This is a genomic window from Cupriavidus sp. GW821-FHT07C08 (assembly GCF_059419025.1).
Window position 1 is genome coordinate 1 of sequence record NZ_JBWKQZ010000002.1, and the last position, 113,816, is coordinate 113,816.

Sequence of the window (113,816 nt, forward strand, 5' to 3'; positions counted from 1 at the left end):
TACCTGTTGCCATGTTCTGAATGTTCCAAGGAAGACTAGTTGTAGATGACGCCACCGGCCTGCGCCAGACGTGCGGCTATCTTGTATCACAGGTGAGCCGTCGCAGACAATCCAGGTTTTTTCGAACGGGCTCCGACGAGCTGTACCATGACGTTGTGCGCGAAGGTTTGCGTCAACTCGCCGGTCAGCGTGGTTTCGACTTCCCCGGCCACCTGAACGCGACCGGTTGCCGCAGCGTGCGATCGCGCTGCAGCAGAATGCGATGTTCGTACAGCCACCGTTTGAGATCCCGCAGCAAGCCATTGCGATCCTGTTTGCCCGAGATCGCCCTTGAACCAGCGCACCACATAGCGGCGCTGATGCTCCGTCATCGCGCCGAAGCCGAGTGCCCGATACGCGCAGGTCTGTGCTCGACCAGCGTGTCGATGTGACATCATAAGGCGCGTACAGCGTGCCGAGATCGGGCGGCTCAATGCCCAGTTGCTCGCCCGGGTGTTGCCTGAGATTGCGCGGTACGTACCGGCAGGCCTCGGTGCGCCCCGACTGCAGTGAAGCGAATGTTATCGCCGAGGGCATCGAGCGCCGTCCCAGCGCGGATGGTGACTGGGCAGACTACGCGAACACCGGTCTAAGCACCGACGCCCGCGGAGTTACCGATCGCTGTGGGAGCAGATCCACGGCCCCGGCTCATGGATCGCCAACCCGTGAGTGAGCCTGGTGGAGTTCAGGTTTCAGACATGAGCATCAACCCACGCCCTCGCCCAGACGAGGCCTTCCGCGACTGCCCGCTGGAAGCTCGGGTAGAAGCCAATCGGATCGGAGGTCTCCAGCACTTGGGTGCCCTTCTCTACGGCCCCCGAAGCTTCGAACGAGCCGTCCCCCATGGGCTTCGCAAAGCCTCGAATGGTGTATCCCCCGTAGGTCTCTGTTGCCATAGTCCCCCCCGTCCGTTTCGGAGGATCGTAGCATGACGAAACAAACGCCCCATCCCGGCCATAAGCGGTCCCTCCACATTGTCAGCGCGAAGCGGTCACTCGCCGTATATCATCAAGGCTCCGCACGAGCGGACCCGCCAAGGAGATCACGTTGAAGGAAAATAGTCTTCGCCTATATGCCGATGCTCAGTTTGCTAGCCCCTACGCCATGTCGGCTTTTGTGGCTCTTCACGAAAAGCGATTGCCATTTGAACTTTCGACTGTGGATCTCGGCAGTCGTGCAAACTATGACGAGAGCTATACAGCCAAGTCGTTGACCCAGCGCGTACCCACGCTGATGCATGGGGACTTCGCTTTGTCGGAATCGTCAGCAATCACGGAGTTCCTTGACGATGCTTTTCCGGAAACGCCCGTATATCCCCAAGACAGATATCTTCGCGCGAGGGCACGCCAGGTGCAAGCCTGGCTCCGCAGCGATCTGATGCCCATCCGACAGGAACGCTCAACTGAGGTGGTGTTCTACGGGGTGTCCGGACCGGCGCTTACCCCTGCGGCCCATGCAGCGGTGCAGAAGTTGTTTCGTGCGGCCGAGGCTTTGCTCTCTGGAGATGCGCCAAATCTCTTTGGGGCTTGGTGCATCGCCGACACAGATTTGGCGTTAATGCTGAATCGCCTCATCCTGAATGGCGATCCGGTACCAACAAGGTTAATGGACTACGCTGCGCGTCAGTGGGAGAGGCCCTCCGTGCAGCGATGGGTTGGACTGAAACGTCCTCCGCTTTGAATGTGCGAAGCCAGACAAGAGTTGACTTTGCGGCTCCAGTCCAATGCTGCTGGCAACCTGACTCTTGTTTCGGCTCGATGTCCGCTCGTCAGAAAAGCGAACGGCGGAGATGGGTTGCGCCGACCGCCGCCTTCCATTCAGCTGACGCCAGTCGACCCGAAGAGTCAGTCAGTTCCTAGCCGAAGCGGCCGTTCCCCGATTACGATCGAAGGGGGAGACTGGTCCCGTGGGCTTCAGAGTGAAACTTCGACAAACTGCTCGCCGGCCATCGGATAGAGGGGCTTGAAGCTCGGCCACCCTTCCGGTTTGAGGCGCCATCTCGAGGTGTGCGGCACGTCGTAGTTGAAGAAGATCTCTGGGTGCTTGCCTTTGGCAATCAGCCGCGCGATCAGCTCGTTGTCGGGATGCCGGTACTTCTTTCCGCTCGTGCTAATCAAGAATCGCGAGCACCGGAGGGACGTCAGGAGATCCAGGTCAGTATTGGCCTTGCTGCCATGGTGAGACACCTTGAGCAGATCGATCGGCTCTTGCTTCGAGTGATGGACCGCGAGCCCAGCCTTCACCACTTCGGCGAACGCGTCTGCGGCCAACAACATGCGCTTGTCGCCGAACTGCAGTAGTAGAGCAATACTGCTGCCGTTGGGAGTGGAGCTATCGGACCGGGACTTTGACTTGGACAACTGTGAGAAGTCTCCTGGGGGCCAAGGGTCCTTGCGTCCCAGTCGGTCACCGGGGCCTGCGGGCGGCTCCGTCGGCGGCAACTCGGGATTCGCCCATTCCTCCGACAGCTTCTTCAGCGCCAAGGCATCTGGTGACAGCACCCGCACCTGTAGCTTGCCTTCAAGGATGACCTCCTTACACGATTGTTGGATCGTGCCCCTATCCGGAAACGCGTGATTCCAGGGAAGATTCCGGCGCCGGATCAACTTCGACAGAGCGTCGCCTTCACTCGGACCAAGCCTGTCTGCCTGTCGCAGGTGTTGATAGCCGTTGAACCATACGTCCGCGATGTCGAGCCACTCGGGCGGGTCGCTCAGCAGTTCGATCATCCCCTCGATGTGATCGAGGTCATAATGCGTCACCACCAGAGCCTCCAGTCGAAGCCGGCCGTTGACGCATAGCGGCTTCAGTACGGCCAGCAGCGCTTCCCGGGTGCCAGCGGGTCCGCCGTCGACTAGCACATGGCGAGGCCGGTCCGGGTTGCCGTAGCTGACGAGCAGCGCGTCGCCGTGTTCGGCTTGGATGGCTCTGATTCGAAACATGCGCTTCTCCACTCCGCTCATTTGTTGCCGAGCACCGTGTCGGCATCGCCGAATGCCACCAGGGCCAGGCCAAGCGCGATCTCGTCCGCCAGGAATTTGCGCCGCAGCGTGCCCATGATCTCCCCGACCAGAACAGGTGTCGGTGACTTCGCCGCACTGAGAAACCCAATCGCTAGATCCCGTGCCGCCCGATTGGCATGGCGACCTAGCACGTCCGTCATCGCCGCTACGACCATGCGCGCGCCATGCCTCAACAACACCGTCGGCAAGGTGCCCCCCGGCAGGTCTCCGTAGCCGGTGCTGCATCCAATGGTGATTGCCACGGGCGCCCCCATCCCGACATGCATCCGGGATATCCCCGCCAGGTTGAGGCCGACCTCTTCTTCCAAAAAGAGTTGGGTATTCTCCATGTGGACCACGAGCAGCAGCAGCGACGGGGACTGTTCGGCGACGCGGGCCTTCCAATGGGCCCAGGTTGGAAGCCTTTGAACCCCCAAGGACTTTTCGATGTCGGCGAGTCGAACCACCGCGTGTGGAGCGACGTCTTCGTCTTTGAAGTCATCGGCGCGGTCGCTTGCCGCGAAGGCGACGGTAGACAAGTCCTTGATCTCCAGTCGCGTCCGTGCTCCTGGTGCGGCCGGTCTCCACAGAGGCGCGGGAAGTCCAGGCTTCCATGTGTGTCGTTCGACGATCGCGGACACGCCGACAAAGCCCATGGGGCACAGCTGCACGGCGGCCTCCCGAATGGGACATCCCGGAATGGCATGTCCGCTCTTCAGGCATCCGTGGCGTTGTGAGCACAGTTCCGCATCGCTCGACTCCGGCACTGTGCCTTCATAAAGATACTCGATCGGGAAAAAGGCATTGCTCTGCGTCACCAGCTGGACGCGTGTCAGTTGGCCCGGCCAGGTGGGCACGAGCTCGCGGAGGCTGGACAACAGCAGGGAACCCTGATTGGCCAGGTCAAGCAGCATCGGCGCAAGCGGCGTTTCGGGGTCCACCACGGCCTGTTGAAGGATAGCCAACAGCTTTTTGCGGGCCTTCTCGGTGTCCGTATCGGTCAGCGGGGAGAAGATCGCTTCGCCCTCGGCGGTAATCAATGCGACGCTGGGCTGGTTCCCGAGGCTGTCGTTGACCAGCAGGGCCAAGTCGAAGTTCTGCTTCTTGCGATGAACGGGCGTCACGACATTCTCGATGAAGAAGTGGATCGCCTCTCCAGGGGCTGATTGAAGGCGAGCGGTCTGGAGAATGCGCGCGCCGTCGCTCACCACGAGGCGCAGATCGACGGGACCGTTCCTGATCTCGCGAGAAAACGTGACAGCCTCGGAATCCCCCGTCCTTCTCACGGTCAGCGGCCGAGTGACCGGAGCACTTCCGATCTCAAGCAGGTGGACCATCAAAACTTTACTGTCGCCGTCCCACTCGACCTGCTGTTCCGGGAAAGCCGGGCGAAGGCTGTGCAACGGCGTCCTGAGTCGGATATCGACGACGATGTCCACCACGCCATGAAGAGGCCAAGTCTCGAGCTCCCGATGGCCCTGCCGGACACGGGAATCCAGCACCCTCTCCATGGGTGGAACGTGACGCTTGGCGTCGGTGCCCGGCCGTTCGCCATCGATCGTCGGCAAAAATGGCGTGAGCTCGGGGGCATCCAGCAAGACCTCTGGCGACGGGGCTGCTCGCTGCGCATGGGTCAATCCGAGGTAATCGCCGCGCCTCTCCTTGATCAAACTCTGGCGCAGGAATCGGGCGCTACCCACGATAAACGTTTGAGTTGATGCCAAGATTCGGCCGCTGGCATTCGATTGAGCATTGGCTTCCTCAATGGCGTCTCCGAGGGGCAGTCCAAACTCACCCCATGACGTCAGCTGAAGTCGGAGCCATTCGGTGATCTGTCCGTCATCGACGTCGACATGAATCACGCACTGCGCGCTGAACCGGTCCCGCAGACTCTCGATCTGGGCCAGCAGATTTCCCCCCTGCCTGCCATACAAGATCACGACCCGAGCCGCGACCATATCGCCCAGTGCCGCCAACGATTCGGCAACGACGATGTCGGCGACCTTGGCATCAGGACGCCAGACGACGTGGCGAGGCAATACCTCGTCGCTGCGAAGGCGATCGAGCGCGAACCGAGTGCCTGCGATGACGCGCAGCGGCGATTGCTCGGTCGCAGTCAATGGGAAACGGGGTCGAGTGTTCCGTGGCCAGTCCGCGAAGACGCGCTCAGGCCCCACGACCGTCGAGAGCTCAAGGGCGACCGAATTGACGGTTTCGGCATGTCCTGGCCAACTCCATACCGACCTGACCACCTTGATGCACAGCGGCCCGCGACGATTCAGCGACGCGAACGCCCGGGCAATAGAGATGGCGACCAGCGGATCCACCCACTTGTCGGCCTCCATCACGCTCGCGTCGCCGCCCCACTTGGCGAGACCACTCTTTGGCACCGCACGTTCCAGCGCGTCACGCGCGTCGCCAGGGTCGTTCCACCAGGTCCAATCATTGCTTTCGAACAGAATACCGAGCCCCGCCCGCGCGGCGGGGCCAAGGTAGGCGTCCTCTTCGCCCAGCCATTGGATGTCCTTGTCTTTCTTGTCCATTCGGAAGTGCCAGAGATCCCTCCGCCTAAATCATGCGGGGAAGGTGAAGGCCAATTGAGCCAGAGAGCCCCGGCTGTAAGGCAGTCGACCTCGCGCCGTCTGGAAAATTTTCCAGGCCGCCATGAAGGCCATGCAACGTACGCCGTTAAGCCATAGGCTGGGCACCGCGTGAGCTTCTAGTTCGCTTGGGGCAGGACGGATGCGCCTAACGTAGCCCGTTCAAAAGCTCTTGAACGGGCTACGGGGCATCATTGCGATGCTCGCTTGTCGGCGGTGAAGTAGAGATAGAGTAGCCCAACGGGAGCTACGAAAACCGCAAAAACCCAGCAGAACGCCATAGTGATGTACTTGGCAAGGAGCATCAAGAACGCGTTCATGAAGAAGGCGTTGTTACCAAGGATATAGCTGACAACACCTTCGTAGACAAAGCGTGAGTAGGGGTAGAGAAGCGAGCTCACACTTAGGAAGAGCACCATCGCGAGTGACATCCACTCACTCTTGCTATGGCTCCAGGCAAATATGAAGATCGCTGGGAAGATGAGGCCGAACAGGAAGTGGCGAATATAGCTTTGGAGCGAAAGGCCGCCAAACGACTTAACAAGTGCGGGATGCATGTGCTTACAATGATAGTTTGCTTGTACGGCGACAATTGCGCCTAAGCATGTAGTACGGCAAATCTTGCAAGGCTTTCATACCTCTTCGGTAGGGGGTAGTGAGTTCCTGCTCAAGTAATGAGCACCTCGGCACTGCTCACACCGATATTTTGATAATTGAGCGTCGGTGGACCGTACTGCACCGGACGCTCTTTGCACTTCGGCCCGATCCTGCCGCCAGCTTATCCCCAAGCGATGCTGGAGGACATCAAGCTTTTTCGCCAATGAGCAAGCGTGCCCAGGCTTCGCCGGCTCGCGCAGCGCCTAACATCGACAGTCATCGTTTTCGCACAACCGAATTCTGTACGTTCTCGTCGCGCGCTGTCGCCAAGATCCAGGCTGGCGACTGAACGATGCGTTCGGGCAAGCTACAAAATGGCTTCAAACATCGGCCGGAAGAACAATTTCCTGCAGCGATTCTTGAAGCAACTTTGTTACCGTCATCGCTCAATCGGCGTGCCGGCGGAGCAGCAGCAGGAAAAAAATCGTGCAAACTGACATGAATCGTTGGTTTGCATAATTTTGTTCCTGGATTTTGCAGCATTTTGTTCCCGACCCCAATGGGCAGTTTGCCTGGCACGCTGGAGAACGCACGCGGGCGGTAAGCGCGGCAGGCTCCGCTAGCTCGCGCAGCGCCAGCGGTCAGCGATGGGCACCGTTTTCGCACAATGAACCGCCCCGGGTTTTGAGGAGGCTCCAACTCTTGAGAGCAAGCAGAACAAGTATTCCCCCGAAGTCCGCGAGCGAGCCGTTCGCCTGGTGCTGGCACAACGTGGAGAGCATCCGTCGCTGTGGGCGGCGGTCAACGCCATCGCCCCGAAGATTGGCTGCTCGGGCCATACCTTGCTGAAATGGGTTGAGCGTGAGGAGATTGACCGTGGGCAGCGGGATGGCGTCACGACTGTCGAGCGTGAGCGCCTCAGGGAGCTAGAGCGGGAGAACAAAGAGCTGCGCCGTGCCAATGAGATCCTGAAGCTGGCCAGCGCGTTTTTCGCCCAGGCGGAGCTCGACCGCCGGCTCAAGTCCTGAAGACCTTCGTCGATGAACATCGCGATGTCTTCGGGGTCGAGCCGATCTGCAAAGTCTTGCAGATTGCCCCGTCGTGCTACCGGCGCCATGCCGCTCGGCTTCGCGATCCGTCGCGACGCAGCGCCCGGGCGATTCGTGATGAGCGGCTGAGGCCCGAGATCAAGCGGGTCTGGGAGGACAACATGCAGGTCTATGGTGCGGACAAAGTCTGGAAACAGATGAACCGGGAAGGCATGGCAGTGGCGCGCTGCACGGTCGAACGACTGATGAAGCAGCTTGGCCTGGAGGGGGTGTGCCGGGGCAAGAAGAAGCGCACCACGGTGGCCGACGACTCGGTGCCGTGCCCGCTGGATCGCGTCAAGCGCCAGTTCCACGCCACACGGCCCAACCAACTGTGGGTGAGTGATTTCACCTATGTTTCAACCTGGCAGGGCTGGCTATACGTGGCCTTCGTGATCGACGTGTTCGCCCGGTGTATTGTTGGCTGGCGCGTCAGCACTTCGATGACCACGGACTTCGTACTGGATGCCTTGGAACAGGCACTTTACGCGCGTCAGCCCGACAATGATGGGACACTTATCCACCACTCGGACAGGGGGTCGCAATACGTCAGCATTCGCTATACCGAGCGGCTCTCGGAGGCCGGTATTGAACCATCGGTCGGCAGCCGTGGCGACTCCTACGATAATGCGCTGGCTGAAACCATCAATGGCCTGTACAAGGCCGAACTGATCCACAAGCGTGGCCCCTGGAAAACCCGTGAGGCCGTGGAGCTTGCAACCCTGGAATGGGTGGCCTGGTTCAACAACCACCGCCTGATGGAACACCTCGGCTATATCCCGCCGGCCGAAGCTGAGGCAAACTACTACCGGCAACTTAGCGACACCGCTGCCGCGCCGGCATCAACTTAAACCAAACAGCCTCCTCGATACCCGGGGCGGTTCACAATCCAATTCTGTTCGTGGTCGTCTCTCAAGCGGTGGTGGCTTTGACTTTGGTGCAATTTGCGACGGTTCCCGAACTCAATTGCGTTGCGGGTAGGGCCAGATACCATTTCACACCGTAATGAAAGGCATCAGTTGCAGCGGACTAAGCAGAATTCCGGAAGCAAAGCCAAACACAAAATTTAAGAAAAACAGCTACTCACCCTCCAGAGTCCAGTCGTAAATTGCATTGGGATGAAGACTACCCCGCCAGCAGCGTCCGGGAAGCAGTCCTGCAGCACGCCGGTCATCCCTCGACGCGGCCCGCGGTCGGGCTGTAGTTGGCGCACAGGATGTCGATGGTCAGCGCGTAGACGGCTCGCCCGAACCGGGTACAGCTACTTCCTGTCGGGGCCTCACGCTGGTGCACCCAGAAGATGCGGGCCATGTCCGAATCGCATCGCCTCGGTGGATCACAAAGGCAATAGCATGGAACCTACCCCCGACATTACTATCTAGGTGCAGTCGGGCATGAGCGCGGCGCTGCTCCTGTACCATACCAAGACTATATCACTTGAAACTCTGAGAAAGTGCATAAAGAGGAACTCAAAGACTGGCTGGCCCGCGGCCGTGTCGGGGCGATTGCCATCGACACGAACGTGTTCGATGAGGAAGGGCAAAACATCCATGATGGCAACCTCCCGTTGCTTCGGCAAGTCGAGCAGGCCGGCAAGCGGCTGTTGGTTCCGGACGTTATTGCTCGGGAAATGGAAAGTCATCTGCGGGAAAAGTTTGGCCAGGAGAAAGCCTTCGACTCGAAGGTCCTGAAGCATCTAAAGAAATTTGCCGCCGACGAGGTGGTCAGCGCTGTCGCGCGCGCCATCCACGAGCATGATCGGGATGCGAAGAAGGCGCTCGACGCCTTCTTCGCGAATGTGACGGCGACAGTGATTCAAGCTTCCGACTACACGTCGCTTGAGTCGGTGATGGATCGATACTTCGCTTCGGAGCCGCCATTTGAGCCAGGCGGAAAAAAGAAAGCTGAGTTTCCGGACGCAATCGCTCTGCTCAGCCTCGAAGGATGGGCGAATAAGAACGATACGAAAGTGCTTTGCGTTACGAAGGACGGCGACTGGGAGCGCTACAGCAATCAGTCTGATCGCCTACTCATCACACCTGAACTCGAAGATGTTCTCGCAGCTTTGGTCCTTGTACGGGGCGAAAAGTTGCCCGATCGTGTCCGCGCTGCCGCCGCCATCTGGCTTGAGTCGGAAGCCGCCAAAGAGAAAATTGAAGCCAGCATCCAGTTCCACCTTGATGACCACTCTCCCTTCGTCGATGCCGACTCATATTGCGGTTTTAACGACGAGGTCGTCGAACTCTATCCAAAGCGCGGCTCGCTTGCGATTGATGCGGCAAATGTGGCAGTGCTCTCCGCCGACCATAGCGACGCAGTCATTTCGGTATCTGTCGACTTCGTCGCAAAGGGGAGATTTTCCTTCGACTTCTTTGTTCCCGACTCAATCGACAAGGATGACGTACCGGTTGGCCACGCCTATGCGACGAGTGAAACCGAGGTGAGAGCCGATCTTTCGATCGGGCTCTATCTCGAGGATTTCGCGGCAGACGAAACCCAGGTGCTGTCGGCGGACGACGTTACGGAGATCACTGTCAAGATGTCGGGCCTTCACTTCGACGTTGGGACGATCGGTCCGGACTATTCGAACGATGCACCGGACTAGAGTGCCTTGGGTCGGACGCTCAGTAAGACGCATCCGAACCGCAGAGAACGGTCGGCCCGGGGCGCTCGCAGTTCCGCAGCTCCATCCTGCCAAGATTGGTCAGAAAGAGGTGCTCGGCGCCTTCCCCTCCGATATGTCGGTTCGCGGCAGAGGGGCGGTCATTACTGAACCAGCCCGTGGACGGCTGCATCGAGTCGCGAACCGCCACCCAAGCTCCGTAGATCGCCAGGATCGAGGCAGACAGCGGACCAATTTATGTTTTAGTATCTCTGGCGAGGTCGAGTATGAAACGAAGGCGCAAGGACGCACTCCATCGGGTACTGGCGCACGATCGCTTAAGGCTGAAAGTGGCGCGGCGCGATCGGAAAATTTGACAAGGAACAATGCGGAGATTTCCGCTATTCGCCCGCCAGCTGTCAACAGGTGAACGTGTACGACTTGGAGCAGATCCGCGGGCTGCACCCCCGCAGTGCGCAGAGACGTTGATTAGTATTCTAGAAAGGTTCTACGCCTCGATTCTGTTACCGTAGACCCTTCAGACTTTATTGGAGAATAAGATTGAGCAACCCGTCCTTTGCAAAGCGCATCGCCGAGATGAACGCGATGTACAAGCTGCCGGCGCAGCCGACGCCGGCTCTGCCGGCGGACCCAGCCGATCGGCTGCGCAAGTTCAAGACAACCCTCCTGGATGAGGTAAACGAGATCGACGAGATCATCGCGGCCTGTGAAAGTAAGGCTGAGCCCATCGATGTGCTGGTCGCGGTCGCTGACCTGCTGGGTGACGTGATTGTCTACTGCCGATCAGAAGCGCTGAAGTACGGAATCCCACTCGAGGATGTCTTGAGCGTGATCATGGATAGCAATGAGAGCAAGCTGGGGGCTGACGGCAAGCCCATCTACGACAGCAATGGGAAGTTCCTGAAGGGGCCGAACTATTGGAAGCCGGAGTCGAAAATCAAGGAACTGCTTCAAGCGGCGATTGGCAGCGCCAAGACCTGACGCGTCAACCGGCCGTAGCGGTTGGGGCCGCGTCGTCGCCGCGGTCCACCGTCACTGTGAAGCGGTGCCAGAGATCCACTCCCGTCGACCGCTTTTGCTTGCGGCGCGGATGATCGAAGAGCAAACCAACTTGCTCAGGATAGACACTCGCAAAAATCGCTGACGCAATGCCGCAGGGCTTAGGGCCGATCGGCGCGACAAACATCCGTCTGTCGGTGCCGAGAGCGTCGCGTGTTCGCTCAAGGCACTCGAACGCCGCTTCCGGGTCGTTGGCCGAGCAGTAGTCGAGTTGCAGCTTGTGCTGCTCCAACGCCGGCAGGTGCGGGATGATAGCGTCGAGCTCCCACCCGGGATGGTAGGCGGGTATACCGAAAACCAGCTTGACGTCCTTCGAGGTGATCATCTGGTACTCTTCGAGTGCTCGGTCAAGTCTTTCAGGCTCGAAGCCCAGGAAGAAGACACCAGCTTCGACTTCCTCGCTGGACAGATCGACAATCGCGTTGGGGATGGCAACATAGCCGCGCGTCGGTTCGGACAGGGCGAACTGGTCGGCGCCTTTGCTAACCCGCGTGTATTCCCCCGGTTCGACGTAGATGATATTCACTGTCGTCGCGCCACTGGCCAGCAACGCGTTGGCGGCGCAGAACAGCTCCGCGAAGCCGAGCGTAGTGGCTTCCAGAAACACTTTGCGCCAGTCGTATCCACTGAGCAACTCAACTGCCAGGTCACTCGGTTTCGTTTCGCCGCCGACTGTAAGGGACATGTCTTCGACACCAAAACTGAGCATCACGCGGGCGTCCTTCGGCGCGCACCCGCATGCCGACTCACCGCGCTCATCAAGCTCCTCGCCGTGCAACAGGACGATGTCGTCTGGAAGACTGAGGTCGGCGGCGCTGCTTCCAGAGACTGAAAAGAACCGGACCCTCATGACAACAGCAGGCCGAGCTGAAGCGCATCGGTATCCGACAGCTGGCGCGCAAGCCCGCGCGCGAGATCGCGGTACTCATTCTCGTTGCCCATGATAAGCATGTGAAACTGCTCCACTGATATTTCTAGCTTGCGCTTTCGTCTGTAGCTGATCTGAAAGTATGGCGCGTAGATTGGATTCAGCTGATAGTCCACGATATCCTGGCCAACCCCCGATTTGGATTTGGTTTCCAATTGCTCGACCAAAACCCCGTGCCGTAGCGCCTCCGCGATGAATGCTAGCTCGTCACCCTGCAAAGGACGGCCGCCAGAGTTGATTGTGAACTGATTTTGCTCAGGCTCGCTCATCGCAGGGCTGGCTTGCAGTGCTCTGAAAATGCTTCCTAACCTGAGCACAAACACTCGTAACTGCTCGCCGAAACGCCCGAAGGTACGGATTTCCTTGATCAGCTGTTCGGAGGCGTCATAGGCCGCCCGGCATTGAATATCAACTGCATAGGGTGGTTCAATCTGATCGCGCAGCTCTGCGACCTCGAGAGTTTTGTAGCAAAGGATTAGAAAATTCCGAAGGTTGTTGTTCGACATCGTGCAAAGCGTGTCGAAGCCACTGTACAGCGGACATTCGCGGGCGAATGGCCGATACAGCTCCAAAATCGCCCCGAAGAGATTGTTGTGTATCCATGTGGACTCGAAGGAGCCTTTGCGGTTCTTGGAGAATTTCTTGAGCTCCGCCAGAACATTGTCTGGAAGCAGCGTTTCCCGGTTTAACAACGCGGGGAGCGTCACCAACGCTTCCGCAGGCGCACCTTCAAACAGGAAGTCCTCAACAGCCAAATTGCTCCTGCGATCCTTGAGTGCCTTGCTTATCCGGCGATAAAGGCTTTCCTTCAGCGTCTGAACTTGAAGCGCGTTCGCTGCAATTTGCTTGTCAGTGACGTCGGGAAATCGCGTGCGCATGTCCGCGACGACCTCCCTTTGGTACTGGGGCTTCTGGCGCTCGGCTAGACGTGCATGGGAACAAACAACGTCGAGCAACTCACTATCAAATCGCCCAGCCGCAATGTCCAGGTTGCCGAGGAAAACCTCGGCAAAGAATGGCATGGCAGCTCCGCTAAGCTCCAGATAGTAGTCGAGGTCAACCAACCGGTAGTCGTGGGTGGCGTTAATCGACTCGGGGCCGGACGTATCGTTGTTGGAGGGATGTTCCTTTGACGTGAAGTTGATGATCAGCGGTCGCTGGCTGTGTTTTAGGAACGAGTTCAGGACATGCCGCTGATATGGCACGAGGTTTTCGATTTCATCTACGTAAACAAAGACAGAAAGCGTTGCCAACGAAGCTTTTGCGCGGAGGTCACCCACCAACGACAAAATGAAGTCTCGCCCGGGTGGCAGGACGGGACAGTCCATCGCTTTCACATTGGAAACCCACGTCGTGAACTTGCGTCTTATCGACTCTAGGTATTGGACCAACTGCCGAACGCCTGTTGGCGCATCGTCCAAGTAGTCGGCGGCGCTAGGAAGCGTGAGAGCCGCGAGGTCGTCCGAATTAAAATTCGGAAAAGAACTGTTGGCAATGGCTTCGACCGCACGGAGCAACTCGGTGGCGATGACGAGCCCGAAGTAGCTTTCAAAGACGACGCTCCACTCGGTGTCCTCTATGCCTCGATGCTTGAGCGAGCTGCAGAACTGGGTGTCGACACGCCAGTAGATCCCGATATGGTCGATAGCGTCTGCAGGAATGTCCTTCCTGCGTTTCGAGAACGCCGTGTGGTAATCGAAATATTTCAGCAGCATGGTCTTGCCACAACCACGCTTGCCAGTGATGTAGGCCGACTTGGTGGCCGTCGTCAGTGCCAATCGGTCGAAATAGGGTGGAATAAAGAATTCACCCCATACATCGGCGTCATGTTCCTCGGCGCGCGTGCGCGCTAGCATGGAGGCGTTAATTTGCATGGTCAAGCTCACCGTTCAACCAGCGGCTTCCAACTCGGGGAGACGTCCCAAAGTAGCTGAATCGAATCATCCGGCACTCCGTGCTCAAACGCGACCAGTGCCCCGATATTGCCATAGCCGTTGCCGCCATTTCCGTTCGCAAAAGGTTGATTGCGCTTGTGCACGTCATCATAGACTTCCAGCGGGGATTTCTCATAGCTCCATTGCCCGGTCTCAATCCACTTTTGAGACAGAGATTGAAAGCACATGTCTGCGGTCAGGAGCTCGCCATAAATTAGCGGCACGTTCGGGAACTCCTTCTTTAGATGCTCGCAAGCCGTCTTGTGAGCCATCGCAACAGCGATCGCGACGCGCCCATGAGAAAAATCGATATCCCATCCCCGCAGGAAGTTCGCAAGCTGGACGCCTGTATATGTTCCGTCGTCTACGACGATGAATCGTTCATCTGGCGGCAAGACTTTGACGTCAGAGGGATACTGCTTGTCTATACCATACCGCTGGTTAATCAACCTGGCGATCAGGTCACCGCTCTTTCCGGGCTGGGTTGGCAAGCCGAAAGTCGGAAGCGACGGCGGACCGCAGTAGAAGGTCAGACCAGCGTGGCGTTTAAGCGCATCATTCCACGCAACGTTCTCCCGCAGGCCTAGCTGATCGACAAAGTGGATGGTCGCCTGTTTCAGGGCCTGCCGCATGGAAGACTGCAACTGCTCGTTAGTACGAAAAATCAGGTTTCGTAGGATCAGCCAGGCTAGTGTCTTTTCTTCCGGCGCTTGAAATTGTTTGACCCACTGCTTGATGCGCTCAACGCTAAGGGGGGACCGCACGCCTGTGCGACTAAGCCAGTGAACCGCCCGCTCGACGGAAAGCTGGTCGAAGCTACCGATTTGAGGAATCTGCGACATCGTGAGTCAGGTTAGAACTGAATCTCGAACAAGTTGGTCTTCGACATAAACCTTGCAGCCACACCATGCGCGGAAGAAGCCAGGGCATGCCTACCCAGATCGCTGTCGAAGAACCGATACAGGCGCTCGCGATGTTCATCCATCGCACGCAACGCAAAGATGCAATCGCTAATAACGCATGGTCCGTGAACTACCAAGGCTAGTCGGTCTTCAAGGGATCGGCCCACGCGAGCAAGCAAAATGTCGCCCGGCAGCGCCAGCCGGGCCTCTTCCAACATTTGCTGAGCTTTGCGTTCGCTAAGCGCAAAGCGCTTAGGCACGACCCTCACGGCGTGCTCGCCTAGCGGTTCTGAAAAGTCGCCGAGGTGGAACACCGGAGCCGGGAACGCTGAAATTGACGATGAACAGACTGTCCCTCGCACGACGTCCGTCAATGCTTGGCGTACGGACATCCGCATCGGCCCTTCGCCACTTCGCTGAGGTGACACGACTCGCGCATGAAAGGTGAAATCGAGCCGTTTGACAGCCGCTTCCTGCAGGATCTCGATCGGCACGCTGAGTTGCCCGTCGGAATCCATCTGCCTAAGCGTCACTTGATTCGTCTCGCCGGCGCTCTTAGACAGCACGGCGAGGTAGGTTTGAGCCTCAGTGCCCTTGAACACTCCACGCGGTAGCTGAACCACCTGCTCAATCAAATGTTGTCGAAGCAGGGTCTTTCGCACTCCGGAGAATCGTTCGGCGGTGATAAGGCCGTCAGGAAGGATCAGCCCAAGCTTTCCGTTTTTGCGCAATAGGCGCAAGTTCTGAGCAAGGAAGAGAAGGTCTGCGCCGGCGTCGTGCAGCGAGGCAAGCGTGCCTGACAATCCGGCATCCTCTAGAATTTTGCCAAAATCAGATCGCCACTTGGGCCGAATGTACGGCGGGTTGCAGACTGCCACGTCCACCGTGCCGGGAGCCAAGCCAATCTTGTCGGATAGCGCAGCGTCGAGCACGTCGTGGACATAATGACTGTGTCGGCGGCCGGTCCCGACCATGTCGGCATCCAGGGCCTTCGGAGCGCGGCTGTCGACGTCGACTGTCACCAACTGGGCTTTGTGCCAGCGAGTCGCGGCAGCGGTGCACAAGGAGCCAGAGCCAGAGCCCAACTCAAGAACTAGCTTCGGCTTGGCTACCTCGATCCTATCAACCAATGATTGGCTGACAATGGGCGTGGTGTAGTACCGCCCCCAAGGGTCGGATGTATGACCTGCTCGAGCCAGAACTTGACCCATACCACTTGTTGACGTAGCCATCTCCCTCGTCTGTCACAGCACTGTTATTCTGTGGAGTCGCTACAATTCCAGTGCGGCATGTCCGTAGCAAGACGTGCTAGTGTATCCTAGTTAATGCTCACGATCGGCGACCTCGCGCGCGTTGAACGTTGGAACTGCATTCACGCGTCCAGATTGTGACAACTTCTGCAGAACATTAATCGTGCATTGAAGCGAGCTTCGCTAAACCGCCCGGGCCATGGCACCCCATTGAGGGGCGCCCGGGATTCGAAAGGAGTCCGCCAATCCTCGGCAACCTGAAATCTTCAGCACCCCGGTACCCCGCTCTGTGCGAACGCCTTATCCGACCCGGAAAAACTCCACGCTCTGCCCCGCATTGACCGCCCGCTTGAGCCACGACGGCATCTCGCCCTGCCCGTCCCAGGGCAGCCCTTCCGCGTTGCGATAGCAGACCACCGGCGGTGAGGGTGGCAGCGGGGGCGGATCAAAGCACCCCGCCGCCTCCAGTTCCTCCAGTGTCAACCCATAGTCGGCCATCTGCGCCTGGATTCAGCGGATCGAGTCCGCCCGCTCAGCTTTTGCTGCCATCGTTGCCGTCATCCGAGTGGCCGGGCAGCGTCCCTGCGAAGGTATCGAATCGACATCGGCCGCGCGCCAGCGTCAGGTGATGTCCGCCGACGGAATTCCCTGCGGCCAGGCGCGCAGGGCTGATGCCCGTGTAATCAGCTCCAGGGCGCCGGGCGGGGAGGCCGAAGTCACCGCCATGAACTACGGCTTCATCGCTGGCAGACTTCCGACAATCTGGGCACCAGCAACGCCGCACTCATTCAACCGCCGGCCAACCGTTGCTGGATCGGTGAAGAGCGGCCCATCGAAGGTAAGGCTTAGCACAACCTGCCGCAGACGATCGATGATGCTCATCAGCACCGCTTCGCTCAGCAGGCGAGGACCGAAGCCAATGTCCTCTGCCCGGTCGGCTGCCGTGACATTGGTCGCAAACACCGGTACTGGCTTGGGTGTACCTGGGGCCAGCGAATCATCACACCACTGCATGCTGAGGACGAGTTGCGCTGCCTCTGTCTTGAAGATGGGCGCAGTCTTCTCGCTTTTCGCTTCAATGCAGAGCCCGCAGTCATCGAACAGCCAGAGAACATCCGGTCCCCGACCGGTCTCCTTCTCCGGGCGATTGGAGGTCGCGCCGAGCAGTTCGCCTAGTTCATGCAGACCACGCTCGACGACCTCTGCCGAATTGCCGTACGAAAGCTTCGCACGGACCTCGTCCAATCGCGCCACAGCTGCATTGGCAGAGGCAAAGCTGCTGAACGCCTGGCACACGGCAATTGCCTGATTGGTCAGCCGCGCGAACTTGCGATCTGCGACCTGCTCCGGTCGCGGAAACTTGGTGTTCGCTGCGAAGACGGCCTTGTACGTCTCCGCCGCTTGGGCGGGACTGAACTGATTGAGATACGTCGCAACCCAATAGAGGATCTCGGCCTTCTGGATAGGATGCAATTGGGACGCGTTCGCCGCCTCCCGCAAGCGGGTGACCGCCCCCTGGAAGTTCTTGGCTTTGGCCAGCATCCACGCTTCCCGCATCGCCACCGCAGCCGCTTCGAATGGAGTCAGTGCAGCTGGTCTGGGCTGCCTTGCCTGAACTTTGACGCGCACACGGTGCGCTTCCTTCCAGCCCTCATTGCGGCCCAGCAGGGCCTGCCCCATCTCCGCGATCACGGCGGAAATAGGCCTGCCCTTTCCCGCGTTCTGTGCAAGTTCTCGACCGAGATCCAGTTGCAGACGCGTCCGCGCTTCAAGAAGCGCGACGACGTTCTTGCGGCCGATGAATGCCGCGATGTCGGGGCCAACCAACAGGACCGCCGCATAGTCCGCGCTCGACCGGACTGCGCGCCCCAGTGCCTGCTCGAACTTGTTGACAGTTCTGACTTCGTACTCGGGACTGTCCTTCTGACGGAAAGCATCGGCTTGGTCGGTGATGCGCTCACCGCTCGGGATACCGTCGATCACCAGAATGCGGCAAGCGTCGTCGGGCAAGTCGACGCCATCAAAGCGCTGCGCAAAAACGACATAGTTGCCGATCGTGGTGCGAAGCCGCTCCAGTGCGCCGGCGAACTCGGTGTCCTGAGACAACGTGGCACCAGCATCGGTCCAGGTCTTCGCTTGTGCCGCCGAGGTTGTCAGCACGACGACGTTGGTCTGCTTGGAAAGTTGGGCGCAGACGGCGGCGATCTCCTCCTTCTTGCATTCTGCACTGATGAGGGATGTCGGCAGGATCATGCGCTCACCGGCCCCCTCATCTTCAGCCGGCTCGACAATGCGCCCGTACGCCGCTGGGTCGCAACCCAGCACGGCAATCAGCCCCGAGATATCCTTGATACTGGCCGACATGAACAGCCGGTGCTTGGCTCCGGCATAGGCGGACACCTCCTCAACCGGCGGGACCTGCAGCACAATTTCGGCGGACACGCCCGAAATGCAGCAGCGCGCCAGTTCGAGATAGCGCGCGATGTTTGGCCAGGTGAACCGCAGCGACTTTTCCGTCTTGTGAGGATCCAGTATCTGTGCCACCTGACCGCACACCTGTGCCCAGATCCAGTACGGCACTTCATACAGGGAAGCGACATCATTCTTCATGATGCCGGCCCACGTCGCAGCATCGGTTGGTTCGCACAAGGGCCTAAGCAAAGTCCGGAGCTGATCGAGACACTCTGCCGGCACTTGGACGGTATAGTACTTTCGCACACGTTCGGTGCCAGCATGCACGTCATCGAGCACGATGGCCGAGGGCCGGATCGCCTGGCTCTCGAAGACTGAGCCGCTTGTGAACAGCTTGTCGTACGTGCAAGCAAGAATGGCATCACCGCTCATGGCCGCGTAGGGAAGGCCGGTGCCAAAGGTGGAGACACTCACGCCAATTGCCTGCCCAGTGGCGACAACTTGTTCGACAAGCTGCCTTGTCGGGCACAGATAGACGACGGGCTCCCCCTTGTACTTGCGGCGCATCATCTCCGCATAGATCAGGCCGAGGATGGTCTTACCCGAGCCCGTGCTGAGCTTCATGATCACGTCGCGCTGTACGAGCTGCAGATCCAACGCAGCGAGCGCTGCAAGCTGCGCCGGGCGCAAGCCCGTATGGGTAGCCCTTCTATCCAGTTGCTTGAACAATTCGGCAAGCGTCGCCGGCACTTCAGCCGCCGTCGTCTTCGCCAACGATCCGAAATCAAACATCCACTGACTCCTTTATCCGATTCCTATTCCAGCCAAGCCGCCATTCGTGTGGGCCGTTCTGCATAGCATGAGCCGAGCAATGGACCCGTCCCGGCATCACCATAGCTGTCGTAGCCATGCCGCACCCCGCAACCGCTGCACATGGGAGAGCCGACTCATCGGTCCACCGTAAATCCCCCCTCGAAGGGCTCCGCGTAGCTGCTGTCCCTCCGGAGCGCGTTGAACTCGGGCATTTCAGAGAAGCGCACGACCTGCACATCGACCTGGCGGCGCCATTGCCCCAGTGAGCCGGATTGCACAGCCAGCGCAAGATGGCCCTTATGCTTACGCGACGGATAGCGAAAACCGATCGGTGCGCCGCCGTCGGCAAAGCTCGCCAGGACGTCGAACATCCGCAGGCCGAACCACTGACACCAGTCGTATTCGCCCTCGTGGATGCGATCATAAATGCCCAGCTTGCTGAGAACGGTGCCGTCAAGATCGAGGATGGGGATATCCGCTTGCACGGTGAAGGTCGCGATCAGGCCCGTCTCCGCAATGGCTCGGGGGATATAGAACGTGCCCGGCTGCGTGATGTCGTTCGTGCAGAAGCCGGATTCCCACAGTGCAGTCGTGAGATCCTGGGCGGCATACATCCAGTAGATCGGGTAACGCCCTCCCTCACCGGCCAATGCGGCGGGCGGTCCGAATCGGTAGGTGCGCTCCACGTGTGGCGGGATGACCGCGGCCGGATGCCGGACGGCGCGGACAATCCGGGTGCCGGCCGGCACGAAGACCACCGCGCCGTCCAGCGCCCGACGCAAATGGTCAAGGGTAGGAAGAGTAGCGGCAATCGAAGCCGGTACGACAAATTCTCTTGGTATCAACATCAACTGATCAGATCCGAACTGCGCGAGGACAGCGCGGCCAGCTGCGTGATCACCCTGCCCTGCCGCTCGCTTGCGGCTTGAGCAAGGTGGCCACGCTGCGCAGCAGTTAGCGCCGCTCGCGATTCGAACGCCCTGCCCGCCAGCAACTCGGCCGGCGTCAGGTCGTCGAAGGCGTCAACCGGCGTCACCCAGAACGCATGGATTTCGCTGCTCGGCAGGTTTTTCATCTGGCGCAGGACCGGAGTCAGCAACTCGGGCACCGGCGGCGCGAATTGCCAGGCCGGGAATGCGCGGCCAATCGCCTTGCCGCGGGGGGTGACACAATAAAAGCGTGCATCCTCCACCGCGCGATACAGCGTCGCCTGCGACATGGCCACCAGACCTTGCGCAATGACCTCCGAGGGCTTCAGATATGACACGGCGAGGCGGTCTTCGACTGCCGCCGCCGAGGCGGGGCTGGAGAGCGTTGCCGTCAGGCACTGGCGCACAATGGCCATTACGCGGGCACGCTCGCCAGCGTCGATGGTCTGCTCCAGTTGCTCGTCAATGTCGTGGACCAATTTCTCGACCAGTTGGGGGCCGGGTGCGACGGCAGCCGGCGCGTGAAAACGCGGTGTCATATCAAACTCCTTCAAATGACCGCAACCGGCGGGGCAAAGGCCGGGTGAATCGTCGCCTCCCGGTCGGCGTGGTGGCACGACACTACATGACCAGCGAGGAAGGACCGGACCTGAGCGGCCAAAGCAGAAAGGCGGTGCGTCCGCCGGGATTCCGCAATCGAGGCGCGAAGAGCGCTGCGCACAAGACGGCGAACGACTGCCGTCAATCTGGCCGGAACGTGTCCTCCCAGCAGGTCTAGATACAGGAGTGCGCGCGTCTCCCTGGTGTCATACCCGAATTCGACGACATCCCTCAGAAGTCGCCAGTAACGGTGGGCCACTGCGAGGCGGATGTTCGCGACCGGCGCGTCGGACGGCAGGCACCGTACTTCGGGACCCTCGCCCAGCTGGCCCACCAGGATGACGCGATTGACCTTAGGCTTCGCCGGCGTCTCCAGACCCGGATCCGCTTCCCCGCGCACCTCGGCGGCGATCTCGATCGTCCGCGGGCCGAGCAGCTTCCGATAAAGCGCACTGAGCGCGGCGACATCGGCCTCGTAGACGGGCTCGCGGTCGTCTGCTTTGTTCACCCCCGCTTCCCGAAGCCTCTCGAGAAGCGTGTCCGGCTCGATACGCATGCGGGCGGCCAGATCGGCCACACTAGAATAGGAACTCATGTCAGAGGCAGACGAACTGTGGATGATTCCCAGAGGCTACTCAATTTTCTCAACATTCGCAAGATTCTCACTGAGAAAATTTAGCAAACGTCATTTAGCGAAAGAGCTGCGCCGAACAATGAGTTCTATCATTCACAATCCGTCGCCGGCTCAAGGTTGACGCCGCTGACCATGGCCCGCAGCCGACTTTCCAGCATCAAGCGCAGACACGTTCGTGCCCCCTTGTCTTCCTCGACGCCCATCTCGAGCAACGTTCCCGCTCTGCGGCTAAGCAGTGGAGGTCGGGCCCGGCAAGTTCTACCCCGCGGGGTCTCCTGCGCCGTTGATCGAGGGGGCGATCCAAGGCGATGAGTTGCCGACCTATGGCAGAACCTGGCGCACCCGGCTACATGCCATGAGGTTTCCGGAATACAAGGGCGGCCTGAATTCACTACCGCCGAATCGGTGGCCAAGCCCACCCGAGAGTCGCCCCCGCCCTTATGCGCTGAAGAGCATAAGGGCGCATCTTGGCCGCAGGCCTTGAACGTTCGGCGTACCCTACCGGCAGGTTCCTCGCACCGATGCATTCACTGCCGTTCTCATCGTCCTCCGTGGCACTCGATCCACGGACCAGCGGTCGGAGTTTCCGTCTTCCGACGCCGACAAAGGAGGCCGACGTGCTGAGTCCGCACGAAATCGCCGCGCTACTGCTGATTGGCGATGCGCAGGGGATTGATGACCTCGAGCCAGATCAATTAGATGGCCAAAAACTGGTCACGATCGAGCGCGGACATGCCCGCGGCCATGCTTACCCTCGTCTGACGCGTCAAGGACAGTCCATGCTCGAGGCCGTGCGAAGCAGTCGGTAAGACTATCCCTGGGCCGAGGGCGGCGCAATTTCGTCGCGCCTTGCCCGGCTGGTTCCGGACTGCGGGCAACCGGTTCGGCACAACAACCGCTAGCCACCTTGGCATGGTCAGCGGACGATATCGTGCCTTATCTCTGTGCCCGGGCAACGCCAGCCTCACGTTCTTCCTGGCCCAGCACTGCAACTAACCGTCGCCAACCAGGAATGGCTGAAGCGGCAACGGCTGTAGCCGGTTCCGGTCGCTCGAGCAGCGACCCGGTCGGGCATCCGAAGGTCCGCTCGCTCAGTTGCGGAGCGTTCCGACCATCATTTTGGTGTCCTTAGTATTCGGACAGATAACCGGTACCGTACTTTCGCTCAAACTCGCTCATGTATTTTTTCCATAGACCAAGACGCTTCATTTCTTGGATACACTCCTCTCGATTTGACATCGTCGCTCGATAGCGGTCCGTTAGGGCGAAATTCAATACTGCCTCAGGAGTTTTGTAAGCATCAGATCGCACGATAGTCTCACTGAACATTGTGTGATGTGCTACCGACCGCAGGAACCCATCAAACCCAAGCGTACCTAGAAGTTTTTTGTTTGCATCCAGCGCGATCTTTCGAAGCAAATGAGAGCAGAGAATCGCTTGGGTAGGTTCGATAAAAACATCCTCGTTGATCACGTACTTTCGAAGACCGTTGGATGCCTTGTCCAAGAGGTTACTCACCAGCTTATGTACGTCTGCATCAGAAGAATGTTTGACAAGTGCGCGCGACGCACGCCCGTTTCGATGAGCGATGCAGTTTCGACAAAGTCGAAAGTACCTTACCACCTTTAAGATCGGATCGATCGACCTTCCGTCCCATCCGTTTTTGGCATAGAAAGCGCGCAGTCGTTCTTCCGAGTCGTCATCATCATCATTTTCTTCGCCGTCGTTAATATTTGTTTCCTCTATAATTGTCGGTGTCGCTTTATTCATTCCGATATGCCTGGATGACTCTGTGGCCGAATAAAATCGATGCAACTCCGCTTTCGTCCCGATGAGGAAGTCATCAAATGCTGAGAAGACAGAGATTAGGGCAAAGGCTGAGATGGAAGCGTGAGTTCTTCGCTGAATGTCTATTGACATATCTCTGACAGGCGGGGTATTCCAAGACGGATGCGCAAGCTTTATAAGATCGTGCAACTTGTCTGAATCCTGCGGCTCAGCCGAATGACGAACTAACAACAATGCGGAGGAGAGGGCTACCTTCAGGTAAATATTCAGATCTTCATGAAAATAATGGAAACCGCGATATGGGTCGAGTTGAGCATTCGATATATCAATCATTAGAGTTTTTCTGGTTGTTCGGCCGCCTGCAATATAGCCCTTGGCGGTGGCCCGATGGTAGGGGTCATCGTACTTTCCGTGCATTTCCTGACGACGACCTGCAGAAAGTGTCAATCTATCAATGACTTACAAATGCCACGTGGTGATCCAAGGCGCAGAGAGACCGTGCAAGAGGTGGCTCAGCGGTCCGCTACCGCCATTTTTTACAAAAAGTACGATGACCCAGCTAACGCGCTTTTGGACATCATCAGTGCGATTCGCTCCACGCGCGGCCCAGGACATCGCCGCTTGGTCTGCTGGCCCTCCTCAAGGTCTTCCAGAGGGACACCCGGGATTCCCAAATCCGCCATATCCTCTGTAAACCTATGATTGGAAAGGAAAATATATCCCTCGCAGCAGCCGAGCTTCGTTTATCCGGCCCGAAAAAACTCCACGCTCTGCCCTGCATTGACCGCGCGCTTCAGCCAGGACGGCATCTCGCCCTGCCCATCCCAGGTCAGTCCCTCGGCATTGCGGTAGCAGACCACGGGCGGCGGAGGCGGTGGGGGCGGGGGCGGCGGATCGAAGCACCCCGCCGCTTTTAGCTCTTCCATCGTCAGCCCATAGTCGGCCATCTGATCCTGGATCCAGCGGATCGCCGCCGCCCGCTCAGTCTTTGCTGTCATCGCTGCTGTCGCTTCTGTGACTGCTCTCGCTGCCATCTTCCGGGGTGAGGGAGGCCGTCGGCGCCCCCTGATTTTCGTCCAGTTGTTCGCCCGGCTTTTCGTTTAGCCGGCTCCCGGCCTTGCGCCGCCGCGCACCACCGTCTCGCTCAGGCGGCGCCAGCCGCAACTCTGCCAGCAGCTGCCGCACCAGCGCCGCTTCGGCCTCGGCGCGCTCGGCCCGGCGCTGCGCCGCCGCGAGCTCCGCCTGCACGGTGTCCAGGTCGCTGACGGATTTGCGCTGCGCCTGCTCGGCCACCGCGAGCCGATCGGCTAGCGCCGCGGCCTGCGCTTCCAGCTTAGCCCGGCCCTCCGCCTGCGCCACGGCCGCATCACGCGCCTCGCCGCGTGCCGCCGCCAGTTCACCGCGCAACGCTTCGGCCGTGCGTTCGCTCTGCTGGCGCGCCGTGCGCTCGGCGTCGAGTTCGCGCAAGCTGCGCCGCTCGCTGGCTTCGGCGCGTTCCTGCGCGAGCGTTACCGCCTCGCGCGCCCGCTCCAGCTCGGTCGAGAATTGGGTGCGCAGCGCGTCCAGCTGGCGCCGGCCCGCCTCCAGTTCCGTCCGCCCCGCCTCGAGCCGGGCCTGCGTGGCGGCGTGGGCCTGTCGCTCGGCGGCCAGCTCCGCCTGCACGGTGTCGTGCGCCTGCCGGGCTTCGGCCAGCTGGGCCGCGATCGCCGCAGCATCCTCGCGTGCGGCCGCCGTCTCCGCGCGCGCCGCATCCCGCTCGGCTTCCGCTTCGCTCGCGGCGTGACGCGCCTCCGCGCGCAGCGTCGCCAGCTCGGCGGACGCGGCCTCGTTGGCCGCCTGCCAGATCGTCTGCACCGCATTGGCGGCGATCGACTTGAGCGCCTCCGGCAGGTCCGGATGGTCGATGGTGACGCGCGTGCGCCCGCGCAACTCCTGCCAGAACGCCTGCAGCACCTCCGCCGGCGTGCCCATGCTGCCCTTGCGCACCAGGCTGTAGAGCTTGTTGGCGGTGGGCGTGACGCCGTAGCGGAAGAACAGCAGGCCGCAGACCTCGCGGTACAACGCGCGGGTCTCGGGGAAGCGACTGCGTAGCTCGGCAATGTCGTTGGCCATGGCGGTCTGCAGCGCGGCGTCGGTCAGATCCAGGTCGGCAGCGGGCATAGGGAGAAAAAAACAGAAATGTTGATAAATATTACTACGTAATACGTTATATATACAATTTTCTTGGCGATACTTTAGACATAACTGCGCTTATGTCTATAATTGCGAAGCTAGCTGTGACTTTTTAGACCCCCGCGTTGGTTTGCACAATTTTGTTAGCGTTTTCTGCACAATTTTGTTCCGAGCCCCCTGGGCCGAAACTCTGGCCGCAATGCGTCGCAAGCCAACGGGCTTCACGTTGCTCACGGTACGTTGCGTTCAGATCCGGGGTCGCCCCCGACGCACATTCGCTTCTGCCCTCGTCCACTTGATCAGCAAGAGGCCATCGTCGGTTTCGCACAGGCGGACGCAAAACTTGGAATCGTCCCGCTCAAGCGGATCGACACCCCGATCGATGTCATCTAGCCAAGTGGTCAACGCATCGAACGTCAGCTCGATTTCCCACGTGACCGCCATATCGAGCACTGCGGTTAGCGTCGACTCCCAGACCCACTCGCAGCAGGTCCAGACGTCCTGATCGGCATATAGGTAACCCGCCGGCGCTACCGCTGCCTCCCGTGTATAGCGGATGAGGCCCAAGTCGCGCATCGCGTGAGAAACGCTGCAGAAGCGCCGCCGTTCCTGCTCCGCCGGCCGATTGGAGAGCGCCAGGTCCGAACGGCCCCAGCCGAGTTGAAGTTCGTTGAGCGCGATATCGTATGGGCAGATCAGGCCCCAGCGGGGCCCCTCCTCTGGACGCACGCTGACCCAGCGCGAAAGCCGTCCCTCCTTAGTCAGCCTCCACCGACAGCGACAGGTGCCATGGCGAGCCTGTCGGTCTTGCATGGCATTCAGGCGCGTGACAAACGAAGACGGATTCGCCGAAGCGGCGTTGATGCGTATATAGAAGTGAAGAACGTCGGCAAAGCTGAGGTGGCTCGACCTGAGGCGGCCGAGCTGGATTTTCGCTTGCCGCGCAAACGCGTGGCTTTCCAGACTCCACCGATCACCGGCTTCGGTAAGGAGCGGTTCGATGTCCTCGGGCGGGGGCTCAAGCGCGCGCAGCTGACCGAACGCTTGGTCGAGGGAGACGGCCCCCGGCATGCCATCGTTGCCCGACGACCAGATCTCGCCGAGCGACATGCGCGCGGCAGCGACGCTCGCCCGTGCGACCCAGCCGGCGAGCGACGCAACACGCCCCGGCTCTCGGGCGGGAAAGCCGGCATCAATGCCGTGCGGCCACGTCCTGCAGCGTTGCCGCATCACGAACTCCAACGCGCCCACACGCTGCGACACGAGCCTGGCGGTGTGCTTCTGCGCCCAGGTCGTTTTCAGCTCGCTCAGGTGAAATGGGCACCGCGAAAGCCACCCAAGCTGATGCAGGTAGCTGTGGTAGCCGTGCTGCACACAGGTCTCGCAATAGCGGATGGCACGTCGCTCGCGACTATCGGGAGGCGGGCCATAACGGCCGACATCGATGAACCGTATGGAAGGCGAGAAAACGTCTTCGACAAGCGGCGCGGTCTCACCCAGCACGGACGCCAGGCGCCTGATTTCGTCGATCGGAAGCGGCGTGCTGCTATCGGGCTCCACACTCAAAAACTCCGCGCATTTTCGGACGTTGATGCCATTCAGTGCGCAGAAGCGGGCGACGAACGACAGCCTCGACTCGTACGGACGGAGGTTTCCCGGCCACCAGTTCACCGATGGGTAGGCCGCCATGTCAACTACCCGTCGAGATGATCCTCATGTGGTCCGGGAAGTTCGCTTTAGCGAGTTCTCGCAACCAGCTCTCATAGGAGGTCACGTCGGCCCAGTCTTCGCCCCGCGCCAGTTGGAAGAGTATCGCCTCGGTGGCTTTCGCGACATGCTGCATTGGAAATTCGAAATGCCCGCGCGCAGATTCGGGCGAAAGCTCCATCAGCGCTTTCCACAGCAGCGCCGCGCATTCGGCGAGCCGGCGCCCGGCCGCATAATCCGCCGGCGCGAAGTGCGCCAGGTACGGAACGCCGCTGCTTGGCGGCCACTCGGAGTCGATATCGTAGCCGTTGAGCACGTACCCGATCTCCTCGGGCGAGCGCAGGCCGTGGAAGCGCGCATGCGCTGCCATAAAGCGCGCGGCGACGTGAGCGTTGCCCGTGATGGCCATATATTCGTGGCGATAGTTCAACTGGTGTGAGCCGACTGAAAATACGCTGAGTAAATAGCCCTCGTAATCGAGCTCATTTTGCAGGCCGACCAGCCACTTCCACTCCCGCAACGTCAGATCCTGCGCTTCGTCGATAAGCAGCACCATGTAGTTCCGTTGCGCGTTGTTCGCAATGGCGATGAAGCGTTGCTTGCACAGGTATATGCCTTCGGCTTTCTTCGGCGGCTTTGCCGGGTTGGCGAATTCGAAACGCGAGGCGAGTAAGAGCTGGTGCCAGAATCCCGCTTCACTACTGTGACTGTCGGGGCGGCGATTCCACACCACCAGGGGCATGACGGCCTTGAAGCGCTCCTGCAATTCGTTTGCAACGTACCACTGCACACAGCGGGACTTGCCTAGGCGTGACGCACCATAGATATAGCCGCCGGGGCGCTGCTGGTCGATCCATTCGCCGATTTGCTCGATCATTTCGTGCATGGGCGGTGTATACACCGCGTATTGCTTCGTCACGATGCAGTGCCGCGGATCGATGCGCTCGGGCAGTGAGAAGGACATGGCTTACCTCGACTGCGCCATTCGACGCGGAGGCAGCGTAGGACCCGCAGAAGGCTTCAGCGGGTCCGCGGCGCCAGACTGCGCGCGTCTTGCCGTCGGCTCCGAAGCGGCCCCCTTGCTACCCTTTGAAGAACTGCTGCCTGCCTTGGCCCGAGCCATTGCTACATCCAGCATGGAAGGCCCGATTGATGAATCGGCTGCGGCTGCCAGTATGCGCCGTGCCTCGAGGTAGGCCGGATGGACCGGCAAGCGGTTGTGCGCCTGACTCTCCACGTAGCGCATGAAGACATCGATGGCGTCGACGCCTGCCGGAATCGCAAACTTTCCGTGAGAGCACGCCTGGCAAATTGCAGCACGTAGCGACAGGCTGTGCGGCGACATGTTCCAAGGCGGTGCTGCCCGCAACACGCCGAGTGACATACCGTCCAGCGTGGAGGCAAGCGCCACCCGGCAGTCATCCTCCTTGTGGCAGACCACCCAGATCTCGGAGCCGACAAGGTCGTGCCGGTTGTGCAGCACGTCGTTGGTATAACGGCCGTAATGGAACTCAACGAACGGGGCACGCCCGCTCTTAGCGCCCCCGCGCACGATGCAGCGCTTGCGGATGCTGAATAGCGTGTCCACGACAGCGGGGTCGGCTCGCCGGAAGCTCTGCTGGGAATGGTGGTACAAGAACTTCGCATACGCGAGCGGCGTGCGGTTACCAATCCCGCTGTGCGGTGTCGCGTTGTAGTTGGCAATGAGCACGTTCAGCAGCTCTTCCGCATATTCGTACTGGAATCGACTCGCCAGGGCGACCTCTTCCGGCTGTCTTCCCTTGCGGTCCTGGAAATTTGCGCCGGTGGTGTTGGAAAGACGCTGGAATCCCTGTCCGGCCAGATTGCGGAAAAACGTCTCGATGAACGGGCGGTCATCCTTGCTTCGACGTTTCGAGAACGAGGTCTTCGGGTCCAGTAGCGTGGAGCCGACGCTGTCGCGCAGCGCATCCCGCACGTGCTGACAAGTCTCGGCAAGCGCACCATCTACGCTGGTCTCGTCCCAGCATAGCCCGACGAAATCGCTACCCAGAGCGGAAAGAAGCCCGGCTTCAGGCAGATACGGCGTATCGCAAAAACTGACCGGGCGCAGGCACCATCTGCCCAATGCCCGCTTCAGCGCGCGCATGACGTCATCTTTCGATATTTCCCGTCTCACGCTGAAGTAGTACCCTAGCACCGCGCGCGAAACGACCTCCAGGATCACAACGACCCAGAGACGATGAACGATCTTCTCCTTGAAACCGCCCCCCATCAGGGGAAGCGACACGCAGAAACGTCCGTCTAGCTTGTGCGCGTCCATTTCGACGCGTTGCATGAACCTCTGCACCGGCCGCCCGGTTCCGTCACCGGACCTCAGCTTCACAGCCAAATTCGGCCCGCCACTCGCCGCGGCCAGCGCCCTTGGGTTGGCCGACAGCACCTTGTCGATATACCGACAGATCGAAGAGTAGCCAAGGCTCAATGTGTTGAACGGCCATTCGTTTCGCGCTTCGTACCCGAAGCCACGCAATTGGTCCAGAAACCACGCGCAATGACGCCTTCTCGACTGTTTAGTTTCGACTAGTCGCTTGGCTGAGGCGCTCGCGAGGATACGCGCCTCAAATGCCTGACGAAGCGCCGGCTGACTGTCCAGCAGCGCCTGCATCGCGCCCGCAGCACCGCGGCCGAACTGGTCGACATGGACCTTCGTGCTACGACGGTATGGCTTGACTCGGAGCCATGGCACAAGCCCGCGCCAGCCATAAGGACGCCCGTCGGGATGCGTCTCAAGGCAGCGCTCCCGGATGAGACGATAGGCCTGACTTGTGCCAAGCGACGTCAGCCGCCTGATGCTTTCGCCCGAGGCACCGGAAAGATACAGCGAAACCGCCTGCTTTCTCGCAAGGTACAGGACGCGTCGGTCACCAGTAAGCGCTCCCTCATCGGGGCTGGCCCAGTGGGAAGTGTCGACGGTTCGCCCGTCTATCCTCCGGCGGGAGCAACAGGAATTGTCGTCAATACCCTCTTCCATGCGACGCTCCAAAATCGGCCGATCGCCCCAGAGGCGATGGTTATAAACCTTAGGGCACATTTGGGAAAAATCGCACGACGAGAATGGAACAAACGTTGGCAAAGATACAAAATTGCTTCGAATGTTCGCCGGGAGAACAAAATGGTGCAGAATTTCGTGAAGTAAATTTGTTCTCGCACGCCCGGGCGGCGTCGATTTCACGGCCACGTCTCGGATACAAAATTGTGCAAACTAACGACCGTGGAATCGCCCGCCCTTCCGCCCGCCCCACCTACGTCCGCCCCCCTCGCCGCCCTACCCACTCCGCTGGAGCAGTTACGGCTGCCGTCGGCGCTGTCCGGGCACGACGGCAGCAACCGAGCGCCCGCCACGGCCACCCGCATCGCGGCGACCGACGACCTGTCCGCCGTGACCGCCTGGCTCGCGCGCTACGCCGACAGCGCGGCGACGGTGACCGTTTATCGCCGCGAGGTGGAGCGGCTGATCCTGTGGGCCGTGCTACAGCTCGGCAAGCCGCTGTCTTCCCTGACGCACGAGGACCTGCTCGTCTATGAGCGCTTTCTGGCCGATCCGCAGCCGGCCGCCCGCTGGGTCCTGGCCGGCAGCAAGAAGCTCGCGCGCAGCCATCCGGACTGGCGCCCGTTCGCCGGGCCGCTGTCGCCCGGCAGCGTGCGCCAGGCGCTGGTGATCCTGAACGCGCTGTTCGCCTGGCTCACCGAGGCGGGCTACGTGGCCGGTAACCCGCTCGCCCTCGCCCGCCGTCGGCGCGCGCCAACCAAGGCGCGCATCACCCGCTATCTGAGCCACGACATGTGGGCGATCGTCAAAGACACGGTCGAAGCGATGCCAACCGAAAACGCGCGAGAACGCCTGCATGCGGCGCGCTGCCGCTGGGTGCTGACCGTGCTCTATCTGGGCGGCTTGCGTGCGTCGGAGGTGACGGCCACCCCCATGGGGGCGTTCTTCTGCCGCCGCGATGCCCAGGGCATCGAGCGCTGGTGGCTGGAGGTGACCGGCAAAGGCAGCAAGACGCGGCTGGTGCCGGCGACCGACGAGCTGATTGCCGAACTGGCGCGCTACCGCCGCGCCCACGCATTGCCGCCGACTCCGCAGTTCGGGGAGACGCGGCCACTGGTGCTGCCGGTGATTGGAAAAGCGGACAGCGAGAAACCGCTGTCACGCGGAGCGCTGCACCTGATCCTGAAAGAGGTGTTTGGCATGGCCGCGGCGCGCCTGCGCGCGCGGGGGCCGGAATGGGAAGCACAGGCCGCGGTGCTGGCCAGTGCCTCGGCCCATTGGCTGCGCCACACCGCTGGCTCGCATATGACCGACCAGCAGGTCGACCTGCGCTTTGTGCGGGACAACTTCGGGCACAGCTCGCTGTCGACGACGAGCGGCTACCTGCACAGCGAGGAGGATGCGCGGCATGAGGCCACGCAGGAGCGGCATCGGATTGGTTGGGGAAGCAAGAAATAGCAACCGGGCGCCGTATCATCACCATCGTGAAATTTCGGCGCCATCCCATTGATGCAAGCTTCCCGTTCAAGTCTTCGGGCGCATCAAGGTGATTAATTGCATTTTATAAGAGCCGCTTACGGGACATGAGGAGGCGGGTCGAACGCGCGCATTGGCGGCGGCGTCTCGTCGAAGCGCTCTACTTCTGTTGAGGATCGCCATTCGTGCGAGCCACGCTCAACATTCATGCGAACGTAGCAATTTTTCGCTCAGCATTCGTGCGACTGTATCTTTCCCATGCGAAACAAGGTCCCGGTGGCGTGAAGTGTAGTAATCGCGCTCCCTGTGCGAAGTAATGTTGATTCGCGCGCTTAATCACGCAGAACGTATCATCTTTACTTCCGCAGTTCGGAGAAATCGTGTCCCCTGCGCGACTACTCTCACTCTGCGGCAAGGCCACCTCACATTCGGAGTTCTCGGCTGCGATTGCAGCCTTATTTTGGAATGTTTCGCGCGAACGCTCCTTTTAATCACCCCGAGCGAATCCGCGTAGTCAGAGCGAAAAGTAGTAAAGATGACACGAGGTGACGGACCCGCGATCGTTTCAGAATTACTTCGCGCCTCACGAAAGTGCCAGGATTACTACTCGAAAAATCGTAGCAATGTTGATACGGACGCCCACACAAGAAACGCTAACTTATTGATTTAATTGGCCTTGTGCTCAGCCACTGACGAACTACTTTTATTACACTTCACGCCCGGTAACGTCGCCACACCGGAGTGTTACCGGGTAACGATCATGAGGAGTGCAGATGGCGCAGACGACAGCACAGCGGCAGGCCGCCTATCGGGCAAGGCGCGCGACGGCGGGCAAGGACGGCAACGGAGAGCGGCGGCTGGATATGTGGGTCAGTACGGAAGCCGACCTTGCTCTCGCCCGGCTGGCGCACCGTTACACGGTAACAAAGCGTCAGATGCTGGAGCGGCTGATCGCACGAGCGGACGACGCGATCGTGCGCAGGCTCAATCCGGATTCGGAGCAGTGGGATCTCTATTTCAACGTCCCCCGCTAGCGCCTCGCTGTTACCGGGTAACGAGGGGCTTCTCTCCGTGTGATGGAGTCCCCGACTTGGGGGCAACTGCGTATTCCGGTGAACGTGACCGCCGATTCCGGATGAACGTGACCGATTTTCCCGGCTGTCCGGAATGGCCGATCACGATGCCGGAATGGCCGGTCACGATACCGGAATCGGCGGTCACGTTGAACCGGAATACCCAGGCAACTATCGACCCGCCGCTCAGGCAGGGTGCGGCGGCGCGGTTTGCCGCCGGGGGAAGTTGAACGGCAACAGGTCGCTGATGTCAGCCTCCAGCGCGCGCTGTGGCAGCTCTGTGAGCACGTGGAGCAGATAAGCATACGGCTCGACCTCACAGGCGCGGCACGTAAGCATCAGGCTGTAGATCATGGCGCTCGCCTTCGCCCCCGCGACAGTGTCTGCAAAGAGCCATGCCTTTCGCCCTGTGCAGAATGGGCGGATGTCACGTTCGACCGGATTGTTATCGATGGGCGCACGCCCATCGATAACATATCGGCTCAGGTATTCCCACTGGTTGCGCGCGTAGGCGATGGCCTTGCCCAGCAGGCTTTCCGGCAGTACCTGCGGCGCCTGCTGGTCCAGCCATGCCTTGAGGGCTTCCAGCAGCGGCACGCTGTGCTGTTGACGCAGCCGGTACGTGTAGTTGACGCGCGTTTCGCCTTCGGGCAGGTCTGCCTTGGCGAGCGTCTCGACCTGATACAGGGCCTGGAAGTACTCGAGCGCCTTTAGTACTCGAGCGCTGGGCTTTTTCTGCCCCTTTTGCGCATCAACGAACATTCTCCTCGCGTGCGCAACACAGCCAAAGTGGGTAACGCCTTCGAGCGTGCGCCAGGCGCTGTAGCCATCGGTCATTAGCATGCCCTCGTAGCCGGCGAGAAACGCCTGCGGATACTCCTGTCCGCGCCCCGGCTGGTAGTCGAACAGCACCACCGGATGCTCGCAGTCCTCCGCGCTGCGATACACCCACATGTACGATTTGCTCTGCGCGGCCTTGCCTTCCTCCTTGAGCACCTGCACCGTCGTCTCGTCGCCATGGATCAGTGGCTGCGACAGCAGCGTGCGGCGCAGCGCCTCGTACAGCCGGCTGTAGTGCAGTTGCGCAGGCCGGATGATCCAGTTGGCCAGTGTGCCGCGGCCAACTTCGATGCCGGCGCGACCCAGCGCGTCTTCCATCCGATAGAGCGGCGTGCCATCAACGTACTTGCCGGTGGTCACCGTTGCCAGCATCGCTGGGCTGGCGTTGCTGCCCGGCAGTGGTTGCGCCGGCATCGGCGCAGTCAACACCGGCGTGCGTTCGGCATTGCGCTCGCAGTGCCGACACGCGTATTTGAAGCGGACGTGCTGCAGAACGGAGACCTTTGCTTCGATGTGCAACTGCTCGCTGACTTCCTCGCCCATGCGGTGCATCGAACCCTGGCAACATGGGCAGATCTTCTGGTCCTCGGTCAGGTCGTACTCGATTCGCTGGCGCGGCATGTCCGCCGGCAGCGGCTTGCGGCCACGTTTGCGGCCTGCGGGCTTATCAGGCTCTGGCAGCCCCGTGTCTGGCGGCGCGAGCGCGTCATCCTCATCGTCGTCGGCCGGCTCCGCAGTGGCCATTTGTTCGGCTTCGTCGAACACTCGGTCCTTGAGCTTCTCGCTGCTTGGTGCGAAGCGTTTGGACTGTGCGAGGCGGAACTGTTCCTCAAGGAGCTTGATGCGCTCGTTCAGCTCGGCGATGTGCTGGGCGTTGGTGGCAGCCTTCGCTTCGAGCTCGCGGATATAGGCCTGGGCGGCCGGCGGCAATTGGGAGAGGTCGTGTTCGTTCATGCTGAACACGATAGTGCAGCCATGGCGCAATCGGGTATACGTCACCCCGAACGACCATCAAGCCGTGTGCTGATATTTGCGTGACGGGTGGCGCTTCACCGCGTCCACGTCGATGCCGTCCAGCAGCCAGTGCAACTGCTCGGTTGTCAGCTCGATCACCGCCTGCTGGCGCCGTGGCCACACGAAGCGGTCTTCCTCCAGGCGCTTGAGCAGCAACCAGAAGCCGTTGCGGTCCCACAGCAACAGCTTGATGCGGTTGCGCCGACGGTTATGAAAGGCATAGACGGCGCGGGCAAACGGATCAAGCTGCATCGACTGTTCGACCAGGGCAACCAACCCGTTGATCCCGAGGCGGAAATCCACCGCATTGCGGTGCAGGTAGACCTGTACGTTAGCGTCGAATCGGAACATCAACGCGCTCCCAGCGCTTCGATCATCGCCTTCACCAGCGCAACGTCCTGTCCGCCGCATTCAAGTTCGACCGTCACGCCGTTGGGCAGCCGCGCCGTCAGTAGTGCAGGTTTCAGCGACGGTCGTACCGATGGTTGGGTGGAAGCAGGCGCCTGGGCTGGCAGGCATTCCCGCGCCAGCGGCGACTCCGGAACTCGCTTTACCCCGCTAATCTCGATGACCGGTACGAACGCTGGCACTGCAAGCTCCGCGCTGTCGGCCGCCGCGGCTTCCGTTGCCGCTTGGTGCAGCCGAATCCACTTGCGCAACTGGTTCGTATTGATGCCGACCTTGAGCGCCATCCCAGCTACCGATACCCCTGGCCGCAGACACGCCTCGACCAGTTGGCGCTTATCCCTGGGGTCAAAGTCTCGCTTCCCGTTGGAGCGAACACGGGTCACTCTCAGCGGCGGAACTTCACATTCGTTGTCCATCATGCTTGCGTCCGCAAATGGTGGTTGCGGACGCAAGCCTGCCCACTCTCAGCCACAAAAGCTAGGTGCGCTTAATTTCGCGCTTACGGTGGTTATGCCCACGCGGGCTTGCATGGCCTGTGTACCGCGGTGCTGCTCGCCGGCTTCGGTATGGCCTACTGGCTCTGGCTAGGGATCACCGACGCTGTCGTTCACTACATGATCGATCGCTGGAAGGTGCGTCTCGGCCGACGCGCCAAATTGACACCGAATCTGCCGCAGTTCTGGTGGGCATTTGGCCTGGACCAGTACGCGCACGTGCTGACCTATCTTGCCATCGTCTGGCTGGTTGGGAGGCTGGACTGAAAGCGCTGAGACCCCCTGCCAGCGACGCGCAGGGGGGACCAGGGCTGGTAGCTGGAAATCGTCGGTCGCAGGCGACAAGCCAAGACCCCGGTGCCTGTGACCGACTCGGTGATTGCCGAGCTCGCCCGCGACTGACGCGCGCATAAGGTGGCGCCGACGACCGGCCAGCGAAGTGACCACGCGGCTCACTGTCGACGAGCACGCCGATCACCAACACGATTATGTCGCGAACAGATAGGGCGCGGCGGAGAGAGCGTTCTTGAAAATCAAGGGTCCCGAGCGCGTCGTGCCAGGGACCGCGTACTTCCATTTTCCGCTTACGCCTTGGCGTAGGTGCCGGCGGACATGACCTCAACGGCAACGAAGGGCTGGACGCGTGCTGGCCTGTAGACGCTGCGAGCGTGTCGAGGTAGATAAGGCCGTCGGAACCGACCTCCAGGTACGTCACCTCGAAACCCCGCCGCTCCAGTTCTCGGCGAGTGTCAAGCACGGCCGTGTGCTCGGGGCGAACGGTCACTAGATGCCGCCGCTCGATCGAACTGCGCAGCGCCCTTGATCGCCAAGTTATTCCCCCCGGTCGCGCCCGAGGTCCAGATGATCTCGCGCGGGTCGGCGCCAAGCAACTGCACCAAGTAGCGGCGTCTGGCACGTCGGAAGGCAGTTGTGCCAGACGACTTGTTACTATCGTCCGGCAAGCCAGACTGTATGCCCGCTAGAGGCCGCCCCCGTAGGCGAGAGAAGCCCATGTGTGCCCTGGACGCAAGGCCCCTCTAGCCAGTAGCCAACCCGGCAACCGCCCGATTGAACGCGCCTGGGTTGGCAATATTCATGCCGTGAGATGCTCCGGCAATTGTCTGACGCTCAGCGCGCCCGATCCATTCTTGAAGCTTCTCGACCGTGCTACGGAACATGCGCGGACTCTTTTGCCCGTCGATCAGCAACGTTCGACACTGGATTTCACGGGCGGCTTCACGTGTGTAGGCGGGCAACGGGTCAAGCAGCTGCTTCGGCAGTGTGGGCGCATTATCGAGCGCCATCCTGCGGAAGCTCTGGGAACTCTTGCTCCAAAAGCCAGGCATGGTTACCGAGTCTACAAACAGATTCAGACCGGCATCGAATTCGCCCTGCTCAATCAGTTCTGCGGCCTTCGCTCTCAACGCGTGGGTGGCCGGCGGCAATTTTCCGGCCTCTGCTTGCGGCGTTGCCTGCACTGGGCCGCCCGGATCAGCGAGGGTGAGCGTCTTCACCAAGTGAGGGTATTCGCGCGCCAGGTGAAACGCGATGCAACCGCCGCGCGAGTGCCCGACCAGATGGACCGGCTCCAGACCCAGCGCCGCGATGAACTCCGCAATTTCAGCGACGTGCGCCTCCCAACTGAAGGCGCCGCGTCCGAATGCACCGGTTTCCGGCCAATAGTGGCCCAAGCTCGGAGCGAAGCAGTGGAAGTTCTTCGATAACGAAGCGAGCTGCGGGTCCCAATAGCGGAAATCGCACAGCGACCCGTGCACGAATACCATTGGCTCGCCGCTTCCAGCTTCCACGTATGGAACGGCGATGCCAGAGGCGGTGGAAACAAAAGAGGGTTGTGGCCAGGCACCGGCAAGAGCCAGCGTAGTAAGGGGCGCTCGGGCATTCATGTCTAACTCCTTTTCGCAGACTTTGCTGCACCGCACCCAAAAAGAAAATCGCATAATATTGATGGAATCTTTCAGATTTTCTGATACCTGTACAAGAGAAAGCGCATGAGCACTGAGCGGAAAGCCCTCGACGTCGACGTTCTCACCATGATCATCGCCGTCGCAGATACGGGCACGATCAGCCGAGCGGGCGACCTCGTGCATCGCTCGCAATCGGCGGTGAGCATGCAGATCAAAACGCTGGAATCGGCCCTCGGCAAGGCGCTCTTCGTGCGCAAGCCGCGCAGCGTGATTCCGACGCAGGACGGAGAGGTCCTTCTGACGTATGCGCGCCGGATCATTGCACTACGCGATGAGGCATGGGCAGCGGTCGTGCGACCGGACGTCACTGGCCGCGTGGTGATCGGCGTACCTGACGATTACGCGACCTCACTGTTTCCGCCGATTCTCAAGAAGTTCTCGGCCAGCTATCCCAAGGTCGAAATCCAGGTGATCGGGCTACCCAGCGTCGCGCTAGCCCCGATGCTGCGAGACGGCACGGTAGATCTCGTCTGCGCGACACGTGTCAAAGGGCTGACCGGTGAGTTCTTGCGGCATGAGCCCATGGTGTGGGCAGCCGCCCCAGGCTCCACTGATATCTGGCGAGAGCGGCCGCTACCCATTGCCGTGTTTCTGCCTGGAAGCGTCGCACGCGAGAAGGCGATTCGAAGCCTTGAGCGCGTAAAGATTGCGTATCGAACCTCATATGAGAGTCCGAGTCTGCTGGGCCTGCTAACGATGGCCCGAGCCGGCCTCGCCATTACCCCACTGGCACGGTGTGCGGTGCCGCCTGACTTTACGTTGCTCGGGTCTGCGCAGGGACTGCCTGAGATTGGCACGCTCGAGATCATACTTGCGCGGAGTGTCAAGTCGAACCGGCCCCCCTGCGATTTTCTCGCGGAACGTATTGTCGCTGAGCTACACGCATAAACGCGCTGCGATGGCGTTCGCCCCAGATATACGAGTGCGTGGGAAAGTTGGGGAGAACGATGTCGAAAGAGGGCCGTGCTGCAACTGGATAAGCCACTCTCGTCACTGACTCATGAGGACATGCTCGCCTACGAGCGCTTCTTGGCCGACCCGCAACCGGCGGCATGCTGGGTGCTGGCCGGTACTAGGAAGAACGCTCGCGGGTGGTCACCCTAATCGGCGCCCGTTTGCCGGGCCGTTGACCGCCAAGGCGCGTCAGTATGGCTTTGATGAAGCTCAAGAATCGCAGGACATGTTCCTGCGGCAGTTCGACAAACTACGCGCGAATCGGATCATTCCATAGTCGCCGGCTCAATTGCGGTTCCCTATGCGCGCAACTGAGCGCAGGACGTCAGCTTCCGCCGGCAAAAACTATCGTTCCTCACCAAGCCCCCTTCGCCTTCTTCCCACGCGTTTCCGAGATTCTGGGCTGCACGCGGGTTTCCCTTCCGGCATCGCCTCACCCGTCAATGCGGGGGCACACGGACTCTTGCTCATACATCGATCTGAAGTGACTGGCTAACGGTCAAGTCTTGCAGCCAACTTGTAGCGAGCCTGGAGCAGGCAATCGAACGCGCGGTGTAAGACTGCCCGGTGTGGCCGGTGACCGAGGCATGGATGGCCTTGCAGGATGTCAGCCTGATTGCTCCAGTAACCGTAGTCGCCGAGCTTGGCGATTAGCGACGCTTCTCCGATGCGCCGCAACGGATGGCGTATTCGGGCCTGGTGCCAAGCGAGCATTCCAGCGGCAAACGAGACCGACGAGGCGGCATAACCAAGGCCGGCAATAGCCACGTGCGGCGGGTGTTCGTCGAGGCCGCCTGGACGTCATCCGGCGCGCAAGACGGCCGTTCTCCAACGGCGCGCAGACCAGTAGATTGCATAGTGCATGCCTCAGTGGCCGCTTTGTCTCGTTTCCATCACATACATAGTTTTCAGGTTGCGGCACACGCAACGCAATCTTGCGCAGCGGGCCAATTCTCTCTGACAGCATTGGCGCCTAACCTTTAAGACATCACCGTGATTTGAGCGCGACCCGAACCCGAGCTGGCGCACGCTGATCGGTTCGAGGCACGGCATGGACGCCAAGCAAGGACCAAGTCACGACAGCCTGAACCCGCAACGGTCGGCTGCTAGTCCTTGCATTGATCGCTGTGCTGTGCAAACTCACGTTTTTTAGGGAAACTACGATGGCAAAGTTGGTGGTGCTATACAAGAAGCCTGCAGACACGGCGGCGTTCGATTCATATTACTTCTCGACCCATGTTCCAATCGCCAAGAAAATCCCCGGCCTGCGACGCTACGAGGTCAGCAGCGGCCCAGTTTCAAGCCCTGCCGGCGATTCGCCGTTTCACCTGATTGCAGTGCTGAGCTTCGATTCGCTGGCTGCGCTCCAGCAGGCGATGGCTTCCCGTGAGGGCGCCGCCGCGGCAGCTGACGTCGGCAACTTTGCCCCGTCCGGCGTTGACATGCTCATATTCGACACCAAGGAAGTTTAGCCTGGGTTTTACGGCCCACTTTCTTTGAGAGGAGGTGGGTTGTACCCGCTATCAAGATAAACATCGCGATGCAGGAGGTCCCGGGGGCAAGCCGCATGTCAAATGGCACCACAGCTGGCGCGGGACCCGTCATTCGCGCCACATGGAGCGTGACCTACAGACTGGTTGTTTGCCGCGCGCTCAGGGCTCCATACAGTGGGCACATGGCTCCTCGTCAGCATCCGCAGCGTCTTCGAAGGTATGCTGATTCTGCAGCTAGCTGTGCATCACCTCGCATCGGATCAACATCGTTGCCGCCGGCTCCTCGTCACCGCCGGCATGGCCGGCTTTGGCTGACACATCGCAGATATACTTGCCGGGAGACAAGGCATCCGCATTCATCTTCAGACGTTCAGTACCTCGTTATACGGATAGAAAAGAACCGCTGGCATCGAAGCTCAGTGTTGGCTCAGTCCTCGCCTGGAGCACATCCCTGGAAACGCCCGGGGCCATCTCTCGGACGATGAGGCCGGCGCCAGTCACATCGATGACCGCCAGGTCGGTGATGATGCGGTTGACCACTCCCGCTCCGGTGAGCGGCAATGAACAGCGCTCCAGGATCTTCATCTCGCCATCGCGCGTGTTGTGTTCCATAACCACCACGACGCGGCGCACTCCACCGACGAGGTCCATCGCGCCACCCATGCCCTTGACCATCTTTCCCGGAATCATCCAGTTTGCCAGGTCCCCAGCCGCGCTGACCTGCATGCCTCCCAGGATCGTAAGATCCATATGACCGCCGCGGATCATCGCGAAAGACATCGATGAGGAACAGATGGATGCGCCTGGCGCCATCGTGATGGTTTGCTTGGCGGCATCGATCAGGTCAGGATCGATCTCGTCTTCATACGGAGGTGGTCCAATGCCGATCAAGCCATTCTCTGATTGAAGCCATACCTGCATGCCGTCCGGCACGTGCTGAACTATCTTCGTTGGCAACCCAATGCCCAGATTGACATAGTCCCCGTCGCGAAGTTCGGCGGCCGCCTTCGCGGCCATCTGGTCATGCGTCCACGCCATGTCTTGCCTCCTTGTTGTCGCGCGAGCGGAAGCTCTTGCGTTCGATACGTTTCTCCGGATTAGGAACAACAACCAGACGGTCGACAAAGATGCCGGGCAGATGGATCTCGTCGGGATCGAGCTGACCGACTTCCACAAGCTCTTCCACTTCCACCACCGTGATGCGCCCGGCCATCGCAACTTCCGGATTGAAGTTGCGGGCGGTACGGCCGAACATGAGATTGCCGGCACGGTCGGCGACTCGCGCCTTCACCAGCGCAATATCGGCCTTGAGGCCGCGCTCCATGACGTAGCGCTCGCCATCGAACTCGCGTACTTCCTTGTTGTCGGCCACGACGGTACCAACGCCCGTCCGTGTGTAGAACGCCGGAATGCCAGCGCCGCCAGCGCGCAGCCTCTCCGCCAATGTGCCCTGAGGATTGAATTCGAGCGCCAGTTCGCCGCTGAGGTACTGGCGCGCGAACTCCTTGTTCTCGCCTACATAGGACGCGATCATTTTGCTGATCTGACGAGTCTGGAGCAGCAGGCCCAGTCCAAAATCGTCAACGCCGGCGTTATTGCTGATACAGGTGAGACCGGTCACGCCGGTATCGCGCAATGCGCAGATCAGGGCCGCCGGAATGCCACAAAGCCCGAATCCTCCGACTGCTATGGTCTGTCTGTCCTCGACAATGCCATCGAGCGCGTCCATGGCGCTTCTGAATAGTTTGTTCATCTCCGTCACCATCCACTTCTGACAAGGGGTTCTGACAGATCAGTCGAGGAAGTCCGCCGACGTCGCTGTCGTGCTGCCCATTATTGTTCGTGCTTTTTTCAACAACAACGGCAACGAACGCAAGGTCGTTGTGCGCAGATGCACAAAGGATGACGGGAGGGTTGGGCGAAAGCGGTGTTGCGGCTAACTATCGCCGAAACTCGTCCGGGTGACGGGAAACGACTTCGCGAATGAAGTCCCACACACAGCGGATACGCCTGATCCGGAACAGGTCTTCGGGCGCGGCGATCCACAAAGTGCGCGTAATCAGCGGCTGGTCAGGGAAGATGCTGACGAGATCTGAGCCGGTGCCAGCGACATAAGGCGTCAGCAGGACCAGGCCCATCCCCGCTGCGGCGGCGGCCCGCTGGGCCAGGACGCTCGTCGTGGTGAAGTGCCGTCTGGGACTCGGCGTCAGCTCTTCGAGGATGCGATACCGCTCGCTGACCGAGCCGTCGTGGACGTAGTCCACGAACGCGTGCTCGGCAACATCGGCAAGCGCCCCGATCGCAGGGCGGGCCTTCAGATACGCCGGCGAGCCATAGAGGAAGTAGTCCACTTCAGCCAGGCGCGCCGTCGTATAGCGGCCGACCTGCGGCGGCTCCAGCGTCACCAGGATCTCGACCTCGCGCGTCACGAGGCTGGGAAACTGGGGCTGCGCCATCAACTCGACATGCAGATCGGGATGCCGGGCATGGAGATCCACCAGGCTGGGCGCCAGCACGTTGATGCCAAACGCCTCTGGCGTGCCAACCCGAACCGTGCCGACGACGTCGCCCGACTGGCCCTCGCTCTCTTCGATGGCGCCGAGCAACGCATTCTCCATCCGCTCCGCATGCGGAACCAGCGCCTTGCCGGCGTCGGTGAGGGAATAGCCATTGCGACGCCGGTCGAACAGCACCGTGCCCAGGCTTTCTTCCAGACGGTCAATCCGACGTGACACGGTCGAGTGCTCAACACCGAGCTTTTCCCCGGTCAGGGAAATCTTCCCGTTCCGCGCAAGTTCGAGAAAGAACCTGAAGTCGTTCCATTCCGGATGTTTCCGCATGGCATTTCCATATGTGCATGGACGCACAGTAATCTTGCATATTTGCCGTTGTCGTGCAAAAAAGCAATACACATAATCTCCAACACCTCGAGCCGACCCCGCCGGAACCAGACAGGGCGCGCCAGCGTAGCGACCGCCGCACTCGTTGCTCGAGGATCCCAAAATAAGTGTTGGAGACACCCATGTCCGTCGTTGTCGCGCTCGCCGCCCTGGCGTGCCTGATGGTGGCCGCCTATCGCGGCTACAGCGTCATCCTGTTCGCCCCGCTGGCCGCGCTGGGCGCTGTGCTGCTGACCGATCCGTCAGCGATCGCGCCGGTCTTCTCCGGCGTCTTCATGGAGAAGATGGTCGGCTTTGTGAAGTTGTACTTTCCCGTGTTCATGCTCGGCGCCGTGTTCGGCAAGGTGATCGAACTGGCAGGCTTTTCCGAATCGATCGTCGCCACCGCGATCCGGTATATCGGCTCTGCGCGCGCCAACCTGGTCATTGTGGCCGTCTGCGCACTGCTGACCTACGGTGGCGTGTCGGTGTTCGTGGTGGTGTTCGCGGTCTATCCGTTTGCCGCCGAGCTCTACCGTCAGGGCAATATCCCGAAGCGATTGATGCCGGGCGCCATCGCGCTGGGCGCATTCTCGTTCACGATGGATTCGCTGCCGGGCACGCCGCAGATCCAGAACATTATCCCGACCACCTTCTTCAAGACCACTTCGTGGGCCGCGCCGATGCTCGGCATTCTGGGGTCCCTGTTCCTTGTCCTGGTCGGCCTGTTCTATCTGGAATCCCGCCGGCGCGCCGCAGCCAAGCGCGGCGAGGGCTACGGCACTAACCTCCTCAATGAGCCGCAACGAGTGGAAAGAAGCAAGCTGCCTTCGCCGCTGCTGGCCATCCTGCCGCTGATTGTGGTCGGCGTGTCGAACTTCTGGCTCACGCGCCTGATTCCGCTCTGGTACGGCCACGCCCACAGCGTGTCGTTGCCGGGCTTGTCGAAGCCGGTCGAAACCAAGGTCGCAAGCGTGACCGCGATCTGGGCCGTGGAAGGTGCGCTGGTCCTGGGCATCGTCGTGGTGCTCGTGACGGCCTTCGGCGCGGTGCGCCGGCACTTTGCGGAAGGCACCAGGGCAGCCGTCTCGGGCGCGCTATTGGCGTCGATGAATACCGCGTCAGAGTACGGATTCGGTGGCGTGATTGCCGCGCTGCCAGGCTTCCTCGTGGTCAGCGACGCGCTGCGCGGCATTCCGGACCCGCTTGTGAACGCGGCCATTTCCGTCAGCACGCTGGCCGGCATCACCGGCTCGGCATCGGGCGGCATGAGCATCGCGCTGGCCGCAATGTCCGAAGCGTTCATTCAGGGTGCGCACGCCGCGCAGATTCCGCTGGAGGTACTGCATCGCGTGGTCTCGATGGCCAGCGGTGGCATGGACACGCTGCCCCACAACGGCGCGGTCATCACGCTGCTGGCCGTCACCGGCCTCACGCACCGCGAATCGTATCGCGACATCTTCGCCATTACCTTGATCAAGACGCTTGCCGTGTTCTTCGTGATCGGGGTGTTCTACACAACCGGACTGCTCTGACGCGCCGGGCCCGCTTCCGGCTTCTCGCTGTTTATTCAAAGGATGAAAGCTGCCATGAATCATCGCACCTTGTATCAGGACTACCAGAACATTGCATTCGACCGTCCCGCCACGGGCGTACTTCGCCTGACCCTCAACAAGCCCGAGCGCATGAATGCACTGGATTCGCGTGGACATGCCGAGCTGGCCGAAGTCTGGAAGGGGATCGACAGCGACCCGGAGGTCAGCGCGGTCGTCCTGTGCGGCGCAGGCCGGGCCTTCTCCGCCGGTGGCGACTTCGAGATGATTCGCGAGATGACGGAGGACTTCGACGTCCGGACCCGTGTCTGGCGTGAAGCCCGGGACCTGGTCTACAACATCATCAACTGCTCGAAGCCGATCGTCTCGGCCATTCACGGTCCTGCGGTCGGCGCGGGACTGGTGGCCGCCCTGCTCGCGGACATCTCGATCGCGGCCAGATCCGCACGCATCGTCGACGGCCATACCCGGCTGGGTGTCGCGGCGGGAGACCACGCAGCCATCGTGTGGCCCCTGCTCTGCGGCATGGCAAAAGCGAAATACCACCTGTTGCTCTGCGAGCCGCTCAATGGCGAAGAGGCGGAATCGATCGGGCTGGTTTCGCTGTGCGTCGACGAGGCCGCGCTTCAGGACAAGGCGGTGGAAGTGGCCACACGGCTCGCATCGGGGGCTCCGTCGGCGATTCGCTGGAGCAAGTATGCGTTGAACAACTGGCTGCGTCAGGCCGGCCCGATTTTCGACACCTCGCTGGCACTGGAATTTATCGGCTTTGGCGGTCCCGAGGCACGCGAAGGGCTGGCCTCCCTGCAGGAAAAGCGCGCGCCGGCATTCTCGCAGCGCTCTTCGGTCTGAAGGAGATGAAATGATGGAAATGAAGAGGGTGGCCTTTGTCGGCGCTGGAAGCATGGGCGCGCCCATGGCTCGCTGTGCGCGGCGCGCAGGATTCGATCTCATCGTCTGCGATCGGAATCAGGCCGTGCTCGACGCCTTTTCGGGCGAGGGAGCGCGCGTGACAACCTCGGTGGCGGAATGTGCCTCTGCAGATGCGATCATCGTCCTGCTAGCCAACGACGCTCAGATCCTGGAAGCGATGCTCGGGCCGGGCGGACTTGCAGACGCCTTTCCGGCGGGACACCAGCCAGTCGTTTGCATGATGAGCACGACCTTGCCCGATACGCTCCAGACCATCAGCGCCGGCTTGCGTGCTTCCGGGGCACGCCTCATCGATGCGCCCGTCAGCGGTGGGATCGTGGGCGCAGAACAAGCCACGCTCACGGTCATGATGGGGGGCGATCCAGAAGATGTGGCTGCTGTGATGCCGTTGATGAGATCGATGGGAAAAAACATCTTCCACTGCGGGGCCCTTGGCTCTGGCGAGGTTGTGAAAATCATCAACAACATGCTTTGTATCGCAAACATGTTCCTGACGGCTGAAGCCATCGACCTGGCGGAACGCTATGGCGTCAGCTTTGAGAGCCTCGCCCCCATTCTGAATGTCAGTACCGGACGCAATTTTCTTACCGAAGATGCCGGGATTGGCCGAAGCCAGTACGCCGCATGGGCCCGATCCGAAGCCGCATTCACTTCACTTCACAATGTCGTCAGCAAGGACCTGCACCTGGCAAAGAAGCTGGCGGATACGACCGGTATCGATTTGCGGTTACTGGATCGGGTCTCCCAGTATCTCGACAGCACCGATAGCCAGGCAATGCAACGATGGATGCGCCATGGTCACGTAGTTGCTTGAACCACGCTCATCTGAGGTGATGAAGACGCGGCTTGCGCCGTTCGAGGCATTGCCACTTCGCGGATTCGATCACGCGCTTTGCGCGTGGTCTAGGGTTGGCGCGCAGCGCCGACCGGAGCAGCGCAGAGCAGGAGATCGACGCAATGAACGGTCTGCACCAGCAACTTGAGACAGCAAATGAGCCGTACTGGCCCGCCATGTATTTTCATGATCGTGAAACTATGTCAGTTTGGGTGATGGTCACCTAAGGCAGGAGGGCCGTACCGACTGGCACGCACCTCTGCTAGCCGCATACAGGATGTAGGCTTGTACCGGGCGACATGGAGCGTTAGGTCTTCCGGCTGAACAGGCCAAGAATGAAATCGCGCGCATGAACGATGCGTGGATTGCGCATCGAGGCCTTGTTCCATACCAGATAGAGGTTGTTGGTCGGCGCGTCCTTGGCTCGGGTGACGGAAACCAGTCGTCCCGACGCCAGCGCCTCGGTGCACTGATAGTCGGGCAACACGCTCCACCCCTGTCCCTTGACGACCAGGTCCTGGATGATGCGCAAATCGGGGATGGTCAGCGCGGCCTGCAATGTCGGCGCAAATTGGAACATGGCCGCCCAGATCGGCCGGATCAATGGCAAATCCTCGTCATAGGCAATGAGCGGGAGCGCCGGAACGTCCGAAGATGGTCGAGGTGGCTCATGGCGTCGACTTATCGCCGCTGGCAACACGCTCGCGACGAAGATCAGGTAGTGTGACCGCGGCCTGTATGAAGCAGCGTCCACTTGCCTACCGTCGCACGCCAGCCGGGCTCCCGACAGTATCTCACCCATAAGAATATTTATCCAAGTCCTTAAAATTGATTCCTCCGTACTCGGAGCAGAGGTCAAGAAACGCTGCTCGGATGACAGCATCAGCTCGCCCAGCAGCAATAAGAATAATTATCCATAGACAAAAAAATAATAATTTTATCTATTTATGCAAGCGCTCTACGATTCGTATCAGTTGCGGCGTCAAGCCGCCCTCAAGGACAGTCGAGAGAGATCCATGCCATTTGTTGTTTACATCTTCACGCTCAGTGCGTTTGCACTGGGCCTCGCGGAGTTCGTTCCCATCGGCCTGACCGACGTCATGGCACACAGCCTGAACGTCGATATTGAGCAAGCCGGAAGCGCTGTGACGACGTACGCGCTGGGCGCGACCTTTGCCGCGCCAGTCCTGACGGCTTTGACGGCCGGATGGACGCGCAAGTGCACCATGCTGATGACCGTCTTAGTCTTCACCGTCGGCAGCCTGGCCGCGGCCGTCGCTACCAATCTGTCCACCTTGCTGATCGCGCGTTTCGTCGCTGGAATGGGGCACGGCCTGTTCCTAGCGGTTGCCTCCAGCACGGCAGCTCGTCTTGTGGGAGCGAAGAAGGCCAGCAGCGCTGTGGCCGTCGTATTCGGTGGCTTCACGATCGCCATGGCAATCGGCGTCCCGGTCAGCACTTACCTGGGCGGCACGATCTCCTGGCGCCCGGTGCTCGGCGCGATCGGGGCATTCGGTGCATTGGGCTTCCTGGGCTTACTGCTGGGCATGAAGGAGCCTCCGCAAACGCAGGGGCATGAAGGTTCGGACTCCGTCGGCCAGGCGTTGAAGGCGATCGTCGACCCCGTTCTGCTCTTCGCCGCCCTCGTGACGGTCCTGGGCTATGCCGGCTCGTTTACCGCCTACACCTACATCGCACCGCTGCTTACGAAGGTCACGCACGTCAGCAGCCAAACGGTCGGCATCTTTATGCTGGTCTATGGCGTGCTTGCCGCGATTGGCAACGTGATCGGGGGCAAGCTTACCGACCGACTCGGGGTAAACCGGGCAAGCGTAGCCTTGATCGCCGGCATTACCACCATCGCACTGGGCATGTGGGCGCTTGCCTCGTCATCCCCCGCAATGGGCATTCTTGTCGCGCTGCTGGGCATGTTCACCTTCGCTGCAGTGCCGGCCCTGCAAGCCCGTCTGGTCGGCGTCGCCGAGCAGCATGCTCCCCACGCCCATGGCGTGGCCGCCGGCCTGAACATCGCCGGCTTCAACTCTGGTATCGCGCTCGGTTCCCTGGTCGGCGGCATGACCCTCGGCACCCTGGGCGTTTCCTACACCGGCATCGCGGGCGCCGTGATCTCCACCCTCGGTTTGATGGTACTGCTTGTGCAACTGGCTCGCAGCGGGGGCGTTGACTACCGCGCGGTGGCCGGGACGGGTCACTAAGGCGCCGACACCAATCGAGCAGCATGGATGCTCAATAACGGCTATGACTTAGCCCTGGCCGAACAGGCCATCGCAGGCGGCAAGGCCGACCTGGACGCCTTCGGCCGGTCCGTATCAACAACCCCGATCTTGTCGAACGCCTGCACCATGGAACGCTGCTGGCCCGGGTGAACACCGACTGGTTGGATGGCGGCGCACAGGGCTACACTGACTACCCGACGCTGGAGAATCAAAGCTCCTGAGTACGGCTACCGAGTCGAGCTTAGGAGACTGGTCTGTCGTGCGAGGGTTTAAGGTGCGCCGGGCCAGGAACTCTACGCCGTCGATGTGCTCGGCCAGGCTCGCGCAGTCGCGGAAGGCCTGGTGCATCTGCGCGCCCCAAGCGCCGTGGTGGCAAGATCCTCATTGAGGCCGAGCTGAATCACCACGTCGTGGGCGGCGAGCTGCTTGGACGCCTTCCAGAGCTCCTGGTCGTATGCACCTAATGGGACCCGCGATAACCGGACACCAGCCAGGCGGTACAGAGGCCACGCACACTGTCGAGCTCACGCTGTATTATCGGCAGGCGAACCAGTGCCTGAATGCCTGTCAGGAATGTTCGCTGCTCGGCTGCTGCCAAACCCCATGCACCAGTAGCCTCGCTTGAGTAACCACGCGGGCCGCCGTGGTGGTGCCCGATATGGGCGCGTACCAGCACTTCCTGAGCAGGACACTGACCCGCATCCGGGGCGTTGAGCACATACGGTCCAGCTTTGCACTCAAGACCGTGCAGAACCGTACGTCCCCGATACTCTAGCGCGGGCCGGCGGCCAGCGGATGCTGGCACATCGCGGATCAGCCGAAGCCGCCCTATGGACACTACGGCTATTTTCAGCAGCGCCGCGCATCAGACTCTGCGCAATCTGCTCTACCACGGGCTGTCTCTGCGAACGACACACTGTAGTTTCTGCCGACACATGTGTCTTTCAGACGATTACCGGCTCTTCCTTCATCCGTAGCGGAACGCAAGCGTTGGTATCTGGCATGACGCTTGCTCAAGTAGCTCGCGCGGCCAAACTGGCTGACCCCATCTGACCTTTCAAAACCCGAACTTTTTCAAACCCACCTCTACGATGAAACCTCGCTTGATTCGAGGTCATATCTTGGTGTGGGCGTGTCTATCCTGAATGGAGAATCCTCCTTTGTCACCAGCCCTTTTCACCCCCCTTCGCGTGCGGAATCTTGATCTCCCGAATCGCATCGTCATTTCCCCGATGTGCCAGTACTCGGCTACCGATGGTTGCATGAGTGACTGGCACCTGATCCATCTCGGACAGCTATCCCTCTCCGGGGCCGCGCTCTTGACAATCGAAGCAACTGCTGTGGTGCCGGAGGGCCGCATTAGTTACGGCGACGTCGGTCTCTACAATGACGCAACAGAATCCTCCATGGCCAGGACCCTCGAAGGCGTGCGACGCTGGTCAGATATGCCCATTGCCATCCAACTGGCCCACGCTGGCCGCAAGGCTTCGACAGACATCCCGTGGCTTGGACGCAGTCAGATTCAGCCGGATCATGAAAACGGCTGGCAAACTGAGGCCCCATCTGCCATTCCGTTGGATTCCTCCTATCTGCCACCAACCGCTCTCGACAAGGACGGCCTAAAGCGGGTGCGAGATGCATTCGCCGCCGCGGCCAGACGCGCCGCCCGGCTCGGCATCGATGCCGTCCAGATTCACGCTGCGCATGGCTATCTCCTACACACGTTCCTGTCGCCACTTTCGAATCAGCGCACAGACGAATATGGGGGATCTCTGGAGAACCGCGCCCGCTTTCCGCTGGAAGTCCTCGACGCGGTTCGGGATGCCTTTCCTTCCGACCGCGCCGTTTCGGTCCGCATCTCGGCGACCGACTGGGTTGAAGGGGGCTTCACGCTCGATGAGGCTGTCGCCTTTTCGCAGATGCTCGAAGCCCGCGGGGCGGATGCCATTAACGTGTCGACTGGCGGCCTGCATCCCGCTCAGAAAATTGTGCTCGCGCCGGGCTACCAGGTGCCGCATGCACGCGCCGTCAAGGCCGCGGTGAAGATTCCGGTGGTCGCCGTCGGCCTAATCTCCGAACCCACCCATGCAGATGCGATTGTCGCCGCCGGCGACGCCGACCTGATCGGCCTGGCCCGGACGGTGATCTACGATCCGCGATGGCCGTGGCATGCCGCCGCCGCGCTTGGTGGAACGGCTACCGCTGTCCCCCAGTATCTGCGCTGTGTCCCGCAACTGCATCGCAACGCATTTCGGGCGCAGCACCAACATTCCTTTCTGAATGAGCAGGTGAGCTGAGGCATCGCAACCGGCGGAGCATCCTGTCCGTTCGGGATGCCCCGCCGGCCGCTCCTCAAGATCAGCAGGAACATCAGCAACCCCGCCAGCAGGAGCGACGAGTGACCACAGTACTTCTCACACGCTTCCTGGCATGAACCCGGACGATCTCAGCGCACCGCCCCCAGCTTGTCCTGTGTTCGGGTCTCAAAATCGCTGGCGTCATGGCGCTCATGCAACTGGCCGGCAGCCTCTCCGCTCAAGCGGTTGACCATGCGGCCCCGCTTTACCGCCGGCCGTTCCAGAATGGAATCAGCCCAGCGCCGCACGTGCCGGTAGTCTTGCACCGACAAGAACTCGGCGCCGTCGTAGAGCCAGCCATTCACCAGTCCCCCATACCACGGAAATGTCGCGATGTCGGCAATCGTGTATTGGCCGCCTGCCAGGTATTCGGTTTGCGCCAGCCGCTGGTCGAGCACATCGAGCAAGCGCTTGGCCTCCATGGCAAAGCGGTCGATTGCATACTCGATCTTGGTCGGGGCATAGGCATAGAAGTGTCCGAATCCGCCACCGACATAAGGGGCGCTTCCCATTTGCCAAAACAGCCACGACAGACATTCGGCGCGCGCGGCGGCGTCGGTCGGGAGGAACTCGCCGAACTTTTCGGCCAGATAAAGCAGGATTGCCCCGGACTCAAAGATTCGCAAGGGCTCAGCGCCGGAACGATCGACCAGTGCCGGGATCTTCGAGTTTGGATTGACCGCGACAAAACCGGTGCCGAACTGCTCGCCCTGGCCGATCCGGATCGGCCAGGCATCATACTCCGCGGCGGCGTGACCCAGCACCAGCAACTCCTCCAGCAGGATCGTTACCTTCTGGCCGTTCGGGGTAGCAAGCGAGTACAACTGCAGCGGATGACGGCCGACCGGCAACGCCTGTTCGCGGGTAGCGCCGGCAATCGGCCGATTCAAACTGACACCGCTCCTGTTCCAGGTCCAGACTTTGGGCGGCATGTAATCGGGAGGATTGTTCATTTCGTCACTCCGGGTGGCAACGGGTCTGTCGATGTCACACCGGCAGATTCACTCATGCCTGTACACAGGCAGCGGGTCGGGAGCCGGCCGTTTCAAATTGATCCAGCGTTGCACGGACGGTCGTTGCCACTGGTGCCCAGCGTAGTCGACCAGTCGTTGCGGAACAGGATCGCCACTCAGGATCAGGCGATTGAGCATGATGGCCAGCTCCAGGTCGGCCACACTCCATTCACCGAACAGTTGTGGCGCGCCGGCAGGGACCAGCCTGTCAGCGATGGCGAACAGCTTGTTCGCAGCCTCTTCTGCTTCGCTATCCAAGGGCTCTGCCCAAGTCTTGCAGAAGAGCCTGTCCGACGTACGGGCACGCCTGAGCGGCATCAGGTCCGTACGCAGCCACGACTGGACCTGCCGCGCCCGCGCCCGCTGCTGCGGATCTCGGGGATATAGCGCTGTCCCCGCGAACACCTCGTCGATGTACTCCGTAATGGCGGAAGACTCGGACAACGCGAATTCACCATGGACCAGAGTAGGCACCTTGCTTGTCAGTGACGCGGCTGCATAGGCGGGCGTATGCTGCGCTTTCCTGCCGAGGTCGATGGTGCATAGGTCAAATGGCAACCCCTTCTCGTGCAGGGCAACAAACACCGGCATTGCAAATGGGCTGACGAAGTTAGCATCTACGTAGAGCTGCAATCTGGCAGACATATGCAGATCCCTCCTCTCGGCTTGGCGAGCTTGGCTGAATTCAGGACAGCATGATGGAGACGCCGCCAGCGTTGGCGGATTCCAGCAGCGCATCCAGGACGCGCTGCGTTTTCTGCGCCACCTCTGGCCAGAACGGATCGCGTTTACCCGACAGGACGAGTTCGGCGAACGTCCGGTACAGGTTCGACTCCTGCGCGGTCGTGTGGTTGTTGCTGTACTCCGGCAGCGAGATCGTACGCTCGTGTTTCTCCAGGTTGAAGAAGCATCCGTTCCCGCCGAAGCTGTCGTTGCCTACCGTAAACGAGATCTCATTTCCGTAGTGCGGCAATACAAAGTCCTTCAGGTGCAAGTAGCCATTCAATCCGCTGATGTAGGCCCACTGCTGGCGGCTGGTGTTGAAAGCGTTGTAGAGCGTCGCCGAAACCCCATTGCCAAAGAACAGTTCACCCGAGAATTCGACAGGCGTCACACCTGAGCCGTCGGGTCGTTGCACGCCTTGCAGGATGCGGCCACGCACTTCAACAGGCAGGTCGTAGTTCAGGGCGAAGAGGATAAGCCGAATGTTGTACCAACCCACATCACCAAGGCAGCCGGCTGGTTCCGTCAGGCAGTTGCGCTGAATCCATCCGTCATCTCCAATGAAGCTGAAATGCGTGGCAATACGGCGAATCTCGCCAACACTGATGCCGTCATCAAGCACTGAGCGCATCGCCTGCAAGCGCGTCGAGTGCTGGAACATGACGCCGTCCATTACCTGCACGCCGGAGGCGTTGGCCGCATCGATGATCCGCTGCAGGTCGGCCGCCGTGATACCGCAAGGCTTCTCGATCACGATATGCTTGCCTGCCTGCGCCGCTTTGACCGCCCATTCGGTCCGGACGGCGGTCGGAAGCGGAATATAGAGGGCGTCGATGTCCTGACGCGCGATCAGCGCCTCGTACCCTTCGACTGCTTCCACGGCGTAAGGCGTGGGCACCGACGCCTGACATTCATCGATGAACCGTTGTGCGCTCTCAGCCGAGCGGCTACCGACCGCGACAATACGGCTGTTACCGGCATTAATGATTGCATGCCAGTTCTTCTTTGCGATGCTCGCAGAGCCTAGGATGCCCCAGTGGCAAGTTCCTTCAGCGGTGGTCATTACCCGCGTTCTCCTGATGACTAGGGATGTACAGATGATAGCCATGCCGTCTGCGCCGGCAAAATGAACTTTCTTTGTCGTCTTGTGAGTAAAACTTGACCATCGATGATTGCGTGGAAGACTGGGCCATGTGCGTTCGGTACAATGGAAACGCGTACTGCCTGACAGGCCTGCACGAACGATAATGCTCGCGAAGTCGTCAAACTGCGCGAGCGTGGGCAATCAGTGAGTTCGTCGTTCTAGCGGCTGTGACACTGAACATTGGAAACCAGACGCTGCGCGGCGAAAGTGAGCGTACCAGCGATGGCAGCCATGAGGATCGATAGTCCAATCAGAGACGCGTCAAGCCCCAGCCGGTCTGCTGCAACCCCAAGACCAAGCACGGGAACAATGCCGCCGAGATAGGCAATAGTGAAGAAGGATGAAATCATTCCTGCCCGGCGCACAGACGTCGTCATGGCATTGACGACCAGCAGAGCGGACATGAAGGTAAGGCCCTGACCGAATCCACCGAGTACATCGCTTGCGATGAACAACAACCCGGAGGAAAACTTCACTGATGCTGCCAGCATCGCCAGGGCGGCGGTCACGAGAAGGGAACCCACCACAAGCCCTCTTTTAGGATCGATCCCAGTGAACGTAACTTGAGCAGCCGCTGATGCCGCAAAGAGCATGGCGACCCCAATGCCGCCAACGGCCGGCCCGTCCCATGGAAGAAAGGTATCAAAGAATGAAGGCGCCAGTGATGCAAAGAGACTGAAAAGGGTGTAGCCAATAAACGCGATGACCGCCACCGTGGCAAATTGCTTGACCTGATGCATGTCGGGCAAATGAAAGCGTAGACGCGGAAAGAAGCCGGCGATTGTTGAAGGTTGCCCGTGTCTCTGGCTGCCCAATGCCACAAGAGCCAGCAACAGCGCACCGCCCAGCACGCCGTAAGGCAGGTGCAGCGGGAATGGCAAGTCTTGCGCGATAAAACCACCAACCAGTGGTCCTAGGCCTAGGCCGACAATGGTCATCAATGACCCGATCGATGAAGCTTGCCTCAGTCGGTTTGGCGGCGAAGCCGCTACCAGTCCGGCCGTCGCTGACGTGGAAGCAATGCCTGCGGCGACTCCGATTGTGAAACGCCCGATCGAAAGAATCAGAAGATCCGGAGCGACTCCGGAAAGGACGAGTCCGGCAAGTGCGAGTGTCGCTGCCACCCGCAACGTCCGGATATGGCCAAGATGGTCGCTGAGATGACCGAGAAACAGCAATGCCAACAGCGTGCCGACCATGTAAGCGGTATAGGCAATCGTCACGCCGCCCGGCCCGATATGAAACACTTCTTCATATATGGGATATAACGGGCTGGCGACGGTTGCACCGGCCATGATGGCGCTCAGCGTGTAGGCCATGACAAGGAACTGCGTGTTGGCCCAGCGACCGCTGGTTCCTGAGTGTGTTTGCGTGTCCATTCCGAATTTCCCTGGTATCTGATCTGGTGACCAAGGATAGTCCGGCGACTCTGCGCGGTGAATGACGGTGGCGTGCAACGCTGCGTTGCATCAAAGGCAAGGCGTGATGCTCTGGCCGCCCGGCGCCGCGTAGTGCTTTGGCAGCATTCGGGACCAGCTCCGGCCCCTGGCGTCGGCCTGCGCTCCAGTAATGCTGCCAGTTTGCGCAATGCCTGCGATAACTGTGCGCGGTCCTGGGCGCCGCCCAGCGAAATGCGGATTGCATTCGGCGGATTGGAGCCTTCCCAGAATCCATCGGAAGGCGTTACCCTCAGGTCCTCCGCCAGCGCCGCCTGTGTCAGCTGATGCGTTGATCAGTATCCTGGCTCGGGGCTTCGCGGCTATGCTCCTTCTTTGCTTGTCGCATCACCTCACCGGCTTTCCCCGCTTTCCCCACAGCGTGCGGGCTTCGCGCGTACATCGCCTGAAATTGCCGAGTTTCCTCATGTAGCCACTTACGCAGCGCCTGGACCCTGAATGTCTCCAGCAAGGGTTGGGGGCAGATGAACCAATAGGCCCACGGGCTAGCCGCATCGATGTCGAACAAGCGGACGAGGCGTCCATTGACGACGTCCTGCATGGCCAACGAGCGCCGCACCAGCGCAACGCCCTGACCATCCATCGACGCCTGTATCAGGTGCGACGCATCCTGATACAGCACGCCGCGTCGCGGTTCTGTCCATCCTTCCAGGCCCGCGGCCAGGAACCAGGCCCTCCACATCTCGTAGTCGTGGCGTAGTAAGGTCACGCCAGCCAGGTCTTCAGGCGTCTTTGGCAAGTTCCCGCCATTGAACGTTGGGGCACAGGCCGGGAAAAAGACCTCGTCGAGCAGCGGCTCGACGAATAGCTCCGGATAATTGCCGTCCCCGAAACGCAGCACGACATCGACGTCATCACGGTTGAAATCGGTGAGCGTATGCGTGGACTGCAGTTCGACGTCGAGTTCGGGGTACTGCTCGATGAAGCGTCCAATGCGGGGCGTCAACCAGCGCGCGGCAAACGATGGGAGCAAGCTGATCACAAGACGCTTTTCGCGATCACCCGAGCGCATCGACTCGGTTGCCGACGCGATATCGAACAGAGAAGACCGGATTTGTTCCGCATAGCGCCGCCCGCGATCGGTCAACGTTATTCGCCTGCCATCCCGCTTGAACAGCGCGATGCCAAGGTCGGCTTCCAGTGAACGGATCTGATGACTGACGGCACTGTGGGTGACGAACAGTTCTTCCGCAGCCCGCGAGAAGCTCTCCAGGCGGGCTGCGGCCTCGAATACCTTCAGAGAGCTCAGATTTGGTAGTTGTCGCAAGTCCATGACGGGTCCTGGATGCACATGGTCAGTCTGCACGCCCAACATCAATGATCAGATTCTACCCAGCATCTACGGCCACACATTGGTGATCGATCGATTACATATGGTCAGAATGCGGAGTGAGGCTCCCATCGCAGGGTAGTAATTACCCTAACACTCTGGCACCGATGTTAATTTTCGCACGATAATTAATAGGCCGCACCGCTCAAAGCAGCGGGCGGCCGGCAACGCCCGGCAATGGCAATTGACGCAGTGGAGTCCATGACGGCGACTCGTGACCATGGTGAGAGACAATGAAGCGTGAAGCAGAAGGCATCCTCGTTCTCGATGCGGACGGGACCATGAAGTTCGCCAGCGGACTCGGGCACGACGCCTTGATCGCGGGTCACCTCGTCCGCCTTTGGCAGGACCGCATGCGGACTCCTCTCAAGCGCGTGTCTGCCATGACCGATTTGGAACACCCCATGACAATCGCCGCCATTCCATCACGGGACGCGGTGTGCTTCCTGATCTTTGCCTTACAGGAAGCCAACGAGCTGAGCGAATTCCTGGCGACTGTCGACTCGGCGGAAGACATTCTTCGCCACTTCATCACCGATCCCTACAAGGCCATGGTGGTGGTGGACACCGCGGGCAAGATCACGTACATGAGCCCGGTCCATGAACGGTTCTTTGGCCTCAAGCGCGGCGAGGCTCTGGGTCGGCATGTCACCACCGTGATCGAGAATACGAAGCTGCAAGAGGTCGCGGTGACTGGCAAAGGTCAGGTTGGCCAGCTACAGGAAATGAACGGCATCAAGCGCGTGGTGTCGCGCCTGCCGGTCCTGGATCGCAATCAGCGTGTCGTTGCCGCGATAGGACAGGTGATGTTCAAAGGGCCGGAAGCGATGCAGGCAGTGACGACCGAGTTGGCGCAAGTTCGTCAGGAACTGGATTTCTACCGCCGAGAGCTTTCCGGCATCGGAAATCGTACCTACGGGCTGGATCAGATTGTCGGGAGCAGCGACGCGGTGCGCCGGCTCAAGGAAGACATTCTGCGCGTGGCACCGCTGGACGTACCCGTCCTGCTAGCGGGGGAAAGTGGCTCGGGCAAGGAGTTGGTTGCCCATGCCATCCATATGCTGAGCCCGCGCAGCGACAAGCCACTGGTGCTAGTAAACTCCGCGGCGATGCCGCCGAACCTGGTGGAAAGTGAGCTGTTCGGGTACGAGCCCGGCGCCTTTACGGGCGCAGATCGCAAAGGGCGCAAAGGCAAGTTCGAAGCCGCCGATACCGGTACGCTGTTCCTGGATGAGATCGGCGACATGCCGGTCGACATGCAGGTCAAGCTGCTTCGGGTGCTGCAGGATGGGCAGTTCGAGCGTATCGGCGGGGAGCGGGCGCGGCATTCCGACTTCCGGCTGATTTCCGCGAGTAACCGCGATTTCAGTGCCATGATCGCCAAGTCAAGCTTCCGCCTGGATCTGTTCTATCGCATCAGCGCAGTGACATTGCGCCTGCCCGCTCTGCGTGATCGGCTGGAGGATATCCCCGAGTTGGCCGACAAGTTCCTGGAGGCGTTTGGCACCCGCCATGGTGCGCCAAAGAAGGCGATTTCCGACTCCGCAATCCGCTTCCTGCAATCTTGCGCATGGCCGGGCAACGTCCGGCAATTGCAGCATGCTATCGAACGGGCTGCGATCTTCTGCGACGGCCCGATTCTTTCCATCGCAGATTTCGGCAATCTGGAAAGCGCCGATTCGGTGCTGGCAATGGGCTCCGTGAGTAGCCTGCCACGGAACGGCGAGAACGCCAACCCGGACATGCGCAAAGCAATGGAGCGCGTCGAGTCCGAGATGATCCTGGAGGCGATGCGCCGTACTGGTGGCAACAAAAAGCGCGTTGCGGAAGAGCTTGGCATCTCGCGTTCGTATCTCTACAAGCGACTCAGGCTTATGGAGGATGCATTGACCAGCGAGCTCGCGACAAGATAGGGACAATCCGCTCTTTGTCGCTCGACAAGCCGTTTGTACAACGCCTTGGCCGATAAATGCCCCCAACCACTGTCTGTCGGGCTGACTACTAGTTGGCCCGAGGGGCAGCGACCTGCATGCGGCAAAGGAATTGCCTTGCAAAGTCGCCGCCCAAGGAGAGGCTGCTCAGACTTGCGGAGCGCGCCTTCCTTGGCGCTAGGTTTTCGAAGGCGTCAGCATGTCTGCAAGCGCTTTGCGGAACTGCTCTGGCTTCCCGAAATACCGGCCCAGGTGAAGCCTCGATACTTTCCCGTCCTGCTCAATTGCCAGGGTCGGGTAGCCGCGCCCATCCAACGCATCAAGAAAGCCTTGCGTATTCTTGAAGTGTTCATCAAGGCCGAGCGTAGCCGCTTCGTAGGCGCTGGTAAATGCCTTCGCATCCAGCCCGAGTTCGACGGCAATGCGCACCAGTTCCTCTGGGTCGGAAATATGCTTGCCTTCCACGTAATAGGCTGTCTGGAGCCGCTTTAGCATCTTCAGTCCCGCGCCGGCCAGCGACTCCGCAGCGAGCATCGCTGCTGTCGGCGGCCCGGAATCGAGCTTGACGTCATAGTCAAACTGGGTGCCTTGCTGATATGCTTCGCCAAACTTCAGCCCGCTCAGCGCAGTGATGCGCTCCTCGTGGGGACGGACGAAGTCGCGCCACTCAGGCGACATCATCTGCGCCTGGGGTCCAGCCAGCATGCCCCCGCTATGCGGGACCACCTTCAGGCCGGGCATCTCGTCCGCAACGCTCACGAGAGGTGCGAGCCCGTAGCACCATCCGCAATAGGGATCATAGACATAGTGAAGGGTTGCTTGCTTGTCCATTTCAGTTCTCCAGGTTCAAAGCGTCTCGAGTGCAGCAGATGTTTTGGCAGAAGCGGCTTGCAGGGCCTGCTCCATCACTGCCGGCGGTTGCGCACCACCGATCATTGCATCGCCGATCCGAATCGTCGGCACTGAGCGGACCCCACTCAGGCTCGCGCGCATCTCCTCGGCAATGACTTCAGCCTCCCCTTCCCCGCTCACCAGGTAATCGCGCACGGCCTTTTCGTCAAAGCCGACGGATGCTGCCAGCGGCGCCAGCACATCGATTAACCCGATGTTTTCGCCACGAGAGAAATACGCGGCGAAGATCGCCTCGAACAAGCCCTCGACCATAGTCGCACTGCCGGTGCGCTGAGCAAACGCCATCAGGCGGTGCGCGAGCCGGGTGTTGGGAGTGATCGCCACTGCGTCGTAGTTGAATGCCAACCCCACCCTCTTGCCTACAAGGGCGACCTCCGCATCCATGCTTTGGGAGCGCGACCAGCTGCCAAACTTCGCGGTCCGGTACGCCTTGCGGTCGACGCCGGCCTTGGGCATATCCGGATTGAGCTCGTAGGGTGAATAGGAAATCCTGGGCGCGACCTCGCTGTTCACGCGTTGCGTCGCGAGCTTGAGGTTCTGATGGCCGATCCAGCACCACGGGCAAATGAAGTCATAGGTGACCTGGATTTCAACGGGTTTCATGACCACTCCATGCGATTGATGATGGAGCTAGGTTAGGCTGTGCCGGCAATGAACAGAATGGCATGGCCGTGCAAACCTGCATTGCTCGTGCCACAACGCTGCGTGCAAGGCGGTTCTCCAACTGTCGTGGAGAATGTGTCCTTGCCTTCCCCGCAACACAGCCTTGCATTGCCACCCCATTCTGGATTCGGGCAGGCGCTTCTACGATTCACGCCATCCAATCGCAAATCGGAGCAACACATGGACGCGAATCGATCCTCGAATGCCCAGCCGCTGGCGCCCGCCGAGGGCAGGCCAACCATATCTGCGGGGAATCCGCGCAAGGCCCTGATCGCCGGCGGTTCGCTGGGCGGGCTGTTCATGGCGACCGCGCTGCGCGCCGTCGGGTGGGACGTGGAAGTCTTCGAGCGCTCTCCCTCAAACCTCATCAGCCGTGGGGGCGGCATCGTTCTACAGCCGGAAGTGCTGCGCGCCTTTTCATTTGCAGGCATTGTTCCCGACGGGGCCTTAGGCGTGCGATCCCACGACAGGCTCTACCTCGACGAAAGCGGAGACGTGATTCAGCGGCAACATTCCCCGCAGACTCAGACTTCCTGGAATACGCTCTATTCCACACTGCTCAAGAACTTCCCCAAGGAGCACTATCATCGGGGCGCCCAGCTCACCGGCGTCGAGCAGGACGAACATGGCGTATACGCCACCTTCTCCGATGGGCGCCGGGAAACCGGCGACTTGCTGATTGGCGCGGATGGGGCGAACTCTGTTGTGCGCAAGCTCATGCTCCCCGATGTGTCGCCGACCTATGCGGGCTATGTTGTATGGCGCGGATTGATCGAAGAAAATCGACTGCCTGAAGCCGCAAAGCCACTGCTTTACGAGAACTTCGTGTTCCAGCACGACCCAGGCTCCATGATGCTGCAGTACATGGTGCCCGGCGTCGACGGTTCGACCGCCCCGGGTCACCGTCGTTACAACTGGCTTTGGTACCTGAAGGCCGAGCCAGGCGCAGAGCTCGGCGGCGTGCTGACCGATCGCGAGGGGAACCGGCGCAGTCATTCTGTTCCGCCCGGGTCGCTTGCGGCCGACCAGGAGGAGTGGATTCGACAGATGGGCGCCAGTCACGCCAATCCGGCATTCCAGGCCCTGATCGAAAGCACCCAGGATATCTTCGTCCAGGAGATTCAGGACCTGCAGGTGCCGCGCATGCGGTTCGGTCGAGTCTTGCTGACGGGCGATGCGGCGTTCATCCCGCGTCCCCACACCGCAGGCAGCACGGCAAAGGCCGCCGCCGACGCCGTCTCCCTGGCGAAGGCGTTGGACGGTGTCACCAACCTCGGGCGCGCACTGCGGACCTGGGAGCAGGACCGTCTAGAGCAAGGCATGCAGATGACTGAATGGGGAATCGGCATGGGCAACCGCATCATGAGCATCGCGCGACACTGAATCCACATGCTTCGACAGACGGAGATGCCCCACAGGGCGTGGCCGTCTGTCGTGGCTGTCCTCCTTGGCCACACACAGCTTCCGGATTGCTGCCCACGCAACGCAATCTTGCGTCGCACTCCGATTCTCTTCAAACAGGTTGGCGCCTAACCTTTAGGAAATCTCGAACGAGATTCAAGCGCAAGCAGAGCACGAACAGTCTCCCGCTGATCGATCCATTCCGACTACAGGAAAACCACCATGACCAAGCATCTCTTCAATCCGATTCGTCTCGGCAACCACACCCTGGCCCACCGTGTCGCCATGGCACCGCTGACCCGTTCGCGTGCCGGCCAGCCGGGCAACCTCCCGACCGCGATGAACGTCGAGTATTACCGCCAGCGCGCCGGCGCGGCGCTTATCGTCACCGAGGCAACCCAGATTTCCCAGCAAGGCCAGGGCTACGCCTGGACACCGGGAATTCACACCGAGGAGCAGGTCGAGGCCTGGCAGGCCGTCAGCAAAGCGGTTCACAACGAGGGCGGCACGATCTTCCTGCAACTCTGGCATGTTGGACGCGTGTCGCACCCGGTCTTCCAGCCGAATGGGGCGCTGCCTGTCGCGCCCAGTGCCCTGCCGGTTCCTGGCAAGACATTCATCATCGACGAGCATGGCAACGGCGTCTGGGGCGATGTTCCTGTTCCTCAGGAACTGACTGACAGCGGAATTCGCGACATCGTCGAGGACTACCGGAAGGCAGCCCTCAACGCCATCGCTGCGGGGATGGACGGGGTCGAGATTCATGCCGGCAACGGGTATCTGCTCGACCAGTTCATCAACTCCAACAGCAACAAGCGCACCGACGCCTACGGCGGCACGATCGAGAATCGAGCCCGTTTGCTTCTGGAGGTGGTTGACGCCATCAGCGCGGAAATTGGCTCGTCACGCGTTTCGGTACGGCTAACGCCCATGGGCCGCTTCATGGGCATGGGCGACGATACGCCCGAGGCTACCTTCGGCTTTATCGTCCGGCAGCTCAACAGCCGCAAGCTGGCCTACCTGCACCTGGTCGAGCCTGCGATGGTCGGGACCGTCAAGGACGAGAACTTCGATCCCCGCTGGGACGCGATCATCCGGCTCCTGCGTGCGGAATACAGCGGCGTGCTGATGCTCGCCGGCGGCTACGACAGTGAGAGCGCGGAACGCGCACTGGCCAGCGGCCGCGCCGACATCATTGCCTTTGGCCGCCCGTTTATTGCCAATCCGGATCTGCCGGTACGCCTGAAGGAGAACCTCGCCTTGAACACGCCCGATGCCAGTTCCTTCTTTGGCGGCGGTGCCAACGGCTACATCGACTATCCGACAGCGGCATGAGCTGGACAAGCAGATACGGGGATTGATTGAGTGGACGTCGGCCTGTACGCGGAAGGGCGCCACGTTTTGGCACTGCCACAGGCCCATTCTCTCCTCGTTCCCCAATCGCACGAGCACTTTTTTATGTGAGGAAAATTATCAACAACTGGAAACATATTTCGTTTTGCCAGCGGCCGAGCGATCTCTAGAATTCGCTTGACCGGCGCACCAACTTTTCTGCTTTTCCGCCCCTTGATTGTCTAGTCAGAATGGACGCAGCACAGCTCCGGCAACAACGCCACAGGGGGCGGACAGGAGATCCATCATGCAAGCTTTTCTCACAAAGACAGAGTTCGCCCTGAGGCCTGGCGAAGTTACCACGCTGTCGATACATGCGGCACAGCGCCTCCACGTGGACGAGGCCGCAGGTACCGACCTGTGGATGACACGCGAAGGTGATCCAGAGGACTACTGGCTCGATAGTGGCGAAGACCTGCTGCTGCGGCGCGGGGACCAGATAACCCTTAGCGTAGACCCGCGCGCCGGCGACGCCGTCCGGCTGGAACTAATCAGTGAAGCGGACCGTCAGGCAGCGACCCTGGCCGATTTTCCGCACCTGCTGCACCGCTTTGGACGCAAACTGGTGCGAGGGACGGCATGGACTCCGGGCAAGGACCAAGTCGGGGCAGCCTGAGATCGAATGCGGGCAGTGTCCTTATGAAAGACACTGCCCCCGGGTGTCCGCATCTCCAAGCAAGGGCACGGCGAAAGTCCCAAGTTCCAACTGGCCATACTGGCTGCTCTCCGCGGCAGAAGTTGCCAGCCGGCTGCCATGACTCTCCGTGAAATGCACCCCATGGGCAATCTGACCCGAAAAGATCTTGTCGACGGCAGTATCCGCAGCAGACTTGCCATGCCTGCTGACCTGTCGTGGACCGACGCTGCTCTCGAGCAATCGCTTAATGCAACGCTCAATGCGCGCCTCGCTGGTTCGATTTGGGTCTTCGCCTATGGTTCGTTAATCTGGAACCCATTGATCGCCTTCGACGAGCACCGGACTGCCACACTCGAAGGATGGCGCCGCAGCTTCTGCATTCGCTCCATATCTGCGCGTGGTACGCCGGAGCAGCCGGGGCGCGTGCTTGGCTTGGAACCTGGCGGGAATACGCAAGGGGTTGCGTACCGGCTGCCCGACGATCAGGCGCTGAACGAATTGCGCCTCCTGTGGGCAAGGGAGATGTGCAGCGGAGTGTATCGGCCGATCTGGAACCCGCTGGTGCTCGAAAATGGCGAGAAGGTGCAGGCCATTGTCTTTGCCGCGAACACCGAACAGGCGCTTTATGAAGCCGATGCATCGGTACCTACCGTTGCACGGCTTGCGGCGAAGGCAGCCGGTGTATTCGGATCTAATGCGGACTACATACTGGGACTCGACACAGCCCTGGCGGACCGCGGCATTTCGGACCAGTACGTCTCACAGATAGCGCAGAGCATGAGGAGATTTCAGCGGACATTGACGGCCTAGAGCGGGCATCGCGGCTGAGATCACTCCTCCGAGACAAGTCGCTACCCGTCAAGGGTAAGCTCGCCTAAACTGAAAAACCCTCGCCACGCAAAAAACAAGGGAAGAGCACATGGCCGCGATCGAAGTGAAAGTGCCCCAACTCTCTGAATCGGTTTCGGAGGCAACACTGATTCAGTGGAAAAAGAAGGCCGGCGAGGCCGTCCAGCGTGACGAGATTCTGGTGGAACTGGAAACGGACAAGGTGACACTCGAAGTGCCCTGTCCGGCCAACGGTGTGCTGGCCAAAATATTCCAGCCCGATGGCGCCACGGTACATGCCGACGAAGTGATCGCGCTGGTTGATACGGAAGGCAAGGCAACCGTGGCTGCCCCTGCTGCCTCCGCACCTGTAGCGACGCCCACGTCAACGCCGGCTCCCACATCAGTCGCTGCGCAGGTCAACACGACTGCTGGAGGCGGCGCACCCGCTTCAGCCAACGCTGATTTTGACGTGATCGTGATCGGTTCCGGCCCAGGCGGCTATATCGCGGCGATCCGCGCAGCACAGCTGGGAAAGACCGTGGCCTGCATCGAGGAATGGAGAGACGGCGCGGGCAAGCCCCGGCTCGGGGGCACCTGCCTGAACGTCGGCTGCATCCCGAGCAAGGCGCTGCTCGCGTCCTCGGAACACTTTGAACATGCGCTGCACGGGCTCGCCGAGCACGGCGTAAAGGTCAAGGAAGTGGCGCTGGACCTTGCGCAAATGATCAAGCGAAAGGCTGCCATTGTTGACAAGTTCACGGGCGGTGTCGAATTCCTGTTCCGCAAGAACAAGGTGACCTGGATCAAGGGCCATGGCAAGTTCAAGAGTCGCGGCACCGACGGCGTGATCGCCGTGGAAGCGATCGAAGGCAACGACACCAAGACAGTCACGGCACGTAACGTCATCATTGCGACAGGCTCCAAGGCGCGTCATCTGCCTGACGTTCCCGTCGATAACAAGATCGTGTCGGATAACGAGGGCGCGCTGTCGTTCGACACAGTCCCCAGGAAGCTCGCGGTGATCGGTGCGGGCGTTATCGGGCTTGAGCTTGGTTCGGTGTGGCGGCGACTCGGCGCCGAGGTGACCCTGCTCGAAGCGCTGCCAACTTTCCTTGGGGCGCTCGACGAGTCCGTGGCGAAGGAGGCGGCCAAGCTATTCAAGAAGCAGGGACTGACGATCCATCTTGGGGTCAGTATTGGCAAGATCGACGCGAGCGCCAAAGGGGTCAGCATTGCCTACACGGACAAGGACGGCGCCGACCAGAAACTTGATGCGGATCGCCTGATCGTGTCGATCGGCCGGGTCCCCAATACCGACAATCTCGGACTGGACACCGTGGGCCTGTCCTCCGACCCGCGCGGCTTCGTTCCAGTTGACGATCAGTGCCGCACGTCCGTGCCGGGGATCTACGCAATTGGCGATGTAGTACGCGGCCCGATGCTGGCCCACAAGGCCGAAGACGAAGGCGTCATGGTTGCGGAAATCATTGATGGGCAGAAGCCGCACATCGACTACAACTGCATTCCGTGGGTAATCTATACGGAGCCGGAAATCGCCTGGGTGGGCAAGTCCGAGGCCCAGTTGAGTGCCGAAGGACGGGAGGTCCGAACGGGCCAGTTCCCGATGATGGCTAATGGCCGCGCACTCGGCATCGGCCGCCCGGACGGTTTCATCAAGATGATTGCGGACGCAAAGACCGACGAGCTGCTGGGCGTCCATATCATTTCGGCCAATGCCTCGGACCTGATCGCCGAAGCCGTGGCTGCGCTCGAGTTCAAGGCAGCGTCGGAAGACATCGGCATGATCAGTCACCCGCATCCCTCGCTATCCGAAGTCATGCGCGAAGCAGCGCTTGCGGTGCAGAAACGGGCGCTGAATATGTAGCGCTGCGCTCAACAGGGCGCTCGGGGCGGAGACCCCCCCTCGAGCGAAGCCGTAGTGGTCTCCTCGGCGCTTACCTGCCCCAGCTGTCCTTCAGCCCGACGATGCGGTTGAAGACCGGCTTGCCCGGCTGCGAATCGACGCGATCGGCGACGAAGTAGCCGTGGCGCTCGAACTGGAAGCGGTCTTCCGGCTTTGCCTCGCGCAGGCTCGGTTCCAGGTAGGCCGTGATGACCTTCTTGGAGTCCGGGTTCAGGGCCTCGAGGAAGTTCTTGCCGCCGGCATCCGGGTTCGGGTCATTGAACAGGCGGTCGTACAGGCGCACTTCGCACTCGTAGGCCGCGGCGGCGCTGACCCAGTGGATCACGCCCTTGACCTTGACGCTGTCGGCGCCCGGCGTGCCGCTCTTGGTGTCGGGCAGGTAGTTGGCATGCACGGCCACGACGTTGCCGTCGGCGTCCTTGTCTACGCCGGTGCACTCGATCACGTAGCCGTACTTCAGGCGCACCTTGTTGCCCGGGAACAGCCGGAAATAGCCCTTCGGCGGGGCCTGGTTGAAGTCCTCGCGCTCGATCCACAGCTCGCGCGAGAGCGGGAACACGCGCTTGCCCAGTTCCGGCTTCTTCGGATGGACCGGTGCCGAGCACTCCTCGGCCTGGCCTTCGGGGTAGTTGTCCAGGATCAGCTTGAGCGGCTCAAGCACAGCCACGCCGCGGGCGGCGCGGGCATCCAGGTCATCCCGCACGGCGCCTTCGAGCGTGCTCATGTCGATCCAGCTGTCAGCCTTGGCCACCCCCAAGCGATCGCAGAAAAGCTGGATGGCGTCCGGTGTGTAGCCGCGCCGGCGCATGCCCACGATGGTCGGCATGCGCGGATCATCCCAGCCGCCCACGCGTTGCTCGTCCACCAGCTGCTTGAGCTTGCGCTTGCTGGTGATGGCATAGGTCAGGTTCAGGCGGGCGAATTCATACTGGTGCGGCAGCGGATCGTGGAATATGCCGGCGTTCCGCAGGTGTTCCAACACCCAGTCATAGAGCGGGCGGTTGTTCTCGAACTCGAGCGTGCACAGCGAATGGGTGATGTTCTCCAGCGCATCGGAAATGCATTGCGTCATGTCGTACATCGGGTAGATGCACCACCTGTCGCCAGTCCGGTAGTGGCGCGCGTGGCGGATGCGGTACAGCACCGGATCGCGCATCACGACGTTCGGCGCCGCCATATCGATCTTCGCGCGCAGCACATGCTCGCCATCCTGGTACTTGCCGGCGCGCATATCACGGAAGAGTTGCAGATTCTCTTCGACGCTGCGGTCGCGATACGGCGACGGCTTGCCCGGCTCGGAGAAGTTGCCACGGTTGGCGGCAATCTGCTCGGCGCTCTGGCTGTCCACGTAGGCGACACCGCGCTCGATCAGCGTCTCAGCAAAAGCATAGAGCTGATCGAAGTAGTCACTGGCGTAATACAAGTACGGCGAGCCGCCGGGCTGTCCGTTGTCCCAGGAAAAGCCGAGCCAGCGTACGGCATCGATAATCGCGTCGACGTATTCGAGGTCTTCCTTGACCGGGTTGGTATCGTCAAAGCGCAGATGGCAGCGGCCGCCGTAGTCGCGCGCCAGGCCGAAATTCAGGACGATGCTCTTGGCGTGACCGATGTGGAGATATCCATTGGGCTCGGGCGGGAAGCGGGTGATGACCGTCGGCAGCAGATCGCCTTGCACGTCCCCGCGACCGGCGTACGTGCCAGCGGCGAGATCCTGATCGATGATGCTGCGCAGAAAGTTGGAGGCGACTGGCGTGTCGCTGGATTTGGCTTGGCTCATGGTGGTGCCGCAACGGGTGCGGCTTCGAATGCTCGGGGCGGACTATCTGAGTCTAGCTTGAGAGACCGCCTGGCGCAGGAGGCCTCTCTTCCCTTGTTGGCCAAGACCACCGACTGGTCCGCATGCCTTGGTCCAATAGACGCTTGGAACCAACGGGCCTAGTCTGACGTGAATTCAACCACTTACCGCGGCGCGTCGATGAAAAAGCAGATAGTTTCCAGCCTCTACGCCTTGTCGGCGAAGCACCTTGCCAATCGCGATCTGCTCGGGTTCCCAACGCGCCAACGCTGCCGGCACATCATCCGGCGAGCCTTGCAACGCATCGGCCAGGGCCAGCGCATTCGCTGCGGCCTTGGAGGTGCTGGCCGCCGTGTGGGGGCGGGGGATCGACGCGGCGTCGCCCAATATGACAACCCTGCCCGACACCATGTGCTCGGACACCAGATCGCGGATAGCCTGGGCAAAGGGCTGGGCTGTCGCTTCAACGATGTCGCGGAAAGGCGGTGGCAGTAGCGCTCTGGCATCGCGCTGGATATGAGCCAGCCAACGTTCATCTAGCATTCCCTCGGGAATGGAGTAGCCCCGACGGTGACCTTCTCGGTCAGTCATGATCTCGCCTAGCAGGCGATTGTCAGCAACGCGGTACCAGACCCAGTTGTAGAGCCTGTGTCCCGGACGCACATCATTGTTCTCGCCCGGCACTAGATAGCCCAGGATATGCGAACCCGTATTGTTGGCAAAGCCGAAATCGCCAAGCAGCATTTCCCGCGCAGTCGACGGCATCTCGTCCTCAGGAACAAGTCCGCGCCAGGCGAGATACCCGGCGTAGGTTGGCACGCGGTCCGGCCAGAACTGTTGGCGTACCGCCGAATTGCCGCCGTCGGCGCCAATTAGCAGGTCACCGGTTTCGCTAGAGCCATCAGCGAAATATGCCGTGACAGTGCCGGCTTGCTGATCCTGCTCGATCCGCGACAGGGTCTTCGCCCGATGGTAATTTGCATCGCCGAAGGCCGCTTTCAGAGTTGTATAGATCAGCGACCAGGACGTCTGAGTCTGGGGAGCGTATTGCTTGGACTGGATCGAGCCGTCCGGGTGAAAGACCGTGCGATGTGCGGAACGCACGCCAAGGTCGACGGTACTCAGGTCAACGCCGGTACGGCGGAAGACCTCGACCACATCCGGTTGCAGGACAATGCCGCCGCCGCGGCTGTCGAGATCATGGGCGGAACGCTCATATATGTCGACGTTCCAGCCTATGCGGCGAAGCAGATTGCCCACGAAAAGGCCGCCGAGCGAACCACCGATAATCAGAGCCCGGCGCGCCGGGTGGGCAGGGCGGGGAGTGGGTGTGAGCTGGGTGTCCATGAGCATCTCCATGTGATGGCTATACTTTGGAGCCGCCACACAGACATGACAATCCAGCTGATCTGGGTAATTGCTTTGCGTCCCACGCAACGATAAGCCGATAAGCGGGAAGTCAGCTTGCCAGCACGGACCATCTTGTACAAAAAGCTGCCTTTGCGCGTGACGCAACGTTCAGTTGCGCATCAAACCTATTCCCGCTATGGCCCATCGATCTGCGCCAATTCGTCAAGCAGCGCTTTCGCTTGGCTCAAGTCGGCAGTCTCGAACCCCTCGGTGAAGAAGCCATGAATCTCAGTCAAGATGTGCAAGGCTGGCTCCCGCTGGCCCTGTTGTTGCCAAAGACGAGCCAGGCTCAGTATGGCGCGAAGCTCAGGAGATTTTGCACCGCGGTGGCGCGCCACTGCAATTGCCTGATGAAAGCACGCTTCTGCTTCCTGTAGCCCCGGCGACTCCTTAGACTGACCACCCTGATGACGAAGGGTCAATTCTCCCTTGAGGCGATGCAGTTCCGCCTCGTAATAACCCTCTCCCGTCCCCTCCACTACCGAGAGCGCCCGGTCCAGCGCTTTCAGCCCAGCCTGCACCTGTCCGGCGTGCCCGTAGGCTGCGGCAAGCAGCCCCAGAAAGTACGACCGACCCAGAGCCGCCCCTGTGGCCTGGTAGGCTTCCAGACCCTGAAGTATCTCAGCGATCCCCTCCTCGCCGTGCCCCTGCTCTGCCAGTGCCCAGCCCCGGAGGATGGTTCCCCAAGCCCGGTACAGCGGAAACCCCTGCTCGGTCGAAAGCGTGATTGCCGACTCCGCGTACTCCCGGGTCAAACCCGCTTCAAGTCGAAACTGGCGAAACATGGCCGTGGTGACCAGCGTGAAGGCCAAGCCAAGCGGGTGGGAAATCTTTTGGGCCAGGGCAAGTGCCTCTTGGTTTTTTTTGCAGGCCTGATCCGGATAGCCCAGCTGCCACAGACTCAAAGCCGCGAAGTCCAGGGCGCGGACGCCCGGATCCAGACCGTAGATGAAAGCATGCGCACGATGCAGTTCGGGGTCGTAGAGGGCAAGCGCCTGCTCCTGATGAGCACGGGCGGGAACGAACTCCCCTTGCCAGAATGCGCTCCCCCCAAGTCCGCAATGGGCCTCCACAAGCAGTTCCGGATCCTGGGCATTCCGGGCAACATGGAGGAACTGCTCACCTATTTCCCTTGCGGTCTCGTACTCCGCTCGCAACTGATAGATCAGCCGCAGTCCCTGTTGCACCGGGAAAAGTTGGGGAGTTTCCCCAATCTGCCGACACAATGCGAGCGCGCGCGTATAAGTCGCTTCCACCTCCGCGGCGGCGTAACCCCTCGTCGCCATCAAGGCCGGCCCGAGCGTAACCTGCACTGAGAGTTCCTGGCGGCCCCGTTCCGGCGAATCGGGCAGGCGCCTGAGCAGGTCAAGGGCCGCGTTCAGGTGATGAACCGCTTCAGAATTGGATGAGCGCTGGAGGGCCTGTTGCCCCGCGCAGTGCAGGTATTGCACCGCTTTCGGAATATTGCCGCTCAGGCTGTAGTGGTGAGCCAGTACGCTGCAATAGTCCATCAACCGGGAGGGGTAGAACGCCTCGATAGCTTGGGCCGTGCGTTCATGTAGCGCAATGCGCTGCTCCGTAAGCAGGGAGCGGCCGGCGACCTCCTGCGTAAGGCCGTGCTTGAACGAATACTCCACCTCAGGGAAGGCTGGCAGCTCGTAGATGAACTCGCCAGTCTCGAGGCGGGATAGTAAACGACGAAGCTCATCTTCCGGCTGCCCGACAACCTGCCGAATCAGGCTCAGAGGGAACCCTTTGCCAATCACCGCAAGCGTTTGCAGCAGCGCCTTCTCCGCCAGGGGAAGCCGGTCGATGCGGGCGGCGAGCACCCCTTGCACCGTTGTCGGAATGTGCAAGCTGGCGGGCGTCTTCTCGATTCGGTAGTTTCCGGGCACGCCCAGCAGCGCCTTCTCCTCGGCCAGTGTCTGGACTACCTCCTCGATGAAAAACGGATTGCCCTCGGTCTTTTCCAGGATTCTCTGCTTGAGAGAGGCGAGTCCGGGATCATCGCCCAACAGGGTACTGAGCAAACCCTGCGCTTCGGCCGGCCCCAAGGGCGCCAGCACGAGTTGGGTGTGGCGGCACTTTGGGCCCCAAGTCGGTTGGTACTCGGGCCGGTAGTTCACCAGGAGAAGGATGCGGGCATCCGCCAGGCGCTCCGCCAAGAATGTGAGGAACGCCTCCGTCTCGGCGTCCAGCCATTGCAGGTCCTCGAACAGGAGCTCGATCGGCTGATTCAGGCTTTCGCGCACCAGCAGGCGCGTGATCGCATCAAAGGTACGCTCGCGCCGGATACTGGCGTCCATGTCGCCCAGCGCCGAGCCTTGCTCGTTGATACCTAGCAGATAGAGCAGGTAGGGCACCAGATCCTCCAGACCGCGCTCAAGCGTGAGGACCCTACCGGTAACCTTCTCCCGACACTCCCGCTCCTCATCCTGCGCATTAATCTGGAAGTAATTCCTCAAGAGTTCTATCAGCGGCAAATAGGCAAAGGCCCTGCCGTGAGAAACCGAGAAGGTTTCCAGCACAAGGCAGCCGCGCTGCGAACGCGCCTTGAACTCGTGGAACAGTCGTGACTTCCCTATCCCGGCCTCGCCCACCACGCCGACGATCTGGCCCTGCCCCGCCGCCGCTTCCCTGAACGCGTGGTGCATATGGTCCAGTTCAGCCTGGCGGCCCACGAACCGGGCCAGGCCCCGATGTGCCGCCACCTGCAGCCGGGTCCGCAGCGGGCCGAGGCCCAGGACCTCGTAGACATCGAGCGGCTTGGGGATTCCCTTGACCTGAATCGCCCCCAATGCCTTGAAATCAAAGTATCCATCGGTCAATCGATATGTCGATTCGCTCACCAGGATGGACGAGAGCGCGGCCATCGACTCCATCCGGGATGCAATGTGAATCGTATGCCCCACCGGGTCGTAGTCGGTACGCAGGTCGTCCTTGCGGATCGAGCGGACCACCACTTCGCCCGTGTGAATGCCAACCCGAATTTGCAGTGCAATACCCCGTTCCAGGCGAACACGGTCGGCATGGCGGCGCATCGCGTCCTGCATGCGTAGTGCCGCATACAACGCTCGCTGAGGATGGTCCTCATGGGCAATCGGCGCACCGAACAGCGCCAGGATCCCGTCGCCCAGGGACTTGGCGACGTAGCCCTCGTAGTGATGCACGGCCTCCATCATAAGTGCCACCACAGGGTCAATGAGATGGCGTGCTTCTTCGGGATCCAGGTCGTGGATCAACGCAGTCGATCCGGCCATGTCGGCAAACAGCGCCGTGATCGTTTTGCGCTCGCCCGCGCTCTCCCCCCTGGCCTCCAGCGTTGCCTGTTCGGCCAGGATGCGCTCGGCCAAGTGGGGTGGCGTGTAATGAACCGGGGCAGCAGACTCCGCAAGCGGGGTTGCACTTAGAGACGCGCCACACTCACTGCAATACTTGGCTGTTGGGCTCGACTCGTGGCCGCAGCGTGGACAGACGCATGTCAGCTTGGCGCCGCATTCTTCGCAGAATTTTGCCGCTATGGGATTCTCGAACCCACATTTTGTGCAGCGCATATAACCTCTCGACCACTCCGGCCCGCCTTATGGGCCATTAGACGCCCAATTGATGCCGGTATCAATCAGTGCTCGGGTGCCCGAAGGATCGGCTGCGGCCCGCAGACCCAGTCGAAGACCACCCTGCTCTGCGAGAGACAAGCCGAAAAAGCCCGTCACTTGAATACGGCAATGCTATGACCGAGTTTCACAAGACAATGACTCCTCAACAAAGGCGCGAACTGCAGGGGAAAGCTCTCGCTTCCGGCTAGCGATTGCCAAATCAACAGCATATTCAAAGTCCTGGATGGCTCTGTAACAAACCTCCGGCTGTAGAAAATTCCGCATGGACTCGGGTATGACAGCCACGCCGTACCCAGCCGAAGCCAGACTGATCGCAGAGATGAAATCCGGAACACGATAGTCGAGGATTGCCGAGAATCCCCCTGCGAACCCCAACGTCGTGCGCGGCCTCCGCGGCGCGGGGACCGTGTTGCCCGAAGCCGGTAATCGAGCAGTAGACCAGCCACGGATTGATCTCCGCCAGGGCCGCATAGCCCAGTCCGAGGTGCTCCATCAGACTGGCACAATACTGTTCGATCAGTACGTCGGCATCCCGGATCAGCGGCGTCAGTTGGTCGAGCGCGTCGGGCGACTTCAGGTCAATGGCAATCGAACGCTTGCCGCGATTGAGCAGCACGAAGTTTGCACTGTCCGCGTCGACCTTTGGCTCATAGGCGCATCTCGTCACCACGCACCGTGCGCTCGAGCTTGATGACGTCGGCGCCCGCTTCGGCCAGCAGCAGGGAGCACAGTGGCCCGGGCAGGAGGGTGCTGAAGTCCAGCACCTCGACACCGCTCTGTGGCTGCATCATGGCATTCCCCGCTTGACCCGGTCATCACGCTCGGCGGCCACCCGCGCACGACGCGCAGGGGCGTAGGGCTCCTGCCCCAGCGCTTCATGCAGCGCCTGGGTGACGTGGAAATGGTGGACCAGGCCGGTGCGCTCCAGCAGCGAGATCGGTCCTTCCGGATAGCCCAGGCCCAGGCACAGGGTCTTGTCGAGGTCGTCCGCGCTGGCCAGCTTCTCGTCCAGCCGGCGCAGCGCCGCATTGAAATACGGGCGGATCAGCCTGTCGACGATACGTCCCGGGAAATCATTGCACACCGCCACGACCAGGCCGGCCGCCTGGAAGGCCGCCTTGGCCGCCTGCAGCGCAGCGGGATGCGTGCCGGGCTGCCTGACCAGTTCCACGAGGGGGCTGGGTTCGCCATCGCCCAGACGGAAGCGGGCGAAGCCCACCACGTTGGACCCTTCGAGACCCCGGCTTTCGCCGGTGTGGAAGCCCAGGCATTCGGCTCCCAGCTCAATGGCGACGAACGTGCGAGACGCGTGCCCGGCGCCCCGGCTGTATGCCCGACCTGCCTTGGCGCCCAGGTAACACAGGCCTTCGCCTTGTGGCGCGGCTTGCTCCAAGAACGCGTGGGCGGAAGGAAAGGAGCGGCTCTGGCCGGCTTGTACGATCTCGTAGCGCATATCAGGCTCCAAACATCTTGGTGTCGTCATAAGTGCGAAAACCCTGTCCGGTCTTCTTGCCCAGGCGGTTGGCCGCGATCATGCGTCGCACCAGCGGGGGGCAGGCCGCGCGCGGCTCGTGGGTGAGGCCGTGCATGGCTTCACACAGCAGCTTTTGCGTATCCATGCCGACCAGGTCCAGCAGTTCGAGGGGTCCCATCGGATAGCCCATGGCTGTCTTGATGGCGACATCGATATCGGCGGGCTCGGCCACCCCTTGTTCGACCAGACGAATCGCGTCGTTGTTGAAGGGAATCAGGAAATAGTTAAGGATGAACCCCGGCGTATCCTGCGTGGCCACGGGCTTTTGTCCCATGGCCTGGGCGAAGGCCCACGCCTTCTGGAAGGTGTCGTCCGAGGTGGCCAGGCCAGGCGACATTTCGATCAGCTTCATCAACTGTGCCGGCAGGCAGAAATGCATGCCCACAAAGCAGTCCGGGCGGCCGGATCCGCCGGCGATCTGGGTGATTGATATCGTCGACGTATTGGACGCGAAGATGGTGCTTGGCTGGCAAACCTCGTTGAGCTTACCGAACAATTGATGCTTGACCGACAAATCCTCGAAGATGGCCTCGATGATAAGGTCGCACTCGGCCAGCCCAGACAGCTCCGTCGTTCCTTTCCAGCGTTGCATCGCGGCAGCGGCGGCGCCTGCCGGCAGCTTGCCGCGCTGCTCAGATCTCGTCAGGAACGCTTCCGTCTGGCCCCGGGCACGATCCAGCGCTTCCTGTCGCATGTCGAACACAATGGTCCGGAATCCCGCGCGGGCCGCAACGATCGCAATGCCCGCCCCCATGGTGCCGGCGCCCGCGACGCCGACGGTTTGAATGGTTGTCATATCCGTCTCCTATTTCCTCAGGAAGCTGCGGCCAATCAACTGGCGGTGCACCTGATTGATCTGTAACCGTCAGCGGAACCCGTCTGGCGAGTAGAGGGCGGCGATGAGAAGGTAGGAGCTTCACGATCACTGGGAGTGAAGCGATGGCCAATCAGCGGGAAGGCAAGAGCGGACGAGCCGGGGCAAGGTATGACCGCCACGATGAAGCTTTCTGGCGCGATCTACTGGCGCAATGGGGGAACAGTGGCGGGAGCATCCGCGCCTTCTGCCGGAAGCACGGCTTGGCGGTCAGCACTTTCGGTTTGTGGCGCAAGCGCTTGAGCCACGAGCAGCAACTGCCCGTGGTGCCGCCAATGGCATTGACCGCGGACACGGCATTCATCGCCGCGGCAACGGTCGCAGTACCGACTGTCGTGTCGGCGAGCGACCCACTACCGTCGAAGTCTCGCGACCAAGTGGTCGTCACGCTCGGCGGCGCGCGTATCGAGCTGAGTGGGATGCATGCCGAACGCATCGTGCGCTTCGTGCTGGGGCAGTTGGGAGGCGGCCGGTGCTGATCGGCGGCGATGTGCAGGCTTTCATCTGCCGTGACGCGGTCGACATGCGCAAGTCCATCGACGGCCTATCGTATCTGGTGGAGCCGTTGCTGGCCAAGAGTCCGCTGTCGGGGCACTTGTTTGTCTTCGTCGGCCGAGATCGATCGAAGGTCAAGATTCTGTATTGGGGGACCGCACCGGCTTCGCGTTGTGGTACAAGCGGCTTTCGCACGGCCGGTTTCCCTCGCCCGCGACACTAGCCCAGCGTGGCTTCACACTGGCCGAATTGAACGCTTGGCTCGAAGGCATCGAGATCCCGGCGGTTCGACCCCACCGCACTGTCACGGCCACGCGCATCTCGTGACTTGTAAACCTGCCGGCGCTGGCGCATCATGGCGCCATGCTTCCGGTACTGACACCCTCCGACCTGCCAGCCGATCTCGAGGCGGTACGTACTCTCGCGCTGGAGCAGAACCGGGTCGCCCGCGCGCTGTGGGAGCAACTGGAGATATTGAAGCATCAGGTCGCGCAGCTTAACCGTGCGCGGTTCGGCGCCAGTTCCGAGCGCCTGCCGGGGCAGGCCGAACTCTTTACGCAGCCGCTGGACTTGCCATCACCGCCGGCGGCGCCGCAGGTCAAGGTGACTGGCCACATCCGCAAGGGCCGTCCTGCCTTGCCCAAGGACCTGCCACGCACGCGCATCGAATACGACCTGTCCGAGGCGCAGAAGGCAAGCTTCGACTCCCTGGAGCGCATCGGCGAGGAGCGCAGCGAGACGCTGCACTACGAGCCGGCCAGGCTCAGCGTGATCGAGCACATCCGCTTCAAATACGTGGCCACGAAGGGCGGCGAGTCCACCATCGTGACGGCTGCCGCGCAGCCCTCGCCGCTGCCCAAGAGCAACGCCAGCGCAGGGCTGCTGGCCAGCATTCAGGTCGACACCTTCGTGGACCACCTGCCGATCAATCGGCAGGAAACGCGCTATGCGCGCCTGGGGGTGCACCTGCCAAGGGCCACCCTGTGCGAATGGAAGCTGGCTTCTGCCGAGCTGCTGGCAACGCTGCTGCCGCCCTTGCGCAACCACGTCCTGCGAGCGCCGCGCGTGCATCTGGACGACACCACGCTGCCATTGCTCGAACGCGGTCGCACAAGCACACGGCAGGCCCATCTGTGGGGCTACCTCGGGGCCGGGCAGCGGCAGGAGAACGGGTTGTGGGTTGACCACCCGCCGGCGGTCCTGTTCGAGTTCGCCGAGTCCCGCACCGGGACCTACCTCCTGAACTTCCTGCGCGACTACCACGGCTACCTGCAGGCTGATGCCTACAGTGGCCACGATGCGCTTTACCGTACCGGTCGGATCATCGAGGTCGGATGCTGGGCGCATTGCCGTCGACGCTTCTTCGAGATCGCCAAAGCCCAGAAGACACCAGGGCTGGCGGCGCAGGCGCTGACGTGGATCGCCCGGCTGTATGCCATCGAGGCCGACATCAAGGACAAGTCACCGGAGCACAAGCTGGCGGCGCGCCAGGCCGAGGCTGTGCCGCTGCTGGCGCAGTTCCACCAGTGGCTGCAGGGCAATGCCCACGGCCTGCTTGCCAGGCAGCCGCTGGCACAAGCCTTCGGCTATGCGCTGCGGCACTGGCAGGCGCTGGTGCGCTACACCGAGAGCGGCATCCTCGAGCCCGATAACAACCGCCTCGAGCGCGCGATCCGCCCGATTGCCCTCGGCAGGGCGAGCTGGATGTTCGCGGGCGCGGCGGGCGCACTGCTGCCACGATGTATTCCTTGCTCGGGACCTGCCGCCTGAACGGCATCGAGCCCTACGGCTGGCTCAAGGACACGCTGGAGCGCCTGCCGGCCCACCCCACAGCCAGGTCCACGAACTGCTGCCGCTGGCGCGCTAACCGCTACACTGCGCGTCATGGACATCCTTGACGCCCTGCGCCTGGCCCCAAGTGCCGACCTGTACCGCCTGTATCTGACCATCGGGCGAATGATCAACGATCCCAAGCGTATCCTCGAGGCCCGCAGGCACCTGCATATCGGCATGACCGTGGGCTACGTCGCCGACGACCTGACCCAGCCGCTGCGCCAGGGGCGCGTCCTCGAGCTGCGTCAGACCCAGGCCCTGGTCCAGGACACCAGCAGCGGCCGCCACTGGATCCTGCCCTACGCCGCCGTGCTCGCCGAGCCCACTACCGCCGCGCAGCAACCACCGCACGCTTCACCGCCACCACCGCCCCGGGCGCAGCGCGCGGACTTCCGGGTCGGCGATACCGTCACCTTCACCGACCAGCACCTCAGCGAACGCATCGGCACCATCGTGCGCATCAACCAGAAAACCGCCTCCATCGAGTGCGACCCGAACGAAGGCCACTGGCGGGTCTCCTTCGCGCTACTGCGCAAGGTCGTCGACCTGTAGCCCCCACCGCTTACCGTCGCTCGCCAGACGGGTTCCGCTGACGGTTACATTGATCTCTTCCCAGATCTGGGTAATTTTGGCGTCGCGCAGGCGCTCAACGCGATAGTCGTGGTTGTCAATAGCCGTAGCCGCCGAACAACTGCGGCGCGTCGGTCGTGATGCGCATGGCAGGCGGATCTGAATCTCTTCGCCATAACGGAGATCCGCAGTATGGCAATGGCGCCCCCGAACCGCGATCACGGAGACAAGCTTGTATCACCCCGCTGCAGTGCCCGGGTATCCGAGGACATGCGACCACTTACCCGCGGGATGACGGGCTTCCGTCACGCGTCTGTGCGACGCGCCGCTTGCCTTACGCGTCGGCCGCGGTGGGATCCTGTCCCGCCAGTGTGCGCGGCAGGGCAAAGAGAATCAGCAACGCTGCCAGAAGGGTGAATGCGGCAACCGCATAGAGCCCGAGGGTCGTGTCGCCGGTCAGGTCTTTGACCTTACCCACCAGATAAGGGCTGATCATGCCGCCAAGATTGCCCACGGAATTGATCAACGCAATACCACCGGCTGCAGCCGTACCACGGAAGTACTTGGGAGGAAGCGTCCAGAACACCGGAAGACATCCCATGATTCCCACGGCGGACAATGTCAGGGCCGCCAGTGCGATTCCGGTGTGCGCACCAAATGCCGCAGAAATGATGTAGCCAATTCCCCCGGCTAGCACGGCAAGGCCCAGATGCAAGCGGCGCTCCCCTGTACGGTCCGACCGATGCCCAATCCACACCATCCCGATACCGGCTGCTGCATATGGGATGGCGCTCAACAATCCGACGACCTCGGTGCTGGCAATCCCCGTGTTCTTGATCAATTGCGGCATCCAGAACGTCAGCCCATACATGCCCATCAGGATGAACATATAAACGACTGCCAGAAAAATGGTGGCCGGTTGACGCAGGGCGAGACCGAACTTGTGTACCGATGTTCCGGTTGCATCGCCGGCCAAGTTGGCTTGCAGAACCCTCTTCTCCTCCTCGGACAGCCATGTCGCCAGAGCTGGCTTATCGGTTAGGCAGAACAGCACCACGAAGCCCAACAATGCGGTTGGTATTCCCTCAAGCAGGAACAGCCACTGCCACCCTGCCCAATCATTGATTCCTGCAAAATTGGTCATGATGATACCGGCAAGCGGCCCGCCCAATACGCCGGAAATCGGGATCGATGTCATGAAGTAGCCGGTGATACGCGCGCGCCGCGGGGCGGGAAACCAGTACGTGAAGTACAGGATTGCGCCCGGCAGAAAGCCGGCTTCAGTTGCACCGATCAGGAAGCGCAGGATGTAGAACCATGTTTCATTGGTGACGAACATCATGGCGGCAGAGGCGATGCCCCACGAGATCATGATGCGCGCAATCCATCTCCGCGCTCCAGTCCGGGCGAGTATCAGATTGCTAGGTACCTCAAATATGAAGTAGCCCACAAAGAAGATGCTGGCGCCCAGCCCATAGGCCGCGTCCGAGAACCCGAGATCGGCCTGCATCTGAAGCTTCGCGAAGCTGATATTGACTCGATCTAGATATGCAAAGACAAAGCAGACCGCCATCAGCGGAATGATTCGCCACATGACCTTGCGATAGGCGACGGTCTCCAGACTGACCAGCCCACTTGGGGATAGCGCTTCTATTCGTTGCATATGAGTCTCCTTGCGGACCGGCGGTCCGCGCATGATGGATGAGTAGCCGGCGGCGTGGTGACCTCACCAGACCCGGCAACAACAATCACTCCACCGCACGTGGCGGGGTGACCGGCGCTTCTGTCGGCGCCTTTTCGACGACAAGGTGAGAAACGCAGACAACGAGATCGCTCGGCCTCGGCACCAGGCGCCTACAGGTGACCGCTTCTCCAGCGTGAGAATCGCTGCAGATCAACGGATACCCATCGTTTGCGACGCCCGATCCCGGCAATGTCACGGCCTGCCTTGACCACCCGAAGTGCCAGCGAACGAAAGCAGGATAGGCGGCCAGATCGCCTGGCCGCCGACGGACCTACTGTCGTCGGCGGCGTTCGGCTTCATCCCATGCCATCAAAGCCTGATAGTCAGGAACCAGACTCAAGCCCTTCTGCATGTCTGAGGAAACCACCGATTGTGAGGTCACGACGTCGATCAAGGCCGGAGCATTGGCGAGTGCGCGCTCCAATGCGCCCACCATATCTTCTGGCTTCTCCACGCGTTCACCATGGGCGCCGAGTGATCGCGCCAATCCGGCGTAGTCGGAATGACGTAGGGTCGTCCCCACGACACGTCCGCCATAGTTCATTTCCTGATCGATTCGCTCAAGGTTCCAAGCCGCATTGTTGGAGACAATGAAGACCACCTTGGCGCCATGCCTGACCGCTGTGTCGATCTCCATCGCGTTGATGCCGAACGCGCCGTCTCCATTCACCGAGATCACTTGACGGCCGGGTTGCGCAAGCGCTGCGGCAATGGCAAACGGAACGCCCGCGCCGAGGCACCCAAATGCCCCCGAATCCATGTAAGTATTGGATTGCAGCCCGGTTCGCGCGAAGCTCAACAAGTCTCCGCCATCGGCAACGCCAATGTAGTCCTGAAATGCCACTTCGGCGATGGCATCGAAGATCACCCGCGGGTGGATCTTCCCGTCACTGCCGAGCGTTTCGCGTTGCTCCAGCGCAGCCGCTCTGGCCACCCGCGACAGATGCCGGTCGCGCACATTCGCGGCCCACGACACATCCACGGCTGCGGATCGACCGTCCGCCAGAGACAGCATCGATTCGATGGTCTCTCGTGCGGAAGCCAGAATTTCAGGACGCCCGCGCCGGTTGTCGAACAATTCACCAGGCGCGTCGGCAATGCGAATGAAGCGCGCATGCGGGAACACCGCGGGAGAACCATAGCCGAGTTGGTAGTCCAGCTTTCGACCGACCAGCAGCACCACGTCGGCGTCAGTCATCACCTGAGACCGCGCCGCGCCCACCGACGCCGGGTGGTCATAGGGCACGACGCCACGGCTCTCTTGCGTGTCGAGATACAGAGCGCCGGTGGCTTCCAGCAAACGGACGATCGCGTCCCCAGCGCCTTTCGCACCACGGCCGGTAATAACTACCGGTCGCTTTGCCGCCCAGAACACCTCCATGGCTTCGCGCGTCGCGACGGGATCCGGGTACATGGGCCGTCGCGGCGTGGGTTGCATCCAGTCATCAAGAATCAGTTGTGGCAGTATCGGGGTGCGCAGCACATCAGTAGGTACCTCAATGTATGCCGGTCCCGGTTCACGCACATAGCCAGCGGCACAGGCGAAGGCCTCATTGAATTCGCGCACGACATGGTCGGCGATGCGAGCCGTCCGCGAATAACGCGTGACGGGCTTCAGGATGTCGACGTGAGGGATGTCCTGCAACGGCCCCATATTTGACTGCTGCTGCGACGGGCAACCGCCGATTAACAGTACAGGTACACGCGATACAAAGGCGTTCGCCATAGCCGTAACGGTATTGGTGACGCCGGGACCGGCGGTGGCCAGTGCTACTCCAATCTGTCCTGTCAACTCCGCATGAGCATGCGCCATATAAACCGCGGCATCCTCGTCGCGCACATCGACAATCTGTATCCCGGTTCGACCGATATGGTCCCACAGCGGTTGCAGATAGCTGCCCTGCAGGCCGAATACACGATCGATACCCTGTGCCTTCAGAAATTTGGCGATCCAGGCAGCACAACTATTAACGTCCTGATTGACGTCCTGATGCTTATTGAGACTCATGACTACTCTCCTCGTGCGTCAATGATTGCCGTCGCGCTCGGCAAACCTTGTTCTTAATAGACGATGTTGAATTTTTCCGGTCGCGGTTCTGGGCATTTCGCCGTCACAGATGAACGAGACGGAGCGCGGCCTCTTGTAGCCCGCGATTCGGTCCTTGCACCAGGCAATCACCTCGTCAGGCGTCAGTGTTTCCCCCACGCGAGGGACCACCACCGCGTGTACCCGCTCCCCCCACTTCTCATCGCTCAAACCGATGACAGCAACGTCTCCGACTTTCGGATGGGCGGCAAGCATGGTCTCGACCTCTGAGGGATAGATGTTTTCCCCGCCAGAGATGATCATGTTGCTCTTACGGTCAACAAGATGAATGTAGCCGTCCTCATCTCTGAATCCGAAATCCCCTACGGTGCAGTATTCCCCACGGAAAGCATCTTGCGTCTTCTCTGGCAGCCCCCAATAGCCGTCGAATAAGTAGGGGTTGCTTGCATAGAGCTCGCCGGGCTGACCATCGGGAACCTCGTTGCCGTCTTGGTCAAGGAAGCGGATTCTCCGGCCTCCCACGCATTCCCTCCCAACAGAGCCGAGCTTCGAAAGCTGCTCATTCGGGTGAAGCATCGTCACCCAACCGGTTTCGGTGGATCCGTACATTTCGTACAAGCCGGAATTCTTGAAGTATTCGAGAATCTCCAGCTTGGTTTCGCGACGAGCTGGAGCTGATGAAATCATCAGCTTTCGGACTCGACTCACATCGTAGTGATTGCGAATCTGCGGCTCCAAACCGAGCATCATGGTGTAGTGCGTCGGCACCAGAGAGGTGAATGTACTCTCGCCTGTCGAGAAGGTTTGTAGCAGGTGCTCGGGATCAAAGCTCTTGCGACTGTAGACCGTACAGGTGGCGCCTGCATAGAGAAAGGCGCCGAAGAAGTACAAGGAGTTAGCGTGGCAGAGTGGCATGACGAGCAAGGCGCCGTCGTCATGGCTGAGCCCCATCTCAGCCAGCGTGGCAAGCGAAAGCGATGCGCTGCCCGCATGGCTTCGGAGCGCACCCTTAGGCTTGCCTGTAGTCCCCGACGTGTACATCAACGTCCAGGGATCATCCGCAGCGAGCAGTGATGCCGGCTCGGTGTCCGCTGCTGCAGCGATCAATGCTTCGTATTGACTAAAGCCGGCTGCTGGTTGACTGCTCCCAAAGACGATGCAGTTCCTTTCAGGCAAGGACAATTCCCTGCGCGCGTCTTCGAACGGCCCGAGCAATTCGGCTTGCACGAGAAATGCTCGCGCATCGCAGTTTTGCGCGATATAGGCAATTTCGGTACCAACTAGACGGAAATTGACCGGCACTGCGATGAGTCCCGCAATCGCCGTTGCGGCATAGATTTCTAACCACTCGATGCTGTTGTATGCGAGGACACAAACGCGATCCCCCTTCTTAAGCCCAAGCCCCAACAGCGCGTTGGCCAGCTTGCGGGACCGCTGATGCCACTGGCGAAACGTCAGACTTCGCTCGAGATCCTGCGCGCCGATCTTATTCGGCGTGCGCTGAGCGTGAAGGGACAGCATTTGGGGAAGACTTGCGATCGTTGCCATTTCATTGCTCCGCTGACGCACCCATCGTGACAAGGACTATTTGGCGTCGCGATCGCTCGGGCAGGTGATCACTTCCGTTATGTGTTTGTCGGACATGGGTCGTTAGACGCCATGCCATAGGACCTGATTGCATTGACTGGTCTCCTTTCAGGTTTCCGCATTAGTCGTTCGACGCACCTGTTAAAACTTGGCCCTACACGGTGCTGATTCCGCGCGTGCGGTCGCGGCTGTTCGCACTGGCGGGGTTCGGCTCTGGGCTGCGGCTTATTGCTGGCTCCAGAATCCGGGGTTCTGGATTCTGGGTTCTGGATCCAAAGAATAGGACAATGCATCGCCCTTGTATTTATGGGTTTACCCTTCTGCCGGAATCGAAATGGCGCTGCACTCACATTCAACGTTTGACGGTTGCTAGTGCGCGATGTACTCTGGATCCAGAGTACAAGGTACAAACTTGGAGGCCAGTGTGATCAAGCTGCAGAAGATTTCTGCCAGACCGGACTATGTGGAGGAGGTGTACAAGACGCTGTTGGATGCCATCAGCGATGGATCCCTCGAGGCCGGAACCCGCCTGAAGCAAGAGGAAATCGCGGAACAGATGCAGGTTTCCCGCTCGCCAGTGCTGAAGGCCCTCCTTCTGCTGAAGAAGGACGGCTTTGTGCAGGACGTCCCCGGTCGAGGTGTAGAGGTTGCGCCCATGGACGCCACCGCTATTTCCAACCTTTACATGATCCGCGGCGCCCTCGACGCGCTTGCCGCCCGCCTTGCCGCCGAGCGCCGCTATGAGATCGATCCCAAGCTCCTCGCGGCTGGACGACGGGTTATCAAGGGCAAGGACGTCAAGGCCATGGTCGATGCGGATATGGCCTTCCATCGGGCGATTTACGACGCATCCGGCAATCCCCTCATTGCAGAGAGCGCCGAGGTCTACTGGGCCCATCTGCGACGCGCAATGGGTGCCGGCTTGCAGTTCGCCACGCAGCGCGAACCGATTTGGGATGAACACGAGGCAATTGCCAAGGCAATTGCAGCAGGTGACAGCGCGCGCGCGGCCGAACTGAGCGAACTCCACACCACCCGCGCGCGGGAATTGGCCGTTCGGCTCAGCCAGTCTCAGGCGGAGCAGCGGTTGGCGATTGCGTAGCCGGACGCCATCGCGCATGGCCCACAGCTTGCCATTTGCTCAGCGGAAAGCGATTTGCGGCGAGCAGTGAAAGACGTTCGCGAAGCGACTCTCATCAAGGTCCCGTCTGCGAACCAGGAAGTTAGCAAGTACATGGGGGGAGCCTGAAGGCGTGATGACAAGCTTCACAGTTGCTGGCGGGCGCACACGTTTCCGCAGCGCCACACCGGGACGAGTAGGGCTTTCCAGTTGCTTAGCATATCCTTGTCATCGTGCTGTCGCGCCCCCCGCCGAAGTGAGATAGCCCTGTTGGTCAGCTTTCGGCTACCCATATTGCCTTCGCCTGTCTACTGAAGGCTCGGCCCTCGGATCTTCCACCCCAATGACACTCGGTTCCATAGTTTGTACAAATTTTCCGAGAGATTCTGCTCGAACATGGCGATGGTTTCGTCATCGCTGGACCATCTCGACGCCAACCAAGTGGTGTTGACGGGGTAATTACGATTCTTCAAGGCACTCCGTCTTGATGTCCGGACACAGTTGGACTCACAGGACCGCACAGGCGTGCGTGTCCGTTCCCGCCTTGCGGGCCATAATGTTCCAGCCGTCAGGCAGTACGATGCCATTCTTTACTGCGGTTAGTTCCGCGACGATCGAGACAGCGATTTCGTGAGGGGTCTTGCTTCCAATGTGAATCCCGATCGGTCCATGCATGCAGCGAGCCTGGTCTTCTGTGACGCCGAACTCAAGCAGGCGCTCACGTCTCATCCGGTTATTTGCGCGCGAGCCGATCGCACCGACATAAAAGGCGTCCGATTGCAACGCCTCCATCAACGCAAGGTCGTCGAGCTTAGGATCATGCGTCAGGGCAATCACCGCTGTCCTACGGTCAGGCCCCATGGCGATGACCGTGTCGTCCGGCATGGTTCTCACCAGCGTCGTTCCCGCCACGTCCCAATCGCCGACGTACTCGTCGCGAGGGTCGCAAACTGTCACCTGGTACTCCAATGCAACCGCCATGCTCGCCAGGAAGCTAGACAATTGCCCTGCGCCGATCAACAAAAGCCGGTACCGTGGGCCGTACACCGTCACGAGGTGCTGCGCATCGAGACTCAGGACATCATCGGGTTGCGCCGGTCGGAAGCAAATCGCACCAGACCTTAAATCGAGCACACGAGCAAACAGTTCGCGACGCTCTACCCGTTCTAGCATTTCTCCGATGCGGGCCAAGTCGCGATGCGATTCAAGTACGAGTTGAATCGTACCGCCGCAGGGCAAACCCATTCGCCGCGCCTCTTCCGCATTAACACCGTAGGTCACGATCTCCGGCGTGTCGAAGGAGAGGAATCTCTTGGAATTCTGATAGATCAGGTCATCCTCAATGCAGCCACCTGACACCGAGCCAGACACACGACCGTCGTCGCGCAGGGCCAGCATTGCCCCGATCGGACGCGGGCTGGAACCCCAGGTCCTGGTGACGGTCGCCAACGTTACTCCATGACCAGCCTCCAACCAGGCCTTAGCGTCTTTCAGTACTTGCAGGTCAATACTGTCCATGTAGGCTCCTTGGCGCCTCGTTCCGGCCGCAGGCCCCTAACGGAGCAACGTGAATGCCGTGGCAGCAGCCGCGCTCAAGCCAATGATCCAAGGAAGCAGGCGGGCGTAGGGGATGCCGCTGCTCGTTCGTGCAATGGGCGCCGCCATGACCTCTTCTGCCGGAGTAGTGACGGCCGGCGCTGCGGCTGCCAACGTCTGCTCGAAGGCAGTAAAGAAATCGTCAGCCATCTTCCTGGCCGCGCTGTCAACCAGCCTGGAGCCAATCTGCGCGAGCTTGCCTCCGATTTGAGCCTTGGCGGTGTATTGAACCCGCGTACCCTGTTCCTCGGCGCACAGCACGACATCAGCGCCACCCTTGGCGAACCCAGCTGCGCCACCCTGCCCTTCAAAAACGAGTGAATACGAGGTCGGCGCGTGTGCGTCGACAATGGTCAACTTGCCCTTGAAGCGAGCGCTGACAGGACCGACCCTCGCTGCCACCACAACTTCAAATGCGTTATCGGAAGTTGCGGAGATACTCTCGCAGCCTGCGATGCAGGACTTGAGGATCTCCGGGTTATTCAATGCATCCCAGACGGCTTGCTGCGGGGCATTTACATGCTGATGGTTCGAAAGTTCCATGGTCAGACAACTCAAACGTTAATGCGATAGGGAGCGGGCCGTGGCTGCGCCCAATCTCCCCGGATCAAACCTCAATCCTGAGGCGCGCGTGGCTGAGCGGCGCAATCAGCCATTTTTGCACTGCGCTTCCCGTACAATCCGGCGAATACGGCTAGGGGTAAGCGGGACCTCGGTCAGTTCCACACCGTACGGTCGCAGCGCATCCTCAACGGCTTGCACCATCACCGGCGGTGCAGCCATGCGTCCGCCCTCGCCGCCACCCTTAATACCGAATTCCGTGTAGGGCGACGGCGTCTCCACGTGACCGACACGCAGATTCAAAGGCACCTCATGCGCAGTTGGCATGTGGTAGTCCGCAAAAGACGCCGTGAGCAACTGGCCATTGCTGTCGTAGTGGAATTGCTCATACAGGGCCGTGCCGATTCCTTGAGCCGCGCCGCCTCGCACATGGCCATCGAGCGTCATGGGGTTAACCACAGTGCCGCAATCGTGTACAGCGACATAGTCAAGGATGGTCACTTTCCCAGTCTGCGGATCAACCTCGACCGCAGCCGCGTGTGCCATATGCCCCATGATCGGGTAGAAGATGCCAAGATGGCTACGATCGGACGCCGGCATGGTTGTCAGCGGATGGTCGTAAACCGAGGTTGTTTCCAGGCCGCTGGAGAATTCTGGCGTATCCGGGAAGTCCAGACGGAAATAGTGGATAGCCGATGCAAGTTCCGCAATCGTCTTGCCCGATCCCGGGATGCCCTTGATGATAACGCGACCGCCGGACAGTTCCAGGTCGTCGCTACTGCATTCCAGCATATGTGCGGCAAACCGGAACATTTTGTTGCGCAGCGTCCTTGATCCCGCCACGACGGCCCCTGCAACCATCACCGTATATCGACTGCCGCCCGGCCCTGTACCGTTGAACCCCGCGTCCGTATCAGCGTAGCTGACCGAGATGTCAGACGGCTCAACGCTGAGCGCCTCCGAAACAATCTGCGTCACCACGGTCTCGGGACTGTTGCCCCAGAATGGCGCGTTCAGCTTGACAAATACCTTACCGGTGGGATCGATCCGCATCGACACCGCCTCGGGCGAACTGGTCAGCGCGAATCCAGGCTGCTCCGGAGGATTCAGCGACCAGAACTCGGTCGAACTGAACACGCTGCGCTCCTGGCAGGTCACCACGCCGATGCCGATGTACTTGCCTTCCTTGCGCGCGGCTTCCTGCCGGGCACGCCATCCCTCATAGTCGAACATCCTGAGCATCTCTTGCATGACCGCCTGGTAGTTGCCGCTGTCATACACATTGCCCGTGGGAATCACGAAGGGAAATTCCTCCGGGCGGATCAGGTTGCGCCGGCGGATCTCGACCGGGTCCAGATTTAGCTCTCGCGCGGCAGCATCCACCATCCGCTCTATCACGAAGTTGGATACTTCCGAACCAAAGCCACGATACGCGCCCTGCTGGCACTTGTTGGTCAGCACTGCGATGATTCTCGCCTGCACACTATTGATACGATAGGGCCCAACGATCTGAGAGAATGCATTGCCGTGTGTCCCATACCCATACTGCAGGTAAGCGCCATAATCATCCATGACTTCATAGCGAAGGGACAGGATAGTGCCATCGCGTTTGACCGCAAGCTCGGCTTCGTAGACACGGTCGGAGCCGTGTCCGTCAGCGTTGGTCATATTGTCGAGGCGGTCCTCGATGAACTTTACCGGCTGACCTGCAATGCGTGCCAGCCCCGCCGTCAGAACAATAACCTTGTGCAGGAACAGCTTCGAGCCGAAGCTGCCACCGGCAAGCGTCGGCACGATATTGAGCTGCGTCGAAGGGACGCCGAGAGAAGCTGCGCAGAGCCACCCGACATAGGTATACATCGACGTGTTGCAGTGGACCGTAAACTTCCCGGTGCCGGGATCGTACTCCGCAACCGCGCCGACAGTCTCCAGTGGCTGCGGCCCCGACCGGTTCCACCGCAGGCGACGCTTGATAACTAGATCGGAGCGAGCGAAGTCGTCGTCAACGGGACCGAACGCAAAGGTACGGTCCATCGCGACATTACTGTCACCCAGGTCCGGGTGGAGAACGGCTTCACCCTTGGCATGCAACGCCGCCTCGAAATCTGCAACGACCGGCAGCTCCTCGAAATCCACATCAATCAGTTCGAGTGCATCCTCCGCGATGTACCGGTCCACCGCAACGACAGCGGCAACCGCTTCGCCGACATGGCGCACCCGGTCGATGGCGATCGCGTGCTGAACGACAGGCGGGCTCGAGAATGTCACCGTCGGTCCAGTCGTTTCCGCAAACTCCTTGCCGGTGACGACGGCGATCACCCCGGGCAACTCGCGCGCACGACTGACGTCGATCGATTTGATACGGGCGTGAGCGAACGGGCTTCGCAGCAACGCAACATGAGCCATGTTCGGCAGCACGATATCGTCGACGTACTTACCGCGACCAGTGAGCAGTCGCGGATCCTCGACTCGCTTCATGCTCTTGCCGATCCAGCGCAAATTCTGACGAGGCGCTTCCGATTGCCGCGACGCCGGGATTTTTACGTCCGGGATATATCGCTCGGTCATGGCTGCACTCCTTGTTGTTGGCGCATGGTTTCGGCTGCCGACATGATGGCATCGACGATCGTCTGATAACCCGTGCATCGGCAGAGGTTGCCCGAGATGGCTTCTGCGACTTCTTCACGCGTGGGATTGGGATTGACACTCAGCAGCTCCTTGGCGGTCATGAGCATCCCCGGCGTGCAAAAGCCACATTGCAGGCCGTGCTTTTCCCAGAACGCCTGTTGCAACGGATGCAACTTCTCGATCGTGCCGAGGCTTTCGACTGTTTCTACAGCCGCCCCTTGCACCTGTACGGCGAACGTCAGGCACGAGCGTACCGTCTTGCCATCAAGCATGACGTTACAGGCGCCGCAGACCCCATGCTCACAGGCGACGTGTGTTCCGGTCAGATGGCATTCATTACGAAGAAAATCGGAAAGCAGCATACGGGTCGGTATGCTCCGCTCATAAGTTTTGCCGTTAACGTTGACGGCAACATCGATCTTGTGGACTGTCATGGCTTCAACTCCAGTGGTGCGTTGCAGTCAGGCATGCCCTTGGGCGCGCTCCGCCGCCCTGGCGAGCGCTCGGGCGGTCAGCGTACGAATCAGGTCGTGGCGGTACTGCCTGTCCGCATGGATGTCTTCGATAAGGTCGAACCCTTCACTAGCAAGCGCAGCGACGCGGTCGAACAACTCCGTTGACGGCGACTGGCCTGTCAGAGCTTGCTCGACCGCAGGCAGACGCCGCGCCCGGTCTGACACACCCGCGTAGGCGACCGACGCTTCCTCGATACGTCCACCGCGAATATCGAGCAGCGCGGCGACTAAAGTCATGGCGAAGTCGCCCTGGCGCGCCGACACTTCCTCAAACGCGTAACCGCGGCGGCTCGCCGGCACCGGGATTTGCACCTCGACCAATATTTCATTCGGTTCAAGTGCCGTGGCATAGATGCCCTGGAAAAAGTCCTCGGCCGCAATGCGGCGTTCGCCGCCAATGCCTCGAACCACCATAGTGGCCCCTACAGAGAGCATGACTGCCGGCATCTCCGAAGCCGGATCGGCGTGGCACAGATTTCCACAAAGGGTGCCGCGGTTCCGAACGGTTCCGTGCGCGACGTAGTGATAGGCTTCGCTCATCAAAGGACAGCATTCCTGGACTAGCGCTGAATCCTTCAGATCGGCGTGCCGCATTAACGCGCCGATACGGAGGATATCGCCGTCGCGACGGTGATAATCCAGTTCGCTCACGCCATTGATGTCAATCAGCACATCGGGCCGGGCCATCCGAAAGTTCATCATCGGCACAAGGCTTTGCCCGCCAGCAATTACCTTGGCGTCCGGGCCGGACTGTGCCAGCAGCCGCAGGGCGTCATCCAGCGTGCCGGGCCGGCGGTATTCAAAGGATGTGGGTTTCATATGTATTTCCAGGTCGTCGACTAGAGGCCAGTTGCAGATGTGGCCCGACGAATACATGAGGTTCCTGCTCTCGCGCCGATGACAGACGGTCACCGTTGCTGCTGCGACGCATGAGCCAACTGAAGGGGCGACCTAGGGACGCCTGACGAAATTAGAGGTGGAAGCGAGCGGCATCGAGGACGGAATGCCGTTCCACGGATGCAAAGGGCGGATGGGCAACATGTTGTCTCCTTTTGTCTTTATCGTTCGATAATTCTTGGTCGAAGCGCACACATTGTCAAGTGATAAATTACGAGAAGAAAGAAAGACAATATTTGATGCAGCTAGGTCCATGCTGGGGCGTGAAGTAAATCGGTTTCCGCCTTCCTGACAGCCCCCTCGCTCTTGCTGCGCTTCCCTAGCAGAGACATCCCTCTTCCATAATTCGAAGCGTGGGACATTTCTGTCTCCCAACCGGACACTTATGTCCGCCGGCTGTCTTCTGGGATTTGCTTAGGCTCACTTCAGAGCTGAGTTCGACAGCATTAATTACGGGATTACCCTCGAAAATTGCACCTAATCCTCCTTGGCACAGAACTTGATCATGCATCACCGCAATCGCAGCGCCGAACACACCAGCTGCGCATTGCTTGCGGCATGGCTCGCACCCCAAAGCCTGGCTCTGGGCGGCTGTGCAACAGAAATATTTACGCCCCTTCGACAAGGTCATCGCGACCGAACCGAACACATCAAAGAACTGGCGTCGCTCTGTCGCACGCCAACACAGGAGACGAAGTATGAGTCGTTGCGCAAAGCATTCTGCCGCCACGGTGTCAGCCCTGCTGGCCCTGGGCGCCACATTCAACGCCAACGCGCAATCTACTGTCACGCTGTATGGCGTGGCAGATATCAACGTCGAGTTTGCCAACCACGTCGGCAGCGTACCGTCGGCATCCAATCAATTCACTTCCGGCACCGGGGATAATGTCTACCGCATGAACTCTGGCGGCGTCGCCGGGTCGCGATGGGGCCTGCGAGGTGTTGAAGCACTGTCTGGTAGCTTGAACTCAGTCTTCGTGCTCGAAAGTGGCTTTGCCATCGATACTGGAGTCGGTGAACAAAGTGGACGGCTTTTCGGACGGCAGGCATACGTCGGACTGCAGGACCAACGCTATGGCCAGCTATCTTTTGGCCGGCAGTACACCTCTGCCTTTGATGCGCTGGCAAACTTCTCACCAATGGCATTTGCTACGCAGTATGATCCGGTTGTTGCACTCACCGGCCCAAACTTCCGGGAAGACAATTTGCTCAAGTATTCCGGCACATTCGGTCCGGTTACGGCGGTTGCGCATTGGTCCTTTGGTTCGGGCGTTGCCTTGCCACAAGTCGTAGCGCCCGGTGTCGCACTAGGCGGCAATGGCGAAGCGCCTGGGCACTTTCGGCGTGATACGGCGTATGGCGCCGGGCTGAACTATTTCGCCGGGCCGCTTGGCCTGGCGATCAGCTACGATCAGCTCAATCCGTCGATGGGTATCACTGGCGGCTCCATTAGCAGCGGTTCCTTCAAGAAAGCAGCTACTGCCGTCAGCTATAGCTTTGGCGCGGCGAAACTCATGGGGGGTTATCGCTGGGGACAAAACAAGGCACCCAATGGGGACACGCTTCAGCGCGACGATCTATACTGGATCGGTGGAACCTTTCAAGTCACACCCGCATTGAGCATTGCGCTCTCATACAACTACCAGAATCTGAAGAGACTCCTGGACAGCACGTCTTCACCGAATCCTTGGCAAGTAGGCTTTCTTTCCAGCTACTCGCTTTCCAAACGGACTGACCTCTATCTCACCAGCGCATTCTCGAAACATGCCGGGCTAATGCTTGACTCGGCCGCGACAGTGTTCGCAAACAGCCTCGCGCTCGGCAACAGCTACGCGCTTGCCACAGGGAAGGACAACATGTTCGGTGCTGCCGTGGGAGTCCGTCACACCTTCTGAGAGCCAGTTTGAAAGTTCAAGGATGGGCGGCTCTGCGCAGTAGAAGTCCGCCCATTGCAATATAGACCATGGCCTCGAATACGCCGGGACGCCGCTCATAGTCCCTGACCAGTGCATGTAGCGCAATGCGATGTTCCGTAAGCAGGGAACTGCCAGCGACCTCCTGCGCCAGGCCGTGCTTGAACGAATACTCTATCTCGGGAAAGGGGGGCAGGTCGTAGATGAACTCGCCCTCCAGGCAGGAGGGCGAGTTCATCTTCCGGCTGCCCGACAACCTGCCGGATCAGGCTCAGAGGGAACCGCTTGCCGATCACCGCAAGCGTCTGCAACAGTGCCCTCTCCGCGATGGAAAGCCGGTCGATGCGGGCGGCAAGCACCCCTTCTTTGTCGGAATATGCAAGCTGGGGAGCGTCTCCTCGATCTGGTAACTTTCGGGCACGCCCACCAGCGCGTTCTCCTCGGGACCAGAGTCCCGAACAGTGCGAGGATCCCGTCGCCCAGGGACTTGGCGACGTAGCCTTCGTAGTGATGCACGGTCTCCATCATGAGGCCACCACGGTCAATGAGATGGCGTGCTTCTTCGGGATCCAAGTCGTGGATCAACGCCGTCGATCCGGCCATGTCGGCAAATAGTGCCGTGATCGTTTTGCATTCGCCCGCGCGCTCCCCCTCGCTTCCAGCGTTGCCTGTTCGGGCAAGGTGCGCTCGGCCAGGTGGGGTGGCGTGTAATGAACCGGGGCAAACTCCGCAAGTGGAGTTGCACTTGGAGGCGCGCCACACTCACTGCAATACTTGGTTATTGGGCTCGACTCTAGTGTCCTGTCCCGTAAATAACTGGCATTAGTCTTGCATACCGTTTCGGCATTCTGGGAACGGAGATATCGAGATGATTACGGGCAGACCGAAGGCCGAATTGGTGTTGAGCGAAGACGAACGCGCGCAGTTGCAGGCGTTCGCGCGCAGCCGGTCGTTGCCTGCTGCGTTGAGCAATCGGGCGCGCATCATCCTCTGCAGCGCCGACGGTGAGCTCAATAGCGCGATCGCCGAGCGGCTGAAGATGGGCAACGCCACGGTCGGCAAATGGCGTGCGCGCTTCATTGCACGCCGAATCGCCTGTCTGTATGACGACGTTCGCCCGGGGGCCCCTCGCACGGTCGACGACGAACGGGTGGCGCAATTGATTCAGACCACCCTGCATACGAAGCCGGCCACTGGCTCGACACACTGGAGCGTGCGTGCTGTCGCGGCCGAGACCGGCATCTCCAAGAGCAGCGTGCAGCGCTACTTCCAACTCTTCGGGCTGCAACCTCATCGTACCGAAGGCTTCAAGCTGTCTACCGACCCGTTCTTTGTCGAGAAGCTGCGCGACGTGGTGGGCTTGTACCTGAGCCCACGTGACAACGCGCTGGTGCTGTGCGTGGATGAGAAAAGCCAGTGCCAGGCACTGGAGCGCACGCAGCCGATGCTGCCCATGGGATTCGGCTACGTCGAGGGCGTCACGCACGACTACAAACGTCATGGCACCACCACGCTGTTTGCGGCGCTGAACATCCTGAATGGAGCCGTGCTGGCGCGATGCAAACCGCGCCATCGCCATCAGGAGTTCCTGTCGTTCCTCCGAGAGATCGACCAGGCCGTGCCCGCCGAGCTGGACATTCACTGCATCGCCGATAACTACGCTACGCACAGCCACCCGAAGATCAAGACCTGGCTGGCAGCGCGTCCGCGTTGGCACATGCATTTCATCCCGACCTACAGTTCCTGGCTCAATCAGGTCGAACGTTTCTTCTCCCTCATTACCGATAAGGCTATCCGCCGCGGCTCGTTCACTAGCGTCAAGCAGTTGGTCCAACGCATCGATCATTTCGTGACCGCTTACAACGCGGACTGCCAGCCGTTTCGCTGGACTGCCACTGCCGACTCGATTCTCGAAAAGTTGCACCGACTTTGCTCACGTATTAGTGGGACAGGACACTAGTTGCCACAGCGTGGACAGACGCATGTCAGCTTGGCGCGGCACTCTTGAATTTTGCCGCAATTGGATTCTCGAACCGACATTTTGTGAAGCACATATCACTCTCCACCACTTCGGCCCGCCTTATAGGCCACTAGACGCCCAATTGATTCCGGTTTCAATCAGTGCTTGGGTGCCCGATCTGCTGCGGCCCGCTGACCTGCTCAAAGAACCGCCCCGCCCTGCGAGAGACAAGCCGAAAAAGCCCGTCACTTGAATACGGCAACGCTATGGCCGAGTTTCACAAGACAATGACTCCTCAACAAAGGCGCGAACTGCAGGGGAAAGCTCTCGCTTCCGGCTAGCGATTGCCAAATCAACAGCATACTCAAAGTCCTGGATGGCTCTGTAACAAACCTCCGGCTGTAGAAAATTCCGCATGGACTCGGGTACGACAGCCACGCCGTACCCAGCCGAAGCCAGGCTAATCGCAGAGATGAAATCCTGAACGCGATAGTCGAGAATCGCCGAAAATCCTCCGGCGGATCCCAACGCCGACAGTACCTCTCCGAAGCCCTCCTCCTCGTCGAACTGCGGCGAAACAAAGGACTGATCTTTCAGGTCACTGGCAACCAATCTTGGCTTCCTCGCCAGCGGATGGCTCTCCGCCATGGCAACGACCACACGTTCACTCTGTATGAGCGTTGCCGTCAAGCCCGCCGGATACTGGCGCCGCAGCCGCACAATGCCGACATCAATCTCGCCGCTATCCAGCGCTTCAAACTGCCGTGGCGTATCCATGGCCACGACCTCAACGCGCACATTTCCATGGGAAACGCGGAAATGGCGCATTAATCGCGTCAGCACACCGCTGCTCACGCCAGAAGCTACATATGCGATTCGGACAATGCCCGCAAGGCCTCGTGCCGCCAGCCGGCCGACCTGATCGGCTCGTTCCAGATGTCGCAACGCCCCCACGGCTTCCGCATGGAACAGACGCCCCGCATCCGTGAGCGTCACCGGTTGCCGTTTGTTCCGATTCAGCAGGCGAACTCCCATGTCCTGCTCCAACCGCTGAATCTGCGCACTCAGGGCGGATTGCGCCACATCGAGGCGATCTGCCGCCTTGGCGAAGTGCAGCTCCTCGACCACGGCAGTGAAGTATCGCAATTGCCGGGCATCGATCATTTGATCTCCATCTCCGAATAAAGATTATGTTCGGGCCGCTGGATGCCGACCAGGAAGCAGGCTGAAATGGAGTCCCGAACTTAGAAGGAGACCCCAATGAACGCACCGCTCGCAGACGCGATTCTCTCCACCCCCGAGCAACCCCTCTTCCATCTGTTGCCCCACGCCGATCACCATCGCCTCATGCATGTCACGGCCGACGAGGCCGCACTTTCCGGCTTTCTTGACGACGCCCGACATGTCGATGTCCAGAATCTCGAGTACGTCCCGTTCATGCGCTACCACCTCGCCAACCTGCTGGTCCAGCGCCTTGGCAACGGCTTCGCGCAAACCTTGATTGACTTGGTCAAGAACCGCCGCCACGGTGGATTCACGATGGGTCTCCAGGGCCTTTCGGATGACTCTGCAGACTTCGTCCGGCTCGGTACGGCCGTGTGCCATATCCTCGGCCCCAGCAATCACGATGCAATGTCCGGGACATACTACGCCCGCTTCATCGTGAAACACACGGACGACAGCGACTCCTACCTGCGCCAGGCCTATCGCCTGTTCACGATGCACACTGACGGGACGTTTGTCAGTGAGGCGACAGACTGGCTGCTGATGATGAAATTTTCCGAAGAAAATGCCATCGGTGGGGAATCGCGTTTCTTGCATCTTGATGATTGGGACGAGATCGAGCAATTCGTCAATCACAAACTTGGGACCAGGCCCTTCCAGTACAAGGCGCCAGGCTCCAAGAATGTCTCCGATAGAGTCGAGCGCCCCATTTTCTTCCAGAGCCAGTTCGGACTGTCGATGTCGTTCATTGATCAGTTCGTCCAGCCCGCCGACCGCGACGAAGCGGCCTTTCTCCATGCGTTGTCGGCCTCCATGGAGGCGTCCGCCGGCACGAAGGAAGTCTCCCTTCCGGTCGGCGACCTCGTCGTGCTGAACAACTATTTCTACCTCCACGGTCGGGCGCCTTTCAAGAAGAATGAGTCGCTGTTCCGTGAACTGATGCGACAACGCGGCACCCTCGCATCATGAGATGGGCTGGCGCTGTTAATCCCGTATTGCGATCGTGTCGATGCGGATGCCGCGCCACTCGAACGAGCAGAATGCAGGAAGACAAATGAAACTCCACGAAGGCACAAGAATTCCGGAGGGGCTGCCTGCCACGCAGCGCCATCTCGCCGCCTATGCGGCGAAGAAACATCTCCCTCCCAAGCTGCAGAAGATCCTTTCCCTGGCCGACTTCGAAGCCGCCGCGCGCAGCCATCTGCCACGGCCGTTGTTCGGCTACATTTCCGGCGCCGCCGAGGACGGCATATCCCTCAATGCCAATCGAAACGCATTCGAGCAGCTTAGATTTCTCCCCAAGGTCTTGATCGACGTATCCCATCGATCGCAAGACACCGCCATATTTGGCAAGACCTACGCATCTCCATTCGGCATTGCACCGGTGGGCATCAGCGCCATCTCGGCATATCGGGGCGACATCGCGCTGGCGCAGGCGGCGCAGGAGGAGAACATTCCGGCGATCATGAGTGGCTCGTCCCTGATTCCGATGGAAGCCGTCCATGCCGCTGCCCCCGGCACATGGTTTCAGGCCTATCTTCCCGGTGATACCTCGCGCATCGACGCGTTGATAGACAGAGTCGGCGCAGCAGGCTTCTCGACGCTCGTCATTACCGTCGACATCCCGGTATGGGCGAACCGCGAGAACAACGTACGGACGGGGTTCTCGTTGCCGTTGCGCCCCTCCCTCCGACTCGCAATGGACGGACTGGCCCACCCCCGCTGGCTCGCTGGAACCTTCTTGCGAACCCTCATCGCTCATGGCATGCCCCATTTCGAGAACTCCTTCGCGACCCGCGGCGCGCCCATGCTCTCGGCTTCGGCAATACGTGACACGACTGGCCGGGACCACCTGTCCTGGGCGGACATTGCGCGGATCCGCCAGCGCTGGACCGGAAACCTGGTCATCAAAGGCATTCTTCATGCTGACGATGCCAGGCACGCCGTTTCGCTTGGTGCGGATGGCATCATCGTCTCGAACCACGGTGGACGCCAACTGGATGGCGCAGTCGAACCCCTGCACGTACTGCCGCATATCTGCGATGCGGTCGGAGACCAGACGGTCGTGATGATGGACAGTGGCATCCGGCGAGGTGGCGATGTCCTCAAGGCGCTGGCGCTGGGCGCTCGCTTCGTCTTCCTGGGTCGACCATTCATGTATGCAGCGGTTGTCGGTGGCATACATGGTGTAAGACATGCTATCAGCCTGCTCAGGGAGGAAGTCGATAGGAACATGGCTATGCTCGGCACGCCAACGATTGCGCAGGTTCATCGCGACGTGCTTGCCTGAGCCTAACATGGGGTCGCGCAGACCGCGTGGCCCTTCGTACGCTACTCGATGCGTAGTGAGGCGGCCGGCTTGAACCGCCGACCGCCCCGCGCCACCATCACGACAGCGTGTAGGCCGTCTTGACCGCAGTGTAGAACTCGCGCGCATAAGTACCCTGCTCGCGTGCCCCGTAGCTGGATCCTTTGCGACCCCCGAAAGGCGAGTGGTAGTCGACCCCGGCAGTCGGAACGTTGACCATCACCATTCCTGCGACCGAGCGCCGTTTGAAGTCAGTCGCATACTTCAGGGAGTTTGTGCAGATGCCGGACGACAGCCCAAAGTCGGTGTCATTGGCCACGGCCAAAGCTTCCTCATAGTCTTTGACTCGAATCACCGTCGCAACAGGGCCAAAGATTTCCTCGCGATTGACACGCATATCATTGCGTGTCTCCGTGATCAGTGCCGGAGAAAGATAGAAGCCTGGGGTGTCGCGCTCAAGACGTTCGCCACCAGAAACCAGGCGCCCGCCCTCCGAAACTCCCAGGTCGATGTATTGGCAGTCCTGTTCAAGCTGATCCTGCGACGCCACCGGCCCGATATCGGTCCCGTCTTTCAACGCATGGCCGATGCGAAGTTCGGACATGCGCCTTGTCATCGCCGCCACGAAGGCATCGTGGATACCCTCCTGCACCACGAGGCGGCTGGACCCTGTGCAGCGCTGCCCGGTCGAGTAGAACGACCCCTGAATGGCGACGGAGACCGCAACGTCCAGGTTGGCATCATCGAGAATCACCAGCGGGTTCTTGCCGCCCATTTCCATTTGCACCTTTGCGCCACGCTGAACACACGTGACTCCGAGGTGCCGGCCCGTATCGACCGAGCCCGTGAAGCTGACGGCCCTGACCTTTCGCGAAGCTGCGATGGCCTGACCAACACTGGAACCAGGTCCCATGACCAGATTGAAAACGCCCGCGGGCAGTTTTCCTGCGCGGACGATAATTTCCGCCAACGCCCAGGCGCTTCCGGGCACCAGATCGGCGGGCTTGAATACGACGGTGTTGCCGTAGGCCAGCGCGGGAGCAATTTTCCAGGCCGGAATAGCAAGCGGGAAGTTCCAGGGTGTAATGATCCCCACAACGCCCTCGGGTTCGCGCGTCACTTCGACGTCGACACACGGGCGAATGACCGGCAGTTTTTCTCCGCTGACGCGCAACGCTTCGCCTGCAAAGAACTTGAAGATGCGACCAGCACGCACTGCTTCGGCAACGCCTTCGCCACGGGTCTTTCCCTCCTCGCGCGACAATAGTTCCCCCAACGCTTCGCACCGAGCCAGGAGCTCCGTGCCAACTCGATCGAGCGCATCGGCTCTTTGCTCTGCCGTCCACCTTTCCCAAACGCCTCGGACGTCAAAGGCGGCGTCAATGGCTTGCTCGGCTTGCTTGGCGTCGGCGCGGGTGTAGGCACCAATTACGTCGTCGGTATCAGAGGGGTTGATGTTCTGGCCGGTTCTCGGGCCTTCGACCCACTCGCCGCCGATGTAGTTTCTGTGAATGGATGTCGTCATATCAGTGATTCAGTAGGCTGCCTCGTACAGGGCCAGCGCCTGGTCGTATTCGATCTCGCGGGGATTGTGGACCAGTAGGCGCCGAATATTCATCACGTCCCGGGCCAGCATCGGGATGTCCTCCCCCCTTACCTTCACCTCGCGCAGGCTGTGCGCATACGGCATGTCGGAGACCAGTTTGCAGATGGCGTCGACAAAGTTTCTCGCAGCGTAGGTGTCGGTGGTCGATTCGAGTTCCGGCAGCAATGCGCGTCCCATCCGCGCGTAGATGGCGCTTGCCGATTCGAGATTGAATCGCAGCACATGGGGCAGCATTAGCGAGTTGGAGAGCCCGTGCGGCACGTGGTAGTGAACCCCGAGCGGATAAGCTAGTGCATGGACGGCACCGACGGAGGAATTGGCGAAGGCCATGCCGGCAAAAAGGGAGCCGAGCAACATTTGTTCCCGAACATCGAGGTTCTTGCCGTCGTGGATCGCCAGCGGAAGATTGCGGTAGAGCATCTTCAACGCCTCTATCGCCAGCGCATCCGACAACGGGTTCTTCTTCAGATGCGTGGTGAGGGTCTCGATGGCATGAACCATGGCATCCACGCCGGTCATGGCCGTCACCGCCGGTGGCAAGCCGACGGTCAATTCGCAATCGAGCAGCGCGAGATCCGGCAGGAGCAGCCCTGCGACAATCGGCTTCTTCTCATGCGTGGGTGTAGTCACCACGGAAATCGGCGTAACTTCGGAACCAGTGCCCGCCGTGGTCGGGATCTGGATCAGCGGCAGCCGGGGCCCGCGCGCCAGACCCACACCGTAGATCTCGTCCATCGCCTGAGGGGTACGGGCGAGCAAGGCCACCAGCTTGGCCGTATCGAGCGAACTGCCCCCACCGAAGCCGATCACGCCATCGGCGCCGGCCTGCCTCGCGCTGTCGGCGGCATTAATGATGGTGGCCTCTGGCGGATCGGCCAGCACATCAGCGTATACCGTGACCTCCACTGACGCGTCTCGTAGTGCCTCGATAGCCGATGTCGTCAGACCGGCCTTATGTAGTCCGCCGTCCGTGACCAGGAAGGCGTGCCGCATTCCGTGTTCGCGGGCCAATGTGCCAAGATGACGGATTGCGCCGCGCTGACACGTAATCTTTGGGGTGGTGTGGAAATCAAATTGACTCATGTTTGGGTTTCTCCTCGGCATCTCAGTGGACCCTCAACGGCTTCGGTAAGCCAACATGCGCCCGCCATGTTCTGCGTCAAGCGCCGCATGCGAAGGCGGCATTCCGACTGGCGCAATGCATGGTGAGATGCGACCGCAGGGTGATGTGCCACGTGAATGCGGTGCCGTCTGATCAAGACCAGACAGCACCGCCCGCGGGGCAAAGCGGATTGACCTGGCGCTGCTCACGCCAGGCAGACTTGCCGACTTACCTGGCCGGCTCAGCTCGACAGCACAAAGCCTTCATAGCCGTTCCGGGCGTTCTCTTCGCACTTCTCCAGATACAAAGGCAGGCCACCCGGGTAGTTGAGCATCTCGCGCTTCTTGCCAGGAATGTTGGCGCCCATGTACCACGAGTCGGTCTGGACGAACAGCGACTTGGATGCCACGTCATTCACGTGCTCGGCCCAGGATTCGTCGGCTTCCGTCGTCGACTCGATGCGCTGGTATCCGTTGTCCCGCAGGTGCTCGAGACACTGAATGACCACATCGCCCTGTATTTCGGCAGCGGTCGGCCCGTTCAGGAAGCCTGTGGGAGCATGGGGGCCATACACGAAAAGCAGGTTCGGGAAACCAGCGGTTGCCAGGCCCAGGTTAGCGCGAATGCCGTCTTTCCAGCGATCATTGAGCGTCGAACCATCGGTGCCGCGAATATCGATGCTCAGGATGCCGCCGGTGACCGCATCGAAGCCGGTGCCGAGGACAAGAATATCGAGCTCGTGCTCCGCCCCGTCGTTCATGACCACCGCCGTCGGTGTGACGTGGTGGATGGGGTTCTCGCGAATGTCCACCAGTGTGACGTTAGTCTGGTTGAAGACCTCGTAGTAGCCGTTTTCCAGGCACGGCCGCTTGGTGCCAAATGGATAGGGTGCGGTGTCGGGAGCCATCTTACTGGCGATTTCCGGGTCGTTGATGCGCGCACGCGTCTTGTCCCGCCAGAAGGCGTACGCCGTGTCGTTGGCCTCCTTGTTTGACAGCACGTCGTTGAACGTCGCCAACCATGGGTGGAATCCCGCTTTCGCCCAGACCGCCTCATAGGTTGCCTGACGCTCCTCCGGCGACACTTCCATGGCGCCTACAGGCAGGAAGTCCATATCGAATCCGGCGAATGTCCGTCGACGCAAGGCATATCGTTCGGGATAGGCTTCCTTCATCCTCGCTTGCATCTCGGAATTGGTTTGGCGAGGCCCCATCGGCAATGCCATGTTCATGGTGCGCTGGAAGACGGTCAGGTGGGATGCTGTCTTGGCCGCCTCCTGAATAACCTGCACCGCACTAGCACCGGTACCGATGACACCCACGCGCTTGCCCTTGAAGTCCAGCCCCTCCTGCGGCCAGACGCCGGTATGCGGCTTCGGACCGGAAAAGGACTCCAGACCATCGATCTTCGGAATATACGGCTTCGCGGCAAAGCCCGTGCACAGGATCACATAGCGGCCCTGGAACTGCTCGCCGCCGGTCGTCTCCAGCGTCCACTGCTTCTTTGCCTCATCAAAGTTTGCAGATGCCACGCGCGCGTTGAATTGCATGTCCTTGCGCACATGCCATTTGGAATCGACATAGTGGAAGTACTCGCGCAGCTCTTCCCAACCCGGGAAGAGTTCCTTCCAGGTCCAGTCCTTCCACAGGGTCTCATCGGAAAATTCGTAGATCGGGACCTGAGTGTCCACCCGGGCGCCCGGGTAGCAGTTCCAGTACCAGATCCCACCGATGTCCGGCGCGGCTTCAAGCAGGCGCACCTTGAAGCCGCGCTTGCGAAGGTTGTAGAGCTGGTAGACGCCCGAGAAGCCTGCGCCCACGATCAGGACGTCATAGTGGTCGCCCGCTGCATGACTGGCGGAAGGAGTCGTTGCTGAGGAAATAGCGCTGTTCATGATGAAATCTTCGTATAAGGCGATTGTCGAAAGTTCGTGGTTGGCGTTATCCATTCATGCCAATCCGATGCGGGGGCGCACCCACTGCGCCATCCTCTGGATGACGTCATCCGCTTCGGGCGCCACGCCGGCCAGGAACTGGAAGACGTGCTGCATATCGTCGTAGCAATCGAACTTCACCTCGACACCGGCCTGCTTTGCCTTCTCGACGATGCGAATGCTGTCATCGAGCAGCGTCTCCGCATTACCCACCGTCAGGTAGATCGGGGGATATCCGCTGTAGTCGGTGTAGAGCGGGTTCGCCAACGGGTCGTAGCGGTCTCCCTCCGGACCGATGAACAGCGGCCCCAGAAACTCCGTGGTGTCCTTCGACACAAAGGCATCCCGATGTGCGTTGGTCTCGTAGGTTTTCCCGGAGATATCCCAGCCCGCCCACGGCGAAATCGGCATGGTGGCCGCCGGCAGCGGAAGATCGCGCGCACGTGCTGACGCAATGGTTGTCAACGCAAGTGCGCCGCCTGCCGAATCCCCCACCAATGCAATATGCCGGGGCTTCAGGCCCTGATCCTTCAGGAGCCATTCATAAGCTGTCGTCATGTCATTGACCGGACCCGGGTGCGGATTCTCCGGAGCCCGGCCATAGTCGACAATCAGCGCCCGGCAGCCTACGGCCTTGGCAATGTGGGCGAACATCTTCCTGTGCGTGTACATCGATCCGACGACATAGCCACCTCCGTGCGAGCAGAGCAGTGCGCGGTCCGGATCGCACCCTTTGGGAATGGCCCACATTGCCGGCACGCCTGCGGCATTGACTTCGATGTAGTCGACACCACCAGGTTCGGCGGTGACATCGCCCCAATGGGAGAACAGTTGTCGCACTTCTTCCAGCGACATGTCGGGCTTCTCGCTCATTGTCTTGACCCAACCTGCATACAAGGTCTTGAGCGCTTCAGATTCAACGCTAGCCATACGTCTCCTTTCAGTCTTGTGAGTAGTAGTCAGTTCCCTTTGCATCGGGTCGGCGCGTCGCGAACCGCCGCCCCCAGATGCATTGGTGTTACCTGTAGATGCGACATCACGGGCAAACCTCATAGATCAAGTTCTGTGCCACCCGGTTTTGGCACAGAAAGCAAGGGTTTTCCCTGTGAAAATGCGCTGATTTCAAGTGGACGTGCCGCATCTGTCCGAGGCCGGTCGGACAAAAATGTCTCGCGAGTCTTGGGACAGGACACGCCGGCTTTGGAGCGAGTGGACTTGCTAGCGGCATGGCTGGCGCACGACCGCAGGTTGCAGGCCTCATCGCAGTGGATCGTGTGGACGCCCGCCTGGAAACGAGAAGTCGATGGGTGCCGATTTCGTGCTGGATCCGACGAAACGCAATGTGGTGCGCGACGTCATGGAGCCGAAGCAAGGCGCTGGCCCGGTCGTCGTGCCCGGGCGGCTAGGAGCGCATGTGCCGAATGCGCAATGTCGTTTTCAGCCAGCGCATCTGGCTTCCTTGCCTCGTCACGCACAAGTACTCGCTGGACGATGTGGTGGTGCACACGAGTTTGCCCGCAGCTTCACCCGGCTGCGACAAAGCCTGGCGAATCGTCCCCCTTTCTTCCCAAACGGAGTTGTGTAATGATCTAAAGATAAAGAAAAGGCTGCCTGGAAAGGCCCGGTAACTGGTCTCGCACTTCAGACTGTGCAGCCAGAAGGAGACAAGCGGTGACTTCAAACCAAAGCCCCTACTTCGGCTTCGACAAAGATGCCCGTGGCGTGCGAAGCCTGTGGGAACGCTTCAATGCAGGGCTGATCGATATCAGCGACCGGCGGCCGCCCTACCAGCAGTTTCTGCTCAACGAATGGCAACGCTGCACCACGCTCGGCGTCGACGTTGCGTTAACGGTAGCCCAGCGACTCAACGAGGAAGAGTTCCGGCAGCGTCTCCAGTCGGGCCAGCGCCTGCTGAACGCCTCTGTGCCAGTCATCCAGGATGTAGGGCATTTTCTCGATGAGATTCCCGGCCTGATCATCCTTACTGAAGCCACGGGATGTGTCCTGCATATCACGGGCGCTCCCAGGATCCGCGAACAGGCTGCCACTCGCTCGGGCATTGTGGAGGGCTCCAAATGGAACGAGGCTTCCGCAGGCACGAACGGAATGGGCACCGCGCTTGCCACGGGGCAGCCAGTCCATGTCTTTGCCACGGAACATTTTTGCGAAGGCTGGCATTCGTGGTCGTGCGCCGCGGCGCCGATATTCGACATTGACGGGCGCACCGTCCTTGGTGTCGTTGACTTCACTATTGAAGAATCCGCCTTCCGCGACCAGGCATTGGCATTGACTGTGTCGATGGCCAACTCGATTCAAGCGCGCATGGTCATGTACAGGGAACTGGAGCGTAGCCGGCTGATCTCAGCGTTCGGCGAAACGGCGCGCCGCTACCCTCACGACGAAATGTTAGCGCTGGATCACGTCGGACGCGTGGTTGCTCACTCGCCAACCGATCGCTGCAGCAAGATCGTCGCAGCCTGGGGGGCGGGATCGCTGCAGGTCACGCCGGTCAGGCAAACGATCGACGTTTCTTCGCCTGAATCCGGCGAGAGAATTGGCGCGATTATCCTGCTGGCCAGCGAGCCGCAAATCCGCTTGCCTACTTCCGAACGCGCGCCCTTTCCGCAAAGCGATGCGGATCCCGTCAGGCGGTTCGGCCAGTTCCTGACCCGCGACCCGGAAACCCGGCGCATGCTGGACGAACTCCAGCGCGTGGCAACGACGGACGTCAATGTGCTGATCATTGGCGAAACCGGCACCGGCAAGGAATTGCTGGCGAGACATCTGCACGCGTGCAGTCACCGCTCCAATGAGCCCTATCTGCCAGTCAATTGCGGCGCCATCAGCGCGGAGTTGATGGAAAGTACGTTTTTTGGCTACGTGAGAGGCGCGTTTTCCGGCGCCGATCCACGCGGCCGCGCCGGATACTTCGAATCAGCGAGGGGTGGCACCCTGTTTCTTGATGAGGTCGGCGAACTGCCGCTGGCAATGCAGGCCGGCCTGCTTCGGGTATTGGAAGATGGCTCGTACCAACGGGTCGGTTCGTGCGAATCGCAGCGCGCACAGTGTCGGATCATCGCGGCTACCCACCGGAATCTGGAGCAGTTGGTCGCCGAGGGACAATTCCGCCAGGACCTCTACTTTCGCCTGAAGATCGTGCAGAAGACCGTCAAGCCACTGAGGGCGCGCCCTTGCGATATCCCCCCTTTGATCGAACAGTTTGTCGGCGCCATGCGCGAGAAGCACAGGATCGCTGCCGTCGACATCACGCCAGAAGCCCGCGCGGCACTCGAACGCTACACTTGGCCAGGCAACGCCCGCGAGGTGCGCAATGTCATCGAGGCGGCGCTGCTGTGTTCTGAAGGGCCCATCGATATTTCCTGCCTGCCGCCTGAAGTCACGCAACCACCTCAGCAAACCGAGAGGCTAGAAGCCGGCCCGAAACCGCCACCAACGGACAACCTGTCTTCCATGCAGGATTATGAGCGTCAACTGATCATCGGGATGCTGCGCAAGTACCGGAAGGCCAACTACGCTGCCAAGGCGCTCGGCATCGCACGTTCCACGCTCTACCGAAAATTCGCCGAGCTCAATATCGATCCGGGTCAGTACACGTCGGGCCAGGACGATTAATTCGTACTGCATGCGTCCATATCACCCCAAGGTCAGGCTTGCAGACCGTTGAGACGCATCTTCCTTTCCCCTCGCCAAGCCAACTCGCGCGGCACATCTTCGCGTGATTGCGGCGTGCACCCCTTTCCCTTAAAGCTGTTCGGCTCTCTCACGCAGGCTCGCCTGTCACGGAAGACATTCGAAGGACAGCGGGGTCTCATCGATCGGTCGGATTTGTCCGGCGCATCTCGCCCGGACAGGGTGCAAGCCTGCTTCAACACAGCAATTAGACCCAATTTCCCCGGGAATACCTGCAAGCACCGTCTCAAGCGACGACGGCACGGAACTTGATCATGAATGCCGGCAATCAAGGCGCTGGTGCATCACCACCATGGATTGCACAGGGCTCGATCTGAAACACCAGCCTCACGTTCGGATCCGCTGACCACCATGTCAAGCCGCTTGCAACCCGGGAGGCGTCCACATACGCACTTCCGTAATGCGTGCGTATGACAAACTGGCTTAATCGGCAGACTATCGCACGGATGTCCTCTGGCTTGCCAAGCCAATGCCGGTGACCATGCCCTGGTTAGCTTTTCGGTGAAGAGGAACCGCCCGAAGTCCGGTGTACACGAACCGCCTCGGCAAGACTTTTAACGTAGTCGTCGGAAATGTCGTGCTCAACTAGGGATTCGTCGAGCTGCAGCAAATAGTCGCGATTGCTTCCAAGATGCCCATTTGCGGTCGCAATCATCGGAGCGGTTGTCGCGATCGACGAATCATCCTCGTACAAGGCGTGCGCCGTATCGGCGACAAACGTGATAGCGCTCACGGTCTTGCCATCGGCCAGCTTGACCTCCCCCCACGTCGGCTGATAAACACCGCCCACCATTTCTCGCACCCACACCATCATGAGTTCGTGAACCAATTCATCCTCTCTCAGCCTGAACGCCACACCAACCGACTCTCCGGCCAGCTCGAGCCCCAGCATGCGACCAGGGTGCGTGCTGGTTCCGCGTGCCGTGACGAGGCGAATGCAGAAGCTACGGTGCCAGCCATGCAGCGTCGCCCGTTGCTTCTCGGCAAAGTGGAATAGTGGATTCCAGATCAGCGAGCCGTATGCGAACACCCAGACCGGTTCCTCAGGTTGCGGACGTCGCGCCAGGGTTTCGCGCATTGAGGTTTCGATGCGCTCCCGGGACCAGCGGAATTGCTCCGGCAGATCCTGAAACGATTCCAGGTAAGCACCTGTGCTAATCAGCTCTCTTGTCAGCATGATTGGATTCCTGCCCAAGTCTGCACTGAATCACGCCATTCAATGCAGACGAAGGAGGCAAGTATTAACCGTTACGCCACTCGATTGCGCTCGTGTTCGCCTGTTCTCTTTGGCGGCTCCGAAGGCCCTGTTCGGTCCATTCCGGCAATCATTGTCGTTGAATTCATGGATGGCAGACTGCCGACGGCGGCCACTTCAATGCGCTCTAAAACCACAACACTAAAATTGGCAATTGCGAGTGCGCCAACTACAGCGAGAACAGCGGTCTTTGAAAATTTCTTCAGGTTGCTAAAATTCATGATCATTAATCTCGATTGCTCCCGGTACCAGGTCGATGAGGTGTTCCTCCTTTCCTGTTGAACGGAGGATCATTGCATCAGGCAGCATGCGCCGGGTAGTCGGTGTAGCCTTTGGCGGAACCGCCATACCAGTCTTCCGGGCTGGATTGTGCAAGCGGAATGTCGTGCTTCAGTCGCGACACCAGGTCCGGGTTGGCGATGAACGCACGGCCGAATGCAACCAGGTCTGTCGTGCCTTCGCTCACCAGTTGCTTTGCCTTTTCCGGACTGATACCGCCGTTGACAATCAGCGAGCCGGAGTACGCTGGCCGCACGATCTCGAGGATATTGGGCAAGTCTGGACGGTCGAACCAGCCATTGGTATCCGCGATGTGAACGTAAGCCACGCCAAGATCCTGAAGCATGGCTGCGACATATTGGTACGTGCCCACTGGATCGAGGTCACGCACATTGTTGTATGCCGCGAATGGGGAGATTCTCACCCCGATCCGATCTATCGGCATCACTCGCGAAACCTGCTCGATAATCTCGCGCAAGAAGCGGGCACGATTTTCGACGGAGCCTCCGTATTCGTCGTCCCGTTGGTTGGTCGTTGCGGACAAGAACTGATGTGGCAGATAGCCGTTGGCCGCATGGACTTCGACACCATCGAAGCCGGCAGTGCGCGCATTGGCGGCAGCATACCGATATTCCTGAATGGCGGCCTTCACCTCCTGCGTACTCATTGCGCGCGATGGGGTGGCATGGATCCTGGTGTATACGCCGTTCTGCAGTTTTCCCCAGACATGAAGCTGGTGCAGGTCATCGTTGACAGCCGAGGGAGAAACCGGCGCATTCCCGTTCAGGATCGCGAAAGAGCTCGCTCGACCGGTGTGCCAAAGTTGCGCTACGATGCGCCCGCCCGCCAGATGCAGGCTTTCCACGATGCGCCGCCACGCTTCGGTCTGCTCCGGGCTGTACAGGCCAGGCGATCCCTCGAAGGACTGGGAGTTGCGGGTCACATTGATCGCTTCGGAGATCAACAGCCCTGCACCGGCGCGCTGAACGTAGTACTGCTCCATCAATGCGGAAGGGACATCGTTTGCATCCGCTCTGGAGCGGGTCAGCGGCGCCATCACGACACGGTTGGCGAGCGGGATCGCGCCGAGTTGGTAGGAATCAAATAGGTTTGGCATGTGCGCTTTCTCCTGAAAAGACACGGGGTGTTCGGCGCGAAAGGAATACCCTGTTCGCTGCCTGAAAACGAAACGCCTCGATAAAGGCGAGCGTGGTGCAACGGGTAGCCATACTCGGCTGGCTTCCGCTCCTTATGCCGCCTTGCCTGGGCCGGACGACATCTCGGTGCGTCGGTTGATGGTGCGGTAGTCAGCTATTCAATGCTGCCCACCAACCCCGCTGTTGAATGACTGCAGTGTCAGGGATCTGATGTTGGTGATATAGAGGGATGGTGTCCCGGAATACGGGACAATGGATCCCTAATCGGCAGCTGGTTTGCGTTCCGGAACTATGACCCTTCCACACCGTTTAGCGCGCACCAGGTTCCACTTGGCAGGCGCGTCCAAGCATTCGTGTTTGAACTTGGTGGGGTGTTTAGACCTGATCGAGGCGCCGCTGTGAATCGTTGCCGATACGCTGAAGCGAAGAGCGAAACCGCAAGGCTGCCTGACGAAAGGCACGCACATGACCGACTGGGGAATCCTCATCGGCAATCGAGTGATGAGGATCGCCTGGTGTGAAGAAGGCCTGGTAAAGTCGGACCGGCAGAAACAATTCACTGGCGCAAAGCCGGAAGAACAGCCATACCAAGTTCTTCCACAACGCCCAAAAGAGGCCGCGGACCGGGGGCGAGATGCAGCATGGCGTGGGCGACACCATTGGCCTCCAGTCGCTTCAGATAATCGATCAATGCCCAGCGGCCAGTTCGCAGGCCCAGTTCGATAGGTACTGCCTCGGTCGAAGGGTCGTCGACCAGGTCCAGGTGTATGGACTGAACGAACGGCTTTGGCATACCAGGGGACCGTTCTCGTAGCGCGGATTGCCAGAGGCCAATGCGCCCCTGCTGGCGAACTTCCTCTCTGTGGTACGTGGCCCATGCGTCTGCATGGGCTGCGATCCATTGCAAGGTTTGCCGGGCTGAACCCACCGCCATCATCGGCACGCGAGCAGCCGGCGGCACAGCAAGATCGTAGCCATCGGTGGCGCTCAGCAAGGCGGCACGATCGGCCTGCGAAGGCGACAGCGCCGCCCTGACGATCGCCCATCGCGTCCGGAACGCTTCTGCCCTTTGTTCAGGGTCGAGGCCAAACGCCGCAAATTCGGCCTCCCTGTCACCGGAGCCTAAGCCCAGGATAAAGCGGCCCTGCGACAGCCGGTCCAGCGACAGGGCGGACTTCGCCAGGTGGATCGGGTGTCGCAGTGGAAGCACCGCTGCGGCCGTACCGAGTGCAATCGAACGGGTTACCCCGGCAAGGAATGACAACCACACGAACGGGTCATCCAGCGCCGCGGCTTCCATGGTGGATCCTTGCGGGATCATCAGAGGTACGTCGCGGGCCCAAAGCGCAGCGAACTGGAGGGCGTCGGCGCGTGCGGCCAGGCGCAGCTCAGACTCGATGTCGGCCATCTCACCGGGCTTGCGCCCGAGCGGGGTCATCAAGCCTACGGTCAATTGCCCGGCGGCAAGGGTGCGCTCATAAGCGTGATTGAGTAGGTCCATGGCTCGTTCCCGATCGTGACGTGGCTTTCGGTGCCCCCGATTTTGGCGCTACGCTCGACAACCGGAGACTCGGTGAAGCATAGGTGTGATTCGCGCACCTGGACAATATCTGTACGCGAGGCGCTCCCGCCGTTGCACGTGTCCAAATCAGACGCTGAACCAGCCCGGCACGTATGCCATCTGGCCAATCCGCCATGTCTCGCCATCGTCCTTGATCAGCTGTATGCGATAGTGCGCGCCGTAGAGCGGTTTGTTCTCCGGCGTTGTCGTCCGCCCGGGCATAACGCGTCCCAACAGGAGCGCCGCGCTGCTCCCGTCGGACTGGATCTCGACCTGCAGCGGCTCACCATAATGCTGCATCCACGGCCACGGCAGGCGGAACGCCTTGAGCGTTGCCATCAACTCGCGGCGCCCTTTCAGATGTCCCATGGGCGTCAGTTCAGCCTCGGCATCCTCGCTGAAGCATTGACCGAACAACACGAAATCGGCTTGATCCAGGGCCCAGGCATAGCGGAACCAAGCCTCGGCGGCCGCCTCCTCGTTGCTGGTGGCCAATTCCGACACCGGGATTCGATGCCACGGTGCATCCAGCTCGCTGACGACGACGGCAGGCGGATCGCCGGGCTGCCATGCCCTGTCGGTCGGCGGCAGCTGCCAGCCCGTCAGCCTGGCCGACTCGCCATGGACCCAATGGAGCTGGATCCTGATTTCGCGTATGCGCGCACGGCTTCCCTGGCTCTCGAAAGACAGGATCACCACGCCGCCGAACGCTACCGCTTCAGCGTTGCCGGCAGATTGCCGCGCCTCGCCATGAAAATAGGCGCTGACCATGCTCTCGCTCCCATATGCCCGAGGAACACGATTGGTCGCGGCGATATGCACGGCCTCCAGGCCTGGGAAGTCGCTGGCCAGCGCCCCAAGGACATCATGGGCTCCCCGGAAATGGCCACGGTGGCTGCTGAACAGCTCGACTGCATCGGCCAGCAGATCTTCCGCAGGCATCGACGGTCTTCCGGCCCACGTATCGCAGAAGGCAGCAAGCAGATCCAGAAGTTGATGACGTGTAACAGTGGACGACATTGATTTCTCCATTCAGTCGGCCCGGAAGTGGGGCAGGACAAATTCCGCCAGTTCCTCCAGCACCTCTGCCGCGGGCCGGCGCAAGGGCTTGAGGTTAAGCGCGACGTGGCTGACGCCCTGAGCCTGCTGCCTTCGCCACAGGGCGATCAAAGCGTTGCGGCCGGCGCGGATGCCGTTGCCGACGTACTGCAACGGGGCGTTGGGGTTCTCGGACAGGTCGAAGAACGCGGCATAGCCGTATGGCCGCAGCCACCCCTCCTCATGGCTGGCCCGCCAGCTTTCCAATAGCTGCGGCATCCGGTCGAGGTCGCTCAGGTGCCAGATCCAGCCATCGCTGTGCCTGGCGATCCAGCCGAGATCCTGGCGGGCCCGGCCGATCACCAGCATGGGCATGCGCCCACCCACCGGCTTCGGAATCAGATCGATCTCGCCGCGGAAGGTGCCGTAGTAGCTAGTGGCCGCGCGCGGAAAGGACTGCTCCGTAACCGTCTTGATCAGACCGAAGGCTTCGCGGAAGCGGTCCCCGCGGCTCTCGTAGTCCGCCCCGAACGCCGGATATTCGATGGCGCGGTCACCAGTTGAAAGCCCCAGCAGCAAGCGGCCTTGCAGCAGCTGATCAGCGGATGCGGCTTGTTTGGCGACGATGAGCGGGTCGCGCAGCGTCAGGATGATGCCGGCTGTGCCCAGCGCGATCTTTTTGGTGTGAGCAGCGAGAAAGCCCAGATACACCATCGGGTCCAGCATCTGCCCGGTATCCCCGAAGTTGGGGTCGTAGAAGGGAACATCGCGCATCCATAGCGCAGAAAATCCCGCCTCGTCAGCCATCGTGGCCAGGCGCTGATGGTCTTGCAGAGTGGGGAACGGCGACGATGGATAGCCCTCCAGGGGCATGATGAAGCCAAACGTCAGCCGGCCAGGCTGGAAGACCCGGCGGTATCCGGGGTGGGCCTGCAATTCCGCAGGCACTGGACCGATTGAAGGGTTATTCATAGTGATGACTCCGCTAAACGGCGAGCGGCACGCTCCGAGGTCTGCGTTGACCCAATGCCTTGGTAGCAACTCGGCCCGCCGCATTAGCCCGCATTGCTCTGCCTTGTGGACAGGTAGCAAGGATAAGGCGATGATTGGGGATTTGGATTCCCGTGTCAGGGAACGCTGATGCCCCGCTGTGGGTGTGAGGACACAACACCATGGAGCCCAACCGATTCGGCGACATCGCCGCGTTCGTGGCGGCAGTAAAGGCTGGCAGCTTTACCGCCGCCGCCGATTCGCTCAGCCTCACCCGTTCAGCCATTGGCAAGAGCATCGTGCGCCTGGAGGGGCGACTGGGCGTGCGCCTGCTCAACCGCACCACGCGCAAGCTGAGCCTGACTGACGAGGGCCTGGTGGTATATGAACGCTGGCGCCAGATCCTGGAAGACCTCGAGGAGGTGGATGCCACCATGGCACTGCGCCGCGGCAGGCCAACCGGCACCCTCAAGCTGACGGCACCCTTGTCCTTCGGACAGCGCCACATCCTGCCGGTCCTTGATGCCTACCTGAAGCAGTGGCCCGAGCTGCGTGCGGATATCTCGTTCACCGACCGCTTCGTGGACCTCATCGAAGAAGGCTTCGACATTGCCATCCGTATCGGCATCCCGAAGGATGACTCGCAGATCCTCACTCGCACGATTGCCGAGCAGCAGTTCCTCACGTGCGCCTCACCGGAGTATCTAGCCCGGCGTGGGGTGCCACAAGTTCCGCAGGACCTGGCCGGTCACGACACCATTGTCTTCCAGAGCGCGGAGCGGCCACGTCCGTGGCGCTTTGACACGCCTGAAGGCCACTATCTGTTTGATGGCCCGGGACGCCTGAGCATCGACAGTTCGGAGGCGATGCGCGAAGCGGCGCTGGCTGGCTTCGGCCTGGTCTGCCTGCCGTCCTATCTCACGGGCGCCGACGTTCGCGCGGGCACGCTGGTGGAAGTG

99 protein-coding genes, 7 pseudogenes and 1 other annotated feature (1 of these 107 running past the window's edge) are annotated in these 113,816 nt (G+C 60.5%); of the genes and pseudogenes, 41 read left to right on the top strand and 65 right to left on the bottom strand.

Annotation, left to right across the window (positions count from 1 at the left end; genetic code table 11):
* Window positions 1–86: 86 nt before the first annotated feature.
* Window positions 87–371 (bottom strand): hypothetical protein, encoded by a 285-nt coding sequence (locus tag AC07UK_RS03175; protein WP_143010703.1) that lies wholly within the window; start codon window positions 369–371, stop codon window positions 87–89.
* Window positions 372–1,086: 715 nt separating this feature from the next.
* Here AC07UK_RS03175 and yfcF (AC07UK_RS03180) point away from each other — a divergent pair.
* Window positions 1,087–1,719, top strand: a complete 633-nt coding sequence (yfcF, locus tag AC07UK_RS03180) for a glutathione transferase (protein ID WP_081050239.1) — start codon at window positions 1,087–1,089, stop codon at window positions 1,717–1,719.
* Between the two features lie 233 nt (window positions 1,720–1,952).
* Here yfcF (AC07UK_RS03180) and AC07UK_RS03185 read toward each other — a convergent pair whose 3' ends face one another.
* From AC07UK_RS03185 to AC07UK_RS03195, 3 genes are all read right to left on the bottom strand, one after another.
* Complete coding sequence (locus tag AC07UK_RS03185) at window positions 1,953–2,981, bottom strand: ComEC/Rec2 family competence protein (protein WP_058697642.1); 1,029 nt, start codon at window positions 2,979–2,981, stop codon at window positions 1,953–1,955.
* Between the two features lie 17 nt (window positions 2,982–2,998).
* Window positions 2,999–5,584 (bottom strand): hypothetical protein, encoded by a 2,586-nt coding sequence (locus tag AC07UK_RS03190; RefSeq protein WP_058697641.1) that lies wholly within the window; start codon window positions 5,582–5,584, stop codon window positions 2,999–3,001.
* A gap of 248 nt (window positions 5,585–5,832) precedes the next feature.
* Entirely contained in the window at window positions 5,833–6,198 is a 366-nt protein-coding gene (locus tag AC07UK_RS03195; protein WP_058697640.1) for a hypothetical protein, read from the bottom strand.
* A gap of 392 nt (window positions 6,199–6,590) precedes the next feature.
* Between AC07UK_RS03195 and AC07UK_RS03200 the strand changes: the two genes are divergently transcribed.
* Together AC07UK_RS03200 and AC07UK_RS03205 are read left to right on the top strand one after the other, a co-directional pair.
* Window positions 6,591–6,740 carry a hypothetical protein gene (locus AC07UK_RS03200; protein WP_158577656.1) on the top strand — a complete coding sequence of 50 codons (150 nt, stop codon included), beginning with the start codon at window positions 6,591–6,593 and terminating at the stop codon, window positions 6,738–6,740.
* Between the two features lie 253 nt (window positions 6,741–6,993).
* Window positions 6,994–8,177, top strand: a protein-coding gene (locus AC07UK_RS03205; protein ID WP_412459403.1) for an IS3 family transposase whose coding sequence is annotated in 2 segments (ribosomal slippage) — window positions 6,994–7,234 and window positions 7,234–8,177 — 1,185 coding nt in all. Because the reading frame shifts where the segments join, the coding sequence is not laid out codon by codon here.
* Window positions 7,221–7,337 (top strand) — a sequence feature (AL1L pseudoknot). Its footprint overlaps the gene before it by 117 nt.
* Before the next feature lie 319 nt (window positions 8,178–8,496).
* On the opposite strand, the gene AC07UK_RS03210 is transcribed toward AC07UK_RS03205, so the two are convergent.
* Window positions 8,497–8,637 (bottom strand): hypothetical protein, encoded by a 141-nt coding sequence (locus tag AC07UK_RS03210; RefSeq protein WP_158577655.1) that lies wholly within the window; start codon window positions 8,635–8,637, stop codon window positions 8,497–8,499.
* Window positions 8,638–8,779: 142 nt separating this feature from the next.
* On the opposite strand from AC07UK_RS03210, the gene AC07UK_RS03215 reads away from it, so the two are divergent.
* Both AC07UK_RS03215 and AC07UK_RS03220 read left to right on the top strand, forming a co-directional pair.
* On the top strand, window positions 8,780–9,931 hold the full coding sequence (locus tag AC07UK_RS03215; protein WP_058697637.1) for a PIN domain-containing protein: 1,152 nt from the start codon (window positions 8,780–8,782) through the stop codon (window positions 9,929–9,931).
* 558 nt (window positions 9,932–10,489) lie between these two features.
* Window positions 10,490–10,930, top strand: a complete 441-nt coding sequence (locus AC07UK_RS03220) for a pyrophosphatase (protein WP_233528052.1) — start codon at window positions 10,490–10,492, stop codon at window positions 10,928–10,930.
* Window positions 10,931–10,934: 4 nt separating this feature from the next.
* Here AC07UK_RS03220 and AC07UK_RS03225 read toward each other — a convergent pair whose 3' ends face one another.
* From AC07UK_RS03225 to AC07UK_RS03265, 9 genes are all read right to left on the bottom strand, one after another.
* Complete coding sequence (locus tag AC07UK_RS03225; RefSeq protein ID WP_058697636.1) at window positions 10,935–11,858, bottom strand: hypothetical protein; 924 nt, start codon at window positions 11,856–11,858, stop codon at window positions 10,935–10,937.
* Window positions 11,855–13,810: an ORC-CDC6 family AAA ATPase gene (locus tag AC07UK_RS03230; RefSeq protein ID WP_070940829.1), complete on the bottom strand. Its 1,956-nt coding sequence runs from the start codon at window positions 13,808–13,810 to the stop codon at window positions 11,855–11,857. Before AC07UK_RS03230 ends, AC07UK_RS03225 begins: the two co-directional genes overlap by 4 nt.
* Before the next feature lie 8 nt (window positions 13,811–13,818).
* A complete protein-coding gene (locus AC07UK_RS03235; protein WP_058697634.1) occupies window positions 13,819–14,712 on the bottom strand; it encodes a phosphoribosyltransferase-like protein in 894 nt (297 codons plus the stop codon).
* Window positions 14,713–14,723: 11 nt separating this feature from the next.
* Window positions 14,724–16,004, bottom strand: coding sequence for an HsdM family class I SAM-dependent methyltransferase (locus AC07UK_RS03240; protein ID WP_081050238.1), 1,281 nt, complete (start codon window positions 16,002–16,004; stop codon window positions 14,724–14,726).
* Window positions 16,005–16,322: 318 nt separating this feature from the next.
* Window positions 16,323–16,520 (bottom strand): H-NS family nucleoid-associated regulatory protein, encoded by a 198-nt coding sequence (locus AC07UK_RS03245; protein WP_233528051.1) that lies wholly within the window; start codon window positions 16,518–16,520, stop codon window positions 16,323–16,325.
* Window positions 16,521–16,751: 231 nt separating this feature from the next.
* Window positions 16,752–19,226, bottom strand: a complete 2,475-nt coding sequence (locus tag AC07UK_RS03250; RefSeq protein WP_058697632.1) for a DEAD/DEAH box helicase — start codon at window positions 19,224–19,226, stop codon at window positions 16,752–16,754.
* Between the two features lie 155 nt (window positions 19,227–19,381).
* Window positions 19,382–20,095, bottom strand: coding sequence for an RES domain-containing protein (locus tag AC07UK_RS03255; RefSeq protein ID WP_116318646.1), 714 nt, complete (start codon window positions 20,093–20,095; stop codon window positions 19,382–19,384).
* The gene (locus AC07UK_RS03260; protein ID WP_058697631.1) at window positions 20,095–20,715 is read right to left on the bottom strand and encodes a hypothetical protein; all 621 of its coding nucleotides are present in this window, start codon (window positions 20,713–20,715) and stop codon (window positions 20,095–20,097) included. The genes AC07UK_RS03255 and AC07UK_RS03260 overlap by 1 nt, the downstream gene beginning before the upstream one ends.
* A gap of 11 nt (window positions 20,716–20,726) precedes the next feature.
* Window positions 20,727–21,371, bottom strand: a complete 645-nt coding sequence (locus tag AC07UK_RS03265) for a single-stranded DNA-binding protein (protein ID WP_081050237.1) — start codon at window positions 21,369–21,371, stop codon at window positions 20,727–20,729.
* 656 nt (window positions 21,372–22,027) lie between these two features.
* Between AC07UK_RS03265 and AC07UK_RS03270 the strand changes: the two genes are divergently transcribed.
* A complete protein-coding gene (locus AC07UK_RS03270) occupies window positions 22,028–22,219 on the top strand; it encodes a hypothetical protein (protein ID WP_081050236.1) in 192 nt (63 codons plus the stop codon).
* Window positions 22,220–22,538: 319 nt separating this feature from the next.
* On the opposite strand, the gene AC07UK_RS03275 is transcribed toward AC07UK_RS03270, so the two are convergent.
* The 6 genes from AC07UK_RS03275 to AC07UK_RS03300 form a co-directional block, all read right to left on the bottom strand.
* Window positions 22,539–23,531, bottom strand: a complete 993-nt coding sequence (locus tag AC07UK_RS03275; RefSeq protein ID WP_150984231.1) for a hypothetical protein — start codon at window positions 23,529–23,531, stop codon at window positions 22,539–22,541.
* A 410-nt stretch (window positions 23,532–23,941) separates the two neighbouring features.
* Complete coding sequence (locus AC07UK_RS03280) at window positions 23,942–24,196, bottom strand: H-NS histone family protein (RefSeq protein WP_058697629.1); 255 nt, start codon at window positions 24,194–24,196, stop codon at window positions 23,942–23,944.
* The gene (locus tag AC07UK_RS03285; RefSeq protein WP_058697628.1) at window positions 24,180–25,358 is read right to left on the bottom strand and encodes a DNA-binding protein; all 1,179 of its coding nucleotides are present in this window, start codon (window positions 25,356–25,358) and stop codon (window positions 24,180–24,182) included. The genes AC07UK_RS03280 and AC07UK_RS03285 overlap by 17 nt, the downstream gene beginning before the upstream one ends.
* A gap of 258 nt (window positions 25,359–25,616) precedes the next feature.
* Entirely contained in the window at window positions 25,617–27,059 is a 1,443-nt protein-coding gene (locus AC07UK_RS03290; protein WP_058697627.1) for a hypothetical protein, read from the bottom strand.
* 1 nt (window position 27,060) lies between these two features.
* Window positions 27,061–28,041, bottom strand: a complete 981-nt coding sequence (locus AC07UK_RS03295; RefSeq protein ID WP_058697626.1) for an ATP-binding protein — start codon at window positions 28,039–28,041, stop codon at window positions 27,061–27,063.
* Window positions 28,042–28,044: 3 nt separating this feature from the next.
* The gene (locus AC07UK_RS03300) at window positions 28,045–30,090 is read right to left on the bottom strand and encodes a hypothetical protein (RefSeq protein ID WP_058697625.1); all 2,046 of its coding nucleotides are present in this window, start codon (window positions 30,088–30,090) and stop codon (window positions 28,045–28,047) included.
* A 240-nt stretch (window positions 30,091–30,330) separates the two neighbouring features.
* Here AC07UK_RS03300 and AC07UK_RS03305 point away from each other — a divergent pair, with 240 nt between their 5' ends.
* Together AC07UK_RS03305 and AC07UK_RS03310 are read left to right on the top strand one after the other, a co-directional pair.
* Window positions 30,331–31,566, top strand: coding sequence for a tyrosine-type recombinase/integrase (locus tag AC07UK_RS03305; protein WP_058697624.1), 1,236 nt, complete (start codon window positions 30,331–30,333; stop codon window positions 31,564–31,566).
* 791 nt (window positions 31,567–32,357) lie between these two features.
* Window positions 32,358–32,618: a hypothetical protein gene (locus AC07UK_RS03310; RefSeq protein ID WP_058697623.1), complete on the top strand. Its 261-nt coding sequence runs from the start codon at window positions 32,358–32,360 to the stop codon at window positions 32,616–32,618.
* A gap of 225 nt (window positions 32,619–32,843) precedes the next feature.
* On the opposite strand, the gene tnpC (AC07UK_RS03315) is transcribed toward AC07UK_RS03310, so the two are convergent.
* Genes tnpC (AC07UK_RS03315) through tnpA (AC07UK_RS03325) form a run of 3 tightly spaced genes read right to left on the bottom strand, consistent with a single transcriptional unit; the run spans window position 32,844 to window position 35,338 of the window.
* Window positions 32,844–34,451 (bottom strand): IS66 family transposase, encoded by a 1,608-nt coding sequence (tnpC, locus tag AC07UK_RS03315; protein WP_058697683.1) that lies wholly within the window; start codon window positions 34,449–34,451, stop codon window positions 32,844–32,846.
* 57 nt (window positions 34,452–34,508) lie between these two features.
* Window positions 34,509–34,862, bottom strand: a complete 354-nt coding sequence (gene tnpB / locus AC07UK_RS03320) for an IS66 family insertion sequence element accessory protein TnpB (RefSeq protein ID WP_058697622.1) — start codon at window positions 34,860–34,862, stop codon at window positions 34,509–34,511.
* A complete protein-coding gene (gene tnpA, locus AC07UK_RS03325; RefSeq protein ID WP_058697621.1) occupies window positions 34,862–35,338 on the bottom strand; it encodes an IS66-like element accessory protein TnpA in 477 nt (158 codons plus the stop codon). Before tnpA (AC07UK_RS03325) ends, tnpB (AC07UK_RS03320) begins: the two co-directional genes overlap by 1 nt.
* 102 nt (window positions 35,339–35,440) lie before the next feature.
* Here tnpA (AC07UK_RS03325) and AC07UK_RS03330 point away from each other — a divergent pair.
* A pseudogene (locus AC07UK_RS03330) lies at window positions 35,441–35,680 on the top strand (DUF3307 domain-containing protein); the annotation flags it as partial.
* 388 nt (window positions 35,681–36,068) lie between these two features.
* On the opposite strand, the pseudogene AC07UK_RS03335 reads toward AC07UK_RS03330, so the two are convergent.
* Window positions 36,069–36,321, bottom strand: a pseudogene (locus AC07UK_RS03335) (aminotransferase class V-fold PLP-dependent enzyme); the annotation flags it as partial.
* Between the two features lie 129 nt (window positions 36,322–36,450).
* Window positions 36,451–37,317, bottom strand: a complete 867-nt coding sequence (locus AC07UK_RS03340) for an alpha/beta fold hydrolase (RefSeq protein WP_058697620.1) — start codon at window positions 37,315–37,317, stop codon at window positions 36,451–36,453.
* A 105-nt stretch (window positions 37,318–37,422) separates the two neighbouring features.
* On the opposite strand from AC07UK_RS03340, the gene AC07UK_RS03345 reads away from it, so the two are divergent.
* From AC07UK_RS03345 to AC07UK_RS03360, 4 genes and pseudogenes are all read left to right on the top strand, one after another.
* Window positions 37,423–38,286 (top strand): LysR substrate-binding domain-containing protein, encoded by an 864-nt coding sequence (locus tag AC07UK_RS03345; RefSeq protein ID WP_058697619.1) that lies wholly within the window; start codon window positions 37,423–37,425, stop codon window positions 38,284–38,286.
* Between the two features lie 72 nt (window positions 38,287–38,358).
* Window positions 38,359–38,533, top strand: a pseudogene (locus tag AC07UK_RS03350) (tyrosine-type recombinase/integrase); the annotation flags it as partial.
* A gap of 314 nt (window positions 38,534–38,847) precedes the next feature.
* Window positions 38,848–39,199: pseudogene (locus tag AC07UK_RS03355) on the top strand (transposase); the annotation flags it as partial.
* 316 nt (window positions 39,200–39,515) lie between these two features.
* Window positions 39,516–39,824, top strand: coding sequence for an EthD family reductase (locus tag AC07UK_RS03360; RefSeq protein ID WP_058697618.1), 309 nt, complete (start codon window positions 39,516–39,518; stop codon window positions 39,822–39,824).
* A gap of 402 nt (window positions 39,825–40,226) precedes the next feature.
* Here the strand turns inward: AC07UK_RS03360 and AC07UK_RS03365 are convergent, their stop codons facing one another.
* The 3 genes from AC07UK_RS03365 to AC07UK_RS03375 form a co-directional block, all read right to left on the bottom strand.
* Window positions 40,227–40,883, bottom strand: coding sequence for a 3-oxoacid CoA-transferase subunit B (locus tag AC07UK_RS03365; protein WP_058697617.1), 657 nt, complete (start codon window positions 40,881–40,883; stop codon window positions 40,227–40,229).
* Window positions 40,867–41,598, bottom strand: a complete 732-nt coding sequence (locus tag AC07UK_RS03370; RefSeq protein WP_058697682.1) for a CoA transferase subunit A — start codon at window positions 41,596–41,598, stop codon at window positions 40,867–40,869. Before AC07UK_RS03370 ends, AC07UK_RS03365 begins: the two co-directional genes overlap by 17 nt.
* Window positions 41,599–41,785: 187 nt before the next feature.
* On the bottom strand, window positions 41,786–42,685 hold the full coding sequence (locus AC07UK_RS03375; RefSeq protein WP_058697616.1) for a LysR family transcriptional regulator: 900 nt from the start codon (window positions 42,683–42,685) through the stop codon (window positions 41,786–41,788).
* 182 nt (window positions 42,686–42,867) lie between these two features.
* Between AC07UK_RS03375 and AC07UK_RS03380 the strand changes: the two genes are divergently transcribed.
* Genes AC07UK_RS03380 through AC07UK_RS03390 form a run of 3 tightly spaced genes read left to right on the top strand, consistent with a single transcriptional unit; the run spans window position 42,868 to window position 46,024 of the window.
* On the top strand, window positions 42,868–44,259 hold the full coding sequence (locus tag AC07UK_RS03380; RefSeq protein WP_058697615.1) for a GntP family permease: 1,392 nt from the start codon (window positions 42,868–42,870) through the stop codon (window positions 44,257–44,259).
* A 54-nt stretch (window positions 44,260–44,313) separates the two neighbouring features.
* Window positions 44,314–45,129: an enoyl-CoA hydratase/isomerase family protein gene (locus AC07UK_RS03385; protein ID WP_058697614.1), complete on the top strand. Its 816-nt coding sequence runs from the start codon at window positions 44,314–44,316 to the stop codon at window positions 45,127–45,129.
* A gap of 10 nt (window positions 45,130–45,139) precedes the next feature.
* On the top strand, window positions 45,140–46,024 hold the full coding sequence (locus tag AC07UK_RS03390; protein ID WP_058697613.1) for an NAD(P)-dependent oxidoreductase: 885 nt from the start codon (window positions 45,140–45,142) through the stop codon (window positions 46,022–46,024).
* Window positions 46,025–46,352: 328 nt separating this feature from the next.
* Here AC07UK_RS03390 and AC07UK_RS03395 read toward each other — a convergent pair whose 3' ends face one another.
* Window positions 46,353–46,928 carry a LysR substrate-binding domain-containing protein gene (locus AC07UK_RS03395; RefSeq protein ID WP_081050245.1) on the bottom strand — a complete coding sequence of 192 codons (576 nt, stop codon included), beginning with the start codon at window positions 46,926–46,928 and terminating at the stop codon, window positions 46,353–46,355.
* A 133-nt stretch (window positions 46,929–47,061) separates the two neighbouring features.
* Here AC07UK_RS03395 and AC07UK_RS03400 point away from each other — a divergent pair, with 133 nt between their 5' ends.
* The 4 genes from AC07UK_RS03400 to AC07UK_RS03415 all read left to right on the top strand — a co-directional run bounded on the left by AC07UK_RS03400 (window position 47,062) and on the right by AC07UK_RS03415 (window position 50,579).
* A complete protein-coding gene (locus AC07UK_RS03400; protein WP_058697681.1) occupies window positions 47,062–48,261 on the top strand; it encodes an MFS transporter in 1,200 nt (399 codons plus the stop codon).
* Window positions 48,262–48,288: 27 nt separating this feature from the next.
* Window positions 48,289–48,432 (top strand): hypothetical protein, encoded by a 144-nt coding sequence (locus AC07UK_RS03405; protein ID WP_176844242.1) that lies wholly within the window; start codon window positions 48,289–48,291, stop codon window positions 48,430–48,432.
* Window positions 48,433–48,931: 499 nt separating this feature from the next.
* Window positions 48,932–49,057 carry an Lrp/AsnC ligand binding domain-containing protein gene (locus AC07UK_RS03410; RefSeq protein ID WP_256333796.1) on the top strand — a complete coding sequence of 42 codons (126 nt, stop codon included), beginning with the start codon at window positions 48,932–48,934 and terminating at the stop codon, window positions 49,055–49,057.
* Between the two features lie 370 nt (window positions 49,058–49,427).
* Window positions 49,428–50,579, top strand: a complete 1,152-nt coding sequence (locus tag AC07UK_RS03415; RefSeq protein ID WP_058697611.1) for an NADH:flavin oxidoreductase/NADH oxidase — start codon at window positions 49,428–49,430, stop codon at window positions 50,577–50,579.
* Between the two features lie 149 nt (window positions 50,580–50,728).
* On the opposite strand, the gene yghU is transcribed toward AC07UK_RS03415, so the two are convergent.
* The 5 genes from yghU to AC07UK_RS03440 all read right to left on the bottom strand — a co-directional run bounded on the left by yghU (window position 50,729) and on the right by AC07UK_RS03440 (window position 56,249).
* The gene (gene yghU / locus AC07UK_RS03420; RefSeq protein WP_058697610.1) at window positions 50,729–51,592 is read right to left on the bottom strand and encodes a glutathione-dependent disulfide-bond oxidoreductase; all 864 of its coding nucleotides are present in this window, start codon (window positions 51,590–51,592) and stop codon (window positions 50,729–50,731) included.
* Between the two features lie 48 nt (window positions 51,593–51,640).
* The gene (yfcF, locus tag AC07UK_RS03425; RefSeq protein WP_058697609.1) at window positions 51,641–52,297 is read right to left on the bottom strand and encodes a glutathione transferase; all 657 of its coding nucleotides are present in this window, start codon (window positions 52,295–52,297) and stop codon (window positions 51,641–51,643) included.
* A gap of 40 nt (window positions 52,298–52,337) precedes the next feature.
* Window positions 52,338–53,438 carry a Gfo/Idh/MocA family protein gene (locus tag AC07UK_RS03430; RefSeq protein ID WP_058697608.1) on the bottom strand — a complete coding sequence of 367 codons (1,101 nt, stop codon included), beginning with the start codon at window positions 53,436–53,438 and terminating at the stop codon, window positions 52,338–52,340.
* 239 nt (window positions 53,439–53,677) lie between these two features.
* The gene (locus AC07UK_RS03435) at window positions 53,678–54,898 is read right to left on the bottom strand and encodes an MFS transporter (protein ID WP_058697607.1); all 1,221 of its coding nucleotides are present in this window, start codon (window positions 54,896–54,898) and stop codon (window positions 53,678–53,680) included.
* A 337-nt stretch (window positions 54,899–55,235) separates the two neighbouring features.
* A complete protein-coding gene (locus tag AC07UK_RS03440) occupies window positions 55,236–56,249 on the bottom strand; it encodes a transcriptional regulator GcvA (protein ID WP_233528046.1) in 1,014 nt (337 codons plus the stop codon).
* 290 nt (window positions 56,250–56,539) lie between these two features.
* On the opposite strand from AC07UK_RS03440, the gene AC07UK_RS03445 reads away from it, so the two are divergent.
* Window positions 56,540–58,219 carry a sigma-54 interaction domain-containing protein gene (locus AC07UK_RS03445; protein ID WP_058697606.1) on the top strand — a complete coding sequence of 560 codons (1,680 nt, stop codon included), beginning with the start codon at window positions 56,540–56,542 and terminating at the stop codon, window positions 58,217–58,219.
* 195 nt (window positions 58,220–58,414) lie between these two features.
* Here AC07UK_RS03445 and AC07UK_RS03450 read toward each other — a convergent pair whose 3' ends face one another.
* Window positions 58,415–59,068 (bottom strand): DsbA family protein, encoded by a 654-nt coding sequence (locus AC07UK_RS03450; RefSeq protein WP_058697605.1) that lies wholly within the window; start codon window positions 59,066–59,068, stop codon window positions 58,415–58,417.
* Between the two features lie 15 nt (window positions 59,069–59,083).
* A complete protein-coding gene (locus tag AC07UK_RS03455; protein ID WP_058697604.1) occupies window positions 59,084–59,752 on the bottom strand; it encodes a DsbA family oxidoreductase in 669 nt (222 codons plus the stop codon).
* 240 nt (window positions 59,753–59,992) lie between these two features.
* Between AC07UK_RS03455 and AC07UK_RS03460 the strand changes: the two genes are divergently transcribed.
* The 6 genes and pseudogenes from AC07UK_RS03460 (at window position 59,993) to lpdA (ending at window position 65,958) form a co-directional block, all read left to right on the top strand.
* A complete protein-coding gene (locus AC07UK_RS03460) occupies window positions 59,993–61,195 on the top strand; it encodes an FAD binding domain-containing protein (protein WP_081050232.1) in 1,203 nt (400 codons plus the stop codon).
* A gap of 240 nt (window positions 61,196–61,435) precedes the next feature.
* Window positions 61,436–62,548: an alkene reductase gene (locus AC07UK_RS03465; protein ID WP_058697603.1), complete on the top strand. Its 1,113-nt coding sequence runs from the start codon at window positions 61,436–61,438 to the stop codon at window positions 62,546–62,548.
* A gap of 304 nt (window positions 62,549–62,852) precedes the next feature.
* The gene (locus AC07UK_RS03470; RefSeq protein ID WP_058697602.1) at window positions 62,853–63,221 is read left to right on the top strand and encodes a DUF2917 domain-containing protein; all 369 of its coding nucleotides are present in this window, start codon (window positions 62,853–62,855) and stop codon (window positions 63,219–63,221) included.
* A 162-nt stretch (window positions 63,222–63,383) separates the two neighbouring features.
* Window positions 63,384–64,052: a gamma-glutamylcyclotransferase gene (locus tag AC07UK_RS03475; RefSeq protein WP_058697679.1), complete on the top strand. Its 669-nt coding sequence runs from the start codon at window positions 63,384–63,386 to the stop codon at window positions 64,050–64,052.
* Between the two features lie 109 nt (window positions 64,053–64,161).
* Window positions 64,162–64,374, top strand: a pseudogene (locus tag AC07UK_RS03480) (biotin/lipoyl-containing protein); the annotation flags it as partial.
* A gap of 168 nt (window positions 64,375–64,542) precedes the next feature.
* Window positions 64,543–65,958, top strand: a complete 1,416-nt coding sequence (gene lpdA, locus AC07UK_RS03485) for a dihydrolipoyl dehydrogenase (RefSeq protein WP_058697678.1) — start codon at window positions 64,543–64,545, stop codon at window positions 65,956–65,958.
* 70 nt (window positions 65,959–66,028) lie between these two features.
* Here lpdA and AC07UK_RS03490 read toward each other — a convergent pair whose 3' ends face one another.
* The 8 genes from AC07UK_RS03490 to AC07UK_RS03525 form a co-directional block, all read right to left on the bottom strand.
* Window positions 66,029–67,774, bottom strand: coding sequence for a glutamine--tRNA ligase/YqeY domain fusion protein (locus AC07UK_RS03490; RefSeq protein ID WP_058697601.1), 1,746 nt, complete (start codon window positions 67,772–67,774; stop codon window positions 66,029–66,031).
* A 174-nt stretch (window positions 67,775–67,948) separates the two neighbouring features.
* Window positions 67,949–69,139, bottom strand: a complete 1,191-nt coding sequence (locus tag AC07UK_RS03495; RefSeq protein WP_058697677.1) for an FAD binding domain-containing protein — start codon at window positions 69,137–69,139, stop codon at window positions 67,949–67,951.
* Window positions 69,140–69,336: 197 nt separating this feature from the next.
* Window positions 69,337–72,756: an adenylate/guanylate cyclase domain-containing protein gene (locus AC07UK_RS03500; RefSeq protein WP_081050230.1), complete on the bottom strand. Its 3,420-nt coding sequence runs from the start codon at window positions 72,754–72,756 to the stop codon at window positions 69,337–69,339.
* Window positions 72,757–72,930: 174 nt separating this feature from the next.
* Complete coding sequence (locus tag AC07UK_RS03505) at window positions 72,931–73,125, bottom strand: LysR substrate-binding domain-containing protein (protein WP_233528068.1); 195 nt, start codon at window positions 73,123–73,125, stop codon at window positions 72,931–72,933.
* Complete coding sequence (locus tag AC07UK_RS03510) at window positions 73,031–73,435, bottom strand: CoA transferase (protein ID WP_412459402.1); 405 nt, start codon at window positions 73,433–73,435, stop codon at window positions 73,031–73,033. The genes AC07UK_RS03505 and AC07UK_RS03510 overlap by 95 nt, the downstream gene beginning before the upstream one ends.
* A 31-nt stretch (window positions 73,436–73,466) precedes the next feature.
* The gene (locus AC07UK_RS03515; RefSeq protein WP_412459401.1) at window positions 73,467–73,610 is read right to left on the bottom strand and encodes a CoA transferase; all 144 of its coding nucleotides are present in this window, start codon (window positions 73,608–73,610) and stop codon (window positions 73,467–73,469) included.
* A complete protein-coding gene (locus tag AC07UK_RS03520) occupies window positions 73,607–74,272 on the bottom strand; it encodes a 3-hydroxyacyl-CoA dehydrogenase family protein (protein ID WP_058697600.1) in 666 nt (221 codons plus the stop codon). Before AC07UK_RS03520 ends, AC07UK_RS03515 begins: the two co-directional genes overlap by 4 nt.
* 1 nt (window position 74,273) lies before the next feature.
* Entirely contained in the window at window positions 74,274–75,149 is an 876-nt protein-coding gene (locus tag AC07UK_RS03525) for a 3-hydroxyacyl-CoA dehydrogenase family protein (RefSeq protein ID WP_058697599.1), read from the bottom strand.
* Window positions 75,150–75,292: 143 nt separating this feature from the next.
* Between AC07UK_RS03525 and tnpA (AC07UK_RS03530) the strand changes: the two genes are divergently transcribed.
* The 6 genes from tnpA (AC07UK_RS03530) to AC07UK_RS03555 are packed head-to-tail and all read left to right on the top strand — an operon-like array spanning window position 75,293 to window position 78,107.
* Window positions 75,293–75,706 (top strand): IS66 family insertion sequence element accessory protein TnpA, encoded by a 414-nt coding sequence (tnpA, locus tag AC07UK_RS03530; RefSeq protein ID WP_058697598.1) that lies wholly within the window; start codon window positions 75,293–75,295, stop codon window positions 75,704–75,706.
* Window positions 75,707–75,717: 11 nt separating this feature from the next.
* Window positions 75,718–75,945 (top strand): IS66 family insertion sequence element accessory protein TnpB, encoded by a 228-nt coding sequence (tnpB, locus tag AC07UK_RS03535; protein WP_442875271.1) that lies wholly within the window; start codon window positions 75,718–75,720, stop codon window positions 75,943–75,945.
* A complete protein-coding gene (tnpB, locus tag AC07UK_RS03540) occupies window positions 75,870–76,049 on the top strand; it encodes an IS66 family insertion sequence element accessory protein TnpB (RefSeq protein WP_338404736.1) in 180 nt (59 codons plus the stop codon). Before tnpB (AC07UK_RS03535) ends, tnpB (AC07UK_RS03540) begins: the two co-directional genes overlap by 76 nt.
* Window positions 76,050–76,085: 36 nt before the next feature.
* Window positions 76,086–77,492: an IS66 family transposase gene (gene tnpC, locus AC07UK_RS03545; protein WP_081050229.1), complete on the top strand. Its 1,407-nt coding sequence runs from the start codon at window positions 76,086–76,088 to the stop codon at window positions 77,490–77,492.
* Window positions 77,462–77,620: a transposase domain-containing protein gene (locus tag AC07UK_RS03550; RefSeq protein WP_081050228.1), complete on the top strand. Its 159-nt coding sequence runs from the start codon at window positions 77,462–77,464 to the stop codon at window positions 77,618–77,620. The genes tnpC (AC07UK_RS03545) and AC07UK_RS03550 overlap by 31 nt, the downstream gene beginning before the upstream one ends.
* On the top strand, window positions 77,607–78,107 hold the full coding sequence (locus AC07UK_RS03555) for a hypothetical protein (RefSeq protein WP_058697594.1): 501 nt from the start codon (window positions 77,607–77,609) through the stop codon (window positions 78,105–78,107). The genes AC07UK_RS03550 and AC07UK_RS03555 overlap by 14 nt, the downstream gene beginning before the upstream one ends.
* A 352-nt stretch (window positions 78,108–78,459) precedes the next feature.
* Here the strand turns inward: AC07UK_RS03555 and AC07UK_RS03560 are convergent, their stop codons facing one another.
* From AC07UK_RS03560 to AC07UK_RS03570, 3 genes are all read right to left on the bottom strand, one after another.
* Window positions 78,460–79,788 carry an MFS transporter gene (locus tag AC07UK_RS03560; protein ID WP_058697593.1) on the bottom strand — a complete coding sequence of 443 codons (1,329 nt, stop codon included), beginning with the start codon at window positions 79,786–79,788 and terminating at the stop codon, window positions 78,460–78,462.
* A 352-nt stretch (window positions 79,789–80,140) separates the two neighbouring features.
* Window positions 80,141–81,877: a 2-hydroxyacyl-CoA lyase gene (locus AC07UK_RS03565; RefSeq protein ID WP_058697592.1), complete on the bottom strand. Its 1,737-nt coding sequence runs from the start codon at window positions 81,875–81,877 to the stop codon at window positions 80,141–80,143.
* An 18-nt stretch (window positions 81,878–81,895) separates the two neighbouring features.
* Window positions 81,896–83,464, bottom strand: a complete 1,569-nt coding sequence (locus AC07UK_RS03570) for a class I adenylate-forming enzyme family protein (RefSeq protein ID WP_058697591.1) — start codon at window positions 83,462–83,464, stop codon at window positions 81,896–81,898.
* Window positions 83,465–83,927: 463 nt separating this feature from the next.
* Between AC07UK_RS03570 and AC07UK_RS03575 the strand changes: the two genes are divergently transcribed.
* Window positions 83,928–84,605 carry a GntR family transcriptional regulator gene (locus AC07UK_RS03575; RefSeq protein WP_233528044.1) on the top strand — a complete coding sequence of 226 codons (678 nt, stop codon included), beginning with the start codon at window positions 83,928–83,930 and terminating at the stop codon, window positions 84,603–84,605.
* A 525-nt stretch (window positions 84,606–85,130) separates the two neighbouring features.
* Here AC07UK_RS03575 and AC07UK_RS03580 read toward each other — a convergent pair.
* From AC07UK_RS03580 to AC07UK_RS03600, 5 genes are all read right to left on the bottom strand, one after another.
* Complete coding sequence (locus AC07UK_RS03580) at window positions 85,131–86,141, bottom strand: XdhC family protein (protein ID WP_058697589.1); 1,011 nt, start codon at window positions 86,139–86,141, stop codon at window positions 85,131–85,133.
* Between the two features lie 36 nt (window positions 86,142–86,177).
* Entirely contained in the window at window positions 86,178–86,762 is a 585-nt protein-coding gene (locus AC07UK_RS03585; protein WP_070940825.1) for an SRPBCC family protein, read from the bottom strand.
* A 105-nt stretch (window positions 86,763–86,867) separates the two neighbouring features.
* On the bottom strand, window positions 86,868–89,348 hold the full coding sequence (locus AC07UK_RS03590) for a xanthine dehydrogenase family protein molybdopterin-binding subunit (protein ID WP_058697588.1): 2,481 nt from the start codon (window positions 89,346–89,348) through the stop codon (window positions 86,868–86,870).
* Window positions 89,345–89,842 (bottom strand): (2Fe-2S)-binding protein, encoded by a 498-nt coding sequence (locus tag AC07UK_RS03595; protein WP_058697587.1) that lies wholly within the window; start codon window positions 89,840–89,842, stop codon window positions 89,345–89,347. The genes AC07UK_RS03590 and AC07UK_RS03595 overlap by 4 nt, the downstream gene beginning before the upstream one ends.
* 27 nt (window positions 89,843–89,869) lie before the next feature.
* Window positions 89,870–90,742 carry an FAD binding domain-containing protein gene (locus AC07UK_RS03600; RefSeq protein WP_058697586.1) on the bottom strand — a complete coding sequence of 291 codons (873 nt, stop codon included), beginning with the start codon at window positions 90,740–90,742 and terminating at the stop codon, window positions 89,870–89,872.
* Window positions 90,743–91,518: 776 nt separating this feature from the next.
* Here AC07UK_RS03600 and AC07UK_RS03605 point away from each other — a divergent pair.
* Window positions 91,519–92,715 (top strand): porin, encoded by a 1,197-nt coding sequence (locus AC07UK_RS03605; RefSeq protein ID WP_058697585.1) that lies wholly within the window; start codon window positions 91,519–91,521, stop codon window positions 92,713–92,715.
* Window positions 92,716–92,731: 16 nt separating this feature from the next.
* Here the strand turns inward: AC07UK_RS03605 and AC07UK_RS03610 are convergent.
* Both AC07UK_RS03610 and AC07UK_RS03615 read right to left on the bottom strand, forming a co-directional pair.
* A pseudogene (locus tag AC07UK_RS03610) lies at window positions 92,732–92,827 on the bottom strand (IS5/IS1182 family transposase); the annotation flags it as partial.
* 359 nt (window positions 92,828–93,186) lie between these two features.
* Window positions 93,187–93,515 (bottom strand): annotated as a pseudogene (locus AC07UK_RS03615) (adenylate/guanylate cyclase domain-containing protein); the annotation flags it as partial.
* A gap of 86 nt (window positions 93,516–93,601) precedes the next feature.
* Between AC07UK_RS03615 and AC07UK_RS03620 the strand changes: the two are divergent.
* Window positions 93,602–94,693: an IS630 family transposase gene (locus AC07UK_RS03620; RefSeq protein WP_058697583.1), complete on the top strand. Its 1,092-nt coding sequence runs from the start codon at window positions 93,602–93,604 to the stop codon at window positions 94,691–94,693.
* Window positions 94,694–94,957: 264 nt separating this feature from the next.
* Here the strand turns inward: AC07UK_RS03620 and AC07UK_RS03625 are convergent, their stop codons facing one another.
* On the bottom strand, window positions 94,958–95,857 hold the full coding sequence (locus AC07UK_RS03625; protein ID WP_058697582.1) for a LysR family transcriptional regulator: 900 nt from the start codon (window positions 95,855–95,857) through the stop codon (window positions 94,958–94,960).
* A 96-nt stretch (window positions 95,858–95,953) separates the two neighbouring features.
* Between AC07UK_RS03625 and glaH the strand changes: the two genes are divergently transcribed.
* Together glaH and AC07UK_RS03635 are read left to right on the top strand one after the other, a co-directional pair.
* Complete coding sequence (gene glaH / locus AC07UK_RS03630) at window positions 95,954–96,886, top strand: glutarate dioxygenase GlaH (RefSeq protein WP_058697581.1); 933 nt, start codon at window positions 95,954–95,956, stop codon at window positions 96,884–96,886.
* A gap of 85 nt (window positions 96,887–96,971) precedes the next feature.
* On the top strand, window positions 96,972–98,207 hold the full coding sequence (locus AC07UK_RS03635; protein WP_058697580.1) for an alpha-hydroxy acid oxidase: 1,236 nt from the start codon (window positions 96,972–96,974) through the stop codon (window positions 98,205–98,207).
* A 97-nt stretch (window positions 98,208–98,304) separates the two neighbouring features.
* Here the strand turns inward: AC07UK_RS03635 and AC07UK_RS03640 are convergent, their stop codons facing one another.
* The 4 genes from AC07UK_RS03640 to AC07UK_RS03655 all read right to left on the bottom strand — a co-directional run bounded on the left by AC07UK_RS03640 (window position 98,305) and on the right by AC07UK_RS03655 (window position 103,796).
* Complete coding sequence (locus AC07UK_RS03640; protein WP_058697579.1) at window positions 98,305–99,750, bottom strand: aldehyde dehydrogenase family protein; 1,446 nt, start codon at window positions 99,748–99,750, stop codon at window positions 98,305–98,307.
* A 9-nt stretch (window positions 99,751–99,759) separates the two neighbouring features.
* Window positions 99,760–100,914 (bottom strand): iron-containing alcohol dehydrogenase, encoded by a 1,155-nt coding sequence (locus AC07UK_RS03645; RefSeq protein WP_116318645.1) that lies wholly within the window; start codon window positions 100,912–100,914, stop codon window positions 99,760–99,762.
* 260 nt (window positions 100,915–101,174) lie between these two features.
* A complete protein-coding gene (locus AC07UK_RS03650; RefSeq protein ID WP_199414555.1) occupies window positions 101,175–102,881 on the bottom strand; it encodes a flavin-containing monooxygenase in 1,707 nt (568 codons plus the stop codon).
* A complete protein-coding gene (locus AC07UK_RS03655) occupies window positions 102,882–103,796 on the bottom strand; it encodes an alpha/beta hydrolase (protein ID WP_058697577.1) in 915 nt (304 codons plus the stop codon).
* A gap of 373 nt (window positions 103,797–104,169) precedes the next feature.
* Here AC07UK_RS03655 and AC07UK_RS03660 point away from each other — a divergent pair, with 373 nt between their 5' ends.
* Window positions 104,170–104,451, top strand: a complete 282-nt coding sequence (locus tag AC07UK_RS03660; RefSeq protein WP_147316203.1) for a hypothetical protein — start codon at window positions 104,170–104,172, stop codon at window positions 104,449–104,451.
* A gap of 86 nt (window positions 104,452–104,537) precedes the next feature.
* Window positions 104,538–106,499, top strand: a complete 1,962-nt coding sequence (locus AC07UK_RS03665) for a sigma-54-dependent Fis family transcriptional regulator (RefSeq protein WP_058697576.1) — start codon at window positions 104,538–104,540, stop codon at window positions 106,497–106,499.
* A 568-nt stretch (window positions 106,500–107,067) separates the two neighbouring features.
* Here the strand turns inward: AC07UK_RS03665 and AC07UK_RS03670 are convergent.
* The 6 genes from AC07UK_RS03670 to AC07UK_RS03695 all read right to left on the bottom strand — a co-directional run bounded on the left by AC07UK_RS03670 (window position 107,068) and on the right by AC07UK_RS03695 (window position 112,839).
* Window positions 107,068–107,754, bottom strand: a complete 687-nt coding sequence (locus AC07UK_RS03670) for a gamma-glutamylcyclotransferase (protein ID WP_058697575.1) — start codon at window positions 107,752–107,754, stop codon at window positions 107,068–107,070.
* 71 nt (window positions 107,755–107,825) lie between these two features.
* A complete protein-coding gene (locus AC07UK_RS03675) occupies window positions 107,826–108,053 on the bottom strand; it encodes a hypothetical protein (RefSeq protein ID WP_143010701.1) in 228 nt (75 codons plus the stop codon).
* A 77-nt stretch (window positions 108,054–108,130) separates the two neighbouring features.
* Window positions 108,131–109,228 carry an alkene reductase gene (locus AC07UK_RS03680; protein ID WP_058697574.1) on the bottom strand — a complete coding sequence of 366 codons (1,098 nt, stop codon included), beginning with the start codon at window positions 109,226–109,228 and terminating at the stop codon, window positions 108,131–108,133.
* Between the two features lie 596 nt (window positions 109,229–109,824).
* On the bottom strand, window positions 109,825–110,769 hold the full coding sequence (locus AC07UK_RS03685; RefSeq protein WP_058697573.1) for a TIGR03571 family LLM class oxidoreductase: 945 nt from the start codon (window positions 110,767–110,769) through the stop codon (window positions 109,825–109,827).
* Window positions 110,770–110,916: 147 nt separating this feature from the next.
* Entirely contained in the window at window positions 110,917–111,849 is a 933-nt protein-coding gene (locus tag AC07UK_RS03690) for a nuclear transport factor 2 family protein (RefSeq protein WP_081050243.1), read from the bottom strand.
* Between the two features lie 12 nt (window positions 111,850–111,861).
* Window positions 111,862–112,839: an LLM class oxidoreductase gene (locus AC07UK_RS03695; RefSeq protein ID WP_058697571.1), complete on the bottom strand. Its 978-nt coding sequence runs from the start codon at window positions 112,837–112,839 to the stop codon at window positions 111,862–111,864.
* 200 nt (window positions 112,840–113,039) lie between these two features.
* Here AC07UK_RS03695 and AC07UK_RS03700 point away from each other — a divergent pair, with 200 nt between their 5' ends.
* Window positions 113,040–113,816, top strand: partial view of a LysR family transcriptional regulator gene (locus AC07UK_RS03700; protein WP_058697570.1) — the 5' portion only. It continues 153 nt past the right edge of the window; only the first 777 of its 930 coding nucleotides appear in the window; the start codon lies at window positions 113,040–113,042; the stop codon falls past the right edge of the window.

What these genes read in the sequence shown, in the direction of transcription:
- AC07UK_RS03175 (WP_143010703.1), bottom strand. Translation starts at nt 371, where the DNA reads ATGACGGAGCATCAGCGCCGCTATGTGGTGCGCTGGTTCAAGGGCGAT.
- AC07UK_RS03430 (WP_058697608.1), bottom strand. Translation starts at nt 53,438, where the DNA reads ATGACCACCGCTGAAGGAACTTGCCACTGGGGCATCCTAGGCTCTGCG.
- AC07UK_RS03450 (WP_058697605.1), bottom strand. Translation starts at nt 59,068, where the DNA reads ATGGACAAGCAAGCAACCCTTCACTATGTCTATGATCCCTATTGCGGA.
- AC07UK_RS03570 (WP_058697591.1), bottom strand. Translation starts at nt 83,464, where the DNA reads ATGGCAACGATCGCAAGTCTTCCCCAAATGCTGTCCCTTCACGCTCAG.
- AC07UK_RS03245 (WP_233528051.1), bottom strand. Translation starts at nt 16,520, where the DNA reads ATGGCCGACTATGGGTTGACACTGGAGGAACTGGAGGCGGCGGGGTGC.
- AC07UK_RS03395 (WP_081050245.1), bottom strand. Translation starts at nt 46,928, where the DNA reads ATGCTGTCATCCGAGCAGCGTTTCTTGACCTCTGCTCCGAGTACGGAG.
- AC07UK_RS03695 (WP_058697571.1), bottom strand. Translation starts at nt 112,839, where the DNA reads ATGAATAACCCTTCAATCGGTCCAGTGCCTGCGGAATTGCAGGCCCAC.
- AC07UK_RS03595 (WP_058697587.1), bottom strand. Translation starts at nt 89,842, where the DNA reads ATGACAGTCCACAAGATCGATGTTGCCGTCAACGTTAACGGCAAAACT.
- AC07UK_RS03255 (WP_116318646.1), bottom strand. Translation starts at nt 20,095, where the DNA reads ATGTTGATACCAAGAGAATTTGTCGTACCGGCTTCGATTGCCGCTACT.
- AC07UK_RS03585 (WP_070940825.1), bottom strand. Translation starts at nt 86,762, where the DNA reads ATGGAACTTTCGAACCATCAGCATGTAAATGCCCCGCAGCAAGCCGTC.
- AC07UK_RS03685 (WP_058697573.1), bottom strand. Translation starts at nt 110,769, where the DNA reads ATGGACCTACTCAATCACGCTTATGAGCGCACCCTTGCCGCCGGGCAA.
- yfcF (WP_058697609.1), bottom strand. Translation starts at nt 52,297, where the DNA reads ATGTCTGCCAGATTGCAGCTCTACGTAGATGCTAACTTCGTCAGCCCA.
- AC07UK_RS03600 (WP_058697586.1), bottom strand. Translation starts at nt 90,742, where the DNA reads ATGAAACCCACATCCTTTGAATACCGCCGGCCCGGCACGCTGGATGAC.
- AC07UK_RS03645 (WP_116318645.1), bottom strand. Translation starts at nt 100,914, where the DNA reads ATGAGTCAATTTGATTTCCACACCACCCCAAAGATTACGTGTCAGCGC.
- AC07UK_RS03250 (WP_058697632.1), bottom strand. Translation starts at nt 19,226, where the DNA reads ATGTTTGATTTCGGATCGTTGGCGAAGACGACGGCGGCTGAAGTGCCG.
- AC07UK_RS03280 (WP_058697629.1), bottom strand. Translation starts at nt 24,196, where the DNA reads ATGACAGCAAAGACTGAGCGGGCGGCGGCGATCCGCTGGATCCAGGAT.
- AC07UK_RS03225 (WP_058697636.1), bottom strand. Translation starts at nt 11,858, where the DNA reads ATGAGGGTCCGGTTCTTTTCAGTCTCTGGAAGCAGCGCCGCCGACCTC.
- AC07UK_RS03240 (WP_081050238.1), bottom strand. Translation starts at nt 16,004, where the DNA reads ATGGCTACGTCAACAAGTGGTATGGGTCAAGTTCTGGCTCGAGCAGGT.
- AC07UK_RS03490 (WP_058697601.1), bottom strand. Translation starts at nt 67,774, where the DNA reads ATGAGCCAAGCCAAATCCAGCGACACGCCAGTCGCCTCCAACTTTCTG.
- AC07UK_RS03680 (WP_058697574.1), bottom strand. Translation starts at nt 109,228, where the DNA reads ATGCCAAACCTATTTGATTCCTACCAACTCGGCGCGATCCCGCTCGCC.
- AC07UK_RS03500 (WP_081050230.1), bottom strand. Translation starts at nt 72,756, where the DNA reads ATGCGCTGCACAAAATGTGGGTTCGAGAATCCCATAGCGGCAAAATTC.
- yghU (WP_058697610.1), bottom strand. Translation starts at nt 51,592, where the DNA reads ATGAACAATCCTCCCGATTACATGCCGCCCAAAGTCTGGACCTGGAAC.
- AC07UK_RS03690 (WP_081050243.1), bottom strand. Translation starts at nt 111,849, where the DNA reads ATGTCGTCCACTGTTACACGTCATCAACTTCTGGATCTGCTTGCTGCC.
- AC07UK_RS03455 (WP_058697604.1), bottom strand. Translation starts at nt 59,752, where the DNA reads ATGAAACCCGTTGAAATCCAGGTCACCTATGACTTCATTTGCCCGTGG.
- AC07UK_RS03470 (WP_058697602.1), top strand. Translation starts at nt 62,853, where the DNA reads ATGCAAGCTTTTCTCACAAAGACAGAGTTCGCCCTGAGGCCTGGCGAA.
- AC07UK_RS03300 (WP_058697625.1), bottom strand. Translation starts at nt 30,090, where the DNA reads ATGGAAGAGGGTATTGACGACAATTCCTGTTGCTCCCGCCGGAGGATA.
- AC07UK_RS03550 (WP_081050228.1), top strand. Translation starts at nt 77,462, where the DNA reads ATGTATTCCTTGCTCGGGACCTGCCGCCTGAACGGCATCGAGCCCTAC.
- AC07UK_RS03580 (WP_058697589.1), bottom strand. Translation starts at nt 86,141, where the DNA reads ATGGACAGTATTGACCTGCAAGTACTGAAAGACGCTAAGGCCTGGTTG.
- AC07UK_RS03555 (WP_058697594.1), top strand. Translation starts at nt 77,607, where the DNA reads ATGGACATCCTTGACGCCCTGCGCCTGGCCCCAAGTGCCGACCTGTAC.
- AC07UK_RS03230 (WP_070940829.1), bottom strand. Translation starts at nt 13,810, where the DNA reads ATGCAAATTAACGCCTCCATGCTAGCGCGCACGCGCGCCGAGGAACAT.
- AC07UK_RS03520 (WP_058697600.1), bottom strand. Translation starts at nt 74,272, where the DNA reads ATGCGCTACGAGATCGTACAAGCCGGCCAGAGCCGCTCCTTTCCTTCC.
- AC07UK_RS03265 (WP_081050237.1), bottom strand. Translation starts at nt 21,371, where the DNA reads ATGAGTTCCTATTCTAGTGTGGCCGATCTGGCCGCCCGCATGCGTATC.
- tnpB (WP_058697622.1), bottom strand. Translation starts at nt 34,862, where the DNA reads ATGTTCCGATTCGACGCTAACGTACAGGTCTACCTGCACCGCAATGCG.
- AC07UK_RS03660 (WP_147316203.1), top strand. Translation starts at nt 104,170, where the DNA reads ATGGGTGCCGATTTCGTGCTGGATCCGACGAAACGCAATGTGGTGCGC.
- AC07UK_RS03190 (WP_058697641.1), bottom strand. Translation starts at nt 5,584, where the DNA reads ATGGACAAGAAAGACAAGGACATCCAATGGCTGGGCGAAGAGGACGCC.
- AC07UK_RS03650 (WP_199414555.1), bottom strand. Translation starts at nt 102,881, where the DNA reads ATGGATAACGCCAACCACGAACTTTCGACAATCGCCTTATACGAAGAT.
- AC07UK_RS03200 (WP_158577656.1), top strand. Translation starts at nt 6,591, where the DNA reads ATGCGTTCGGGCAAGCTACAAAATGGCTTCAAACATCGGCCGGAAGAA.
- AC07UK_RS03475 (WP_058697679.1), top strand. Translation starts at nt 63,384, where the DNA reads ATGGGCAATCTGACCCGAAAAGATCTTGTCGACGGCAGTATCCGCAGC.
- tnpA (WP_058697621.1), bottom strand. Translation starts at nt 35,338, where the DNA reads ATGATGGACAACGAATGTGAAGTTCCGCCGCTGAGAGTGACCCGTGTT.
- AC07UK_RS03295 (WP_058697626.1), bottom strand. Translation starts at nt 28,041, where the DNA reads ATGTCCTTCTCACTGCCCGAGCGCATCGATCCGCGGCACTGCATCGTG.
- AC07UK_RS03655 (WP_058697577.1), bottom strand. Translation starts at nt 103,796, where the DNA reads ATGGCTAGCGTTGAATCTGAAGCGCTCAAGACCTTGTATGCAGGTTGG.
- AC07UK_RS03405 (WP_176844242.1), top strand. Translation starts at nt 48,289, where the DNA reads ATGCTCAATAACGGCTATGACTTAGCCCTGGCCGAACAGGCCATCGCA.
- AC07UK_RS03195 (WP_058697640.1), bottom strand. Translation starts at nt 6,198, where the DNA reads ATGCATCCCGCACTTGTTAAGTCGTTTGGCGGCCTTTCGCTCCAAAGC.
- AC07UK_RS03340 (WP_058697620.1), bottom strand. Translation starts at nt 37,317, where the DNA reads ATGAATGCCCGAGCGCCCCTTACTACGCTGGCTCTTGCCGGTGCCTGG.
- tnpC (WP_081050229.1), top strand. Translation starts at nt 76,086, where the DNA reads ATGCTTCCGGTACTGACACCCTCCGACCTGCCAGCCGATCTCGAGGCG.
- AC07UK_RS03435 (WP_058697607.1), bottom strand. Translation starts at nt 54,898, where the DNA reads ATGGACACGCAAACACACTCAGGAACCAGCGGTCGCTGGGCCAACACG.
- AC07UK_RS03235 (WP_058697634.1), bottom strand. Translation starts at nt 14,712, where the DNA reads ATGTCGCAGATTCCTCAAATCGGTAGCTTCGACCAGCTTTCCGTCGAG.
- AC07UK_RS03440 (WP_233528046.1), bottom strand. Translation starts at nt 56,249, where the DNA reads ATGGACTTGCGACAACTACCAAATCTGAGCTCTCTGAAGGTATTCGAG.
- AC07UK_RS03380 (WP_058697615.1), top strand. Translation starts at nt 42,868, where the DNA reads ATGTCCGTCGTTGTCGCGCTCGCCGCCCTGGCGTGCCTGATGGTGGCC.
- AC07UK_RS03565 (WP_058697592.1), bottom strand. Translation starts at nt 81,877, where the DNA reads ATGAGTCTCAATAAGCATCAGGACGTCAATCAGGACGTTAATAGTTGT.
- AC07UK_RS03285 (WP_058697628.1), bottom strand. Translation starts at nt 25,358, where the DNA reads ATGCCCGCTGCCGACCTGGATCTGACCGACGCCGCGCTGCAGACCGCC.
- AC07UK_RS03310 (WP_058697623.1), top strand. Translation starts at nt 32,358, where the DNA reads ATGGCGCAGACGACAGCACAGCGGCAGGCCGCCTATCGGGCAAGGCGC.
- AC07UK_RS03635 (WP_058697580.1), top strand. Translation starts at nt 96,972, where the DNA reads ATGAAACTCCACGAAGGCACAAGAATTCCGGAGGGGCTGCCTGCCACG.
- AC07UK_RS03525 (WP_058697599.1), bottom strand. Translation starts at nt 75,149, where the DNA reads ATGACAACCATTCAAACCGTCGGCGTCGCGGGCGCCGGCACCATGGGG.
- AC07UK_RS03515 (WP_412459401.1), bottom strand. Translation starts at nt 73,610, where the DNA reads ATGATGCAGCCACAGAGCGGTGTCGAGGTGCTGGACTTCAGCACCCTC.
- AC07UK_RS03185 (WP_058697642.1), bottom strand. Translation starts at nt 2,981, where the DNA reads ATGTTTCGAATCAGAGCCATCCAAGCCGAACACGGCGACGCGCTGCTC.
- AC07UK_RS03260 (WP_058697631.1), bottom strand. Translation starts at nt 20,715, where the DNA reads ATGACACCGCGTTTTCACGCGCCGGCTGCCGTCGCACCCGGCCCCCAA.
- AC07UK_RS03675 (WP_143010701.1), bottom strand. Translation starts at nt 108,053, where the DNA reads ATGAATTTTAGCAACCTGAAGAAATTTTCAAAGACCGCTGTTCTCGCT.
- AC07UK_RS03365 (WP_058697617.1), bottom strand. Translation starts at nt 40,883, where the DNA reads ATGGCGTGGACGCATGACCAGATGGCCGCGAAGGCGGCCGCCGAACTT.
- AC07UK_RS03345 (WP_058697619.1), top strand. Translation starts at nt 37,423, where the DNA reads ATGAGCACTGAGCGGAAAGCCCTCGACGTCGACGTTCTCACCATGATC.
- AC07UK_RS03360 (WP_058697618.1), top strand. Translation starts at nt 39,516, where the DNA reads ATGGCAAAGTTGGTGGTGCTATACAAGAAGCCTGCAGACACGGCGGCG.
- AC07UK_RS03605 (WP_058697585.1), top strand. Translation starts at nt 91,519, where the DNA reads ATGAGTCGTTGCGCAAAGCATTCTGCCGCCACGGTGTCAGCCCTGCTG.
- tnpA (WP_058697598.1), top strand. Translation starts at nt 75,293, where the DNA reads ATGGCCAATCAGCGGGAAGGCAAGAGCGGACGAGCCGGGGCAAGGTAT.
- AC07UK_RS03465 (WP_058697603.1), top strand. Translation starts at nt 61,436, where the DNA reads ATGACCAAGCATCTCTTCAATCCGATTCGTCTCGGCAACCACACCCTG.
- AC07UK_RS03670 (WP_058697575.1), bottom strand. Translation starts at nt 107,754, where the DNA reads ATGCTGACAAGAGAGCTGATTAGCACAGGTGCTTACCTGGAATCGTTT.
- AC07UK_RS03460 (WP_081050232.1), top strand. Translation starts at nt 59,993, where the DNA reads ATGGACGCGAATCGATCCTCGAATGCCCAGCCGCTGGCGCCCGCCGAG.
- AC07UK_RS03385 (WP_058697614.1), top strand. Translation starts at nt 44,314, where the DNA reads ATGAATCATCGCACCTTGTATCAGGACTACCAGAACATTGCATTCGAC.
- AC07UK_RS03590 (WP_058697588.1), bottom strand. Translation starts at nt 89,348, where the DNA reads ATGACCGAGCGATATATCCCGGACGTAAAAATCCCGGCGTCGCGGCAA.
- AC07UK_RS03290 (WP_058697627.1), bottom strand. Translation starts at nt 27,059, where the DNA reads ATGGCGGCCTACCCATCGGTGAACTGGTGGCCGGGAAACCTCCGTCCG.
- AC07UK_RS03370 (WP_058697682.1), bottom strand. Translation starts at nt 41,598, where the DNA reads ATGAACAAACTATTCAGAAGCGCCATGGACGCGCTCGATGGCATTGTC.
- AC07UK_RS03495 (WP_058697677.1), bottom strand. Translation starts at nt 69,139, where the DNA reads ATGGACACCCAGCTCACACCCACTCCCCGCCCTGCCCACCCGGCGCGC.
- glaH (WP_058697581.1), top strand. Translation starts at nt 95,954, where the DNA reads ATGAACGCACCGCTCGCAGACGCGATTCTCTCCACCCCCGAGCAACCC.
- AC07UK_RS03560 (WP_058697593.1), bottom strand. Translation starts at nt 79,788, where the DNA reads ATGCAACGAATAGAAGCGCTATCCCCAAGTGGGCTGGTCAGTCTGGAG.
- AC07UK_RS03400 (WP_058697681.1), top strand. Translation starts at nt 47,062, where the DNA reads ATGCCATTTGTTGTTTACATCTTCACGCTCAGTGCGTTTGCACTGGGC.
- AC07UK_RS03445 (WP_058697606.1), top strand. Translation starts at nt 56,540, where the DNA reads ATGAAGCGTGAAGCAGAAGGCATCCTCGTTCTCGATGCGGACGGGACC.
- AC07UK_RS03640 (WP_058697579.1), bottom strand. Translation starts at nt 99,750, where the DNA reads ATGACGACATCCATTCACAGAAACTACATCGGCGGCGAGTGGGTCGAA.
- AC07UK_RS03415 (WP_058697611.1), top strand. Translation starts at nt 49,428, where the DNA reads ATGGAGAATCCTCCTTTGTCACCAGCCCTTTTCACCCCCCTTCGCGTG.
- AC07UK_RS03275 (WP_150984231.1), bottom strand. Translation starts at nt 23,531, where the DNA reads ATGATTGATATATCGAATGCTCAACTCGACCCATATCGCGGTTTCCAT.
- AC07UK_RS03210 (WP_158577655.1), bottom strand. Translation starts at nt 8,637, where the DNA reads ATGGCCCGCATCTTCTGGGTGCACCAGCGTGAGGCCCCGACAGGAAGT.
- AC07UK_RS03625 (WP_058697582.1), bottom strand. Translation starts at nt 95,857, where the DNA reads ATGATCGATGCCCGGCAATTGCGATACTTCACTGCCGTGGTCGAGGAG.
- AC07UK_RS03390 (WP_058697613.1), top strand. Translation starts at nt 45,140, where the DNA reads ATGATGGAAATGAAGAGGGTGGCCTTTGTCGGCGCTGGAAGCATGGGC.
- AC07UK_RS03620 (WP_058697583.1), top strand. Translation starts at nt 93,602, where the DNA reads ATGATTACGGGCAGACCGAAGGCCGAATTGGTGTTGAGCGAAGACGAA.
- tnpC (WP_058697683.1), bottom strand. Translation starts at nt 34,451, where the DNA reads ATGAACGAACACGACCTCTCCCAATTGCCGCCGGCCGCCCAGGCCTAT.
- AC07UK_RS03375 (WP_058697616.1), bottom strand. Translation starts at nt 42,685, where the DNA reads ATGCGGAAACATCCGGAATGGAACGACTTCAGGTTCTTTCTCGAACTT.